The following is a 115,343-nucleotide window of genomic DNA, read 5'->3' on the forward strand; positions in this document are numbered from 1 at the left end:
ATTTTAACTGGGATGTATTCGACGCTTACGTGTTGCGACCAGTCACCATAACTTATGTGACAGTTATGCCCCAATTCGCGCGTACAGGGTTGGTAAATATCGCGGACAATCTCCAAGAACCTGCCAACTTTCTGAATAACGTTTTCCAGGGCAAAACTGATGACGGACTAGATAGCCTAGCTCGCTTCCTTATTAACTCGACAGTAGGCATTGTAGGTACCTTTGACGTAGCCACAAAGATGGGCATTGAGCGTAAACAAGAGCAATTTGGCGAAACACTCGCTGTGTGGGGGGTTGAGACCGAGTCCATACCTTATGTTGCCATTCTTGGGGCCAAGTGATCCGCGAAGCTTTACTGGAGATTATGTTGATGGGTTCGCTTTCCCAATGACGCTTATTGACGGCACGTTGAACTTAGCGCGTATTGGTATTTCCGTTCTTGAAACACGCGCGCAGTTGCTTGACCAAGAAGCCCAGCTAGAGCAAGCAGTCGACGACTATGCGTTTATCAAAAATGCCTATTTCGAGCGCCTTGAGTTTAGGGTTACGGATGGGAAGAGTGCGGAAAAAGCGATTGATGAAGAGCAATTAGATGACTTTGCTGATTTTGAAGCCATGTTAGATGGGGCCGACTTTGAATATGAAGAAATTGAAGAAGAGAAGTCTCAGTCAAAAGAGAAAAAAGACAAAGACGATATAGATAACCTGTAACTAAACGGGGTACGTTGTCTTAAACTACATTGCGGCTACACAACTTAGAGTTGGTTTACTTGAAGTGTGTAGTCTGCAGTATACGCACCCGATAACGATAGTTCTGTTTGAACTATTAATGAACCGAATATTGTTATCGTAAAATCTGCGCCATTTCCTTTTGTATTCACGTTTACTCGGCTGATTATCATACAGAAGCACAGCTCCGCCTTTGCCACCTGTTAACTCAGCAACCGGGACGTAGCTTAGCGAAACATTACTGCTACCAGTCAACACTACCTCGACGGTACCGTTGCGAGGGAGATTAGTTACCAGAATCTCTCCTAACACGATATCGCTATCCGTGGCGTCACAAGCACCAGAGATAACACCAAATTGTGACATGGTGCACATAACACCTGTTTGTGCGGATACAGAACCAAAATGAACGGGGGCTATCTCGCTTATTGTTATAGCGTAAGCTTTTGTTAGTGAAAAAAGCGTTAGCAATGCGTAGAGGAGGTGTTTCAAGGGCTAGAGTCACTATTATTTTTTCACAATAGTAGCCAAGAAAAATAGAAGGTGGAATTAGTCAAAAGTAGAGCACAGTAATTTGACTGTGCTCTAAGTGAAATGGTTACTTAATCCTTTGGGTAGCCCATCGGATTTTTCGACTGCCAATTCCATGTGTCAGCGCACATTTCGTCAAGCCCTTTTTCTGCATGCCAATTTAATTCAGTGGCAGCTTTAGTTGGATCGGCGTAACACGCTGCTACGTCACCACTTCTGCGCGGTGCTATTTTGTAAGATACCGTCTTTCCTGAGCCTGCTTCAAACGCCTTAATCATCTCTAGTACTGAATAACCTTGACCTGTACCCAGATTATACTTGTCGAGGCCCATATTGAGCGTCAGACGGTCCAATGCCTTTAAATGACCGTTGGCAAGGTCGACAACGTGAATGTAGTCTCGAACACCTGTACCATCATCAGTGTCATAGTCGTCACCGAAAACACTTAGCTGTTGAAGCTTTCCTGTTGCTACTTGAGAGATATAGGGCATCAGGTTATTTGGGATCCCATTAGGATCTTCACCGATTTGGCCTGAATGATGGGCACCAACAGGATTGAAATAGCGTAATAAAACAATATTCCAATTGGTGTCAGATACGTAAAGGTCGCTAAGCATATGTTCGACCATTAGTTTTGACATACCATAAGGGTTGGTGGGCTGGTAGGTGGCCATATCTTCTCGTAAAGGCAGCGATGCTGGATCGCCATACACAGTCGCAGATGAACTAAATACAATATTCTTCACGTTGTGCTTTTGCATGGCCTTGCACAGCGTTAGCGTGCCATAAACATTGTTTTCATAGTAAGACAACGGCTTTTCAACCGATTCACCGACCGCCTTAAGACCTGCAAAGTGAATGACAGCAAAAATGCTATGTTCACTGAAAATATCATCTAGCACTGCTGTGTCGCGAATATCACCTTGAACAAACGTTACTGTTTTACCTGTAAGTGACTCGACACGACGAAGAGATTCGGCGCTGGCGTTTGATAAATTATCCAGTACAACGACACTGTAATCTTGCTCTAATAGCTGTAATACCGTGTGACTGCCGATATAGCCAGCACCACCAGTGACTAGGATGGTTTTCATGCATTCTCCCTGCTAGATGAAGGCGCCACATATTTAGCGCAAATTGAATATTGAATGGGTTTAACAATTAACGGATAAAACAAAAATACCACAAAAGCCCATAGCAACGAGGTCCAATTTGATGCTGTCTGCAAAATAAGTGCAAAAACAGGAACGATAACAAGTAGCTTGAGCACGTTCAGCAGTGTTTTCTCGGGTACTGAAAGACGCTTAGACGCTTTGTCTAACAGCTTTACCCTCTCAGTGAGAGTCAGGCCTTTCAGTGCTGGTATATCGCGCGTGGAAAAGTAAAACTTCATATTGTGCTCTTGGTATAAAAAAACCGCCGAAACCTTGGGTTACGGCGGTTATTGTATGGCAATCTGTTAGTGATTAAAACACAATGGATTATGCCTTTTGCTCCATTCCTGCTTTTTCCCAAAAACGAGACTTCACGCTGAACAAACCAATGACGATTGCGATGGCAATACTGAAAAGCGCGATTTGCAAATAAAGGTTCGGCATTTCTTGAACGTTTTCAGGGTCAAAGTTACCAGATAGAAGACCTAAGCAATAATGTTACCAATAGAATAGGTCAATACGAACACACCCATCATCTGGCCTGCAAAACGTTTTGGCGAAAGCTTACTTACCGCACTCAACGCTACAGGGCTTAAACAAAGCTCACCAACGGTGTGAAGGAAGTAAGTCGTTACTAGCCACATAGGAGCTACTTTTAAGCCCTGTGCCGCATATTGAGAGGCAAGGAACATAACTAAGAAACCAGACGCCATAATAACAATACCAATAGCACATTTAATGGTATACGAAGGGTCAATCATGCGTTTGGCTAGGTTTATCCATAGCGCGGCAAAGAAAGGTGAAAGAATAATAATAAATAGCGAGTTAGAAAGTTGGAACCACACGGTAGGAATTGCGTCCATACCGAACCACGAAGTAAGTAAAGAGCCGCTTTCTAATACTCGGTCAGTATAATTTTGTGCAAAAAGGTTAAGTGATGAGCCTGCTTGCTCAAAACCAGACCAGAAGCACGCTGACGCTACACACACCAAGAATAGTGCCCACATGCGCTTTTTCTCATTCTCGCTTAGCTCACCTTTAAGATAGATAAATCCAAAGTAAACAAAGAAGATAACAGTAAAGACAATAGCAACTTGCTGAGCTAGTGCGACAGGCTCAATGACAATCGTCCCCATATGTGCAAGTACGATAACAATGACAGCAGCTGCCACAACGCCAAAAACACCCATCCATGCGCGTTGCTTAGCTGCACCTTCATAAGGGTTAGCGGGTGCAACAGACTCTTGAGAGAGTGAACGGTTGCTGAAATAATATTGGATAAGGCCGATGGCCATCCCAACTGCAGCAGCGCCAAATGCGTAGTGCCATCCCCAGTTTTCTTGTAAATAACCAGTTACTAAGTAGGCGATGAGCGAGCCAATATTGATACCCATATAATAAAGTGCATAGCCACTGTCACGACGACCATCGTCATCACCGTATTGTTGACCTACCATGGCTGAAATATTTGGCTTTAATAACCCTGTACCTGTAGCGACGAGGATAAGCCCTACGAAGAATAAATTCTGAAGGTCGACGGCAAGTACAATGTGGCCTGCGAAAATGATCAAGCCGCCATACCAAACCGCTTTCTTACCGCCAATTAAGCGGTCTGCAAGCCATCCACCTGGAAGGCCAAGGAAGTATACGGCACCGGTATACAAACCATAAATAGCGCCTGCGGTTGCTACCGTAAAACCCAACCCCTGAGTTTGTAGGCTCGCTGTCATAAACAGTACAAGTAGGGCACGCATACCGTAGTAGCTCATTCGTTCCCACATTTCAGTGAAGAACAGCGTTCTCAGGCCCCCTGGATGGCCGAAAAAGCTAGTATCGTTAGATGATTTCATAATTTTATTTAAATTCCATATTGCTTATGGTTGTTATTTTAGAGCACTTATTTGTACAGGCTCTTTGATAGAGGTCCTAAAGCGGATAGCTTCTTATACTAGAGCTTGCAATAAGACACAAGATTTCGACGCTAAACTCTCACTAAGGGCTGTCAATCGACCAAGAATTAATCACTTGGTCGATGTGTAAGGGTGATGATTAAAGCTCGCGAATGGTGGCGATAATAATTCTTACGATACCGTATACGAGGAGCAATGCTACCGCAAATAATACAAGGTTATAGACGACAGTGGGATAAGCGTTGTCATCGGGCAATGTAGGAGACTCTACTGTGACCATATGTTGTAGCTTTTGATAGGTTTCTACCCGCGCATTTTCTAGCGTGATCAAAGACGAAGAGTAAGCTTGAATAGCTAGTTGTAATTGTACTTGAAGGTTACTGTACTGTGCCATCAATTCAGTGACAGACAGCGCCTCACTTTCTCCTTCAGCAGAGCTTAATCGCTCCTTTTGTTTCTCAACTTCTTTTTCAAGTGCACTGATTTCACGTTTAACATTAATTACTTCAGGTGCAGCGTCCGACATCATGGTTGACATGGTACTCAACTGTGCTTTTTTCTGCGCCAATGTTGCCTCTAGCGAAAAGGCAATCTGCTGAAAAGCAGCGCCTTCAGCGGTGGGGTCAAGAACGTTATATTTTGACTGAAAGCCTAAAATATCGGTTTTTGCCTTTTGAAGCTTCTGTTCAACAATTTCATGTTCGCCCTTTGCAAATGAAAGCTTTGATTTTGCAAGGTTATTGTTGATGTTGTTGATGAATTGCTCAGCCTTATCAACAATGGCCTGATTAATCTTTTGGGCGAATTCGGCATTAAAGGCTCGCGTTTTTAGCGTAATCACCGATGATGCAGAGTCCACAGTCACGTCGATATGCTCTAAGTAAAAGGTGTTGAAGTCTTCTTGCTTATGTGAACTTGAAAGTCCACTAAAGATATCTGCCTCATCGGACATGTAGTGCGCTCTTAGCCCAATTGCATTATCAAGGTATGAGACCATATCAGCAGACTTGATGTACGCCATCACAAGTTGGCTTTCGTTGCCACCCGCAGAACCTGCCACGCCTGTCGCCATAAGAAGCGAAGAAGGATCAAAGCTACTGCCACCGTCACTCGATTTGATAATAAGCTGACTTTGACTTTCATATTGAGGCGCTGAAATTAATGTTAGGTATAACGCGTACAGCACCCAAGGAAAGATGAGTATCAATATTTTGTTATGCTTCAGGATTGCATTTAGTTGGGTTAGCGACTTTTTCACTGTGATAAACCTATTTCTTTGTTTTCTTTTGGTTTGCATCGTGCATATAGACATCGATGCCCTCTTCAAGGTCGCTGTAGTAGGTAAGCTCACCGTCATTGATAACTACAGCCGAGGTACAAAACTCTCTAATCTGGTCGAGCTCGTGACTAACCATTATTACGCCAGCTTGTTCACTTTTTTCTTTTAAGGATACACGGGCTTTCTTCCTGAAAAGCGGATCACCGACTGACGTTGCCTCGTCTATAAGGTAAATGTCGAAATCGATATTCATACAGCAAGCAAATACCAGCTTGGCGCGCATACCAGATGAATATGTCCTGACAGGAAGGTCAAAACGTTCCCCGAGTTCAGCAAACTCTTGCACCTTATTTTCGTACTCGCTAAGCGAGCGGACGTTGTTTATTCTTCCAACGAAACGGGTGTTCTCTCGATAGGTCATTTGCGGGTGCACTCCTGTTTGCAGTGCCACAGGCCAAGACATTGATTTATTGGTAATGACGCGGCCATTATCAGGGTATTCACTTTTTGCCAGCATGCGAAACAATGTCGATTTACCTGCGCCATTTTTTCCTAATATGGCGACATTGTTCTCTGTTGGAAACTCAAAATTTAAGTTCTTAAAAATGTATTGAGGCCCAATTTGACTTGGATAGCTCTTGGTAAGGTTTTCTATACGTATCATCGCGACAGTACCTTTTTCCACGTAATGTGGTAAATCGCCAGACTAAAAAATAAGAAAACAAGTGTAATCTCATTCAGATATCGAAGTGATACGCCTTTGTTACCATATGATTCAAAACACGAGTATCTAGCGAGTTCGATGAAGTGTACGAGTGGATTCCAACTCAGATATGGCCACATTTCTTGCGGGAGGTCCTGTAAGCTGAAAAACACGCATGAAATGAACATGAGAGGGCGTGTAAAAATTGATTTCAGTTTGTCTACTTCCGGCACGAAAGCAGCGGCTATAGCAAACAAAAGCCCGATTGATACGGAAAAAACGCCTAATAAGAAGCATAAGTATAATAAAAGCAAAGGAGAATGAACGCTAAAAGTCATTCCCATCAAGTAAAGGACAAGAATAAGAATACAAGAAACTATCACTTTAATAGCATACTCTAGGATTCCAGATGTAAGGACGGCGCTCATCGGCTGAACTTGTCGAAATGCGTAAAGTGGCTTGTTACGCTTTATTGACATTGATACGCCTTGGAAAACTTGAGTAAACGTCTGTAAACCCATCAATCCAATCATCATGAAAATAAAAATGGGAATAGTATGGACATCACCTCCAGTAAACCTGCCTCTGGCAAAGGACAGTGCAAGAATGAAGGCTACTGGCTCTAGAAAAGCCCAAGCTAGGCCAAATTTGTCATTAAACTTGCTTTGAAGCTCTCGCAGGAAAAGCGCAAAAATCACGCTTCTCCATGCATAGAGCTGCTCCTTAAATGTCACCATGATAACTATCTATCGATCGCATTAGCCGCAACAGCAATTTGAAAGATGATTTGTGTCACGTCTTTAACAGCTTGCATGATTTTCAGATCAATTGCTGGTAACACGATAATTTGATCACCAGGCTCAATTTTTATTTGTTCGCTGGATAAGAATGAGCTGTCAATGCTTGCGAACGAAACGTTACCGTTTTTATGCATGATCAGGATTCGCTCATCTTCAGCACGCTCTGTAAACCCGCCAGCCCAGGCTACATAGTCTTCAGTAGTGGCATCTGGATTAAAGACAACAGACTGCGGTAGCAATACCTCACCACCCACGTGAATAAGGTCTGTGATCTCTGGTATAACAATAGTGTCATTAGGCTCTAGCAGTATATTGGCAACTTCACCATTTTCAGATACAACCACGCGGCCTTGAGGTTCGACTTGCCGCGCTCTTGCTATAAAGTCTGCAACAAGTTGGGCTTCCTGAGCACGAATGGCGCCTTCTCCGGTAGAGCTTATTGGTGCGGTGTACATGCTACGCTCTAGCCGTTGTAGCCCTTCTTCGATAATCTCTTTTTGCTTCAAAGCAACACTTTCACGAAGAACATAAATGTTTTGTGTGTCAGATAGTGCAGTGTCTATCTCGATGTGATCGAGTACGTCTATGAGGCGCGTTCCTTTATCAACCATTACTTGAGATGCACCTGCAAAGGCGCCTGCAACGTTGATTCGGTAAATTTGAGGTTCATGATCCGATACGTACTCTACCGTATCTCCTGCCTTCAAAGGTAATTGGGCAAACTCTTCAATGCTCAAATAGCGTGCAAACTGTTTGTTTTCTCTTACGCCAGCAACGGAGGCATGAGAGGCGAACTCACCAGGACGCGCAAAGTAATTGACTACACCGCCATTTAACTCTTCGTTTAAAAACTCAAAGGTAAAACTGTTTCGTGCTCCTGTTTCCACAACAATAGTGTTGCCAATTGGGTGCACTAAAATGGTATCACCGTCTTGAAATGAAACTTCTGGTAGTTTCCCACTTCTAAAAAACGCGTATAGGTCTGCACTTGCAACTACATCGCCATTTCTTACGATATCTATCTGTCGAAAGCTACCGCGCTGAAAATCAACGCCGCCAGCGCGCTTCAAAAAATAAAGCACACTATCTGACGCTAAACCAGCATACTGACCGGGACGCAGTACTGGGCCTGATACAAAAATGGACACTGGAGTTGACGTAAGAAGGTCCACATAAACATTCACGTCATTTGTGTATACCTGACGAATCTTAGCCGTAACGGTTTGATTGACACTCCCGGCCGGGGTGTTTGCAATACGAATCGGGCCGATATTGGGGATAAAGATATTCCCTTGGTTGTCGACAGTTACTACGTTAGAAAAATTGACCGCACCCCAAATCCAAATTGAGATTTTGTCCCCAGGTGCAATGAGGTAGTTGTCATTTAATCCTGAACTTCTTTCAGATTCGAACCCGCCAATAAATAGATTCGCCGCGAAAGGCGGATTATCCATAGGATCCTGAGCAGGAAACACCGTATCAATTGTCGGCTCACCGGGTAAGCTTTGTCCGTTCCGAGGCTGAGTAGAAAATTGTCCCATCTGACTGGTCATGTTAGACGCACCAGGCAGTGTCCTTTGACTTGATACATCTAACGGTGAAACCGATGCGTTGGTAGAGTTTATGCTGTCACTTTGTTGTGCTCGCTGTCTGAGCTCTTGCAATTGCTCAAATGATTGGCCTTGAGCGTTAAGTGATAGTGCAAGCAAAGCGGTAGTGAACGACAATAATAGTGGTTTGAATAACGTCTTCATTTTATCACACTGCCTCTTATTGACCGTTCATTGATGATGCTGCTACTAGTGGCGAAATAACCCGCCATTGTCCGTCTCTTTGACACGCTGTCAGTTTATTATCAATGTTTGACGACCGCGTTTCACTGCCTTGTAACATAAAGCGAATACATTTATTTCCTGTCGCTGAAACGTATACTTTAGTGGCTTTATATTGCATGCCGTTGTAGTTGATTAAAACATCATCTTTATCATTTGAAAGTCGGTTTGCATTTGGAATATTAATTGCGCTCTCAGACTCCGGCACCAGCGAATAAGCCAGTGAAGAATGCACTAACGGTATATCGGCGTGTGTGTGCGTAGGACCAGAGACACAGTAGATTTACACTGATAGTTAAGAATACAGGAAGAATATAGCGCTTTATTTGTTTTAACATTAGCTTTCATATCCATATAGCATTTTGGCGCTAGGATAACACAAGTTTCACAAAAAGCATGTTTGCAAGTGCATGTTCAAGCCGCTCATAGAATAAATGATCTAAACGATTTCAAAGCGCCCTCAAAAAAGGACAAAAAGAAGAGTCAGTGCCACCATTTATGTGTTCTTATACATTATGTTTGAATGTTTTTTATACATATTGTCGTTTTTGGCACTTATTTTGGATAGATTTTGGTTAGATTAAATGGTTGGGGGTGGTGAGATAAAGAAATGTTATATATCATAACGTGATTTTATCTGAAGCCTCTGCGACTGATCGTTTCAGCGATCATTTGAAAGGATACTACTCATAAATGGAATTGATAAAATTTTGAGTTTGAATAATTTAGACATTTCGAATTGTTTACTTGTCACCAAATGGAGTGATTTGAGGTTGTACGTTTTATGCTGACATATTTGCAGTTTGTTCCGTTATTTACTGCATTTTTCGTAGCGCTGATTTTGCTCGTTGTCATGACGCCGCTCGCGCATCAATTCGGTTTAGTGGACGAACCTTCTGCGAGAAAGCGCCATTCTGGAATTGTTCCATTGACAGGCGGTGTAGCGATCTTTATGGCTGTGCTTGTCGCGAGTGTGGCTACTGATGTGTGGATGAAGAACGATCCTCTCTTCTTTACTGCCTCTGCATTTGTGGTGCTGCTTGGTATGCTCGATGACAAGTTTGATTTAAGTGCCAAAGGGCGCTTGATGTGTCAGTTCGGCGTTGCCGCGATAATGGCGTGGAGTGCCCAAAATTACATCACTTCACTGGGTAATATCTTTGGTACAGGTGAAGTTGTGCTTGATATCGGCGGGTATTTCTTCACTATCATATGTGTAGTAGGCGTAATCAATGCGTTCAACATGATTGATGGCATAGACGGCCTTGCAGGTGGCATGAGTCTGGTCATACTGCTCACTCTCTCAGGCTTTTTAATTTCAACAGGCAATGGCGCTTCAATAATGGAGCCTCTGATCATTGTTGCCGCAATTGTTCCATTTTTGGCATTTAATTTGAGCTGGAAAGGTTTTAAGGGGAATAAAATCTTTATGGGCGATGCGGGCAGCATGTTTGTGGGTTTGACCATAGTTTGGTTGCTGGTTCACCATACGCAGAACGACGTCGCAGCATTTAGGCCCATTACTGCAGTATGGTTAGTTGGTCTTCCTCTTATGGATATGGCGGCAATCATGTATCGCAGAGCGCGAAAAGGACAGTCTATGCTTAAGCCTGATCGCCAACATTTACATAATATCTTTATGCGAGCGGGGCTAAGCAGCCGCAAGTCTCTTGTCGCAATTTTGCTACTTGGTGCATGTTACTGCTTAATCGGGATTCTCGGTGAGGTCTATCTTGTTCCTGAACCCGTTATGTTTTGGGGCTTCATCGCTCTTCTCGTCATCTACAGTCTTATCATCCAGCACATTTGGAGCGTACTTCGCTTCGTAAAACGGTTTACGGCATAGCAAAAGCAAAATGTAGAATGCTTTGTATTTTCTTTGTAACATGCGGTAATGTGAAGCGCAGATAGCTGCGCTTTCTTGTTTTTATTTTACCTACCTGTGGTGTTTTCTTTTGAATAATCAGTTTCCCATTCTCCATAATCATTTTAAACAAAAGAGAATTGAAACGATTGTAGCGATGTCGGTTTACGAGTTTGATGACGCAAATTGGCTACACGAGGCCATCAAAAGTATCCAATGCCAAACGTATCGCGACTTTTTATTCGTTATTGTAATCGACGGGCCTATTCCTAGAGAGCTTGAAAACGTGTTGCTCGAGGCTGCTGAGCAAGACGAGCAAATTGTGTTGTTGCAAAACGAGGAAAACTGCGGACTTGCCTCTGCAATGAACCTCGCTATAGATTTTGGACTGAATTACAACCCGAGTTTCTTTGTGAGAATGGACGCTGACGATGTGTCGGAGAGCCATAGACTCGCGAGACAAATTCAATATCTTAAGCGGCATAGCAATATATCGATACTGGGTTCAGCCCTGACGGAGGTAAATGAGCAGGGAGTAAAAGTGGGCGCGCGCGTCATGCCGTCATCTCATCGTCAAATAATTAAGATTTTGCCCAGACGCTGTTCACTTAATCATCCTACAGTAGTGGTACGTTATTCGGTTTTTCATGATGGGCATCGGTACAATGGAAAACTGAGAAACACGCAAGACTATTTTTTATGGATAACGTTAGCGTCAAAAGGTTACATATTTAGAAACCTCAAAGATCGTTTACTAAAGTTTCGACGGGTGAATAACTTCTATAAGCGAAGAGGCCTCAGCAAGTCGCTTAATGAATTCAAGGCTCGCATATTCGCTATTACATGCTTAAAACAGTACTCATTTTACAACATAGCTTATGCTTGCAGTGTTTTAACACTGAGACTTATGCCGGGCAAAATTGTAAAATTAGCCTATAAGGTTGATAGGCATTTACTCGAGAGGTTCGGGAAGCATTGAAAACGGGTATTGTAGTTATACTTTTTCACCCAGATCTGGGGCACATAAATACACTGATCAGACGGTTCAACACTGAAAACTGGCAGTTGATTCTCGTTGATAACTCGCCCAACTCGTCCCGTGACTTAATGGAAGGTGATGTCGATTATGTGCACTTCCCTGAAAATATTGGTATAGCTCAAGCTCAAAATATTGGTTTGCAAGCGCTGTTTAAGCGCAATATTAATTATGCCTTTTTGTTGGATCAAGATAGTGAATTTACCCCAGATATAGCGAGCACGCTTCTTGAGCAATTCGAAGAGATAAAATCTGTTGAGCTAGTTGCAGCCATAGGGCCTTCTATTTATTGCCAATTTTCTCAATGCGTAGACCAAGGTGTATTGCAAAAAGGCAGGCCTCATTCTTCAAACTTAAAAGAAGTTAAACAAATCATTGCATCTGGAATGCTTTTGTCAAAAGGTGCGTTTCACAAAGTAGGTGAAAAAGAAGGTTCACTCTTTATTGACGGCGTTGATCATGAATGGTGTTGGCGCGCTAGAAGCAGAGGTATGAAAGTTTTTCAATCGACCATTGCCTGCATGCCTCATAAGCAAGGTGATTCACGCGTTACTATTCTAGGCGTCACTTTTAAACAGGGCTCGCTTAGGTGCGACTCTACTATCAGTTTCGCAATGTTCTTACATTGGCAAAAAGAGGGTATGTACCAACGTATTGGAAATGCCGTCATGTTCTAGCAATACCCCTGCGATATATTGTTAATCGCTATTGCTTTGAGCAAGGTGAAATGCGTGGCTACTACATGCGTAAAGGGCTGGTTGATGCCGTTAGAAAGAAATTTGGACCAATGACAAGGCAGAACAAATAGAAGTTGGAAATACGTAGAACTGAATGTAACAAGCAGCATTACATTCACCATAATAGTGCACTTACTAGCGCCAAGCCCAATTTCTGTGCTTATAATAGTGAGGACAAGCGCATTTGCCCTTTTTTAATACACAAGTGCGCCATTATGGTAATTGGAACACCCATTGCATTACTTTAACAATAAACAGAAAATTAAGAGTATGCGCTTTGGCAGACTGTGCCATAAATGATGTAGCGAGCGCGTAACTAGGATTGTAAAAAAGGATATTCATTTATGAGTCAAGTTAAAAAAGCAGTCATTCCTGTAGCTGGCCTTGGTACTAGAATGCTTCCAGCAACGAAGGCCATTCCTAAGGAAATGTTGCCTGTTGTAGACAAACCGCTTATCCAATACGTGGTAAGTGAGTGTGTTGCGGCTGGGGTGAAGGAAATTATTCTGGTTACTCACGCAAGTAAAAACAGCATTGAAAACCACTTTGATACTTCATTCGAGCTAGAAGCAACGTTAGAAAAGCGTGTTAAGCGTCAATTGTTAGAAGAAGTGCAATCAATCTGCCCGAAAGGCGTAACCATTATGCAAGTGCGTCAAGGCGTAGCAAATGGTCTTGGCCATGCTATTTTGTGTGCTCGTCCAGTAATCGGCGACGCTCCTTTTGCTGTAGTGCTTCCAGACGTTATTATTGATGATGCTGCAAGTGATCCGAAAAAGGATAATTTGGCGGATATGGTGGCTAAGTTTAATACGAGCCGCGTAAGTCAGGTTATGGTTGAGCAGGTACCACAAGAAGATATTTCAAAGTTCGGTATTGCCGACCTTGACGGTGCATCTATTGCACCTGGTGAGTCTGCTAAAATTCATAAAATGGTTGAAAAGCCACCACTTGAAGAAGCGCCGTCAGATCTTGCGGTTGTAGGTCGTTACGTGCTTTCTGAAAAAATCTGGGATCTGCTAGAGTTCACTCCTCCAGGTGCGGGTGGCGAAGTACAACTTACCGATGCTATTGACGCGTTAATGAAACTAGAGCAAGTTGATGCGTATTACATGAAAGGCAAAAGCCATGACTGTGGTAGCAAACTTGGTTACATGAAAGCAAATGTCGAATACGCTTTGCGCCACCCAGCGCTTGCCGAAGACTTTAAAGAGTATCTTAAGTCTATCGCTAACTAGAGCATTAATAGCGGTACATATAAAAGCAAAAAAATGCGCCTAAATAGGCGCATTTTTATGGAAAGTGCTCTATTTTACTTCAATGTGTTGTTGGATTTTTGCCAACATTTTTTCTCCAATACCCTTTACCTGAGTGATCTGCTCGATTTCAAGAAAGGGGCCCACTTCTTCTCGATACCGGATTATGGCTTTAGCTTTCGCGCTTCCAACGCCAGGTAAGGTAGTAAGCTGCGCTATTGAGGCACTATTGAGGTCTATCTTTTCCATGGACATCTCGTGATACGAAGAAGCATTTTGGTTTTCTTCTAGTTCCTCAAACGCAATTGCAGTCGATTGTGCGGCAATTGCCAGAAAAAGTGCGAGACCGGTTAGTCGTTTTTTCATAGTCGTTCCTTGTCTTTAATAATTGATGTCGGTGCTTACGTTTTTTGGAAGGTAACGAAACCCCGAGCGTTGCGTACACAATTGGTACAAACAAGGATAGTACGAGGGTTAGAAGAAAAGGGTAGTCCAGTTTTAGTACAGTTTTTGTATGCCTGCTACGCAAATTAAAAGTATGCCCGCGGGAGGATTAGTTATGCGCTTCTTACTAGGCTAAGAAAGACGATGTATTGTCAGGGCAAAAAAATAGCGAGCTGTTGCTCGCTATTTTAAAAATATAGACGTCGTTTTAAGACGACGTAGAAATCTTAAAGTCGCTCTAGAAGCGCTTCAGTGAATTCAGTTGTGCCTGCTTCGCCACCAAGGTCGCGAGTCGTACGGTCACCTGTTTCAATAACATCTTTAAGTGCAGCGCGAATTTTCTCAGCCTTGTCACCCATATTTAGGTACTCAAGCATTTGTGCTGCAGCGAGGACGACTGACGTAGGGTTTGCTAGGTTTTTACCTGCAATGTCAGGTGCACTGCCGTGAACCGCTTCAAAAATTGCACAATCTTCGCCGATGTTTGCGCCTGGAGCCATACCAAGACCACCCACAAGACCTGCACATAAGTCAGATAGGATGTCACCGAAAAGGTTTGTGGTCACGATTACATCAAACTGGTGAGGGTTCATAACAAGCTGCATGCAGCAGTTATCAACAATCATTTCAGCTGATTCGATATCAGGGTAGCGCTCACCAACTTCACGAGCCACTTTAAGGAAAAGACCCGATGTTGACTTAAGGATGTTTGCTTTGTGAACCGCAGTCACTTTTTTGCGACCTTCGCGACGAGCAAGCTCGTATGCAAAAGTAACGATTTTTTCAGCACCGTCGCGAGTGATCTTACTCATCGCTTCCGCTTCGTTACCATCTTCAGAAACCACTTGTCCAAGGCCAGAGTACATACCTTGTGTATTTTCACGAACAGTGATGATGTCAATATCTTCGTAACGCGCTTTAGTGCCTTTGAATGACATTACTGGGCGAAGGTTTGCATACAGCTTGAATTGCTTACGCAGGCTTACGTTAATAGAGGTAAAGCCTTCACCAACTGGCGTAGTTAGAGGACCTTTCAGTGCAACTTTGTTTTTTGCAATGAGGTCTAGTGTTTCTTGTGGTAGAAGCTCGCCGTGCTCTTCCAATGCTACTAAACCTGCATCGGCATAATCATAGGCAAAGTCACAGCCAACCTTATCTAGAATCTTTGTGGTTGCGTCGATAATGTCCGGGCCAATGCCGTCACCGCGAATGACTGTAATGCGTTGCTGAGTCATGTTGAGGGATCCTCTGAAAATTCTGTTGTCAAAATCGTTAGGTTCAAATTGTAGTCTGGCGAGCGAAACGCGCCAAAGTCTGCGTGCTAGCTTATTATAATTGATTTTGTAGGGAAGTTGCGTAAAGCAGCGCAAAAGTTGGCGTATTTTATACGATAGTAGACGCAAGTTATAGCCACTTATCGAGATTTATTCGCATAAACCGTAAACTAAAGCAGTCATATACAGTGTAATTATATGACGAAGTAACTGGCTTTTGCTTATTGCGACAAGGGGCAGGCTAGAAGCGCGCTTTGCGATTCAATGATAGTGTCGATATCTCTTTGATTAAGCGACAAGGTATTGAGTAACGTCTTGTAGGATAAATCTTGGACAAATGCGTATATGTTTCCGCTAAACAAGCTCATTTTTGATAGTGCGAAAGCGAGTAGCATGACGGCGTGCTCTTTTCTAAGTGAAGAGGGAACTTCGCTATTGGGCTTGTTGCAATGGTGAATAACCGCACGCCACGTTGCGCTTTGGTGCCAATTTCCTGCAAGTTCACTAGATACGGTTAGCCATGAAGCATCACCTTTAACCTTAAGCGCCTGTTCAAAAGAAAAAGGCGCAGCGTGATTGACGGGTAGGGCTTTTGCTATTTTTAAGCCAGGCAGGGTAAAAAGCGGCGAACACAGAAACGTCATTGTCAGTGCCGCTGATTGGGGACTAAATTTTGTATCGCATCGACTTGCTAGTTCTCCCGCGATAGCACAGCTAATTGTTGTTAACTGTTTGCACATCGACATCAACGGATACTGTTTTTGAGTTAGCCGTTCTAACAATGCAAATTGAATCAACATATCGCCGACACGTTCAATACCGTAGGTCATTACAGCTTGCTTAATATTCTTTACCTGAAGCTGCAGGCGATTGTCCTGGCTAGCAGTTTGTAACAAGAATCGATTAAATGTTGGGACAGATTCAATTTTTTCACACAGCGAGGGTATTTCACAATCTCGCTTTTGAAGCTCATCAATAATCCCCAAAAGGGCAGCCGGGGGCGATTGAACGGCGTATGTTGCAGGAATAAAGGCGACCCCACCCTTGTGATGTCTTTGTTCGGCTGTTTGTGAATAAAGTGCCACAAGGTGTTCAAAGGGAATAAAGAGAGGCTTTGGAAAAAGAATGCGTTTAGCTGGTTGCCAACTTCCATCTATATCATCTTCATTTAGTGCGATAACAAATGCATGATCTCTTTGCACATCAATGACAACGCCTGGTTTTCCTGAAACAAACACCTTTGAGCCGGGTATCACATGAGTAAACAAGATAGCCATGTTTGATATAAGGTGTTTATGTATAGGAGCAACGTTTCGTACCACTAGCGAAAAAATATCTTCCGCTTGGGTAGATTTGGGGCGACTAGCAAATAATTTAGCTATTATACACAGGCGCTGGGCTTCGGTTAGCTGGGAGGTACCTACGAAGCGCATTAGCAAGGCGTTGGACGCCATCGCTTTATGCAATTTAAGGATGTCTTGCCATAAACCAAGTTTACGAGCGCGCAAAAAAGCAAACAGTGCAGGTGTGCGCGCGTTGTCTGTTTGGGTATTCACCCACTGAGAAGCTAGTGTGGCAGCAATGATATGCTGCAAATAATGGTCGTTGAAATGATTTAGTTTAGCGAAAAGTGTCACTAACATTATATGACGCGTATTCCCCGTTAGCGGACTTTCAATACGAGCAAGCGGCACAAAAAGGCTTAAGTCATTGTTTAGAAGCGTTAAGACGCGTTTTGCATTCTTAAGCCAATGATTGACGCACTGCTCAATCGGGGTCGAATCATCAGGTTGAAGAGCCAGTCGCGAGAAAGCGGAAATGATGTTTTTCACTTCCATCTAGCGTCAGCTATTCTGATAGCTAGAATATGCACCGTCTCCCCAAGCGATGAGCTTATCATTTTCGAACAATAGCGGCGTGCATTCATCTTGCGTGGTCAAACCATCAGCACGCACATGTTGGGTTCTAAAGAACATCACTTGTATTACCGTTACGCCCTGTTGTTTTGCTTCCGTTATATCAGGCGTGCCCAATAGCGCAAGCACTTCTTCACGCGTGCTTCCCAACTTGAGCTTGGTAATTTGAACTCGGTTGTATTCTTCGCGGTCTTTCCAGTCCATATTTTCAGGCTTATCGGGATAAAACGCGATAACCATAAAGACGAACACCGCGTACATTGCGATGCCTGCTAAAATTAAACGAATAACTTTGCTATTCATAACCGTTACTTCTCGTGTTCTTTACGCTATGTTTGCGGATTGCTATGCACGCAGTTGGCATGCATGACTAACCGTCGAGCATAGAAAAATTCAAACCGCAGCGGTTTGAATTTTTCTTATAATCTTTGATATTAAGCTCTGCTTTTTATTAAGTGTACCCTAAAACCTACACTAAACATAAGTACAAACGTAACCAAATGCGTCGTGATTATGCAACGTTATCTTTAACCACGTAGCATGGGGTATAAGCACTTCCCGGAAGCTTCATTCGATGTTGAGCAACGAATGACTCCAGCAATGTATCCACTTTTTTCATTAGCGTAGCGTCACCCGTTATCTCAAAAGGGCCTCGCTCTTTTATTTGCTTTATACCTTCTGCTTTTACATTACCCGCAACTATGCCCGAAAACACTTTACGTAAATTAGCGGCTAGGTCACTTTTACTTTGATTGTGGTGAAGCTCAAGTGAGGCCATGCTTTCATGTGTTGGTATGAATGGCTGCTGAAAATCAGAGTCAATTTTTAGCGACCAGTTGAAACTGTATGCATCGCCCATGGCTCCTCTGAATTTTCTTACTTTATCTAAACCTGCATTGAGCGTACGAGCCACCTCTTTAGGGTCATCGACAATGATTTGGTACTTTTGCTGTGCTTCAATGCCTAGAGTATCGCCCACAAAAGCATCGATGGCTTCAAAGTAGCCTTCGCTGCTAAGCTGGCCCCGTCAGAACCACTGGGAAAGGTTGCTGGGCATTGCGTTCATTCATCAAAATGCCTAGTAAGTATAACAGCTCTTCAGCGGTGCCCACGCCGCCTGGAAAAACGATAATACCGTGCCCAAGCCTCACAAATGCCTCTAATCGTTTTTCGATATCAGGCATTATGATAAGCTCATTAACTATCGCATTTGGAGGCTCAGCGGCGATAATACTGGGCTCTGAAATACCGATATATCGTCCCAGTTTATGGCGCTGTTTGGCGTGACCAATCGTCGCACCTTTCATTGGACCTTTCATCGCGCCAGGACCACAATAGGTGCAGATATTCATATTGCGAAGCCCTAATTGATAGCCAACTTCTTTAGTGTATTTATATTCTACTTGATTAATCGAATGCCCACCCCAGCAGACAATAGTGTTTACGCAATCATTACCCTCTAATGCTTGAGCATGACGAAGCATGTCAAACACCATGTCGGTGACGTCCGAGCTTTCTGCAGGACTGTCTTGATGAAGGAAAGCGTACTTATTGCCCATGTAAAGAAGGTCGCGAAGCACGGCAAAGAGGTGTTCATGCACGCCTTTAAGTAACTGGTCATCAACAAAAGCCACTTCTGGTGGATTAACCAGCTCAATTTTTACCCCTCGTTCTCTGCGAACCAGACGAATATCGTAATTTTCGTACGGGGAAAAAAGTGTTTCGTAGTTGTCTTCATCCACGCCGCTGTTGAGTACGGCCAAACTACAGTTTCTGAACATCCTAAAAAGTTCGCTGTTCGTGGTGTCCTGTAGTTTCGCAACTTCTACTTGAGAAAGTTGGCTCATTGAGCCAACGGGGTTGAGCTGCACTTTTTTCATACTTCTGCGTCCTATTGCGAAGTACTTAAATCCGTAATAACGCGGTTTCGTCCATCTCGTTTTGCTTGGTAGAGATACTCATCAGCGCGCTCGAAGACGGTTTCAGTACTATCATTGGAATTAAAACACGTTGCTCCAAAAGAGGCGGTTATCTTGACTTTTTCTTGCTTGAACTTGAAAGGCATTGAAGCCAGCTTATTGCGAATTTCGTTGAGCTTTTCCTCAACAACTTCAATAGTGGTATTGGGAAACAACATAACAAATTCTTCACCGCCCCAGCGGGCGATAAACTCTGGTTTGGTCATATGTTGTTTTAGGAAACGACTTACTACCTGAAGTGTTTTATCTCCGGCGGCGTGTCCAAATCTATCATTGACCGATTTGAAGTGGTCGATATCGACAACCGCAACTGCAAGTGGTTCTCCGGAGTCTTTAAATTGAACAAAGGCTTCTTCTAATTTTTCATTATAAGCTTGCCGATTAGGAAGACGGGTTAGCGAGTCAGTTTTACTTTGCATCACTTGCTCGGCAAGCTTTTTCTTATAGACGCTGGTTTGTTGTTGCAACGTATTGATTTTTGCCTGCATTGACGATAGTAGCGCTTTGAGTGCTTCCTGCCCTTGCTCATCATTGGTTTGCTGTTCACTTAACGTGTTTACCAGATTTTGCACACAAAACTGAGCTTGCTCCTTCAATGACTCCAATGAATCACTGACCGAAACAGCCTCTTCAATACTGTCTATATGAGATTTTAATAATTCGTTGCCTTCTTTGCGCTGTTCGAATTGATTTTGGCTTCCTTTAATACTTTCACTAACTTCGTCATTTAGTTGCCCAAGAGAATTGTGCAAGCTTTGAATAACTTTGCCCGTAAAACTAGCCTCTGACATTGCGTCTTGAACAATCATTCGCAAAATTACAACGCAGCTTTTTAAGAGTTGATCCTCGTCCATTCCTTGTTCGAGTCGCTGTTTGATCTCCATGAGTTGTTTATCGTTTGGTTTCTTTTGTGCGTATGATGCAATAAGCTGGTTAAGCTCAACCAAAATAGAACGATAGTGGGGGTTTTCTTCTTGAGGAGCCGATGTCTGCTGACTCGTTGAAGTTGTTTGTTCGACAGCAGTGGGCTGTAACCCGACCATTTTTTTGTTCAGTGCAATACGATGCAAAGCAATGGCTTTTGTAAAGAGTTTATAAATGCCAAATATGTCATTATGTGGCTGATTTATTTTGATCAGCTCTTTGGTTGTAAGTGTCTTTAACTCATCGTCTTCAAATACAATTTTCTGTAACTGTTTCATTGCATCTTCTAGGGATGCCAGTGTATCAGTACTGTATTTTCGTAGCGTAATTTCCTGGTGCTGAAGCGACTTATTGAGTTTCTCAATACTCACAGCGGCCAAACTGAAGTTAGGCGTACCTGAAAGATGCCCTCGCAACGTTCTTAGCTCATCGTCAAGCTTGTCAGAAAATCCCTCGTAAAACGCCGATAGTCTGACAATAAATTGGCAAAGAAGCGCGTTATTTTGTTTTAAAGCCTGTAATTTTTTTGCTTCCATTTTTTCGTCTTATCTTGTTCGCTTGGCCACAAACGAGTAACTGGTATCGCACCTTGATGCAATGTTAGTTACTGGCGCGCTTGACGGTAATTCCCATATGGTGCTTCAAAATTTGAGCGAAATGGATTGATATCCAAACCACCCCTGCGCGTATATCGCGCGCAAACCGTTAGTTTTTCAGGTTTGCAATGTTGCATGATGTCACAATAAATGCGTTCAACGCATTGCTCGTGAAATTCATTATGCTGCCTAAAGCTAATTAAGTACTTCAGTAACCCTTCATGATCGATCTGTTTACCTTCGTACTTAATCTGAATACTAGCCCAATCTGGTTGACTTGTGATTAAACAATTAGACTTAAGCAGGTGAGACATAAGCGTTTCACTAACAGAAGTGGTGGTTGCGTCTACCGCTAGCGTGCGAGTATCTGGTGAGTAGGAGGTAATTTCTACATCTAGGCCGTCAAGCAGAGTTCCTGAAAACTCCTTGAATTGAAGAGATTCGAACGCACTTGGTAATAGCAGATTTACTTCGACAGGTTCACCAGCGCACGATGATAAGTCGCGCGAAAGTACCTGTGCAACCTCATCAGGTGAAGCAAACTTTGTTTGGTTAAAACTGTTTAAATACAGCTTGAATGATTTTGATTCAATGAGGTTTGGTGACGTGATGGGCACATTACACTCAAGGATTGCTACGTGAGGTTTACCTTTTGAATTAAGCCACGACAGTTCATACCCTGTCCATGTATCAATTCCCGAAAAGGGCAAACTCGCAGCGTCTAAGGCGAGCGTGTCTCGGCTAAGGCTTCTTGGTACACCTTGCAACAATGCTGGATTATAGTTGTATTCGTATTCAACCTGTTTGCCCAAAGAGAGATCGTCAGGTGCCTGAATTGAAATTTTTTCGAATGTGTTATCCGCCGACATAAAAACCTTTTAAAACATCATTGTGACTCACTTGGGGCTAAAACCTACTCCAAAAGTCAATATGCACTAATACCGCTGTTAATATAGGAGTATAGTGTACCCCAAAAAAGTTAAGGTAACTTCATAATGACACTAACTATTTCAGAACAATTAGACAAATTTGTATCATCTTATGTCGCAAACGGTGAAGCCGACAAACTAGTGGTGCCCTTCGAGGCCGCGTGGCCATCTGTGTGTTACAGTGCAGATAAAATTGTCGACCAACTGCAAGAGGGGGAATTGATTCAGTGGAGACCTGTGCGTCAAAACACTAATTTATCTTTTTCAAATGTCGAAGAAGCATTGTCACTTTCGTTAGATTCACAATATTGTGAATACTTTACGCGTTATTTTAGCAACAACATGCAGGCAAAAGCAGCACAAGGGGCATGTGAGCTATTGCAGGTTTGGAATGAAGAAGATTTTGAAAGGCTTCAACAGAATCTTATTGGTCACTTGTTGATGAAACAGCGTTTAAAACAATCGCCATCGCTTTTTTTGGTTTAACCGATGAAGACGACTTTATCCTTACGGTAATCAACGACACAGGTGAAGTAGCATTGGAGCAGGTAGGTAAGCCTGCTCAAGAAATTTTAGCGCCGACGTTGGCACACTTTATCGCGCAATTATCACCGACACCATAGTGGCGGAATATCTTACGATTTAGTTTCCGATACTATTGTTTTGAGCGTTTTTTTAAGTTCAGAAACTTCTTTTTCAAGCGCTTCGACGCGTTGCACAAGTGTGTTTCGCGTCATTTCATCATCTTTGTCATTCGTGCTAGAAGTTGGCGTGATTTTCTTACTGGCATTAAACCGTTTAATTGCTTCTATCGCTTCCGTTACTGAGACCTTAAAAGGCGCTTTTGAACGCAGCATTCCCACTGAAGGTGTTCTGCCCTCGTCGTACATTTTTTGGCATATCACAACAAGCTGCTGCAAATTATCGTTCATAAATGAAAACCCTTCCTACATTGAATGCTGCAAGTGTAACGCAAAGACAGAGTCACCGTAATGCTTAAGTCAAATTAACTAAAAAGTTGCTAAATAAACCAAATAATAAAACTTTTGGATGCGGCGGTTTTTGTAAAGTATAATAAAATCAGTTAGTTATGTTTTGGCGCTAATCTTGAAGTAGTTTTGGCACTGAAAGCAAATGGAGAGCTCGACCAGCACGCATATTCAGTTGTTGTTCATTCGAGTCACCTAGAATTAAAAAAGTTATTTGTACTAAACAAGGAAAACACATGAAAACGCTTCTTATCTCAGCAGCTTTAGCTTCATCGGTACTTCTTTCTGGCTGTGTTGTATCTGTTGGTGGTGGTTCTGATAGCCATTACAGTGCAGACTGGGAAGATAGAGAGTTCAATAATCGCAAGCATATTTCCAACCTTGAAACGGGTACTGCTTATGAAAGCGTGCTGCGTAAAATGGGCGTTGCTGATTTTAACGAATTATTTGAAAAGCAAGACGGTACGTACCGTGTGCTTTATTACCGCACTCAAAAAACAATGGGTGATGGAATAACAACCAAAGATGAATGCACGCCTTTAGTGTTCAAAAACGGTAATTTAGTCGGCTGGGGTGATAGTGCGTACAGCCTAATGAATTAGTTGTTAATAAAAGGTTAACAGTTGAGGGGTTTTCAAGTAGGCTAAAGTTTGTACAGATGTGTGCGAAAGTAGATTAGTTAATACATTTGATATGCATATTACGTATTTTTTAATTTCACGCTTATCACACTGTTAGTGCGTAGAGACGATAAGAGCAAATCAATTTGCAGCTATTGTGAAGATGTTCACAGTCATTGTCTTTAATCACTTCATTCTAAAGCCAACGAGGAAACCCTTATGACGACAAACGCATCAAATAGTGCACTTAGCCCTATCAACGACTCCGTAAAAGCGGTCTTCCTCTGCGTCGATGATCTTAAAGTAGCAGCCTCTATTCTTTACAATGCTTATGTAGATGATCCTCTATTTACTGATATTTTTCAGGCCGAAAAGGAAGGCTATGAAAGTCGTCTGCGTTCGGCTATCCGAGAAGAGCTCAATGCGTTTTGGGTTGCTGAGCAGCCTATGATTGGGTTATTTGATGACGGACGTCTTATTGCATTGGCATGCCTAACTTCTCCTGATGCTGCATTTGGTGCAGGCCGCTACTGGCACTGGCGTCTACGAATGCTTTTAACAGCAGGGTTGTTTGGTACAAAACAGATGCTTCAAAAAGAAGAAAAAGTGCGTTCACTCGTTCCAGCAGATAACTTCCATATGCTAAGTTTTATAGCCGTTCACCCTGATTATCAGGAACATGGTTTAGGCCATATCTTATTAGGCGCAATAGACAGCGTAGTAGATGAAGATGCTAAGAGTGAGGGCGTAGCGGTGTTTGTCACTGTACCAAAGCATCGCTCATTTTTTAGTGATGATAACTACTCTGTTGTTGGGCAATTGAGCCTTTCCCACGTCAATGGCGAAGTTATGTTTAGGAAAAAATGAGTGTTCTACGTATTTGTCACACTTTTAGAAAATAGCAATCTAATCCGCAGGCGACGGCATTGATCTTTGCCGTCGCCTGCGGATTAGATTAAATGCTTGCTGTAAAATTGTACATTTTCGCCATGTTTAAACGACCATCCTGACTCTGCTGTTTACGTCTTTTCGTCATCGTCGCATTTATTTGTAAGACATTTCCTACAAAACATGTGAGTGATCTTACTTATTTTCTGAAGTTTGAAATTATACTAAAGTATAAAGTATTTGATTTTTAAGGTTTTTCTTCTTGTTAGTCTAAAGTCGTACAAAATAGTTTATTAAAACCATGTAATTCCATATGGCGGTAATAATTGGAAGGGATACTATGAACATGTCACAGGGAATCACGACGAGTCAGGAAGATTTGATAGGGAAGACTAGGACAACTTAAGGATGAGATTCTCACAGGACGGTGAGTAAAAGGAAAGGGATAGCAGATAGGGAACTGCATTACAGGACGTAGGAATTTTCAAGGACGCCAGGGATAGCTTCAGCAATAGGATGTTGCATAAGGAAATGGCATGAAGCCTAGTTCAGGAAGAATTTGCACGGACGAGCAAACCAAGGATGAAACAAAGGACACGCCAAAGGACGGTACGATCGCAGCAGGATGTGCGATTAAAAAAGGATGAATGGAAGGGAGCGTCAGCGGAGTCTGACATAGGACAGGTCTAGGACGGGCAACACTGTATTACGGATGTACAGTAGTAATGGAAAAATGGAAAGGGACCTACGCATGGATGTGTAGCTCGCACAGGATGGCGCGAGATTAGAAGGAAAGGGGCGTATAAGGATTTTGATCGGGAAGATTTAAGTCGCAAAGGATCGCAGAGAGGGAAACTCAAAATTCCATGAAAAAGGGGAGCCTATCGGTTCCCTTTTTTTGTCTGAATTCAATATCAAACACGATGTGGCGGTACATCAGTTCTAACAATACGTACGCCGATAAGCTCAACTTGTCCTGAATATCTGTCCTCTCCATTGCTGGAAAACTCAAAATTGAATACGCTATGCCAATCAGGCTTTCCATATTTGAATGAAAAACGAGTTTTTGCTCGTGATACGCTGAGCAATTGAAGTTGATGTGTATTGCAATACTGAGTTAGGTATTGGTATGTGCTCTCTGATATAGCGCGAATTCGCCAGAATTGATATCCCGTAAATCCAATCGTTAACCATATTACCAGTTCTAACAGTGTCATTTTACTTTCTCGCTTGAGCAAAAAGTCGGTCAAAGGCTTGTGCAAGCGTTTTTGAACGGTCTGGCGAGCGCATTAGTGTTAATACTTGACGTCGCAGTTTTGGTATTTGAACCAAGTCTGAGAAAAAGCCTGAAAATAAGGCTCCATTGTGACCTTCCAGCTCATCGACACGCGCTGATTGTTCAAGAAAAACACGAAGTAAGCTCTCATCCATTTGCTCAAAATGCCGTGCGGCAATCACGCTCAATATATCGATACGCTGCGACGCGCTCTCGGTGAGTAGCGACTTCAAGCATGCGTTTATTCTATCGTTAAAATGTGGAGCCGATAGCGCGCGAAGAGCGCTCAACGACACCTCTTCTTCCCGTTGGAGATTGTCTATACAAAACAATTCGAATGTCTCAGGTAATGCGACATTTTCGCACATTTCCATGTAAGTATTGGCAAACACATTGGCATAGAGCGTGTAATTGTCGAGGAACGCTTTTATTACGCTCGCACTTTTTTCATGGTTATTCAGTGTTTGAGCAAAATCCGCAACGCTTTGCATTGAAATTTGTTGCCAGTCGACAAGTTGAGGCGCCTTGAGATATGCCTCTACTTTTTGTGCTTCCTCATTAATCGGCACATCAAGCGTGTATTTTACCATCGCATTAAACTGCGCCAGTAACGACTGTCCTGGCACAAATGAATAAGGGTTATCGGGTAAAGTCTGCGCTTTTTCGGCATCGTCCGCTATCGACTGTCCCAACGCATCAACAATAATATCTAGAAAGTGGTTCCTCGCTGCGGCTACCACGAGACCTTGTTCATCGAGGGGAAGTTTAATAAACCAAATATAGTGCTGCGTGGATGCTTGTATATTCCAAAATACAATACCAAACCAGGCGTGTTGTTGACGAGGGTAGGGCGCGTAAGCACTACCATTTTCAATATCCAAAAAGGATTGAGCGTCAAGTTGCGTTAATCTACGACCCATGTCGAAAACTTTATATTCTGTGCCTGCGTGTAATAAAAACTCGCTGATAGAATTTATGCTGTTCGCACTCATCAAATATTCCGAAGTTACTGCAATAATACAAAGTTTATCACATGAACGCTTTTTTCTGACACGCCACGCTTACTTTGTTTCCTATGATATACTCCCAGCGAACAGTATGTTCACTCATGGGGCTTTGTGTTGCTTACTCTTAATTTTTTCTATGCGCGCGTACAGTGCTTGTTTGATACAAGCATAATAAATTAGTAAAGCGCATTTGCCCTTAACCTAATTATAAAATGAGGTTGCTGTTGAAAAACAACTACGACGCACTCAATGAAGCCCTTGATTTACTCCTTGGTGCCATACGCGACGATAATATCTGGCCACAAAATAAGCCAAACGCAGAAGCGTTAAAAAGTACAACACCTTTCGCTGTTGATTGTATGCCTTTTGAGAGTTGGCTAGTGTATATTTTTGTCCCTAAGATGCGTGCGATTGCTAGCGCTGAAATTCCCATTCCAGCGATGAGTATTGCGCCTGCGGCTGAAATGTATTTGCCTTCAACAGCCACAGCGGTGCTTGCTCAGATTCGTGAGTTGGACCGCTTAGTTTTGAGCCTTAATGAGACTACCCCGAGAGAAGTACATTGAACGATGTGACTCAGCCTGATGCGCTCAAACTGCGCGTGCTCTATCAAGATGAATATATTGTAGCAATAGACAAGCCTCCGGGTTTACTTGTACATCGAAGCCCTATAGATAAGCATGAAACGGTATTTGCTGTGCAGACGTTGCGAGATCAGATTGGTCGTCACGTATATCCAGCACATCGATTAGACAGGCCAACTTCTGGGGTTTTGGTATTTAGCTTTACGTCGGATATAGCTGCAAAACTCGGAAAGCAGATGATGGACAAGCAAGTGGTTAAAACATATCACGCGCTAGTCAGAGGTTTTGTTAATCATACCGGACTTGTTGATTACGCACTGAAGTATCGTTATGACAAGATCGCAGATAAACACAAGAGACCACAACAACCTCCTCAGCAAGCGACAACGGTGTACGAGTCTATCGAAAAGTTTGAAGTACCAGAGCCAGTGGGCAAGTATCAAAGTGCGCGATACTCATTAGTAAAGCTTTCTCCCAGTACAGGGCGCAAACATCAGCTAAGACGCCATATGGCACATATTAGGCATCCAATAATCGGAGATACAACGCACGGAGATGGTAAACAAAATAAATTTGCCAAATCACACTTTAATTTCGCGAATTTGGCCCTAAGTTGTACGCAAATGGGGTTTGTTCACCCGGTTACATTAAAGTGGATAAGCATAGGTTCTGCAATGCATTTAGCAATGCAACAATTTGTGGAAGCATTACAACCTTATTCCACGACGAGTTAAGACATGCCAACATAAAGAGTATGTCGTTGCGGTAGAGCGGTTATCCAACCTACTGCGAATGCAATAGTTTGAAATTGAATTTACAGAGGTATAAATGGCATCACTTACAATAATTGCTGGCACGGTTTACGGCAATGCACAGCATGTTGCAGAACAGGTTGAGGAAAGCCTCGCAGGTCAAGGTGTAGATTGCGTGTTAGAAAGCGACCCTTCGGTTAGTGATTTTACAGATGCAGATGCGCTACTTATTATCACGTCAACGACAGGACAGGGGGATGTGCCGCCTAACTTAGAATTCGTGTTTTCAGACTTAAAGGATGATGCACCGCAACTGACCGGAAAACCGTTTGCTGTCGCTGCTCTAGGTGATAGTAGTTATGGCGAGAGCTTTTGCGGAGCGGGAAAACAGTTTCAATCACTTTTATCGGAACTTCAAGCAAGTGCCGTGGCAGATATGCTAGAGGTAGATGCTATTGAGACGCTTGAGCCTGAAAAAGACGTTGTTGACTGGGTAAATAGTATTAAAGATAAGCTTATCGCCTAAGCCGCGTACTACAAGCGGGTGGAAAGCTATCGACTATTAGCCTTGCTTACCTTTTAGGTAAATTGGTTCTATAAAAAAGGCGCCTTAAGGCGCCTTTTTTATATGCAGTTTGTCGCTACAACCTTATTCAACACCACGCAATAGTGCGTTTATGCCTACCTTAGCACGAGTCTTAGCATCAACCTTTTTAACGATAATTGCTGCGTAAAGGCTGTATTTGCCGTCAGCACTAGGCAGATTCCCGGCTACGACAACTGAACCAGCAGGTACACGACCGTAGTGAATCTCACCCGTTTCACGATCGTAAATACGCGTACTTTGGCCTATATAAACCCCCATAGAAATCACAGAGCCTTCTTCGACAATGACCCCTTCAACAATTTCTGAGCGAGCACCAATAAAGCAATTGTCTTCAATGATAGTCGGGTTAGCTTGCAGAGGTTCAAGGACGCCGCCAATACCTACACCGCCAGATAAATGAACGTTTTTACCAATTTGAGCACACGAGCCAACTGTTGCCCACGTATCAACCATTGTGCCTTCATCTACGAATGCACCAATATTCACATAAGATGGCATGACCACGGCATTTTTACCGATAAAGGTACCTGTGCGCACAGCAGCAGGTGGAACGATGCGCGCTCCTTCTGCGGCAAATTGCTCTGCAGTATAGTTGGTATACTTTAGTGGCACCTTGTCGTAAAACTTGCTTTCAGCGCCTTCAATGACATCGTTGTTGTGTAGGCGAAAGAACAGCAATACAGCTTTCTTCAACCATTGGTGAACAACCCATTCGCCAGCAATTTTTTCTGCCACACGCGCTTTACCTGTATTAAGCAGGTCAATAGCGTCCGCAACGGCTTTTTTTACCTCTTCAGGCGCAGTTGTTGGGCTGATAGTGTCGCGGTTGTCGAAGGCGTCTTCAATAATGGCTTTCAATTCATTCATGGTATTGTGATATCTTCAAGTTGATCGAGTTTAAACAGAATTCGCTTTTTAAGGCTAACCTGCTGTTCTTGGGTTAAAGCTTTGCCAGCCTCGTTGCTGACAATAAAAATGTCTTCCGCACGCTCGCCGATAGTGGCAATTTTTGCAAGTTTTAACGTAGTGTTTGTATCGACGAAAGCGTGTCCAATTTTAGCTAAAATGCCGGGAGCGTCTAGCGCTTCCAACTCAACAAGTGTCGCTTCGTCGTTAATAGTAAAGAATCGAACCTTAGTTGGCACGTCTAATTGCTTCATTTGACGTGGTAGCTTGCGCTTATTCTCATGAGAACGCCCAGGCTTTGCCAATTGTGCAGAAATAGCATTTTCAATAGAGGCTATACGAGAGTCTGATGAAAGTCTTGTCCCGTCGTTCTCCAAAATAAGCATGCTATCAAATACGTAGCCATCTCTGGTAACAGTAACGTGTGCATCGTGAATTGAGCAATTGCGACTATCTAGCACCGATGCCACCTGAGCAAATAGCGCCTTTCTGTCTTTACCATAAATAAGCAGCTCAGTACCACCTTTTGCACTATTGTCATTGGCCTTAACTAATAAACCTTCATGCTCTGGCGTAAGCCAATCATCTTGAGCTTTCAGAATTTCGTCGGTATGCCATGCAATTTGAGTTGGCTTAAAGCGCACAAAATAATCATCATCTAAACGTGCCCAGAGTGCATCAATAGACACAGGTTCTATTGCTCGCTCTTGCAGAATTTGGCGTGCTTGGTGTTTGTGAGTGGTCACCCTCTCATTGAGCGTTATTTGGCACTGCAAACCGTTGTCGAGTGCTTTCTGCGTCATAAGGTATAACTCGCGCAACAGTGAAGCTTTCCAGTCATTCCACAGATTATCGTTAGTTGCGCGTATATCTGCAAGCGTCAGGGTGTAGAGCAGGTTCAGGTGATTATGGCTTCTTACAGCACCAGCAAATTCACTTATCACATCAGGATCGTAAATATCTCTTCTCTGTGCGACTACGCTCATCAGTAGATGGTTTTCGACTAGCCATGCAATCATGTCGGCGTCATCTTGGGGAACATCGTGTTGAGCACAAAATTTCGCGACGTCCTTAGCACCAAGTGTGGAGTGATCACCATTTCGACCTTTAGCGATGTCGTGAAAGATTGATGCAATGTAGAGTACTTCTGGTTTGTCTAAGTTGCGGCATATACGTCCGCAACGAGGAAAATCTTTGTTGTCTTTGGAGAAGAAGTAGTTCACGTGCTTAACAAGGCGATGTGTGTGTTCGTCCACGGTGTATGCATGAAACAAGTCAAACTGCATCATACCGACAATCGTGTCCCACTCAGGCAGGTAAGCTTGTAAAATACCGTACTGATGCATGATGTCCCAGCCAAAATTAAAAAATGCAGGCTGACGCATTAGCATCATAAATTTTTCACGACATGCTGGTCGATTTACGAAGTACTCTGTCTCAAACGTTCTATGTGCATTTCTGAGCTGACGAATACAAATGGTACTTAGGCCTTGAACTTCTGGGGTGTTTGTCACTAAGTTCAGAAAATCGAGAATGGCTTCAGGAGACGAAAATACTTGCTCGTGACGAGGCGATATCATGTTATCAAGTAATTCGAAATCTTCATTGATAATCGACGTTCGCTGTACGTTTTGGTTTAGCATGTCGTACTTAAAGCGTTGCAACAACATCTGGTTGAGTTCTGATACGCGTGCAACGGTGCGAAAAAGTCTCGCATCATTTTCTCAACCGATGATTTTCCCTCTTCACCGTAGCCCATCATTTGAGCCACATCTGGTTGATAGTCAAACAGCAGGCGGTTTTCACTTCTTCCAGCCACTAGATGAAGGGCACAACGCATTTTCCATAGGTGCATTCGACAGGCGATAAGTTCGCTATGTTCTTGTTCAGTAAAGTATCCATGCCCTACTAGGTTCCATCCGTCATACTCTTTGAAGTGTTTTTTAGCGACCCAACCAATAGACTGTATGTCTCTTAAACAGCCGGGGTTCTCTTTGATGTTAGGTTCAAGGTTGTATGCAGTTCCGTTAAATTTGGCGTGACGTTTGAGCTGTTCTTCATATTTTGCCGAGAAAAACGACTTGCTGCTCCAAGAGTTACGACCATTTACATCTTCCCACAGTTTTTCAAACGTGGTTTCACTACCGCAAAGCAGACGGCTTTCTACCAAATTTGTTGCAATCGTAATGTCGTCTTTGGCTAACTTAACGGTTTCTTTAATAGTGCGAACTGACTGACCAACGTCTAGCTTGATGTCCCACAATAGCGTGATGAATTGTCCAATTTTTTCCTGTACGTCGGACTTCAGCGTCTTTTTGCTAACAATGAGCAAATCGATATCGGAGTGCGGCTGAAGGTGCCCACGACCATACCCTCCAACAGCACAAAGCGCTAAATCGCTTACCGAGTCCAAACCGTAAAGTTGCCATAAATGGCATAGCAGAGCGTCGACAAACTGAGCGCGACCGAGTAACCAGTTGATTTACTGGCGTGTTATCGAAGGATGCCGTTATCCATGCATAGCTTCCTTCCACACAGGATTTTATCGCTGGGATATCGTCAACTGAACTTATGGTGTCGATGTTTTTAATCAGTGATTGCAGGCTCAAAATGCACCCTTACATTGGACTTCTTTTTAGACGCTACGAACAATAACATGAATCTATTTAATTTCGCAGTAGTCAAACGGTGCATAACTTAAGTTGAAATGTGAATATTTATGGGATTATGTTGCAAATATGTTTCTGTTTGATTTGCTGATCTCTTAATGGATTTCTCACCCCTTGTTTTTCGGGGGTAGCGGTTAGTGAATACAGAAAAACAGTCGCAAAATAGTGATAAGTTATGGAAAATGGACATAAAAAAAGCAGTCGGGTGTTTACCCAACTGCTTTACAAAAACTACAAACTTTTGCTTTTTGCGTTACTAGCTATGAGAAATTACGCGAGGCAAGGTTTCATCTTCGCGAAGGGTGAGCACTTCTACGCCGTCTTCAGTTACCAGTAACGTGTGCTCCCACTGGGCACTCAAGCTTCTATCTTTGGTTACTACTGTCCACTGATCAGGTAATACTTTTGAATATCGTTTGCCAGCATTTACCATTGGTTCAATAGTAAAGCACATACCAGGTTCAAGTACCTCTCCAGTACCCGGCTTGCCGTAGTGCACTATCTGAGGCTCTTCGTGAAAACTCGCGCCAATACCGTGACCACAATATTCGCGAACGATTGAATAGTTATGCGCTTCCGCATGGGTTTGACAAATGTGGCCAATGTCACCTAAGCGCATACCAGGTTTAACTTGTTCAATAGCCTTATAAAGGCATTCTTGAGTAATGCGAATTAATCGCTCAGCAAGAATAGATGGCTTACCGACAATAAACATTTTTGATGTATCGCCGTGGTATCCATCCTTAATTACAGTGACGTCAATATTAATAATATCGCCATCTTTAAGCTTTTTATCAGACGGAATACCGTGACATATGCAATGGTTAACTGACGTACAAATAGACTTAGGAAAAGGAGGGTGCCCGTAATTCAGCGGGGCAGGGATAGCCTTCTGTTCATTGACGATGTAATCGTGACAGAGGGTATTAAGTTCGTCTGTCGTTATTCCCTTCTTCACATGAGGGGTAATCATTTCTAACACTTCGGCAGCCAGTTTCCCGGCGACGCGCATTTTTTCGATTTCTTCAGGGGTTTTGATAATTGCTGACACAGCGCCTCTCAAATCGTTAAATCTAAAATCAATACATAATAGGTATTTACGAAGTATAACATCAAACAGCTCGCACTTAGTATGTTGCTGTAAGTAAAAGTTTTTTTGGTTTTTTGGTAAGTGCGCAAGCGAATGTGCCATGTCTAAAATTCGTTAATGGCATAGTTGTACTATATATGCGTTTTGAACTTGAAAACTTGAGACTGATGGTGACTTGTGATATAAAGCGCGCGCCCTGACGGAAAGCTCAATTTGCCTTGTGCAAAACGCACCGTTTTAGAGGGTAAATTTATTTTATTAAAACACACATATACCGTCACTTCGTATCGGGGTGTTCAGCACTGTTTAAATGCACTACTGAATCGATACAAGGGGTATATGGAGGCCTAACCCCAAGAGGAAAATAAAATGGCTAATGTTTCTATGCGTGACATGCTGAAAGCCGGTGTGCATTTCGGTCACCAAACTCGTTACTGGAACCCAAAGATGAAGCCTTTCATCTTCGGCGCACGTAACAAAGTTCACATCATCAACCTTGAAAAAACGGTTCCACTTTTCAACAACGCACTTAACTACCTTTCAGGTGTTGCGTCTAAGAAAGGTAAAATCCTTTTCGTTGGTACTAAGCGCGCAGCTGGTGAAGCGGTTAAAGAAGCTGCTCTAAAGTGTGACCAGTACTACGTAAACAAGCGTTGGTTAGGTGGTATGTTGACTAACTGGAAAACAGTACGTCAGTCAATCAAGCGTCTTAAAGATCTTGAGCAGCAAAGCCAAGACGGTACGTTTGAAAAGCTAACTAAGAAAGAAGCACTTATGCTTCAGCGCGAAATGGACAAGCTTGAAAACAGCCTTGGCGGTATCAAGGACATGGGCGGTCTTCCAGACGCAATCTTCGTTATCGACGCAGATCACGAGCACATCGCTATTACTGAAGCGCGTAACCTAGGTATTCCTGTTGTTGGTGTTGTTGATACTAACTCTAACCCAGACGGTGTTGATTACATCATCCCTGGTAACGACGATGCTATCCGTGCTATCCAACTTTACTTGGATGCAGCTGCAAACGCTATCAACTCAGGTCGCGAAAGCAACCTTGAAGTACAAGCTGAGCAAGACGACTTCGTAGAAGCAGCAGAGTAATTCTGATTGCTAACTGTCATATCACGATAATATGACAGCGCTACAATACGAAACGTATTGAGAGGGGCGGTATCGCCCCTTTTACCTAACGAATTTAAAATTTAATGCTGAGGAATTGAAAAATGGCAGTGACTGCAGCACTAGTTAAAGAACTGCGCGAGCGTACTGGCGCAGGTATGCTGGATTGTAAAAAAGCCCTGGTTGAAACGGATGGTGACATTGAACTAGCCATTGAAAACATGCGTAAATCAGGTCAAGCAAAGGCAGCTAAAAAAGCTGGCCGTATCGCAGCTGAAGGTGTAATCCTTACTAAAGTTGAAGCGGGTCGTGCGACTATGCTTGAGCTTAACTGCGAAACTGATTTCGTTGCGCGTGACGAAGGCTTCCTTAAGTTCGGTAACGAGCTTCTAGAAGTAGCGGCAGCAAACAACATCAACGACATTGAAGCACTAAACGACGCTGAAATGAACGGCGCTAAAGTTAGCGAAGTTCGTGATGCACTAGTTGCTAAAATCGGTGAAAATATCTCTCCACGTCGTGTTATCAACGTTGAAGGCGATACGCTAGGCGCATACATCCACGGTGGCCGCATTGGTGTTATCTCTATCCTTACTGGTGGCGATGAAGAATTAGCGAAAGACGTTGCTATGCACGTTGCAGCAGCAAGCCCACAGTTCGTTAAGCCTGAAAATGTTCCAGCAGAAGTTGTTGAGAAAGAGAAAGAAATCCAAATCGAAATCGCTGTTCAGTCTGGCAAGCCAGCTGACATCGCTGAGAAAATGGTTGCAGGCCGCATGAAGAAGTTCACTGGTGAAGTGAGCTTGACTGGTCAACCTTTCGTTAAAGATCCTTCAATCTCGGTTGCTGAGCTTCTTAAGAACAACAGCGCCGACGTAATCAACTTCGTACGTTTCGAAGTTGGTGAAGGCATCGAGAAGAAGACTGAAGACTTCGCTGCTGAAGTAGCTGCTCAAATGGAAGCTGCTAAGAAATAATTGAGCGTTTATCTTTTGCATAACGCAATAGTTAGATAAACTACAAAGCACCTCTTCGGAGGTGCTTTTTTATAGCTGTATATCATTATTGTTGCCATTGATTTATATCGATATGAAGCTAGGCTAGTGCAATGATGATAAACAGGCTTTTAAAACAGCTTGTCCTATGTTTTCTAGTGCTAAAATTTGAGAATATATAGGACAAACTGGGTTTACGAGGACATACCAAATTATGAGTATCACACCAAAATCAGCATACCGTCGCATTCTGTTAAAACTAAGCGGTGAAGCCCTTATGGGTGAAGAAGGCTTTGGCATAGACCCTAAAGTACTTGATAGAATGGCTCAAGAGATCAAAGAGCTGGTTGAGTTAGGCGTTCAAGTTGGTCTTGTTATAGGTGGTGGTAACTTATTCCGTGGTGAAGGTTTGGCGAAAGCTGGTATGAACCGTGTTGTTGGTGACCACATGGGTATGCTTGCAACTGTGATGAACGGTTTGGCCATGCGTGATGCGCTACACAGAGCGTTTGTTAACGCACGAATGATGTCTGCCATTCCACTTAACGGTGTATGTGATGCTTACAACTGGGCTGAAGCGATTAGCCTTTTAAAGTCGGGCCGTGTTGTTATCTTCTCTGCTTAAGCACGGGTAACCCATTTTTTACCACAGATTCTGCAGCATGTTTGCGCGGAATTGAAATTGAAGCTGACGCTGTTCTTAAAGCAACAAAAGTTGACGGCGTTTACAGTGATGACCCAGTTAAAAACCCAGAAGCTACACTGTATGATGAGTTGTCATACCAAGAAGTGTTGGAAAAAGAATTAAAAGTAATGGATTTGTCAGCGTTCACTTTGGCGCGTGATCACAGCCTACCTATCCGCGTGTTCAATATGAACAAGCCAGGCTGCCTAAAACGCGTAGTCATGGGCGAGAAAGAAGGCACTGTAATCCGCCACGCTGACAACGATTAATTAAGAACAATAGGATACAAATCGTGATTGATGAAATTGAATTAGATGCGCAAGAGCGCATGGAAAAAAGCCTAGTAGCACTTAAAGGGCAATTCAGTAAAATTCGCACAGGCCGTGCACACCCAAGCCTTCTTGACGGCATTATGGTGCCGTACTACGGTGTAGATACTCCGCTTAAGCAAGTTGCTAACGTGGTTGCTGAAGATAGCCGAACACTTGCACTGACGGTGTTTGATAAGAGCGCTATTCAAGCGGTTGAAAAGGCTATTATGCAATCTGACTTGGGCCTTAACCCAATGAGTGCGGGTGGTTCAATTCGCATTCCTCTTCCTCCGCTTACGGAAGAACGTCGTAAAGATCTGATCCGCGTTGTTCGCAACGAAGCAGAGGGCGGTCGTGTTGCTATTCGTAACATTCGACGTGATGCCAACGGTGATGTTAAAGATTTGCTGAAAGAAAAAGAAATCAGCGAAGATGAAAGCCGTGCAGCGGAAGAGAATATTCAGTCAATTACTAACGACTTCATTAAAAAAGTTGACAGCATGCTTGCTGACAAAGAAAAAGAACTAATGGAAGTATAAGTAAGTATTATGATTGGAAAGCGGTTAAGCGCAGCTAAATCGACCGAACAAGAGGTGCTTAGGTAGCAAATGCTTAGCCCAAAACATGTTGCTATCATCATGGATGGCAACGGTCGTTGGGCGCAGAAGAAAGGGAAAATTCGTACTTTCGGTCACAAGGCCGGGGTAGAATCAGTACGCGCCGTAGTGCGCTTTGCGCGGCAAAATGCCATTGAATCACTTACTCTATTTGCATTCTCTAGTGAAAACTGGAAGCGCCCGGAGGAAGAAGTTAGCGTATTAATGGACCTGTTCAACCTTGTATTGAACAGTGAAGCTAAACGGCTACACAAAAACGGGGTGCGTCTAAAAGTCATCGGTGATGTTAGCGCGTTTGATGCAAAGCTGGTTGAGAAAATTCGCAAAGCCGAAGAAATGACCCAGGATAACCAAGATTTGGTGCTTAATATCGCCGCGAATTACGGCGGTCGCTGGGACATAGTAAACGCCGCCAAACAACTTGCTGAACAGGTTAAAGCTTAGCGCAATCGATGTCGACAGCATCGACGAAGATAGCTTCAATTCTCATATATCTACTGCAAACCTTCCTGAACTCGATTTGCTCATCCGTACAGGTGGTGAACATCGCATCAGCAACTTCTTATTGTGGCAATGTGCGTACGCCGAATTGTATTTTACCGATGTGCTATGGCCTGACTTCAACGAAGATGTTTTTCAACTTGCTGTAGATGATTTCAACGTTCGCCAACGTCGTTTCGGGCTCACCGGTGAACAAGTTGTCACAGCCGATGGCTAAGACCATGCAGGCAATTACCAGGTTCGCTCTGGTAACAATAGCCAAGGGCAAACTATGCTAAAACAACGAATAATAACTGCATTAATTCTTGCGCCACTGGCGCTTTATGCCATTCTTTTTCTCCCTATTTTTTGGTTTGAAATTGCTATTGTTTAGGTGTCGTAGGTATTGGCGCTTACGAATGGGCCAATATGTCAGGGGTGTGCGAGCGACCTAAAAAGTTGCTTTATCTGATAGGGGCTTTTGGCATTTGTATATTGCTGTCGTTAATTGTAGATGCCGATAATATTTGGCACCAAGGGCAGCTACATGGACTTTACAAGGGCATTCTCACAGTATCTGTGTTTTGGTGGATAGCGTCACTGTTCATGGTCCTCGCATATCCAAAGCACACCGGCTTTTGGCGTGAAAGTAAAGGCGTCAGGACGATATTCGGTGCACTCACTCTTATTCCAACCTGGGTGGCGGTGATTGCGCTCAAGACAAGCTTATACGATGTCGACCATCACTATGGCACCTCGCTAATATTCTATGTGCTCGGTATTGTGTGGGCAGCAGACATCGGAGCGTTTTTTGTAGGGGTGAAGTTTGGTCGCCATAAGCTTCGCCCAAATGTGTCTCCCGGCAAGAGTTTAGAAGGTCTACTCGGTGGCGTAGCGGCCTCCTTCGCTATTATTGCTTTCGCCGCGCTGCATTACCAAGTTGAGCCATCACGCATTTGGCTTCACTTTGTTGTTGGCTGTATAACGGTAGCGGTTTCTGCCCTTGGCGACTTGAACGAAAGTATGCTCAAGCGCTGTGCGGGCATAAAAGATAGCGGAAAAATTCTTCCAGGCCATGGCGGCGTGCTTGATAGAATTGATAGCTTAACGGCAGCGTTTCCCGTATTCGCGTTTTGCTATGTTACATGGATGGCGTAATGCAAACGGTTACAGTATTAGGGGCTACCTAGCTCTATCGGTTGCAATACACTCGATGTTATAAACCGCCACCCCGATAAATATCGGGTTTTCGCGATAACCAGTAATTCACAACTTTCATTGCTTATGGAGCAAGCGGTCAAGTGTGCGCCGCGTTATGTGGTTGTTGCAGATGAATCGTTGTATGCACAGGCCTGTGAGATGGCGAAGGCATATCGCGTCGACGCTGAAGTGCTATGTGGTTCTGAGGCGCTGGAGAATGTTTCTAGTGCGCCCGAGGTTGATGCGGTAATGGCGGCTATAGTTGGTGCCGCAGGACTACTCCCCACGCTCGCAGCTGTGAAAGCAGGCAAACGGGTAATGCTTGCCAACAAAGAAGCGCTGGTAATGTCTGGTGCGCTTTTTATTGAAGCCGCTAACCAAAGTGGTGCCACCATCTTACCTATTGACTCTGAGCATAATGCAATCTTTCAGTGTCTCCCTCACGATTATCAATATGGCAATTTCCGCAATTCTGGTATTCGAAAAATACTGCTTACGGGCTCTGGTGGGCCGTTCAGAGCTCGTGATTTAAATACTTTCTCGTCAATTACTATTGATGAAGCCAGCACACACCCTAATTGGTCAATGGGGAGAAAGATAACAATCGATTCTGCCACCATGATGAATAAAGGCTTGGAATTTATAGAAGCATGCTGGCTATTTGGTGCAGGCGCTGATGACATCGATGTTGTCATCCATCCCCAAAGCATTATTCATTCTATGGTGCAATACATTGACGGTTCAGTGATTGCGCAAATGGGAAACCCTGATATGCGCACGCCTATAGCGTATGGCCTTGCCTACCCCGAGCGTATTGATGCTTAAGCGTATCCCCTCTAGATTTTGCAGGTTTAGGTGATTTTAGTTTTCAAACCCCGTGCTTTGAACGCTATCCGAACTTGAAGTTAGCAATAGACGCTTGCAGAGAAGGGCAATGCGCAACGACGCGACTGAACGCCGCAAACGAAGTTGCGGTAGAGCATTTCCTTGAAGGACGTATTGAGTTTTGTGATATTGCTCGTGTCAATGAGGCGACTTTGAACGCATTACCTGGCGTGCAAGTTTCATCTATTCAACAGATTCTCGAGCAAGATACACTCGCCAGAGGGAAAGCAAACGACATTATTAGAGGTAAGTTCCAGTGCTAGCATTTTTTTGGAGTCTTGGTGCTTTCGTTGTCGCCTTGGGTATTTTAGTTGCGGTGCATGAGTGGGGACACTTTTACGTTGCCCGCAAGTGTGGTGTTCAAGTAGAGCGCTTTTCGATTGGCTTTGGAAAGCCAATTTGGCGCAAGATGGGAAAATCAGGCACTGAGTATGTTATCGCTGCGATTCCACTTGGTGGTTATGTTCGTATGCTTGATGAACGTATTGATGATGTTCCTGAGCAGCTCGCAGATAGCGCCTTTAACAACAAACCAGTATTGCAGCGCATGGCCGTCATTGCCGCAGGTCCTGGCGTGAATTTTATTTTTGCATTTTTTGCACTGTGGCTAATGTATCTAGTGGGGTTAGAAACAGTTAAGCCAGTAGTAAAAGAGGTTGAACCAAATAGTATTGCGGCGGTTGCTGGTGTCGTTAGCGGCGATGAAATTATCAAAATAGGCCAGCGTAATACGCCAGACTGGGAAGCCGTCAATTTTGAGTTGGTTTCAAATATAGGGTCTGAAAATGCCCAAGTGACGGTTAGAAATTCAGCAGGTGTTGAAAAAGAACTGACATTTACACTGAGTTCTTGGAACTTTGACCCAGATAGCGAGTCTCCTTTAAGCAGCTTAGGGTTAACACCTTTTCGACCTGATCCAACGCTTGAGGTCGGATTCGTCGGAGAGGGAAGTGCAGCGCAGCAAGCAGGCATATTGCCTGGCGACAAGTTAATTGCGCTGGACGGCGCTACGCTGTCTTCGTGGAATGGCCTAGTCGATGTCATTGTCGACAACCCTGGCGAGCGAATTGCGCTCGATATAGAAAGGGATGGACAACAACAGACGGTACATGCCACGATAGCGCGCCGCGATACACCACAAGGGCAAAGTGGTTATTTAGGCGTGAGCCCAACGTTTGAGCCTTGGCCAGAAGGGTATGTGTTTACACATCAATATGGCATTATAGAGGCTATTGGGAAGGCGCTAGATAAAACCTGGCGCCTAATGACACTGAGTGTCGAGATGATAGGCAAGCTAGTAACAGGCGACGTGTCTGTAAAAAACTTAAGCGGGCCTATTTCAATTGCTCAAGGTGCGGGAACAAGTGCGGGGTATGGACTTGCGTACTTCTTGAGTTTTCTTGCCCTAATAAGCGTAAATTTAGGCATTATTAATTTATTACCCTTGCCCATGCTTGACGGTGGTCACCTCATGTTTTTTACCATTGAGTGGCTCACTGGCAAACCTGTGCCTGAAGCGGTGCAGGAATGGGGTTACAGAATAGGTGGCGTGCTTCTGTTTACGTTAATGGGTATCGCTATATTTAACGATATTGCTCGCATAGCCTGATAGAAGTCAGGAAGTACAAAACAGCTAATATAAAAACGCGGCCAGGAAAAGAAAAATAGATGAAGTTAAAACAGTTAGTAGCAGCCGGAGCCATCCTTTCCAGTGCTAGCTTTGCCAACGCTGCGGCGCAAGACAGTGAATTCGTTGTTGAAGACATCCGTGTAGAAGGATTACAACGTGTTGCATTAGGTGCAGCACTAACATACTTGCCCGTTCAAGTTGGCGACGAGCTAAATACATTCCGAGTGACACAGTTGATTCGTTCACTCTATTCTTCGACGCACTTTGAGAACGTAGAAATTCTCAGAGATGGCAGCACTCTTGTCGTGCGTGTTTCTGAACGTCCGACCATAAGTAACATCATTTTTGAAGGCAATGACGACATCAAAGATGAGCAGCTTCAAGACAGCTTAGACGGGAATGGGGTCCGAATTGGTGAGCCGCTAGATAAAACCGTTTTGACGTCTATTGAAAATGGTCTGAAAGATTTCTTTTACAGCATTGGTAAATACAACGCTGATGTGACGGCAATCATTACACCACTACCTCGTAATCGCGTAGACCTAAAACTACTGTTTGAAGAAGGCGATGCCGCGGAAATTGCGCAAATTAATATTGTTGGTAATGAGTTGTTCACCGATGAAGAGCTTATGGAAGCTTTTGAGCTTCAATACAATACGCCGTGGTGGGACTTCCTGTCTGAAACGCGTTATCAGCAACAAACTCTCCAAGGCGACATGGAAACACTGCGTAACCACTATCTTGACCGTGGTTATTTGCGCTTTAATGTCGATTCAACTCAGGTCTCAATGACACCAGAAAAGTCTGGTATCTATATTGCTATGAACGTTAGTGAGGGCGAACAGTACACTATATCTGAAGTTGAGATAGTTGGTGATGTATTAGGTCATGAAGAGTACATTGAGGCGGTTTTACCGTTGACACCAGGTGAGTTGTATAACCAAGCTGAAGTGACATATACCGAAGAGTTCATTAGTAAGTATCTGGGGCGCTTCGGATACGCTTACCCGACGGTTACCACGGTCCCAGATATTAACGATGAAGACAAAACGGTTAAATTAACCCTATCGGTTGACCCAGGTAAACGTATATACGTTAACCGCATCAAGTTTAATGGTAATGTTGTTACTGCAGACAGCGTACTGCGCCAAAACCTGACTCAGATGGAAGGTACTTGGTTGTCAAACAACTTGCTTGAATCGTCAAAAGCACAGCTGTCGCGATTGACTTACATGGAAGAGGTTGAGTTTGAGACAGTCCGTATTCCGGGTTCTGAAGATAAAGTTGATGTTAATTTCAATGTTAAAGAACAACCTTCTGGATCGTTTAATGCGGGTATCGGTTACGGCGATAGAACACGTTTAAGTCTTCAAGCGGGTATCCAACAAGATAACTTCCTTGGGACGGGTAAACGCATCGGTCTAAACTTGAATACAACGGCCTTCCAACAGTCAATTCAGGCGACCTATAACGACCCATTCTTTACTATCGATGGTATCAGCTTGGGTGGCTCAATCGGTTATAGTGAGTTTGATGGTTCTGACTTCAACGTTATTCAGTACAACTCAAAACGTTATTCAGTTGGTGCTAACATTGGTTACCCTATCAACGAATTTAACCGTATAAACTTTGGTATTACTTACGCAGACGTTGAGCTATTTAACCGTGGTTTCTTCGAACAGACCGAGCGTTTCTACGGCCAGTTTACTAACGGTGATGATCCTGATGCTGCAATTAAATATGACAGTTTCTTGGCGAGCGTGAGCTGGAGTCGCTCGACATTGAACCGAGGCCTTTTCCCTACGGCAGGCTCGTCGCAACGTGCTTCGTTTAGCATTACTACGCCAAATTCAGATGTAAACTATTTTAAAACCGTATTTGATGGTAAGTGGTACTTCCCGTTATCGCGTGATCAGCGCTGGTCATTCTTGGCCCGTATGCGTTTAGGTTACGGTAATGGATATGGTGAAATTAACGGTAATGAACAAATTCTGCCGTTTACAGAAAACTTCACGGCAGGTGGTGCAGACTCGTTACGCGGGTTTGAAAACAACACTGTAGGCCCTCGAGGTGTGTCGTTATCGAATCCTGGTACCATTGTTGGCCCAGACGGTGAAATATTCCCCGGCAGCCCAGAAAATGCAGTTATATCTTGGTCTCAACGAAGCTTAGGTGGTAACGCCATGGCGTTAGGTGGTATTGAGCTAATTGTACCTACGCCATTCGTTGAAGCTGATATGGACAATTCTGTACGTACCAGTGTATTTGTGGATGTAGGTAACGTATGGGATACTGAGTTTGATTTTGACAGGTATAGTCAGCTTGAGGTCAGTCCGACGCAACGTTTTGGGCAAGAGCTATTGGACTATTCTGATTGGAGTCTGTATCGTAGCTCCGCAGGTATATCAGTTCAGTGGATTTCACCAATGGGGCCAATGGTATTCAGCTTCTCGAAGATAATCCAAGAGCGTGAGGGTGATGATGCAAGATTCTTCACTTTCAATATCGGTCAAACTTTCTAAATATTAAGATAGGTACGATATCAAGGTACCTGATAAAAAGATGAAAAAAGGAGTTCCCTTTGAAACAGTTGGTTAAACATTTCGTTGCTGGTGCAATGTTGGGTAGCGCTTTAGTTAGCACGTCTGTAATGGCAGAGCAAAAAGTGGCAGTTGTTGATGTTCAAGGTGTTTTTCAAGCAATGCCTCAAGCTGCAGAGATTCAAAATGCAATTCAAGCAGAGTTCAAGGATCAGCTTGAAGAAGTAAATCAGCTTCAGCGTGACGGTCAATTTTATGCTGAGCGTCTTCAGCGTGATGCGGCAACGATGAGCGATGCTGAGAAAAAAGAATTAGAACAAAAAATCCTAGCTGTGCGTGAGTCACTTGCTGAAAAGGGGCAACCTCTACAGCAAAATATCCAACGTCGTAGTAACGAAGAGCGTAACAAGCTACTTGGCCTTATCAAGCAAGCGATTGATGCAGTTGCAGCAAAAGAAGGTTATGACGTTGTGCTAAATTCAGGTGCAGTAGCATTTGCAAAAGAAGAACACGATCTTTCTGAGCAAGTACTTGAGCAAGTCAGCAAAGTAAACTAATCAAGGCACTCTGCCAAGGTTGGCAGTGCTAATGTAAGAATAAGGTGTGTTTGGGTTTAAACACTTAACGCTTCTATTTCATACTAATATTGTCAGACCAATGCCCAAAAGGTGTTGGTCTGATTTGTTTTTTACGCTTAACAGCGTATGGTTGCCGCCGTTTTAGTTTTTTTACGGCGAGCTTGACCAGATATACCCGCGGCTTTGCACTCAGGGTAAAAACAACCATAGGTCATGCTTGTATACAGGAGAAAGTTTTTGACCAATTCACTCAATACCATCGAAATTCAGGAAATTCTGGAGTTACTTCCTCATAGATATCCGTTCCTATTGGTTGACCGTGTTACAGACTATGTGCTGGGTGAGTCGATCAAGGCATATAAGAATGTTACCATTAATGAACCGTGTTTTACGGGTCACTTTCCTGACCAGCCAATTTTCCCTGGCGTGCTTATTCTAGAAGCGATGGCACAAGCGGCTGGGGTTCTTGGCTTTAAAACCATGGGAAATAATGACAAGCTATACTTGTACGCAGGGATAGACAACGCGCGCTTTAAGCGCCCCGTTGTGCCAGGTGACCGTCTAGAATTTGATGTTGCCTTGGTGAAAGAGCGCAGAGGGATTTGGAAGTTTAAAGGTACTGCTAGCGTCGATGGCGACATAGCGTGCAGTGCAGAATTTATGTGTGCGATGAGAGAGATAGGTTAACGTGATCCATCCTACTGCGGTAATTTCAGATAGTGCAAGCATTGGTGAAAATGTCACCATAGGCCCATTTTGTGTGGTCGATGATAACGTCACAATTGGCGACGGCTGCATTCTGAAATCACATGTGGTGGTACGCGGCCCAACGCGTATCGGTAAAAACAACAAGTTTTATCAGTTTTCTTCTATTGGTGAAGACTGCCAAGATAAAAAGTATGCGGGTGAGCCTACGGAGCTTGTTATCGGTGATGATAATGAGTTTCGAGAAGGAGTTACTGTTCATCGCGGTACTATTCAAGATAACGGCATTACCATCATTGGCTCTCGCGGCCTGTTTATGGCCAATGCGCATATTGCCCATGATTGCGTGCTAGGTGACGATATTATTATTGCTAATAATGTGGCTGTTGCAGGGCACGTTCACATGGATGATTTTGTTATTGTTGGTGGTGCAGTAGGTATTCACCAGTTCTGCAAAATAGGTGCGCATGCATTTTTAGGCGCGGGCGGTATTGTGCTGCGTGATGTCCCTCCTTTTGTAATGGTAAGCGGCCAAAAGAATATTCCTCAGGGAATAAATTCTGAAGGCCTAAAGCGACGTGGCTTTGACAAAGACGAAGTCATGGCCATCAAACGGGCTTATAAGACTATTTATCGTGAAGGAAACACGGTTGAAGAAGCCGTTAGCAAGCTTGCAGAACCTGCAGCTTCATTTCCTGGCGTAGCCAGAATGGTTGAGTTTCTTAATAATGCGAAGCGAGGTATCGTTCGCTAGTTATGACAAAGCCATTACGAATCGGCATGGTTGCCGGAGAGCCCTCTGGTGACGTACTTGCCGCTGGAATGGTGGCGGAATTAAAGCGCCAATACCCAGATGCTATTGTCGAGGGTATTGGCGGTCCTAATATGATGCGAAATGGTTTTCACAGTCTTTTTGATATGGAAACCTTATCAGTTATGGGCCTGGTTGAAGTACTTTCTCATCTTCCCAGCATCCTAAAAGTCAAAAAACAACTGCTAGCCCATTTTGAGCAAAACCCACCCGATATATTCGTTGGCATTGACGCGCCTGATTTCAATTTACGCGTAGAAAAAGCACTTAAGGCTCGTGGTATAAAAACCATACATTACGTTAGCCCAACAGTGTGGGCATGGCGAGAAAAACGCATTCATAAAATAGCAAAAGCGTGTAACCGCGTGCTTGGGTTGTTTCCGTTTGAGCAACAAGTGTATGACAAGTACCAAGTACCTTACACGTTTGTGGGGCACACTATGGCCGATGCTATTGCCATAGAGCCTGATCAAAAAGCAGCAAGGCTGTCTCTTGAGCTTGACAGCAATAAGCTAGGTGCTTGCCGTATTACCTGGGTCAAGACGCGGTGAGGTTGAGACGCTACTGCCGGTATTTCTTGAAACTATCGAGAGAATCCATTCAATGCGCAGCGACATTACGTTTTTGATCCCTGCGGCTAATGAACATCGCTTTGCTCAAATTAATGACATCCTTTCTAATAGCGATAATGCACAAGCGCGCCTACCGATTAAGGTTGCACAAGGCACTGCAAGAGAAGCGATGATCGCCAGCGATGTGATCTTACTTGCCTCAGGTACGGCGACACTAGAAGCTATGTTGTGTAAGCGGCCCATGGTGGCGGCGTACAAATTGGCACCGCTGACTTACCGCATTATGCAGCGGATTTATAGAGCCCCGTTTTTCACCTTACCCAATTTACTTGCAAATGAAGCAATCATTCCTGAATTACTTCAAGACGAAGTTAATGCAGAGAATATGAGCAAACAGTTGCTCAATTTCTTCGAAAGTGACAATTCTGTTCTTATTTCCCGTTTCACCGACCTCCACCATACGCTAAAATGCAATGCTGATAAAACAGCAGCAAAAGCTGTCGTGGAGGAATTGTTTGCATAAGTTAATCGCCGGAGTAGACGAAGTAGGACGGGGACCACTGGTAGGTGATGTGGTCACCGCAGCGGTTATTTTAGACCCTAATAATCCTATCGAAGGGCTCACTGATTCTAAAAAGTTGAGCGAGAAAAAGCGTGTAGCACTTTCCCAAGAAATACGTGAAAAAGCGCTTTATTGGAGTATCGGACGCGCCAGCCCTGAGGAAATCGACAAACTCAATATTTTACACGCCACCATGCTGGCTATGACCCGCGCGGTTGATGGGCTTGCCGTGAAGCCTGATTTTGTACGTGTAGATGGTAACCGTGTTCCAGCATGGCATTACGAGGCTGAAGCTGTTGTGAAGGGCGATAGTCTTCATGCCGAGATATCAGCAGCGTCAATTATTGCCAAAGTAGAGCGCGACAATGATATGCTGACGTTACACGAAGCTTATCCGCAATATAATTTTGCCGGGCATAAAGGCTATCCTACAAAAGCACATTTTGAGGCCATTGCTGAATTTGGCGTTTTAGATTGCTATCGCAAAAGTTTCAAACCAGTAAAAGCGTTACTTGAAGAGAAATAACATCATGTCATCGCCATTTATTCATTTACGCGTCCACAGTGACTTTTCGATGATGGATGGGCTTAACAAAGTAAAGCCTATCTTAGGGAAGGTCGCTGCATTGGATATGCCTGCCGTTGCTATTACTGACCAAATGAATATGTGTGGCTTGGTAAAGTTTTATTCTGAGGCACACAACTTAGGCATTAAACCCATTATCGGCACCGATTTTTGGGTGACAAATGAAGTATTTGGTGATGAACCATTCAGGCTGACGTTGCTCGCAATGAACAACGAAGGCTACAAGAACATAACTATCCTTATTTCTAAGGCTTACCTTCGCGGGCATTTATCTCACCGGGCTGTTATTGACCAAGCCTGGCTTGCTGAGCACAGCGAGGGCGTTATTGTGTTATCAGGTGCGCAGCACGGGGATATTGGCGTTGGGCTTGTAAAAAATAACGCCAAAATATTAGATAGCGCACTATCATTCTATCAAACCCATTTTCCCGACCGCTTCTATTTAGAGCTTATACGAACAGGTCGACAGGGTGAAGAAGACTATTTACACCTCGCGGTAGAGCTTGCTGAAAAGCAAGGATTGCCTGTGGTAGCTACTAATGAAGTGTGTTTTATCGAGCAAGAAGGCTTCGAAGCTCACGAAATCCGCGTGTGTATTCACGATGGATACACGCTTGACGACAATCGCCGTCCAAAGCGCTATAGCGACCAGCAATATCTACGTACTGCCGATGAAATGATTGAGCTGTTTAGCGACATTCCAGAAGCAATTGAAAATACGGTGGAAATTGCAAAACGTTGTAATGTTACCGTGCGACTAAACGAGTACTTTCTTCCGCAATTTCCAACCTAGCGGGATGACCACAGAAGACTTCTTGGTTAAGGTATCGGAAGAAGGCCTGGAAGAGCGCCTTGAATTCTTATTCCCCGATGAAAATGAGCGCAAAGAGAAACGACCTGAATACGATGACCGCTTACGAATCGAGCTAGAAGTAATCAACCAAATGGGATTCCCGGGTTACTTCCTTATCGTTATGGAGTTTATCCAGTGGAGTAAGGACAACGGTATTCCTGTTGGCCCTGGTCGAGGCTCCGGTGCCTGGTTCACTCGTTGCTTACGCGCTTAAAATTACTGACCTTGACCCACTTGAATTCGACTTACTTTTCGAACGTTTCTTGAACCCCGAACGTGTATCTATGCCCGATTTCGACGTCGACTTCTGTATGGATAGGCGCGACGAGGTAATCGATCACGTTGCTGAGCTTTATGGCCGTCAGGCGGTATCACAAATCATCACTTTCGGTACCATGGCGGCAAAAGCGGTGGTTCGCGATGTAGGCCGCGTATTAGGCCACCCCTACGGCTTTGTAGACCGTATCTCTAAGCTTATTCCACCTGACCCAGGCATGACACTTGAAAAAGCGTTCAAGGCCGAGCCTCAATTGCCTGAAGTCTACGATAGCGATGAGGAAGTCAAAGACCTCATCGATATGGCACGCATTCTAGAAGGGGTAACGCGAAACGCAGGTAAGCACGCTGGTGGTGTTGTTATTGCGCCGACCACTATTACTGATTTCTCGCCTTTGTATTGTGATGACGAAGGTAAAAACCCGGTTACCCAGTTCGATAAGAATGACGTTGAAACTGCTTAGCCTCGTAAAATTTGACTTCTTAGGCCTTCGTACACTGACTATCATTCAGTGGGCGATTGATATGATTAAGGAAGGCAAAAACGTTGAAGTAGATATCAGCGCGATTCCACTTGAAGATCCTAAGAGTTTTAGAACGCTTCAAAACGCCGAGACTACCGCGGTATTCCAGTTGGAATCTCGAGGTATGAAAGAGCTGATTAAGCGCCTTAAACCTGACTGCTTTGAAGATATTATCGCACTGGTTGCGCTATTTCGCCCCGGCCCGTTGCAATCGGGCATGGTAGATAACTTTATTGACCGTAAGCACGGGCGTGAAGAGATTTCCTACCCCGATGCTGAATATCAGCACGAGTGCTTGCAAGAAATTCTAGAGCCTACTTATGGCATTATCTTGTATCAGGAACAGGTAATGCAGATCGCTCAGGAGATGGCAGGCTACTCACTGGGTGGCGCTGACTTGCTGCGTCGTGCAATGGGTAAGAAAAAGCCAGAAGAAATGGCTAAGCAACGCGGTACGTTCGCCGACGGTGCCAAAGGCAATAATATCGACCCAGACCTGGCGATGAAAATCTTCGACCTGGTAGAAAAGTTTGCGGGTTACGGTTTTAACAAGTCACACTCGGCAGCTTATGCACTGGTTTCCTATCAAACACTGTGGTTAAAAGTACACTATCCCGCGGAGTTCATGGCGGCGGTAATGTCTGCCGATATGGATAACACAGACAAGATTGTAACCCTTGTTGATGAATGTGAACGCATGGGGATAGAAATCCTTCCGCCCGACTTAAACGTGGGTAAATACAAATTTACCGTTGATGGCGAAGGACGCATTGTCTATGGAATAGGCGCGATAAAAGGGGTAGGTGAAGGCCCGATAGAGGCTATTATTGAAGCTCGCGAAACCCAAGGCGCGTTTAAAGACCTCTTTGATTTTTGTGCCAAAATCGATATTAAGCGTGTTAATAAACGCGTTCTTGAAAAATTGGTTTTGGCTAGGTGCGATGGACAACTTAGGTCCACATCGTGCAACGCTAATGGCTAGTTTACCTGAGGCACTAGCTGCAGCGGGTCAGCACGCAAAAGCAGAGTCATTTGGCCAGTCTGATATGTTTGGCTTGCTCACCACGGAGCCAGAAGACGTTAAGCAAGCGTTTGCCGACGTGCCAGAGTGGCCGGAAAAAGTCTGGCTTGAAGGCGAAAAGGACACGCTTGGCCTCTACTTAACGGGTCACCCAATTAATCAGTATGCCGATGAGTTGCGCCACTATACTGACGGACGTCTTGTTGACCTAAAACCGACAGCCAAAGACCAGATGGCCAACGCGGTTGGCCTGGTATTAGGTGTGCGCGTTATGACAAACAAACGCGGTCGCCGTTGGGCGATTGTTACGCTTGACGATAAAAGCGCCAGAATTGACGTGCGATTTTTCCCTGATATGTACGAACAGTTTGAAAGTGTCCTAGAAAATGACAGAATTTTGCTCATAAAAGGACAGGTCAGCTTTGATGATTTCTCTGGGGGCAATACAATCACCGCCCGTGATGTAATGGACATTGTTCAGGCACGAGAAAAGAACGCGAGAGCGCTGGCACTTAATGTAGATACCCAGTTGCTTGAATCGAAGAAATTAAGTCAGATGCAATCTATCTTGCAGGCATTTAACGGTGGAAGTTGTCCCGTTCAATTGGCCGTGACACATCCCGATGCAGAGGTTACTCTAGCATGCGGTGCTAAATGGTATGTCACACCAGAGGACCAACTTTTACATGACCTCAAACAGTGTTTGGGAGAAAAAGCCGTTTCAATACTCTACCATTAAGGGCAAGAGTTCGATAGATTGGACATCTCGCGTTTGCATAGACGAGCGTAGTACGAATAGGACATGAAATGAGTATACAGTTTTTGGACTTTGAGCAGCCAATAGCCGAACTAGAAGCAAAAATTGAAGAGCTTAGGTTGGTAAATCAAGGTGGCGAATTTGATGTAGGTATTGAAGAAGAGATTAATAAACTTCGCGGAAAGAGTGCGGAGCTAACAAAAAAAATCTTCTCTGACTTAGGCGCGTGGCAAGTGTCTCAACTTGCGCGTCACCCTATGCGTCCCTACACCCTAGATTATATTCCTCGTATTTTCACTGAATTTGATGAGCTTGCTGGCGATCGTGCTTTTGCCGACGATAAAGCCATTGTTGGCGGCCCTGCAATGCTAGATGACCAGCCTGTTATGGTTATCGGTCATCAAAAAGGGCGAGATACCCACGAGAAAATAAAGCGTAATTTCGGTATGCCGAAACCAGAGGGATACCGCAAAGCGCTTCGCCTTATGAAGATGGCTGAGCGCTTCAATCTTCCTATTATTACCTTTATTGATACGCCAGGAGCATATCCAGGTGTAGGCGCGGAAGAGCGTGGCCAAAGTGAAGCCATAGCGAAGAATTTGTTCGAAATGGCTGAATTGACCGTTCCCATTGTGTGTACTGTTATCGGCGAAGGTGGTTCGGGCGGTGCATTGGCAATCGGTGTTGGCGATCGCGTGAACATGCTGCAGTACTCAACTTACTCGGTTATTTCACCCGAAGGCTGTGCGTCAATTTTGTGGAAAAGCGCCGAAAAAGCGCCTCTGGCGGCAGAAGCAATGGGCGTAAGTGCACCTCAAATTAAAGAGCTTGGGTTAATTAATAGCATTGTTGATGAACCTCTAGGTGGCGCTCATCGCGATCACAATGGCATGGCTGCTAACCTTAAGGCTGTTATCAAACAGCAGCTAAATCAGTTAAAAGAGCTAGATAAAACAAAATTGATGGAAGAGCGTTACGCACGCTTGATGTCGTTTGGTTATTGCTAAGCCCTTAAACACAATTATTTATACAAGGCATCTTTGGTAAGTGACAGGTCAATTACACCCGTTGATCGAACATATCGGTCAACGCATTACATGCTCACTTCATGATGCCGACCTTTCTTTAACGACACCGCTTGTTGTTGCTTACAGCGGCGGTGTTGACTCATCTGTGCTTCTTCAAGCAATTGTCGACCTTCGGGAAGTGCACGATTTTCCAATTCACGCAGTGCATGTGCATCACGGATTAAGCGACAACGCTGATAACTGGGCTCGTCATTGTGAGCTACAGTGTCGCTTAAACGATGTTACTTTTCATCTTCATCACGTGAATGTCGACTTGGGCGCGAGAAAAAGCCTCGAAGCTGAAGCACGAAAAGCCAGATATCAGGTTTTGCTTGGCGTGTGTCGGGAAGTTGGGGGCGCGTTGCTTCTTGGGCAGCATGCAGAGGACCAACTTGAAACTGTATTGCTTCAGCTAAAGCGCGGTGCTGGTCCTCAAGGGCTGTCAGGGATGGGAGAAGCCCAACATCGGGAAGGTGTGCTTGTGTTGCGTCCCATGTTGGCCGCAGAGAAAAGTGAAATTATACAGTTTGCTCGCCAATACCCCATTCAATGGGTAGAAGATGAGTCGAATTCACTGAATAGCTTTGACAGAAACTTTTTACGCAACGAAATAATTCCCCAATTGACTGCCAGATGGCCTAAGTTAACCAAAACTGTAAGGCGAAGCGCTCAGCTATGTGCCGAGCAAACTGAGCAAGTTAATGAGACCGCACGCTCGTATCTGCGGGAGATTGAACGAAACAGTGAGCAGTTAAATGGCCAAAAGCTCAACGCCCTAAGCGCTTCTTGGCGCGCCGCTGTCATCAGAGCATGGTTTGTTGCCCACAGGCAACTTGTGCCTTCTAAAGCGCAGCTAGATGAAATACTAGCGATGTTAAATGCTAAACCTGATGCCACACCTGAGGTCGTATTTCAGTGGGGAAAAGTAGCGCGTTTTCAAGGCGACCTGTATTGGGTTAAACCTCCCTTTGCCGATGCAGAGCCCTGTATGCAGCTTAGTGCCAATAGTGTTCATGAACTGCCTTGGCTCGACGGGAGCGTGCATATAGCGCTTAGCAGTGAAAAGGCGCATAGCAATATTGTCTTAAGAACTAACATGCGTTCTTTAAAGGTAAAACCAAGTACATCAGCGGTCTCAAAACCACTAAAAGACTGGTTTAAAATTTGGCAGGTACCGCGTTGGGAGCGAGACGGTGTGCTTAGTTATCTTTGTGGATGACAGTCCAGTGGCGGTTATTGTGAAAGACAGCTGCGTTTATCTGCAACCACAAGAAACCTCTATTAATATCAGCTTCACGTCACATAGAAATTAATCAAAAAGACAATACGGTGGGCTAAAATGCCAAGCGGCAGGCATTTGCCGCCTTTCAACTACGCAGCGTAGTAGCTGTTCTTACCTGAATTTTTCACTCTGTAAAGCGCGCAATCTGCTCTATCGAACAATGCGTCCGCGGTATCGCCTTCACGATAAACGGCGCCACCTAGGCTGCAGGAAACACCTAATTTGTTTAGATAATTCGAGCTGCTGATACTCATTTGAATTCGCTGTGCAGCACATTCAAGCTGCTGCTGGGTTTGGCAATCTAGCACGCAGCAAAACTCATCGCCACCAAAGCGAAACGCTTCGTCTTCATCTCGAAGTACCTGCGTAAGAAATGACGCTACTTGTACTAGTACCTTGTCGCCCTCGCTGTGCCCATGGTTATCGTTGACGTGTTTGAAATTGTCGAGATCAATAATGAGCAAAGCAAACGGATCATTATGACGCTGAGCCCAGGCTAGTTGACGGATCATAGATTGTTCAAAGCCTGCTCTGTTGCCAACGCCCGTCAAACTGTCTTTTGTAGCCGTCTGTTGAAGGCGCAAAAGAGACTGCGCGTGCCTTGCTTGTTTTCCAAATAAATCATGCAGTTGGAATAGTGTCTCACGTTGCGACAACGACAAGGGTGAGCTAATGTAATAATACACGTGGGCCTGCTCGCCACTCAACGCGTGGGCACCTTGTAGCGGTAAGTCGATTAGCGTAGAAGATACTTTGGCATTGCCGTATACCCACCTTGAGTCAAAATCAGATAGGCTAAAACCCACTATCGGCAGCAACATGTTTAGTTGCTGAAAGTATAAAGCGCCAAGCTCTTGTAGCTCTATTGTAGAGAGCAATTGTGATACAAATGTGGATAGTTCACTAATTGTGAGCGATCTGCCCGTACTCTCTGCTGGGTAAAAATTGTCGTGTTGTGTGCTATCGTAGACGGACGATGAAAAATCCATTGTGATACCTCTATGCAAATGTGCTTCGGTATGCAAAAAATAGCGTCAATGCCCTGACGATTCTGTAATAGAAAAAGCAACATTAGTCGGATGCTTGGGCTTTACAGCGGCAAAACTTGCCGGATTTGCATTTATTTACATGAGATTTGCAAGGCGAATGCCAACTCTTTTTTGACAGTAAGCTTTATGCTCAGGTAATTATTTGTCTACATTTATACGACATAACGTACAAGAAAAGTAAGTGTAAGAAAAACAAATAAAATAAGATTTAGTCGCGTGTCTAATGCCATGGAGGTATCGTGGGAACAAGCTTTTTAAATATCGTCATTCTGATGTTTATTTCTGTATGTGCCGTTGCGCTTTTCAAGCGAGTTCATTTGCCCCCCATACTCGCTTATCTTTTCGCCGGTATTTTGGCAGGTCCACAGGTGCTTACCGTTTTCGCTAACCCACAAGAAATGCACCTTTTGGCTGAAGTCGGTATTGTCTTTTTACTTTTTTCATTGGGACTAGAGTTTTCGTTACCCAAATTGCTCGCCATGCGTTCTCTGGTATTTGGTGTTGGTTTAGGGCAAATGTTGCTCACGACAACGGTGTTTACATGTGTACCTTATTTTTTCGGCATAAACTTAAGTGCATCAATAATCATTGGGGGAACCCTGGCGCTAAGCTCAACAGCAATCGTTATTAAACAAGCAACTGAAATGGGGATATTGAATAATCGCCGAACCCAATTGGCTGTCAGTATCTTACTTTTTCAAGACCTTGCAGTGGTGCCATTTCTTATTGCCATTCCACTTCTCGCTCAAACCACACAAGTCAGTATTGCATTAGCGCTTGGCGAAGCCCTGCTTAAAGGGGTGTTTGTTATCGCCTTGTTGATGTCGGTAGGAAAGTGGTTGTTGCCTTGGGTGTTTAGGGAAGTCGCGAGAACCCGCACTGATGAGCTGTTTGTGCTCACTACAATTTTAATTGCGTTATTAGCAGGTGGACTGACTTACTACTTTGGGCTTTCAATGGCATTAGGTGCCTTTCTTGCAGGTATGATGTTAGGGGAAAGTCAGTATAAGTATCAGCTAGAGGCAGATATTCGCCCATTTAGAGACATACTAATGGGCCTATTTTTCGTCACTGTGGGCATGCAGCTTGAACTTACCGTGCTGTGGGACAGTTTGTTTGAGATAGTTTTTGGTGTATTTGCGCTGATGATAGTAAAAGTAGGGCTTGTGCGGGTAGCCTCGCTGCTCGTAAAAACTGATGCCATTGATGGCTGGTCAGCTGGCGTGAAGCTATGTCAAATAGGTGAGTTCAGCTTTGTCATTGCAGCATTGGCAACTACGCACGGTGTGCTTACATCTGAACAATCTTCGCTAATCGTTTGCATGGGGGTCATTAGTATGGCCCTTACGCCATGGCTTATGAATAACAGTGTTGTCATTGCCAAGCGCATTGTTAAAAGTGAGCTTGTTGACGATGAAAATACACTGTCTGCGCTAAGTAATTCGTTGAGCAATCATGTCATTATTTGTGGCTTTGGCAGGGTAGGGCAATCAGTTGCCCGTATGTTGAAGATGGAAGGCATACATTTTGTCGCAATTGATATGGATCCCGTGCGCGTTCATGAAAGCCGAAATGCTTAGGTGAGCCAGTTATTTTCGGCGATGCAAGTCAAAAAGACATCTTAATTAGTGCAAACGTCCAACAAGCGAAGCTGGTGCTAGTGACATTTGACCAGGTAGACAAAGCCAAGCAAGTAATAACGCAAACCCGCACGCTCGCTGAGAGCGTGGACGTCATGGTACGAACAAAACGCGATTATCAATTAGATAGTCTATACAGCGCAGGGGCAAACCAGGTGGTTCCAGAATTGCAGGAAGGCAGCCTAATGCTGGTGTCTCAAGTGTTGCATTATGCTGGCGTCCCTATGTCTCGAATATTGAAGCGCGTGCGCGCTGAGCGGAAAGGGCGCTATGATCACATGCACGGGTTCTATCCAGGAGAAACCACGGAGATCACTTATGGCACCGAGGATAAACTAGAGTTTATCCATGCAGTTGTGTTATCGGAACACGCATCCTGTCTTGGTAAACAAATCAAAGAAATAGATTTTGAAAGAATGCGAGTTACTGTTAAAGGGTTGCGAAGAGGGGGAAACGAGGTTAAAGATCCCGACAAAGACGCTGTATTACAAGCGCACGACGTGCTGGTTATTGCGGGTAAACCGCGGCGTGTTGAACGCGCGGAGAGAAAGCTTCTCGAGGGAAGCTAACAATAACTGTTCTTCATTTATTAGAGAGTCCGACTTAATGCTTCTGCGGATATTGATGAAGAACAGGTTATTGTATGGTCACTTTCAATAAGGATACGCCAATTATGCGACGCGGTCTTTTTCTAAATCTGCAAACTGCTTTTTAAGGTCATAGCGTTCGTCAGTAACAATCTTTTCTAACACAGATACCCGTTCTTTGAGCTCGGCAATCTCTGCTTTGTATGCATCGGTTTCCTTACTGCTTAGCTTCTTTTTACTCTTATCTTTTGCACTATCAATAATACTTACAAGCGCCCAAGCACAAATAGCAACTATAGCAACAGCGGTCATATTCACGGTGATATCCCTCTAAAAATTTATTAAAAGAGTGTAGTCGAAAACGAACCAATTTACTTGATTCGCCTATTTTTCTACTTACTGCTTTGTCCCTTTTGTTACTATAACCGTTCTGGTATTGCTCGCAATAAGATCCTAATTGACCAAATGCCTCAGTGTAACAAGAGTCGAAAAGTCAGTATGGTTATCTTGTATGATTGCAAATACGTTGCCAAGTGACAAAAGTCACTACTTTTTAAGGGCTTATCCTTAACTTGCAAACAAGCAAAAAGGGTGAGTTAACATATTTCACTACCTAAAGTAGTTAATTTGACGAATGAATAACGAAAATAGTCAACGCATTAATAAAGACATAGTCATCAATCCGGCCGACGATAAGGGGGAAACCCCAATAGTGACGGACGAAGACATCGCCTACATGCGACACGCATTGCTGCTTGCTGATAAGGCAGAGTCGATAGGGGAGGTGCCAGTAGGGGCGTGCGTTGTCGTGGGAGGCAAAATAGTGGGAGAGGGGTGGAACTCACCTATTACTGGACACGACCCATCCGCGCATGCCGAGTTAAAGGCTGTACAACAAGCTGCACAATGTATTGAAAACTATCGACTTGTTGATGCAACACTTTATGTCACGCTAGAGCCATGCTCAATGTGTGCGGGTATGCTGGTTCATGCTCGCGTGAAGCGTGTTGTTTTTGGCGCATGGGATGCCAAAACAGGCGCGGCGGGTTCGGTAATGAATTTACTTCAGCATCCTGCGCTAAATCATCAGATTGACATTGTGCCTGGTGTACTTGCCGATGAATGTGCAAACAAACTATCGCGTTTTTTTCAAAAGCGCAGGAAAGAAATTAAGGCGGCCAAAAAAGCCAAAAAGCTTCAGGCTAGCGATTAGCCGGAGTTCGGGTAAGTTGTGTAAAAAGGTCGCTGGTGACAAAAAGTTTACGACGTTGCAGTACTTTTTGATGGCAACGCTTTAGCATCATTCTACGTCTGTTGTTATTTTTCAATTTTGTTCCTTTTCTCATAAATCGGTTTTTTTTCATTTACTCTCCTTGCAATTGCTCGCTTAAGCATTCGACAACAGCGAATGTGCACAGTTCAGCAAGCCAATGCAATGTTTAAGTTTTTACGCGATCGCATTGGCAATTCTTGATACTTCGAACATGTACTACAAAGATCATGATGTGCGACATTACATCAGATAAATGACATCAAAATGACAATAATCAATAGCGCTACTACAAATAAATGTACTTATAGCGATTGCGAAGTGAAGTTCTTGTTGGAGATACTATTGTGTAGAGACTATGCGCTAGTTTGATGCTTGTTCGTCAAGCCAGACAAGGCTGTCGTAGTATCGGCGAATGTTCTCCACATATTGTAAGGCTTCGTCCCCCCTAGCATAGCCATACTTGGTCGTACGGTAGTACTTTTTCTGCCGCAGTTGAGGAAGCCTTCTCTTTACGTCAACCCAAAGGTCGGGATTACCTCCTTGTCGTTCAGTTAACACGCGAGCGTCTTCCAAATGACCCATGCCGATATTATATGCGGCCAATGCCATCCAAGTCCTGTCCGGCTCTCCAATACGCGCAGGAATTCGACTTAATAAACTCGCAAAGTAGCGCGAGCCACCTCGAATACTCTGTTCTGGGTCAGTTCTGTCATCGACATTCCAATCGCTTGCCGTGTCCATAGTGAGCATCATCAAGCCCCTCACGCCTGTGTAAGAAACGGCATCTACTTCCCAATGGCTTTCTTGGTAGCTCATTGCGGCTATGAGCCGCCAGTCTAATTCCCCTGAATATTGTTTGAAAAGTGATTTGTATTGGGGAAGTATTGTTTCTACGGCGAGCTTGAAGGCACGGGAATCAACATAATCAAACTGCCGAATGTGGCCAAAATATTTATCTTCTAATACTTTAAACCACCCCGATTGATGTACTGTGCCGAAATACTCAATGAGTGCAGCTTTCACCGAATCATCTTGGTTGAGCGGCAGTGCCCACGCCATAGGTAAACTTTTTTCGACATTAAAAGCGACAGCGAGGTTAGGGTAACGTCTGCGCTGCAGAGCAAGGCGATTACTATCTGCTACAGTGTAGGTAATGCTACCGCTTGCAACCTGCTGCAGCAATTCTTCGAAGTCTGAATCATCTGTTGTAATGAGTTTGGCATTGCCAAATGCCTGATCTGCATCGGTAAGTGCCATTTCAAGAAGTTGAGCTTGGCTACTTCCGGACACCACTACGATCTCTCCTGTCAAAGATGACATATCTTTAGGCCTAGGCGTTCCCGCTTGGTAAACGAGCACTTGATCAACTTGCTGATAAGCTGGCCCATAATCAAAACGATGGCCGAGTGCGTCGGTCATTGCGCCGCCTGTAGCGACAATGTCTAAGTTACCGTCGGCCAGCTGCTTTAACATAACGTCGTAATTGTAAAAGGGATAGAGGTCGAGCGTTACGCCTAAATAATCAGCAAAACCCGCAAGAAGTTCATATTCAAACCCTTGTGGCCCTTCTGGCCCGTTGTAAAAGGTAGCGCCGCCGTAAACGGTGCCCACACGCAATGATTCACGTTCAAGCAATGTTGATAATGCGGTCTGCACAGTAGGGACACCACAGCCAATGACGACTATTGATAATATGATTACAACTAAATTTTTTAATCGTTTTTTATAGTCGATAAACTGCATAGACCCTGTCTTATTGTAATTAAACCGTCTAAGTTTAAAAAAAACTTCATGTTAGTGCGTTATGAGGTTATCAAGTGATCATATTTACTCTATAATCCGCGCCGAAATACTCATCAATCCAAGAGGCAACGTGTCGCATTGGTGGTCGTTGTTTCTAACAAACCAGGTAAATCAATATGTTGGTCCTTCGAGGCGCTCCTGCACTGTCAGAGTTTAACCAAACTAAACTGATTGCAAAGCTGGGTCAATCCGGCGTTAAGGTCAAAAACCTTTATAGCGAATATATTCACCTAGTCGATTCCCAGGGTGATTTGTCTAAGCAGCACATAGAAATATTGGAAAAGCTGCTCACTTACGGCCCTGCGAGGCAAGCACAAACCCCCTCTGGAACCCTCTTCCTCATAACACCTCGCCCCGGAACAATCTCTCCCTGGTCTTCTAAAGCCACCGACATCGCTCATAACTGTAGTCTACAAAGTATAAATCGTATTGAACGTGGTTGTGCGTTTTATATTGAGACTGAGAGTGAAATTACTGAAAACGATTTTGCCTTAATTGCAAGCTTCCTACACGATCGCATGACTGAGTCTGTATTTTCAAACACAGACGATGCTGCAGTGCTATTTGCACACACTGAAGCGAACACCTTCACCAGTGTAGATGTACTAGGTGAGGGCAAAGATGCATTGATAAATGCCAATGTGTCGTTAGGGCTGGCACTGGCAGATGATGAGATTGATTACTTATTTGACAGTTTTACAAAGCTAGGTAGAAACCCTACCGATGTTGAACTTTATATGTTTGCGCAGGCGAATTCAGAACACTGCCGACATAAAATTTTCAACGCAAGCTGGACCATTGACGGCGAAGACCAAGAAAAATCGCTGTTCAAAATGATCAAAAACACCTACGAGTTGTTACCTGATCACGTTTACTCGGCGTATAAAGATAACGCCGCGGTAATGGAAGGGTGGCAAGCAGGACGTTTCTTCCCGAACCCTCAGTCACATCAATACGAATACCATCATGAAAATATCGACATTTTGATGAAGGTAGAAACCCATAACCATCCAACCGCCATCTCGCCTTTCCCTGGTGCAGCAACAGGCTCAGGTGGTGAAATTCGTGATGAAGGTGCAACAGGTCGAGGTTCAAAACCTAAAGCTGGCTTGGTTGGTTTTGCCGTATCTAACTTACGTATTCCTGGCCTAGAGCAGCCATGGGAAGCCGAGTATGGCAAGCCTCAGCGTATTGTAAGTGCCCTTGATATCATGCTTGAAGGGCCTCTTGGTGGCGCGGCGTTTAACAATGAGTTTGGCCGTCCTGCGTTACTCGGGTACTTCCGTACATTCGAGCAAGAAGTCAATAGCTTTAATGGCGTTGAAGTACGTGGCTACCACAAACCTATTATGCTAGCGGGTGGTTTAGGAAATATCCGTCGCGACCACATTGAGAAAGGCGAAATAACAGTTGGCGCTAAGCTAATTGTGCTGGGCGGTCCCGCGATGAATATCGGCCTTGGTGGAGGCGCTGCATCGTCAATGGCGTCTGGCCAATCGAACGAAGACTTAGACTTTGCTTCTGTACAGCGTGACAATCCGGAAATGGAGCGTCGCTGTCAGGAAGTCATTGATGCGTGTTGGCAGTTAGGCGACAACAACCCAATTCAGTTTATACACGATGTTGGCGCTTATGGTCTTTCAAACGCATTGCCTGAGTTAGTTAATGACGGCGGTCGAGGCGGTAACTTCGAACTTAGAAATGTGCTGTCTGATGAGCCTGGCATGACACCGCTAGAACTGTGGTGTAATGAATCACAAGAGCGTTACGTATTGTCAGTGGCGCCTGAAAATATGCCAGTATTTGAAGCGATTTGTGCAAGAGAGCGAGCACCTTTTGCTGTCGTTGGTGAAGCAACTACCGAGCAACACCTAAACCTTAACGATAGCCAGTTTGATAACAAACCCATTGATATGCCTCTTGATGTACTTTTGGGTAAACCACCTAAAATGCATCGCGATGTAGAATCGGCAAAAGTCAGTTCTCCTGCATTAGACGATGCAGGTATTACATTAGCTGATGCTGCGAATCGCATTTTATCTTTGCCAACGGTTGCTGAGAAAACGTTCCTAATTACCATTGGCGATCGCTCTGTGACGGGTCTTGTAAGTCGCGACCAAATGGTCGGTCCATGGCAGGTCCCTGTAGCTGATGTGGCCGTAACTGCCACAGCATTTGATACGTACCACGGTGAAGCGATGTCTATGGGCGAACGTACGCCAGTGGCATTGCTATCGCACGGCGCATCTGCGCGCCTTGCCGTAGGTGAAGCACTGACAAATATTGCTGCAGCAAACATTGGCGATATCAAGCGCATTAAACTTTCGGCAAACTGGATGGCGGCAGCCGGACACCCGGGCGAAGATGCTGGTCTTTACGAAGCAGTAAAAACCGTGGGCGAAGAGCTTTGTCCAGAACTTGGCCTAACGATACCTGTTGGCAAAGACTCAATGTCGATGAAAACGGCGTGGAATGATAACGGTGAAGATAAAGCGGTAACATCTCCTCTTTCGCTGGTTATTTCGGCGTTTGGTGCTGTTAAAGATATTCGTAGGACAGTGACGCCTCAGTTACGCACAGACAAAGGCGCAAGCCGTTTGCTATTGCTCGATCTTGGCGAAGGTAAAAATCGCTTGGGCGCGAGCTGTTTAGCCCAAGTGTATACTCAGCTTGGTGATAGCCCAGCGGATGTTGTCAGTGCCCAGCGCCTTAAAGGCTTCTTTGATGCGATGCAGGCACTTATTGAAAAAGGGCTCATTCAAGCTTACCACGACCGCTCTGATGGCGGCTTGTTTACTACAGTTGCCGAAATGGCGTTTGCCGGAAAGACAGGCGTAAGCATTACGCTTGATGAGCTTAGTGGCAATGACATTGCTGTTCTGTTCAACGAAGAGCTTGGTGGTGTTGTTCAGGTACTAGAGAGTGACATGGAAGCTGTTAATGCAGTGTTGGCGCAGTTTGACTTGTCAAACATCACTCACGATATAGGTACGCTAAATAGCACCGATATTATCGAGTTCAACCGCGATGGCGCTGCTATTTTAACGGATAGCCGAGTTGCAATGCGTACCACGTGGGCACAAACCACATTTGAAATGCAAAAGCTTCGTGATAACCCTGAATGTGCTGAGCAAGAGCACGCTGCGAAGCAAGATGCGCAAGATCCTGGTCTACACGCAGCACTAAGCTATGATGTTAACGAAGATATCGCAGCGCCTTACATCGCCACGGGTGTCAAACCCAAAGTAGCGATACTGCGTGAGCAGGGGGTGAACTCTCACCTAGAAATGGCGGCCGCGTTTACTCGTGCAGGTTTTGACGCCATCGATGTGCATATGAGCGATGTGCTTTCTGGTCGTGTGACGCTAGAACAATTTGCAGGCCTTGCGGCATGTGGTGGATTCTCATACGGCGACGTTTTGGGCGCAGGTGAAGGTTGGGCAAAATCTATTTTGTTTAACAGCATGGCGAGAGATCAGTTTGAAGGCTTCTTTACCCGAAACGATACCTTCAGCTTAGGTGTGTGTAATGGGTGTCAGATGCTATCCAACCTGAAATCACTGATTCCGGGTACAGAGCATTGGCCACACTTTGTCACTAACCAATCTGCGCGTTTTGAAGCACGTGTTGCCATGGTAGAAGTCATGGAGTCAAAGTCTGTGCTTCTTGACGGCATGGCGGGGTCTCGGATGCCCATTGCGGTATCTCACGGTGAGGGGCAGGCTGAATTTGCGAATGATGGCGCGCTTTCAAATGTAGGTGCACAAGTGGCAATGCGATATGTTGATAACTACGGCAAGCCTACTATGCAATATCCTGCAAACCCTAACGGGTCGCCAGAAGGTATTACCGGTCTTACATCACAAGATGGTCGCAGCACAATTATGATGCCGCACCCAGAGCGTGTATTTAGAGCGGTTGCTAACTCTTGGCGTCCTGATGAATGGCAAGAAGATGGTGCGTGGATGCGTATCTTTAGAAATGCTCGTAAATTTGTGGGTTGATGATCGCAGATAAAAACCTCTAGTGGATAAACGGCTTTTTTGAAAAATACATCATTATTTGGTGTTGAATTTTAAACAAATTAGCCGTTTATTTTTTAAATTCGCTACCTTTTTGTGTCAAACCTTTGGCAAAGCGTCAAAAATTTGATTTTTGCCCTTGTCATCATGTTTTCACTGATCTATTGTAGTGAAAGCAAGGAATGCGTTTCGGTTACAGGAGTTGAATTGGGGTTTTACCAGTGAGTAGCATGACGTTGCAACGTTTTACGCTGGCTTTAATAATAAGAGACGACCAATGAATCGTTCTTCAAAAGGGTTTGGCTTAACCGGAGTAGCTGTTGCGGTGGTATTGATGTTCGTAACTGCAGTATTTAGTAGTTCTGCGAAATCAGCCGAAGCTCCATCGACGCTTAGTGTGCAGTCTTCAGTTAAGTAGTCTGAAAGAAAATTCTAAAGCCCGTATCAGGCAACCTGATACGGGCTTTAATCATTTATGGGACTGTATTGCGACTTCGCGTTTCTACAGGGTCATTTCTTCCTATTGTTCTCCCGATTGATCATTTTCTGATCTGGGTGTTTTTTCAGTAGTACATATGTCGCACCAAATCCGCCATGCATTGGTTGCGCAGTGTGAAAGGCGATAACCTCTTCCATCTCACGTAGCCAATGATTCACGTAGCTCTTCTTAAGCCCCGGAAATGGTTTGCTTTCTTTACCTTGGCCGTGCTGTATAAGTAATGCACGAACACCTCGTTCATGACTCTGCTTTATGGTTTGATAGATACGATCGCAACTCTCTTTAAGCGTCATCCCTTTCAAAGATAACTTGTGTTCAAGCGGGTACTTACCCAGTCTTAGTTTTTTAAATACACCATCTTGAATGCCGGGTTGTTGAAAGGTGATAAAGTCGTCAGGTGGAATGGGTTTTACGCCGTCAATGCTCAAAGGGTTTAGTAGCTTATCTTTCACACTTTTCTGAGACGAGGCGCGTTTTCGCTTTTGTTCCAGTGCACTTTCTGGATCGTGGAGCTGGGCTACGTCATCGCTTTTGATACGCTTTACATCTTTCATTTCATCAAAAAAAGAATGCATATCGTCATTGTTATCATGCATTTTAGCTCTCTCCCGTTCACAGCGCGTTTTATATAGACGCTTTTGGAATGTGGGGGCAAAGTCAATTTTTGCAATATCTTCAATAGCTTTAGCTACTCATGAAGCTTTTTGGTTAACTTTATACTTTTGTCTAATTATACTTTGGTATAAATGTGGCCTCAAAGTTTACGCATTTTCATTCTGTATAACGCCAAGAATGCGCTATAATCTTATGGTCATTACAAGAGTTCTATGTTTATGCTACGTCGCTTAATACTACTTTCTAGCTTAATTATCGCTGTACCGGTTACTGCCGCGTCTACGATCTTTCAAGCTTCAGTATCTGCGCATGACGAAGCGAATATCAGTGAAGCGAACGCGCTGCACTTTGGTACTGTCCTAAACTCTGCCGGGGCTACATGTAATCTAGATAGCACTGGAACGGTTACTGGAGCATGCGCTAGCTCTGATGCTAACGTTACCGTGGGAATAATAAATATCTCTGGGTTAGTTGCAAACCAACCTTATCAAGTAGAGGTTGTTGGCAGCGACAATGGTGTGCTGAGGTTTAGCCCGGCAATGACCATTGACAGTATTGAGGTTTTGGATGACGACAGCGATCAAACCATTTCTACTACGACTACACAGGCTGGAGACAGCACGAGCATCACGGTTTACGGCAATTTAGAAGTACTAAGTGAACTGACGAGCGGTGCGCTTTATCAAGCTAACTATACCGTCAACGTGAATTTTCAGTAACGCGTTTCTTCACACTTCACTGCCAATTAATAACCTGATCAAGGCTTAGAATCTGTTTAATGGCCAACATGCTTTGGTCACAGGTGCTCTCTAGTTATGCTCACTACAGTCAGTGAAGCACTGAAGTACTATTCACTTTGAAAGGCACAGTGCGGTATTGGTTGTCTAAGTAGCTATCTACGCATTGGCCCTCATCATTCAACGGAGCGAGTAAACGGTGAAAGCTCGGTGACAATTTTGAATCTGGGACAAGCAATAGCTCGGGGTGCAATGCTAGAATCTGTGGATTCATTGAGCTTAGCGATTGATAAGCCGCTAATTGGCACAGCACGTACTTTTGTTTCTTTATGGCCTGTGTAGATGTCTCAATTCTTTCTTCAAGCGAATAGTATACGGACTCTTTTGTCCATGGCTCGCCCGTGTAACGCGACACAGGACTTACAAAGGACTCTTTAAAGGCAGGGTGTTGTTTGATTGCATTTAAGAAGGCATTGGCATCACTAAGAGCGCTAAAACCACCTACGGTGACGTAGGTCATAGCTAGCGTATGATTTCTATAGTGCTGTATAGAAGACGGCGAAACAGGCAGGTGTTTCAACACTTCATAGATTGAGCGGGCATGACGGAATATACCCACTTGCACTTCATAAAGGGTGTCAGCATTTACAACAGAGTTTGAAGCCACCAAGGCGTCTGTTGTTTCCGTTCTACTTGGGGTTAATAATTTTATATCATCCAAGAAGATAACATCACCATTCTCTGGCGCATTGAACGCAATCTCGGTGTTCTCAAGGGTAAGACTGTTACGCTTCAAATAGGTGTCGTCGAGAACAACGCGATAGTCTCCTGGGGCGAGTTTTGTGACATAGAAATAGCCATCACTTTCTGTTTTTGCCTCTGCCACCACTTCTCCGCTGTCATTTACAATGTTTAGCTTCAAGTTTGCTGCGCCGCGGCTACTATCATCACTAATGAGATAAACTGTACCCTCTACATCATTAATGGCGTGAATAGGGAGTTCAACGCGGTTTACACCGCCGCTGTGAGTATACACATCAACTAAACTATCTCGTGCCACCATAAATGGGTCAGGCAGTGAAGCTGGGCTCACAGAGAGTGATTGTAGGTCTCTGCTTGTGATAAGGCGCGCCATACCTTCATTGTTCGTCGCCTCCTTTTTCCAAGCAGAGTTCCCTGAGAACTGAATTCCAGCAAGCTTCTCTTCTTCATCATCGTATTGATTGTTTCGGTTGGAGTCGAAAAAGGCGAAGGCATCTATACGGCCAGCGGCAGCACTGGCTGTTCTATCGAAGTTAAATCTCTGGGAGTAGGGGTTAAAGTTAATATTACTGGTCAGTGTAAGGTTTATTGTCCAATCACCGCCTTCAGCAATACTGGCTCCTGCGCCTATATTGAAAGAGTCAAAGCCCCAGTTGTGCTGATGCTGTAGCTCAATGTTGTTTGATCCATTGGCTCTATATTGCAAGCGTGTTTCGCGATGTTCTCCCAAGCGATAGGGCCAGCGTAACGCAACATAGAACGAGTCAGTATCAAAATTGTTTGAAGGTTCAAACGTCCAGGAACTAGCGACTTGCCAACCAGAAAGTGTTTTTGAGTAATACAAACGTCCCTGTAGTGAGTTATCGCTATTACTTACCGCGTTGATACCCGCTGAAAATGTTCCACCTAAGATATTGTCATTAATGTTAGCACCGACTGATGTCTGTGCTTCCCGTTCGTCGAATGTGCGGTGAGACAGGTTCACATTCCAACCAAAGCGATCAAGATATTCGGATTGACCATTGATACGTACTGAAGTATCTGATTTTAAACTATTGAGCTCAGTGTACCGTTGACTGACGAAGTCATTGAGATAGCGCGACGTGACATTAAAAGCAAATGCTTCACTAATACGTCCACTCCACCCCAGAAATGCAGCGTGTCCACCATCACTTTGATTGGTTAGCGAGAGATGTAACGCAGAGCCAGAAAGCTGTGTATCAAGTGACGCAGATACATAATTAGTGGGGGAATCATCAAACCATAAACGTTGAACAGACGTTGATATCGTCGTGGCGTCGGTTAACCCGTATCCAATTTTGGCGATGGCTGATTTGTTTATCGCGCCATTGCCCACTTTGCCATCAAGTAATCGATGATTATTATCGTTTATCCCGAAAAAGTAGTCGACTTGTCCACGCTGAACTTGATCATCGCCAATGCTAATGGATTGAGTACGTGTTTCCTGCTGGCCTTCGGGCCCATATAATTTTATTTCAAATAAGTTGCTACCAAAAAAGGTATCAACGTCTTCAAAAAGCACTCTGTTGGTGTCGTCACTGAACTTTTCATCAATGAATTGACCATTTCTAAAAAGTTGAACTCGCCAACCTGGAAGAACAAATTCTTCAATTGTGGTTTTGGTAAAATTCCGATTACCGCGACGCTCTTCATTGTGAAACAAGAAACCCAGAGACTGGTTTGGCGTAGTGACTAGGTTGTCTCCTTGAAGTTGAATGTCGCCGAATTCATAGGTTAGGCCTCTGTCTGTATATTGATTAGTGAGACTGTTGAGCGTTCGTCTTAGCCTTAGGAAATGCAAGGAGTTATCGTTTGTTCGGCTTACCCTAAAATTCGTCTCGTGTTGAAAGAGATCGAAACCAGAATTGAGGTTGAGGTTGGTGCGCTCGGGTTGTTCTCTTGTATCACTAACGGTAAGCCGATAGCTGACAAGGGGAGAGGTATACCACTGGTATTCATCATCTATAACCCGGTCTGCAAATACTTCTTCTTTTGCATAAAAAGTAGGTACTGCCGCAGAAGCATCTTCTGATTCAATGTGATCTATGTCTTCGCTAAATAGGTTCAGGTGAAGCAAAGAGGTATTGAGGTCATAGTCTATGGGTAATAAAAGCGGCAATAACGCAATATCAAAATAGAGGTCGAAATCATCAACGGCCCAGGCGATATCGGTTGCTGCGCTTGATTGAGGGCTTTTTGCAAAGTTAATTGAGAAATTGCAATAAGATGAGTCGCCCAATGGTGTGATAGATGTTTCACCTACATCTACGTTCCAATCTAGCGCCATCGCGTCGACAAAAAGTGACGCTGGTACCAGTACGTGATCGTCAACTAAGTAGAGATCAAGGCCATCCCAAAGCGGCCTTCCATTGAGGCGAAGCACACTGATAAGGAAGTTATCCTGATCGAGTTCGACTTGTTTAAAAGATGAGGGCGTAATACATTCCTCTGCGCGTAAAGCAAAACAAAATATTGCTAAAACGGTAGCATACGCCCTTATTCGCATTGATTTTAACTACATTAATTGATGGTGAGATTTACGCTATCTTCCAGCGAACCACCAAATTTGCTGTTTTCCACATACTTAATGGTCACTGGCCCTTTAACCGGATTTTGAAGCGGAATAAGCACTTTGCGGCGCTGGAGTGGGCGATAAGTTGCCACGTTATTCAACACGCCTATCTCAGTACCATCTTCTGCCTCAACGATGAAGTTGCCGTACAAAGAGCGATTGCCTGTACGCGTTTGCCAAACTTCGACGTGAGGTAGGCCGTTATGCATTACAACGCTGGGCTCTTCTAACGACGATTCAACAAATACTTCACCGTGTCGAACGATAATTGGGATGTTGTACGCCAACTTACTCGCTAGGTTCACGTTACCCCCTTCTGTAGGGGCGAGTTCAGATATAACCCGCATGACAGCGCGGTATTCACCATCTTCTAATCCTTGCGGTTTGCGCAAAGCAAATCTAATGGCTTGACGCTCGCCTGGCGCGATAGTGCCTCGCTTAGGTGAAAAACGAAGGAATTTTGTCGCGTCATATTGGTCTTCGCCCACAGAATAGATACTGCCGTCTTCTGTCATGTTGTTTAGCGCAAGTTCAGCGGTGTATTTAACGTCTTCTGCGCCAGTATTACGAATCTGAAGGGAGTTGGAGCGTGTTTTGTTATCGAAATAAATACGGAACTTTGAAAGTGCGACATTAGCATTAGCGCTTTGCACTGAAAGGAAACTAAAAAAAATTAAACAGATTGCACAACGAAAGGTCATTTTAGACATGTAAACACTCAACTACTAGATAGAGATTATATGGGCGTCAGCGACTTAACACTAACGCCCACTATGTTCACATTATTGGAACGATACGTCTACCACGTAGTCAGAGGTATATGAATCGCCAGGAGTAAGTGCTGTTGTAACAGTCATTACACCGTAAACGTCCAAAAGCAGGTTGTCACCCGAAGAGTTTGTTGTAATAGCGATAGCTGTCGCTTCCGGGTTTGCATCAGATGCTGCTGCTGCGCCGTTAATATCAAATGTAGGTTCAAATGTGACGTTAGTACCTGGAACGCCAGTTACTGTCACGTTTAAAGGAACGTTAGCGGTCAGCCCACTTACCGTGATAAGACCAATTGCGATGTTTGCATTTGCTGCGTCACAAGCGCCGCTAACTACGCCAGCGTCAGACATTGTACAAGCTGCACCCACAGACGGTTGCATTGCACCGAAATGTAGTGCTGTGGTTTGTGCAATGGCTGCATCAGAGATTGCATTAACCGTTGCAGTGAAAGTTGCATCTGCAGCGATAGTTGAAGCAGATAGCGTTGAAAGTAGCGCAAGAGAGATTAAACGTTTTTTCATGTGTATATCCCAAATATTCCCTAAAGTGTCTTCAGACATAGCCACGCTAAAGACATGTTAATATTATGATTTTATATTGATGATGTACGCTCTTTAGACTGCCAGCATACTTCGGGATCTATTCAACCACACGACTTGACAAAAGATAAAGTATCAACGGAGATAACTAACTGGATTTTGTCAAGCTTCGGGAGGGTGACTCTACGAGAGTTGTATTTAAGTTTTTGAAAAATAAAAATAAAGTTATCAAATAAAATCGAGAAAGATAATTAAAAAAAGGCTATATACTTTCGTATAAATTTTAAAAGAGGCTAAAAATCTTATTTTTTTTAATACTTTAGGCGAGTATTTTGACGAAATAGTCAGGATTTTCTGTGAAATACACAAATTGCAAGATAAATGATCTTAACAAATATTGTAATAGGTATGTGAAACAATCACAAAATGGCGTCCCCACCGCGACTCGAACGCAGATCTAAAGCTTAGGAGGCTCTTGTTTTATCCAGTTAAACTATGGGGACACAGCCTTGATTATACGTAAAATTTTATAACTGTTAACCCATTACACGTAAAAGCGTTATTTCTTCACAACAAAATCATTCTCCTGAATATTAGCCATGATCGCATTGTTTTCAGCCACTACCGACGAAGAGTTACCAAAGGCATTTGTAACTACGAAGGTACCCGGATAGACAACATACTGGAGGTATTTTCGACCGTAATTATCGATTACTTCTTTTGCTTGATATAAGTACAGCTCGTCATTTTCTGAAATTCCATTGTCTCTTCCTAGTGACACTGAAAACCCATCACTAGTAACGTGAAGCACTCGGCCTGTTAAAGGCTGACATGCTGTCGCTTCTCTAATATCCTGCAGCGCGTTTTGCGCCAACTCTTGCACAGCTAGGCCGTAGCGAGAATGCCAAAACTGACTGGAGAACTCATCAACACTTTCAAATTTGTCAAATGTCCAATCAGCAGATGTTGTGTAAGCCTTGGTAAATAGAAGGCCACCGTTAATGCCGTCGTACACCCGCAACGTTAAGCCAAAATAACGCTTGTGATCAGCGCTACGCCATGGTGTAAAAAGTGACGGATCAGATGACTCGACGCTTAGATCATCAATGATCCCCATGATCACAAACTGGGTGTTGGTTTGTTGGGAGAGGTTACGAACATTTTGTGCTGTAAATTGCGTTTTGAACTTGGCGGTGTGAGGCGCAATATGCGTCAACCTTAGTGTATCTGTTGATGTGCGCATTAATTCTGCAAATTGTTGGGTAAATGCCTCATCAAATTTTGCGATATTGCCGTGGGTCAGCTGTTGCCTGTTTCTCACTAGGAAGCGGGTAGTTGAAAAATGTTTCTCATCATAATGTGCATTGCATACTTTCGTTTTTGGAAAGATATCGGCCCTGACACTCACAGTAACCATGTTCCCAGAATATACTTCATCAATCAGTTCTAGCTGAGCAACTTCACCGGTCGTGCTGATAGTTGTATGTTCGCTTTCAAGTAAACCATTAGCTAGCGTATGCACACTTTGGATTGAAGCACCCGCAAACAGCATTGCCTGTTTCAACGCTTCCTGCGTCGCTTTGCGTTTAGCATCTGCCTTGTTACCATTTTCTACAATAGCGTAGCCTTTCGCTTCATACCAAGCGGCATTCGCTTGCCCCATAAAGAATGCAATAAGGCAAACGACGACCACAACGATATTAAATAGGGCTGTTACTTTCACTCTATTTAACTGTCGCACTGCGCACCTCTATTAATTTACTCAACCCTACTGGCCAAAGTGTCAAAAAGTCGTTGTTACAAACAATAAGAAATGATTCACATTGCCATCCCTTTGCACAGTTATTCATGATTGAATAGGCCGTACACGGGCTTTCTAGGATGGTGACTTATTTCATTGTTTACCGTTTTGTTATTCGATTATGCGAGAAAGATGCCAATTACATCGACTTCATGGTCTTTTCTAAGGAGGAGATAAAAGCGAGGCCAACATTGGGTGCTGTGATTGCCAGAGTAACTATAAAGTTCAAAATAGGCGCGCAACTTGCTTATTGCTTTGTATGTGTGTTCGTACACAGCGGTTGATCAACCGACCGTCAAAATTGTAACTGTGAAGTCATTGAGTAGGAACAATCGTAATGTTTATTAACGTAGTAAAAAAGTCAAAGATCATCGCGCAATCAATCTTGATTGGTTTTACTTTGTCACTAGGTAGCTGCGGTATTGTTGACAAACATGTCGAGTGGGAAACGGTTGAACCAGATTCATATCCTGTGCTTAAAGCCGTAGGATATGCGCCTATCGCGTCGCAACACGGTGATAGTGAAAGTACAAAACTTATAATGGCAATGAAGGCATCAAAGCTAGACGCATATCGCGAGCTGGCGGAACAAGTATATGGTCAACGCATCGAAGGAAACCAAGCGCTGTCGAGTCTTGTTGTAGAGAGCGAAATGCTAAAGGCATCGGTAGAAGGGGTAATTCGAGGTGCTGAAGTCGTGAAGGCTTATCCTGTGGGGGACGATACCTACGTCACCGAACTCTCATTAGATATGAAACAAGTATACGCTCTGTATCTTACGACAACCAAACCACGACGTGTCAAAGACGTGAAGTATTATTAAAAAAGACTATAAAGTAACAACCATCTAATAAGTACTATTAAGCGCTTACCCCAGAACCTAATGTTCCGCCCTTAGGCTTGCCTTTCTTATCGTAAGTCAGTGACTCTTTCGCTCGTACTTCCATCATCAAATTCCGTAGGTGTGTGAGGCGTAGCTGTCCTTGCTCAACGGCTTTTTGATTTATTTGTGTACGGTACTTACAGTCTTCTAGAAGCGATTTCGCTTGCTGCATTAACGCTTCTTCTTCTTCAGATAGCATAGTCTCGCTAGCGATCATTCGCTCAATGTTACCGTCAAGCGTTTGAATTGCTTCAAGCAGAGTGGTTTTCTCTTCAAGCAAACGCATAAGGGTTTCAGCTTCGCGAGAACTGATTAACTGCAACTCTTTTTCAAGCATGGCAACTAATGCTCCAAGCTGCTCTACCTGCTTGGTTAATGCTTGTGTCAAATTGCTGTTTTGTTCAGTCACTGGTGTACCTAGCTATCTATTATTTACTTAGCGCTGAATATTTCAGACTCAAGTTTTGCTATTTTGTTCGCAAGCACTTCTGGATTCACGCGATATTCACCGCTTTGAATCGCCTTTTTAAGGCGATCAACTTTCTCTTGATTAACTGGCGCTTCAGAACCTTTCTTTTGAACCTGATTTAACTGTTGCGCTGATTGTGTCAAAGACACAGAGTCTTGACGTGGCGCAGGGGCCTTTGCCGCTGTTTGCGCCGATGCTTGTTGTTGGGCTTGCTGCGTTTGATTTTGCTGCGCAACCTTACCATTATCAACGGGAGTTTTTGGTAACCCATTGTTTATATTGTTAATTGCCATAAGTAATCCTCACTACCTTTTTGCCTCTGTTATGTTTATCGGCCTTGAACGTGTTTTCTTTAGGCTTTTTCATAACAAAATGGGTAGATTTCCACCGCCTCAATCATAAGTGTATCACGACTTCGTCAGAACTGGCGACTCTTGCGACGATAGCCTTTTGGCTACTGGCATTGACGACTTTTATATTGTCTCCTACCACACCGTCCTGTTGGGCTATACCTGCTGTTTTTACCTTCATTCCTGCCACTTCTGCGGTTATCGTAATTCGGTCACCTTTGCACACGAAGCATAGCATATTACTTTGCAGCGCTTGACCGTCAGTTATACGGCGCTTCACCCGCGCCCCAATTAAAGCGTCAACGTCGGTAAAAGCGGTAAATCTTAACTTTCTTACGTCAACTTTAGCGATAGAAAGGTTGGATGATGTAAGAACTGTTCCTGGGCTAACTGCACCGCGAGTGACGACAATATCCGTTGTTCTCGTGACATGACCGCTGGTGAAAAGATACCAATCATTGTCACCACAACTGACTCTTACAGAAATATGAGACTGCGCAAGCGCATCTGCAGACGAATTGAATTGAAATCCTGTTGGGCACTGGGGGATATTGATTCTCTCGTCAATTTTCACGACGGCAACATCGACGTTGCTATCCTGATCGTGGCTCGAAAGCTGAGAGAGTAGGTATTTTTTAGTGCCTTCTTCTATTTTTTCATGCATGCTCTGTGACGCACTTGTAGCAAGAGACACTGTACTTAATACAACAAATGCCATAAAGGATGAGACTGAGTTGCTAATACTGTAATTTGTTTTATTCATCATGACTTTTCGTGTTCAGTTGTTGAGTTATTGACTATGCTTAAGTAACTCAATGCAGGTAACAGGGTACAGCTACGCGATCTTTGGTCGATAATAAATGGAAAGCGTCATTTTTCTGTCGTTTGACCTGCAAAAATTTAGTGATATTGTCTATCTTAATCATAGTAGGCAATGATCATGCCCAGTATTACTTAGAGGTGACCTATGTCGGGGATATTAGATTCAGTTAACCAGCGTACCCAGCTTGTTGGACAGAATCGTTTAGAGCTGCTGTTATTTAGATTGAATGGCCGTCAGCGTTTTGGAATAAACGTATTTAAAGTGCGAGAAGTACTGCAGTGCCCACCTCTAACGGCAATGCCTAAACTCAACCCTCTTGTACGCGGTGTCGCGCACATTCGCGGGCAAACTATCTCTGTAATCGATCTGAGCATGGCAACAGGTGGTAGGCGCATTGAGGATCTGACCAATGCATTTATCGTGATCGCAGAATACAATCGCTCAGTTCAGGGTTTCTTGGTGGGTGCCGTTGAGCGCATCATCAACACCAACTGGGATGCTATCATGCCTCCACCTCAGGGAACTGGGCGCGCGAGTTATTTGACAGCGGTGACAGAGGTTGAAAACGAACTTATTGAAATCCTCGACGTTGAAAAAATCCTTAATGAAATCTCTCCGCTAAATGCAGAGGTAAGTTCTGATGTGGCAGAAGGCCTATCAACTCAAGGCCAAGAGAACAAGATTATTTTCATTGCTGATGACTCGGCGGTTGCTCGAAATCAGGTTAAAAAAGCGCTAACGACATTAGGGCTAGAGATTGAACTTGCTAAAAATGGTTTAGAAGCGCTTAATCGATTGAAAGCGATTGCCGAAGAATATGGTGACGTCACCAATCGCGTTGGCGTTCTTGTTTCAGATATAGAAATGCCAGAAATGGACGGTTATACACTCACCGCTGAAATCAAAAACACACCAGAGCTGCAAAAATTGCATGTTGTTCTGCACACATCGTTAAGTGGTGTATTTAATCAAGCAATGGTTCAAAAAGTAGGTGCTGACGACTTTATCGCCAAATTCCACCCTGATGAATTAGCAACGGCTGTTCAAAAGTGGCTAATGACTGAGTGCGAATAACGGAGCAAAAAAGCATTGGCTAATAAAGATGTTTCGCAAGAGAGTTACCTTAAATTTAGAGACTTTCTCGAAAAGCAATGCGGCATCGTACTTGGCGACAATAAACAGTACCTAGTGCGTAGCCGTCTTGCTTCGTTGCTTTATAAGCACAAATACGAATCCGCGGATGAACTTATAGATGTGGTAGTACGGGGCTTTGATCGCACGCTGTTACAAGGTGTGATCGACGCAATGACAACCAACGAAACCTTATGGTTTAGAGACAATTATCCGTTTGATTTACTTATCAAAGATTTACTACCAAAACTTGCCTCCAAAAATCAAAAAGTGAGAATTTGGAGCGCGGCGTGTTCGTCTGGACAAGAACCTTATTCAATAGCTATGTCAGTGTTGGAGTATCAGCGCCAACGTCCAGGGGCACTAAGAGCTGGGGTCGAAATTGTCGCCACAGATCTTTCATCAGAAATGCTAAAAAAGTGTGAGCAGGGCGTTTATGACGAGCTTTCGCTGGCAAGAGGATTATCGCCACAACGACGAGACACTTTTTTTCAGCACCATGACACGGGCTTAATGCAAATAAAACCGGAAGTACGTCGGATGGTGTCGTTTAAAAGCTTAAACCTGCTGTCTAGCTATGCGTCATTAGGTCGTTTTGATATTGTCTTTTGCCGCAATGTACTCATTTATTTTTCACCTCAAATTAAACAGCGCATACTGCAACAAATTGCCGGACAATTGCAGGCGGAGGGCGTGCTTTTCCTTGGCGCTTCTGAATCCATTAGTGCTGCTAGCGACATTTATAGCATGGTTAAATGCCACCCTGGGCTGTACTACCAAAAAAAGTAACTCAATCTACAGGTCTGTTTAACAAAGCTTTTTTAAATATTCAGACCTAATCTTCTTTCTTTTTAAAGTGTCAAAAACACAATTTGGCACTTGCCTTGCAAACAAACTCTACAAAACGCGATAAGAGCCCCTGTATTTTTGACACTTGGGCAGCGCATCAACAATACACCTTGTTACATCTTTAAAGCACTTGCCCGTTCATTGAGATAGTGCAGCGAAGTGGCAAAAGCGCAATTTGAGCAGGTTAGAGGTCGATTTATGGCAATTAATTTAGACAAACTGGTTGGATTCCACGAATCAGCACTGAAGATACGCACAGAGCGTATGGAAGTGATAGCGGGTAACCTCGCTAACGCCAACACACCAGGCTATAAAGCGCGAGATATCGATTTCAACAAAGCTATGCAAAGTGCAATGCGTGAAAGCAGCGGCGGATCATTTTCACATGCGTCAAATGGTTTAGTAAGGACCAACGACCGCCACATAGGCGGCAATTCGACGTCGGTAGCGGCAAATTTTGACATGCAGTATCGCATACCAACTCAGCCCGATACGGGAGATGGCAACTCGGTAGAAGTTCAAGCCGAACGAAACCGCTTTTTAGACAATGGTCTGCGCTACCAAGCAAGCCTTGAATTTCTCAATGGGAAAATTAAAGGCATGAAAAAAGCGCTGAGCTCTGGAGGTCAATAGTCATGAGTTTATTTAATGTAATGTCAATATCGAGCACGGGTATGGAGGCGGAAAACGTTCGTTTGAATACCACGGCAAGTAACATTGCTAACGCTAACTCGGTGAGTAGTAGTTACGACGAAACCTACCGAGCGCGTCACCCAGTGTTTGCCACAGCACTTCAAGACGCCATGCGTGACCAGTCAAAGGGAACGGGTGTGCAAGTAAAAGGTATTGTCGAGAGTGATGCGCCGCTGCAGGTAGAGTATGCGCCCAATAACCCCATGGCAGATGAAGATGGTTACATCTACAAACCTAACGTCAATATCGTAGAAGAGATGGCAAACATGATGTCGGCATCAAAAGCGTATGAAACAAACGTACAAGTTGCTGATACAACAAAAAGAATATTCCGTCGTGTATTGCAACTTGGTCAAGGGCAATAATCTGCCGCTTGGTTAATGTGAGGATAAATTCGTGAACACCATAAACAACACAGGTTTAACCAACGAGCTGTATTGGCAAGAAGAAACCGTCAAGGTTGCTGATGGTACTGAGCAGCAGCTTTCGCAAGAAGATTTCTTTGCAATGCTGACAGAGCAGCTTGCTAATCAGGACCCTACTGCACCGGTAGACAACGACCAGATGGTAGCGCAGATGACATCGTTTACCATGGCCGATGGCATTTCTCAGCTTAATGAAAAGTTTGAATCTTTTGCTGCGTCGATGACGTCAAATCAAGCACTGCAGGCGTCTAGCCTAATCGGTCAAAATGTATTGGTTCAAGGCAACGTCGGCTACATGGCGAATTCAGGTGATGGTATCTCAGGTGTTGTTGTGAACGAAAAGACGGTTCAAAACATGAAAATCACCATTGAAAACCAATATGGAGAGGTGATTAAAACGATTGATGCCTAGGTACGCAGACTGCAGGCAATATCGAGTTTGAATGGGATGGCAAAGATAAGCATGGAAATGACGTCACCCCAGGAGAGTATGTAATTAATGCAACGGGCGAACTAAACGGTGAAGGTGTACAGTTAAACACCGCTGTTAATCGTCATGTTGGAAGTGTGAGCTTGGCAGGTAGTGGCCAAGGCGTAATTTTAAATTTGGATGGTGATGTCAGTATCAATCTTGATGACGTCATTCAAATCGGCAGTTAGCAGGAGAATCAACGATGTCTTTTAATATTGCACTGAGTGGCGTTTCAGCCGCACAACGAGATTTGGACGTAACCGCCAACAACATTGCAAACGTAAATACGGTTGGCTTTAAAGAATCGCGAGCGGAATTTGGTGATGTATACGCTGCATCACTTCTTGCAGGCGGTAAAACAAAAGTAGGTGACGGTGTTCTTACTCAAGAAGTCGCACAACAGTTTTCTCAAGGTAGTCTTCAATTTACTAATACTGCACTTGATTTAGCGATAACGGGGAACGGTTTTTTTGCTACCGTGCCTGAAATCACCTCTCGTGACTTTTCATTCACACGTGCGGGTCAATTTAAGCTAGATAGTGATAATTTCGTTGTAAACAGTAACGGAGATAATCTTCTTGGCTTCCCTGTGAACTCTGATGGAACAAGCGCCTCGGTAGCGTTGAGTACAACTGAACCCGTGCGTATTCCTGATTCTTCAGGTTCACCTCAGGAGACTTCTGAAGTGGATCTCCGTATGAATCTTCCTGCTGGTGACACAGGGCTAGACCCACAAGATTTCGACCCGGAAGACCCTGCAACATACAACGCTGCAACGTCTGTAACTGTGTATGATTCGTTAGGTGACAGTCATGTTATGACCTATTACTTTGTTAAAGACAATGCGGTAGATAACGAATGGTACGTAGCTGTTGCTATCGACGATACCTTGGTTGATATGACAGACTCTACTGGCGCGGATACTGACCCTGCAACGGCAGTAAATACCTTGGGTGGGAATACGGGTAACTCTGTTACGGCTTCGAAGCTAATTTTCTCATCGGGCGGTGATTTCACTGGAATGGAAACACCAGACGGACTGGCAACCGCTGATTTCAAAATGCAGACCGAAGCGCTTGGTGCAGGTATCCTTGCTAATGGCTCTGATCCTACTCAGCAAATCAGCATAGATTTCAATTTGAGTACAGGTAGCGCAACGCCTACGGAACCAACGCAATTTGCTTCTGCGTTTGAAGTTACCTCACTTGAACAGGATGGATTGCCAGTAGGTCGTTTGACAGGTATCGACATCGGTCCTGATGGGCTTGTACGAGCGACGTTCTCTAACGGTACTTCTGAGCCAATTGTACGTGTAGCCCTAGTGCGTTTTTCAAATGAGCAAGGTCTAACGCAAGAAAGTAGCACGCAGTGGAAAGAAAGCATTCTTTCTGGCGAAGCGCTAGCGGGTGAGGCTACGACGGGTACATTCGGTGAGATTAACTCATCTGCGCTTGAGCAGGCCAATGTAAACCTAACTACTGAGCTTATCGACATGATCATTGCTCAGCGTAACTTCCAGGCCAACTCTCGAGCACTCGAGGTTAACAACTCTCTGAACCAGACTATTCTGAACATCCGATAAAACGGGTTCTACCTAAACAATAGCACGGCAATATATAGGCTGAATAAAAGCCAAAAAAGCAGCACTTTAAAAGAGGCCACCAATTGGAGGCCTCTTTATTTTATCATATATATCAAACTTCTACTGACATAAGATGGCCTGCTGTCTACAAACTCTACAGATTGGCACTGCCTTTGCAAAACCAAAGTAAGGTTTAATCAGAGTCAAAAGTCAGTCATGGACAAACTTCTCTACATCGCAGCGAGCGGCGCATCTCAAGACCTGTTAGGTACGGGAGTTCGCGCAAACAATTTAGCCAATGCGCAAACGACAGGGTTTAGAGCTCAGTTGGAGCAGGCAAGGTCAATGCCCGCATACGGCGAGGGCTTGCCTACTCGCGTGTTTTCAATGACTGAAAGCCCGTCGAATAACTATGAATCTGGTCCCATGATTAAAACTGAACGTGACCTAGACGTTGCCATTCAAGGCGATGGCTGGTTTGCCGTTCAGGATCAAAACGGTCAAGAAGCTTATTCGAGAAACGGTAACTTCAAGCTGGCGGATGACGGAATTTTGACGGATGTTCAAGGCCGTCCGGTATTAGGCGACAACGGTCCAATCTTTCTTCCAGTACCACTAGACAATTTGAACATTGCCTCAGACGGCACATTGTCGATGAGGCAAGTGGGGGCGCCTGCAAATGTTATTGAAGAAGTGGGGCGATTGAAACTTGTTAGCCCTAACTATGCCGATATGGAACGCGGCCGAGACGGCTTGTTCAGAATGGAAGATGGCTCTATTGCAGATCCCAACGCCAACGTAAAAGTGATGTCTGGGATGTTGGAAGGTTCGAACGTGAATGCAGTGGAAGAAATGGTCGATATGATCAGCCTGCAACGACATTACGAGCTTCAAGTGAAAGTTATGAAGCAAGCAGAAGAGCTAGATACTCGCGGCAACATGCTGCTGCGCATTATATAAACGAATTTTTATGTATGTTGCCATATTGGCAACGTAGGAGGTTAATATGCATCCAGCACTGTGGATAAGTAAAACCGGACTAGATGCCGCGCAAACCGATGTGGCGGTGGTGTCAAACAACTTGGCAAACGCATCAACGGTAGGTTTCAAAAAGGACCGTGCGGTGTTTGAAGACTTGTTGTATCAAAACATCAATCAGCCTGGTGGACGTTCTTCGGCAGACACCGAGTTACCTTCTGGTTTAATGCTTGGTTCAGGCTCAAAAGTCGTGTCGACACAAAAGGCACATACGCAAGGCAACTTGTTGACTACAGAGAACGCACTTGATTTGTCTATTCAGGGGCGGGGTTACTTCGAAATACTGCAGCCCGATGGGACGTTGGCTTACAGCCGAAATGGCCAGTTCAGCTTGAACGACCAAGGGCAAATTGTAACCTCTGGCGCAGGCTACTTACTGCAGCCACAGGTCACTATTCCGCCTGATGCGCAGCAAATTACCATATCGCAAGACGGCCAAATTAGCGTAAGCATTCGTGGACAAGCCGAACCTCAACTTCTTGGCCAGCTTAACGTAACGGATTTTGTAAACCCGACAGGCCTTCAGCCTACGGGCCAAAACCTGTATGTAGAGACGGCATCAAGCGGTGCGCCTATTCAGGGTATACCTGGCTTGCAGGGTCTTGGCATGATATCTCAAGGTACACTTGAAACATCAAATGTGAATGTAACAGAAGAGCTGGTAAACCTTATTGAAAGTCAGCGTCTGTATGAGATGAACTCGAAAGTTATTTCCTCTGTTGACCAAATGCTTGGTCAAGTTATTCAGCAGTTGTAGGAGTAGAGTGAAATGCGTGGGCCAATACTTTTTCTTGTTTGTGGATTGCTTGGAGCTTGCCAAAGTACGACGGATCAGCGTGTACAGGCAAATGATCCGTTTTATGCGCCTGTAGTCCCGAACTATCCAGAAGAGACCATTGTAGAAGATGGCTCTCTATTTAGGGCTCATCTCGCAAACAGCTTGTACTCGGATGTTACCGCTCGACAAGTCGGCGATATTATCACGGTAGTTTTGAGTGAAAATACGGCGGCAACAAAATCGGCAAATACATCTACGTCACGCGAAACGACTGCCGACTTACAGCCTATTACTGGTTTGGCGGGTAACGCCATTAACATTGGCAATCAGTCAATTCAATTTGGGCTTGATTCTTCAAATGACTTTTCTGGAGACGCTGCGGCTAACCAGACGAACAGTTTGCAAGGTGCTATCTCGGTAACAGTAGTAGACGTTTTACCTAACAAAAATTTAGTCGTGCGAGGCGAAAAGTGGATGACACTAAACCATGGTGATGAATACATTCGCTTAACAGGCATTGTTAGACCATTAGACATTAATCCTGATAACCAAATTGAATCAACGCGTATTGCGAATGCTCGCATTCAATACAGTGGCACAGGCACCTTCGCAAAGGCACAAGAGAAAGGCTGGTTGTCAAAGTTCTTCTCTTCTTCTTGGTGGCCGCTTTAACGTGGAGAGTGTAGTTATGCGTTATTTTTCTTTTGCTGTTTTAGTGCTCTTTTTGAGTGTTGGCATTGTTGCCAACGCCAGCGCTCAGCGCATAAAAGATGTGGCTTCTATTCAAGGTGTGCGTTCAAACCAGCTTATTGGCTACGGTTTGGTTGTTGGCCTTCCTGGAACTGGCGAGCAAAATCCTTTTACTGAACAAAGTTTTAGAACCATGTTGGCAAATTTCGGTATTCGCATGGACCCCAACATCCGTCCGAACACGCGAAATGTTGCTGCGGTGGCCGTTCATGCCAACTTGCCTGCCTTTAGTAAGCCCGGACAGACCATCGATGTCACTGTGTCTTCGGTGGGTGAGGCAAAGAGCCTACAAGGCGGTTCTCTCTTGCAAACATTTCTTCGCGGTGTCGACGGTAAAGTATATGCAGTTGCACAAGGTAGCTTGGTAGTAAGTGGGTTTGGTGCTGAGGGCGGTGATGGCTCTCGCATTGTTGTAAATACGCCTACGGTAGGTCGCATTCCCAATGGGGCTATGGTTGAGCAGAGCGTTCCAAGCGGCTTTGCCAACGGAGACACCCTGACGTTGAATCTACACTACCCTGACTTTTCTACTGCTAAAGCATTGGCAGATACTATCAATGAACGTTTGGGGGCTCAGCCAGAAAGTGGGTACGTTATTGCCAAGCCTATTGATGCTGCTTCGGTCAGAGTCACGGCACCTCGAGACGCAGGTCAACGCGTTGGTTTTTTAGCCACTCTTGAAAACTTCGAATTTACCCCTGCAGACGCACCTGCTCGTGTAGTGATTAATAGCCGTACAGGGACCATTGTTATCGGCAGTGATGTAAGGCTGCTACCCGCTGCTATTACACACGGTGGACTAACTGTCACCATTTCAGAAAATCAGCAGGTCTCTCAACCCAATGCGTTTGGCGATGGGCAAACAGCCATTACCACGCAATCTATTGTTGATGTAGACCTTGCCGACAGCCGTATGTTCAAGTTTGAGCCTGGTGTCACCCTTGATCAGCTAGTTCGGGCTGTGAATGAAGTGGGGGCTGCTCCAGGCGATCTTATGGCAATTCTTGAAGCACTTCGTCAGGCTGGCGCCTTACGCGGTGAGCTGATTATTATTTAGGACGTCATCGATGGAAGCCCTAAGCACTAAAAATCAACTCGACATGGCGCGCAACGTGCACGACTTGGGTAGTATTAACAAAATGCGAGAAGCGATTGCTTCTGGTGATGAAACTGTACTGCAAGAAGCCGCGGAGCAATTTGAAGCCATTTTTGTGCAGATGATGTTGAAGTCGATGCGTAAAGCGCAAGATGCGTTAGCGGATGAAAATAGCCCATTTAACTCTCAACAAGTTAAATTTTATCGAGACATGCACGATCAACAATTGGCGACAGATCTAACCTCAAACGGCGGGCTTGGACTGGCTGATGTCATCGTAAAACAGTTAGGGCAGACAGAAGACAGTTATATTCCATCTAGTGTCATTCGAAGCGATGGCAACCTGTCGTCGCTAAACCGCGAGCGATCTCAAACTGTTGAACAAGCGCAAGACTTTGCGCTTAACTCTCGTTCAATTCGTTCACAATCTGCGCGTAAAGATGCAATGTTTGATAGCCCTGAGCAGTTCGTTGAAAGCTTAATGCCAATGGCTGAAAAGGTGGCGGCGAAATATGGTATGGACCCCAAAGCAATTATTTCTCAAGCTGCGGTAGAAACGGGATGGGGCAAATTTGTCATTCATTCTGCAGATGGCAAAAGCTCTCACAACTTGTTTGGCATTAAAGCTAACAAGGACTGGGAAGGAAAACAGGCTGTTGTCGACACACTTGAATTTAATAATGGTGTTGCACAAAAGCAAAAGGCAGCATTCCGCTCCTATGATTCAGTGCGCGAGGCCATGGAAGACTATGGGCAATTCATTACGTCACAACCTCGCTATAGCCGAGCATTAGAGCAAGCGTCTGACGCGCGCCAATACACCCAAGCATTACAAGATGCTGGCTACGCCACCGATCCTGAATATGCAGACAAGATTATGTCGGTATACAACAGCGATCGACTTAACGCATTAATGCCATAGAAATGGAGAGATCACTATGAATTCAGTTGATTTATTTTCTATCGCTACAAGCGGTGTTAATGCCAGCAGCAAGCTCCTGCAAACAACCAGTAATAATATTGCCAACGTTAATACTCCTGGGTATGTGCGCCAACGTACAGAAATAGAAAACAGTGGCGTATTTGGCGTTGAAATTGGTAACACGGAGCGAATTATTAATGTTTTTGCTCAAAACCAATTACGAAGAGATATTACTTCAGTAGGTGAGTTGGAATCGCTTTCACAAAAAACGACGGCCATTGATAACTTACTCGCCAGTGAAGCTAACTCAATATCACAGGGTTTAACCGAATACTTCTCTGCACTGCAAACGGCAGCCGATGATCCGACTAACCTTGCGTCGCGCGAGCAGGTGTTGGGTAAATCTGAGTCGCTCTATAATCGAATGAAGACGCTCTCTGACTATATGATTGAGAAAGAGGAAGAACTCAATTTAGAGTTTACGTCATTGATCAACCGCGCCAACACGCTTATTGGTAACATTGGTGATCTCAACCGAAATATTGTGATTGCTAACGGTAACAATACTAGCGACGAACCCAGCGCACTGCTTAATGAGCGAGACCAAGCCATTGATGAATTAGCGTCAATTATGGGGATAACGGTTAAAGAAAGTGAAATACAAAATGGCGCTGTCACTATTAATTTAACGTCTGGCGAATCGCTCGTTCTAGAAAATGGCGCATTTAATTTGTTCGAGTTAAACAGTAACGCAGACTTGAACTTTAAAGAACTCAAGCTAGAAACTGATTTTGGTTCGGCGACTAAGGGTGATGCTTCTATTCGCATTGTTGAGAGTGACTTAGGGGGCGCGATGGGCGGTCTATTTCGCTATCGTGACGAAATACTTGGTCCAGCGATGCGTGACGTGGGCCAGTTATCCATTGCCTTTGCTGATGCAATGAATACACAAAATAAGCTCGGCATGGATTTGGACGGTCAACTAGGTAGCAACATTTTCAATATTCCTACTTTCACCGGATTGGCATACGAAGGAACAACGGGCGATTACATTGTAACTGCGCAAGTGACTGAAGGGCAGAGTGCAGAACTTACTGATGCGGACTATCGTATAGAAGTCACGAATGTCGCTGCGGGTGTACCGACAGAAATCGAAATAACCTTACTTAATGCTGATGGAACCACGAAAAAAGATGGTTCTGGTAATGACCTCATTTTCTCAAATTACGCAGTGACAACAGGGTTTAACGAACTACCTGGCGGTATCGAGGTCGATTTCTCTGGCACTGGAACGTACGCAATTGGTAATGAATTTTTAATTCAGCCGACCAAAACGGTAGCATCTAACATTACATTGGCGACCAACAGGCCAGAAGATTTGGCATTTGCAAACCCTGTTCGCGCTGGCGCAGACAGCACAAACTTAGGCACAGCCAATACCATCGATATGACGGTTACCAACACGACGGTCGGAGCAGGAACTGACCGTTCAGCTTTTGATGGTGCTGGTGGCATTGATACCGCTGCGCCTGCACAAATTGTATTCACTGCAGCAGATTCATATAACGTTTTGGATGGCACTGGGGCTACGATTGCAACGGTAACGGGGGCTACCGATCTTAACAACCTAATCGACCAGGCTAAAAATAGCGGTACGTGGCTAAGCAGCGTTTGCAGGATTAACCGATTATCCCGGCTATGATTTTAGCCTAGATGGCGCGCCGCGTGCTGGGGATAGCTTTACGATTAGCTATAATACAGATGGCTTTAACGATAACAGCAACGCCCTTAATCTCGCTTCACTTCAAAATGCAGAAACGGTGCAAGTGAGTAGCGAGTCGACCAATACACCGCGTACGTTTCAAGATGCCTACGCGTCCATGGTTGGACGTGTTGGTGAAGATGCTGCGATGGCGAATGTTTCTCTGGCATCAGCTGAGGCAATGAAAGTACAATCCCAAAATTGGTTTGAATCTGTATCAGGTGTTAGCCTTGATGAAGAGGCGGCAAATTTGATCAAATATCAACAAAGTTACTCCGCCGCTGCGCGTATTTTGACGACAGCACAGGACCTATTTAATACCATTTTGCAGTCTGCAAGGTAGGTGAGCAATGCGTATATCTACAAATCAAATTTATGATCAGAACATGCGTTCTATTATGAATAATCAAGGTGACCTTGCAAAAACACAGCAGCAACTTGCCACAGGCAAGCGCATAATAACGCCTAGTGACGATCCCGTTGGCGCGGCTAAGGTTTTGCGATTAACGGAAGAAATTGATGAGCTCACTCAATTTCAGCGAAACAACGATTTAGTTACGGGGTCGCTTGAACAACAGGAAGCTGTGTTAACCAATATAACTGACTCGATAAATCGAGCGAGAACCCTTATTGTCCAAGCGGGTAACGGTATATTGTCAGACCCAGATAAGCGAGCCATTGGTTCTGAACTTGAACAGATTAAGCTTGAAGTATTCGACTTGATGAATGCACAAGACGCCGATGGAAACTATTTATACGCTGGTTTTCAATCTGGTAACCAAGCATTTGACTTCAATCCCGCTGCTACCGGAAACGCAATAACTTTTGCTGGTGACCCTGGCGTTAGCTTTGTTCAGCTCTCGAATAGTTCAAAAATTCAGTCGACAAGTAATGGCTATGAAGTGTTCGAAAACGTGTTGTCACGATTTAAATTCTCGGTCACGGGTAACACAGTGACAGACCTTGAAAGTGCAAGTGTAAAGCAACAAGGCACGTTTGATACATTCTTTGACAAGAATTACGATCCAGTAACTGCGGCAAACAATGATTACCAAATAACGTTTCTTGCCACCGGGCAAGCGCAACTGGTAAATCAAGGCACTGGTGCCATAGTAGACACCGTAGGTTACGTTTCAGGTGAACCATTCACCATCAAAGGTATGGAATTTGAGGCCGTTGCGACGACGGGCGACACGATTGATTTTTCTCTAAACACCCCTGAAAAGAAAAGTATGGCGCAAGCGTTACACGAAATTCAGGTCATACTCACAGATTCCACCATTGACAATTCGGCACTGCAGGAATCAATTGCGGACGCACTCGTTGGTCTTGATAATGGACTTGAAAAAATTTCTTTAGAAAGGGCTTCGATAGGTAGCCGTTTAAATATTGCAGAAAGTACTTATGAGAGCAACCTTGATATAGAAATTGCAGCAAGGGCGGCGCGTTCTTCAATTCAAGACACAGATTATGCAGAGGCATCGACGGAGTTTGCTAAGCAGGAAACAGCCTTAAATGCGGCATTGGCCACCTTTCCACAGGTGACCAACTTATCTTTGTTTAACTTTATCTAAGCGAGTTGTTTATCACTGAAGTTGCTTTTGAAGTTTGTTTAGGCCGCTGATTTTTGCTAGATAAACTCTTGCTTCGTTGTCGATATGGCACGAATAGTAAGAGCAGAATAACACATCACCATCTCGCACAAGCCCTGGGTAGCTTGTGTCACCACGGCTAGGCAATACTGCGAGTTCAGTAAGCGACTTTGTCACGGCATTAAAATGCCAAATTCGTGTAGAAAATGCCCGCTTTTCCCAATCTATATGTCTGCCTGCCACCAGAAAGTGACCTTTTTTTAGCATGATTGCCGCTGGGCCACCAATATAGATCCCTAAATCATGCCATTGCCATTTTACGTAGGGAGGGGAAGCCATGCCAAATTGAGCACTAAAAGTGTCGGCATCTCTTCTTAAAAACACTGAGGCTTCACCATCGCCGTCAATTAAAAAGGCACTCTCGTTTGGATAACCTTTCCCTTGTTTGCCTAAACCAAATACATTTTTACGATAGGCGTGCATTGAGCGGGTGGGATCGCCTTTGTAAAGTGATATAAATTCAGAAGGGCGATTATAGGCAAAACCATATGCATCGCCTTTAAACCATGCCAAATTCCACAGCCACCATCGACTGTCGCCAAAGTCGTTCCGACTTGACCACGAATGGCCCGTGGTACTGAAGAAGCTGACCATTTTTGTAAACATTTGCCCATTGCTTAATATTGTCTTTGCATAGCAGGTGAGAATAAGCCGACGTCTATCAAAAGAGAGCTTGGGATCGCGAAGATCATAATCAGGCAAAGACAAGGTAGTGTTTCGAATGACCTTTGCCGAGTCTTTTTCAATTATAAGTATTTTTATTTTACCCTCAGGACTGATGTGACAATTGGCCTCACGATAACAACACACGAGCGTATTATTTGATTGATCAAACGGATTGCGGTGCAAATCAGTGAAGGCTGCATGATTAGCAGGCTTTGAAATGCGTTTAGGTTGCTCTATTTCAATACAGCCAAACATCCAGAATCTCCTTAAAAATTAGCGCTCTTACAATATTACTAGCATGAAACCCACGGCAATACCTTACCGCTTTTCGGCAATTTTCATATTTTTTTCTAAAGGGAAGTTAATTTCTGTCGATATAAATTCTGAGAGAGCCAGTTCATCAATTACCCCTCAGGTATTGGTGACTACTAAAACAAAACGTCGGTTATTCCGACTGCCAGCAACAGCTGGACTGAGAGTGTAGGAGAGACTTTATGTCTATGTTCGTCAATACCAATGTATCCTCATTGAATGCCCAGCGTCAGCTTTTTGATGTTAGCAAATCTTTGAGTACGTCATTCGAACGTCTATCTTCAGGCTTCCGTATCAACAGTGCTTCTGATGATGCAGCGGGTCTACAGATTACCGACCGTATGACTTCACAAGTTCAAGGCCTTAACCAGGCTGTGCGTAACGCAAATGACGCGATCTCACTATCGCAAACTGCTGAAGGCGCACTTCAAGAAACTACCACAGCGTTACAACGTATTCGTACGTTGGCAATTCAGTCGCAAAACGGTATCAACAGCTCTGCTGACCGTGTAGCGCTTCAAAAAGAAGTGTCTGCGCTACGTACTGAAATCTCACGTATTTCTACTACTACACAGTTTGCTGGTGTAAACGTTCTTAGTGGCGACTACTCTGCAAAATTCCTTGTAGGTGCGAACGCAGGCCAGACGATATCAGTTAACCTATCTTCTGCGACCCTAACTCGTGCGGGCGTTGATGGCTTCAGCGCGACAGGGTTGGGTGTGACAGGTTCTGACGTGTTAACCGAGAGCAATGCGTCGAGCATGTTAGCCTCTGTAGATAGCGCGATTTCTGCAATCGGTGGGCTACGTGCTGATTTAGGTGCACTTCAAAACCGTTTCCAGTCGACTATTCGTAACCTGAGCAATATCTCAGAAAACGTTTCAGCAGCCCGTTCACAGATCAAAGATACTGATTTTGCGACTGAAACTGCTAACTTGACGCGTAACCAGATTATCCAGCAGGCAAGTACAACCGTATTGTCTCAGGCAAACCAGCGTCCTCAGGCGGCACTGCAGTTACTTGGTTAATCTTAATCGCGAGAATGGGGCCAGGAGGTAGTGTTCTGAGCCACTAATGGAAGGCTGATACTGTAAAGGTGTCAGCTTTTTTTTTACTTTTTTCTAAATTTAGTGTGTTACTAAGCTGTTTTGAGTAGTTATCTCTCTTGTGTATCTTTCTGATAAATAGAGTTTTTTCATACTTCTTGCCTGCGTCTTAAAAATCTTCAAAAAAGTGCTAAAGGAATTCCCTAAATTTGACGATAACTATTACAAAGGGGAGATAAAGATGTTTTTTATCTTCAGGTGCTGAAAATAATAATTACATAGTGCCTTTTGTGCTGCTAATGCATCTCTTATTTTTTGTTTTGGATGTATTGTTAAGTTAGGAAAATCAGTGCTTTATGGTCCTAAAAATAATTTTTGAAAAGTATTAAAGGAAAATTGTTTTAAGGTCGATAAATAAGAAGGTTTGCTGAAGTTGATTGGAGCTGCTGACCTAAGCGAGAATGAAGCCAGGAGGTAGTGAGAGGTTTGAGGTTCTGGAACAACAAACCCACCAGCCAGCAAAGAGAAGTAACTTCTCTTTTTAGCAAGTTTCATCGGTAGTGTGCCGATAAAACGTCAGATTAACTCTGACACTGATTATTAAAGCACAGGCTATGCCAAATATTTAAAAACTATTGCGCAGATAAAAAAAATAATAGCGCACACTTGAAACTGTTAGGAGAGACCCATGAGTCTATTTGTAAATACCAACGTGTCATCATTGAATGCACAACGCCAACTATTCACAACAGGCAACAATCTAAGCACAGCATTCGAACGCCTATCATCAGGTTTTAGAATCAACAGTGCTGCGGATGATGCTGCAGGTCTTCAAATTACCGACCGTATGACATCTCAGGTTCAGGGGTTGAACCAAGCTGTTCGTAACGCAAACGATGGCATCTCTTTGGCACAAACCGCTGAAGGTGCTATGCAAGAAACCACAACGGCGTTGCAACGTATTCGTACCCTAGCCATTCAGTCTCAAAACGGTATTAACAGCTCTGCTGATCGTGTGGCACTGCAAAAAGAAGTATCAGCGCTACGTACAGAGATTTCTCGTATTTCAACCACTACGCAGTTTGCGGGTGTAAATGTGTTAGCGGGCGACTTCTCTGCGAAGTTTTTAGTTGGCGCCAATGCAGGACAAACTATCTCAGTTAATTTGTCATCGACCGCACTAACACGAGCAGGTGTTGATGGTTTCAGTGCTACAGGTCTAGGTGTAACAACAGATAATGTATTGACTGAAGCATCTGCGTCACGTCTGTTGGCTGCTGTTGACTCTGCTGTATCAGCTATCGGTGGCTTGCGAGCTGACCTGGGTGCGCTTCAAAACCGTTTCCAGTCAACTATCAGAAACTTAAGCAACATTTCTGAAAACGTTTCGGCGGCAAGATCGCGAATCAAAGATGCAGACTTTGCCACAGAGACGGCAGAACTAAGCCGCAACCAGATTCTACAGCAGGCAAGCACGACGATTCTTGCTCAGGCGAATCAGCGTCCACAGGCAGCGTTGTCACTACTAGGTTAATATCTTAGGCGTAAATTTGGGAAGGAGTTGAGAGGCCATCCCCAGAAAGGTTGGCGGCCAATAGGCCGCCCCTTTAAAGAAAGCGCCGACTAACAGGACTGAGAGTGTAGAAGTGTTGGTTGAGAGGCCAGTTTATCCTACTTAAACCCTGCCAGCCGACAGAAACTGAATTTGCTCAATCTCCTAACGTGAGCAAATTGGCCGAGATAAATTGTCTCGGCCTTTTTTTATTGTTACCGAAACGTCCCGCCAATTTCAAACATAAGTGAGCAACGCTTACATTCATCCAATGTATAGCATGTTTGATGCCAAGTTTTTCATTTTATTAAAAAGTCACTGCAATTTATCTCTAAGTTGTTTTCTTAAGCAACGAAACCCTGACCTTTAATCGCTTTCATTTTAGTACCTCTTTTTAAAAATCTCATGGCCAACGTGTGTTCGTGTTAAACATTTTAAGCCCATTGAGTTTTCATCAAGCTATTTGTAATACCGTTCTCGTAGACACTTATATTCATTTCTATCTTTAGTTTTTCATAATTTTTTGAAAAATAATTTAAGATATTTTTTGTTTTTAATCAGTGGTTTAAGTGTTTTGTTTTTGTTTTTTCAAAAAAGAATCAAAAAAAAGCTAAAGAACCTAAAGGGCTGGCCGATACCTATTGTTGAGGGGTAATTTACTTTACTTTTATGAGAGGAGTTAGCCGGGAGTAGTGACCCAGCTAATTTGAACTGGAAGGGTTTGATGATACCACAACGGCCATCGAATCCCTAGGAGGTAATCTAATGTCTTTATTTGTAAATACTAATGTGTCGTCGATTAATGCACAGCGTCAGCTTTTTGACGTTAACGATCGTCTAAACACATCTTTTGAAAGACTTTCATCGGGATTCCGTATTAACAGTGCTGCAGATGATGCCGCTGGTCTTCAAATCTCAGATCGTCTTACATCACAGGTTCAAGGTCTTAACCAAGCTGTTCGTAATGCCAACGATGCGATTTCTCTTTCGCAAACAGCTGAAGGTGCGCTAAGCGAAGTTACCACAAGCTTGCAGCGTATCCGTACTCTAGCAGTGCAATCACAAAACGGCATCAACAGCTCTGCTGACCGTTTGGCACTGCAAAAAGAAGTTTCTGCACTGCGCACTGAGATTTCGCGTATAGCGACAGATACTCAGTTCGGTAACGTTAACCTACTTGACGGCAATTTCTCTGCGAAGTTCCTGGTAGGCGCTAACGAAGGTCAGACTATCTCAGTTAACCTATCTTCTGGTAGCTTAGGTTCAATCAGCGGCTTTAGCGCCACAGGCTTGGGTATCACTAGCAACGATGTATCGACAGCTTCAGGAGCTTCATCTTTGCTTTCTGACATCGACGGTGCTATTTCCGGTATCGGGGCGGTTCGTGCGGATTTAGGTGCGCTTCAAAACCGTTTCCAATCAACCATTCGTAACCTAAGTAACATTAGTGAGAACTTGTCATCAGCACGTTCGCAAATCAGAGATACTGACTTTGCTACGGAAACTGCTGAATTGACTAGAAATCAGATAATCCAGCAGGCATCTGTTTCAGTTCTCAGTCAGGCAAATCAGCGCCCTCAAACTGCGTTGTCTCTGCTTGGATAAGCTATACTATAATTAGTTACCTTAATTGAGATGTAACGGGTGTTTGCTTTTTTAGCAATTACCCGTTTTGTCGTTTCAGTAAGGAGGTATTAGGTGGAAATTCAGAATACCCAAAGTGGCCAAGCTTTTGCATCTGTGACACAAAGTTCACAAGCAGAAGTTGCGCGTGTAGATAAAGCAGTATCGCCAGAATCTGATTCTGGAAACGAACAGTCTTTCTCTCAGGAACAGGGCACAGCTAACCCGAGCGCAGAACGTCTTGGGTCAAATACGGTTTCAGTGAATCAAAATTTGTCTCAAGCTTCTCGGCAACAGGCCGATACAGAAGTTAGTGAGAGTAGCGGCGCACAGCTCGAGGAAGCTGTCGCAAAAGTTGAATCATTCTTAAAAGTTCAGAATCGCGATTTGGCGTTCACTATCGACGAAGATACAAAACGTTCGGTAGTGACGGTAAAAGATTCGTCTTCTGGAGACGTGATACGGCAAATTCCTTCCGAGGAAGTACTAAAACTTGCCGAGCGTATTCAAGAGTTGCAACAAGATGTTGGCAACAGTGTAGGAGTGTTTATCAACAACCAGGTTTAATGAGGTAATGTATGACAATTCAGTCTCTAGGTGTAGGATCAGGCTTAGCCCTTGACGATCTTGTGCAGCAGCTTTTGAGCGCAGAGAGGCAGCCTAAAGAGGCGCGTCTTAATGCAAAAGAAGAGCGTAATGAGGCTGAAATTTCAGGCCTTGGTCAAATTAAATCGAAACTCTCTGATTTCAAGGATGCCGTTGATGAACTGAGAAGTGATAACGGCATAAATGGTCGAGAGCCTACTATTACAAACCCATCAGAAGACAATGATGTATTGTCTGCGGAAGCATCAAACTCTGCGCTTCGCGGTACGTATGAAATTACCGTTGAGCAATTGGCAGCGGGCAGCCGAATCACCACAGACGACGGTGCGTTCACCTCTAGTAGTGACTCTGTCCTTACTTCAGGAACAGGATCCCTTACCTTTGATGTAGGAGGAAGTGAGAGCTTTACCATTAACATCTCTGCGGGAACAACCTTAACTCAGCTTCGCGAAGCGATAAACAGCGCTGAAGATAATTTTGGCGTAACAGCAAATATTATCGACACCTAAGACAACGGCTGGCCCTCGCCTAGTGTTTTCATCAAGCGAGACAGGGGAAGGAAATGACCTTGTTATCACCAACGATACAGGTGCAGCTGAGTTAGATAGGCTGTCTACCACAGGCGGAACTGCGAATATCAGTGCAGCAAACATCGAGAGTGCTAGAAATGCAATTGCTTATGTTGATGGCATTGAAGTGCAAAGTAGCTCAAATGAGTTTGAAAACACAATTCAAAACGTGTCGTTTGAAGTTAACGAAGTATCTCCGAAAGACTCTGTAGGCGACTTTTTAGCAACAAAGCTGAATATTGGTTTTGATAAAGACGGTTTAGATAAAAAAATTCGAGACTTTGTCGATAATTACAATTCCCTCATCGATGAGATTAGAACGCTCACGCGTTATGGTGAATCTGAGCTTGAAGAAGATGGCGCGTTAGCGGGAGATTCCTTATTGCGAGGCATTCAGACGGGCTTGGCGTCAATCATTGGTGACAATGTGAGCTCATCTGCATTAGGTGGCTTGTTCCAAATAGGTATTGAGTTTGACGATGAGGGAAAACTGGAAATCGGCACCACAGACTTCGGGCTTGGCTCAGGTGAAGACCGACTAGCCGATGCACTAGAGGATAACTTTGATGAAATCGCTAAATTATTTACCGATGACGAAGAAGGAATAGCCTCTAGACTGTATGATTTCTCTAGTGAATACACGTCGTTTAGCGGCCTTATCAGCCTTCGCGAACGAGCTGCTAAAGATACTCGCGATGAGATTTTTGATGAACGTGAAACGCTAGAACTACGCATGTTAAGTTACGAAGGTATTCTTCGTGATAAGTATTTGAATCTTGACCAAACCGTAGCCCAGTTAAATCAAACTGGCTCTGCGTTGTTAGCGTCGTTGTAAGTAGAGAAGAGTTGGAGATATTATGTCACTCAAAGGTATAAATGCGTATCGCAAAGGTAACCTCAAGCAAGATGTTGCCAATGCCGACCCTCATAAGCTGACTTTAATGTTACTTCAAGGTGGACTAGACCGAATCGCTTATGCGAAAGGGGCTATGGAACGCAAAGACTTTGTTGAAAAGGCTAATTACATTTCAAAAGCCAGCGCAATAATTATGCACCTAAGAGATACGTTAGATCTTGAGGCGGGCGGTGAAGTCGCAGACAACATGTTCGCCTTATACAACTACATGGTTGAGCGCTTAAGTGATGCCCATATTAACAACGACTTGAATATTTTAGATGAAGTGTCTAGCCTGTTAGCACCAATTCGAGATGCTTGGGTTCAAATTCCTGAAGAAGCAAAACAGGAAGCTTACGAAGCTCAGCGTCAAAAACGACAAGCTGTGTGAATTTAAAAGAATTAAATCATTCTCTGACTCCAGAAGCGCTGCGAGATTTAAATGCAAATATCGTAGCGCAGCTAGATAAAGAAGATCCTACCGATTACGCCGAACTAAAGGCACTGCTATTGCAGCGTGATAAAGTTATCAATGCGCATTTACATTCGCTTCACGATGATGAAAAACGTCAGTTTGCGCAAAAAGAAATAGTCGTAAATCGCGCGCTAGAACAAGTGGCTCAAAGCTTGCTTCAGTCGTCCAAAGAAGAAATCATTCAGTTTGTGAGAGGCAAGGCAGCGGTCAAAAAATACAAATAGAAGTCAGTATGATGGCCGCTTGAGCCTTCAGTTTATTTGTATGATGCTTGCTTTCTCCTATAAACAATAGGCACACTATTTTTGTGGTGTCAGTATTTCGTCGCTGTTTCTTACCGATATGTAAAAATCAACAAAAATTACCATGAAGTAAGGCGTTGGAGCCATATTTAATATGCTAAAAGATATTAGAATTCACTTAGATTCAAATGAAGAGAAACAGAGTGAACTTGAGAAAAAGCTTGCTGGAAGCGCGATGCGAAATTTTCGGCGAAACCTTTCAGCATTTAAAGCCTACATACCAAACTTAGCAGACACGATTGCGCAAGGGAAAACTCATGATATTTCAATTTTTACGAATCGAAACGGCGAATTGAATATTGTTAACTACAGTAATGGACATGCGCTTTACGATCTCGAACCTGAAAATGAGGTTCAAGCGCAATATATAGAAAAGTCTTATCACTGTACGTATTGCGATTTGAAAGGTGAAGTCACTTTGGCATCGCAAGAAAATGATTTTTCTTCAATGTACAATAAATATATGTCGCAGCCACCTTTAGTCGATGATATTGACGTACTCATTGTTATGGGGATTGGCTTAGGCTTCCATATTCGTACGTTAGTTGAAAAACACAATGTAAAACATCTTGTAATATACGAACCAGAGGAACAGTACTTTCTGGCATCTTTATACGCACTAGATTGGAAGAGTGTATTAGAAACCGCGAAAAGCAAAGGAACAGCACTTTATTTTCAGTTAAAAAATGACGCTACATCGCTATCTACTGACATAGAAGAACTGAACACGCATTACCCTATATCTGGATTTTATCTATATCGACACTACAACTGCAATACTTTTAACACGTTAGAAAACGCAGTACTAACATCAAGCTGGGCACAGCTCAAAAAGTATGGTATCAGCCGACAGTTGCGACAGTCACAGGAGAATATCCTGCCTCATTGGAATAAAGCTATTCCGATGAGGAGTTTGAAAGTTGCACAAAAAGAAGGTCTCTTTACGCGTAATATAGAAGCATTTAAACGTTATGTGCCTAGTATCGCCAAAGAATTTGAGTTCTATCAGCCAATTTATTGGTTTCCTGTGCAAAGTGATGAAGGCACGACTAATGTGGTTAGTCGCGTGTCATTATCGAATTGGTATAGTAATTCGCTATTTGAAGATGCTCGAACCAATTTTGAAAATTTTAAAGATTATCCGAACAAAGACGGTCTTATACTTGGTTATAACGGCGTAAAGCTTAAACACTACCATCACTTTCAATTTGTTAAAAAAGCAGAAAAACTACTGAAAGAGGCGGGTGACAAGACAAGTAAACTGCCTGCGCAAATTAAGTCGCTTATCTTATTTGGTATCGGACCTCAATTAGAAACCTTGTTTGAAAGCAATGAAGTTGAAAAACTCTTCGTTTGTGAGCCTAATCGAGACCTCTTCAACGCCTCACTTTTCATAATCGATTGGGCGTCAATCTTGCGGCGCGTTGATGAAGCTGGTGGGCGTTTATACATTAATGTCGGTGATGATGGCTCTAATTTGTTTAGAGATTTGCTAAACCAGTTCTACTCCGTAGGTCCATATATACTTGCAAATACCTATTTTTATCAAACGTACTACAACACAACAATGGTGAATACCATCAGCCAGTTGCGTGAACAGCTGCAAGTTGTTATTGCGATGGGCGAGAACTTTGATCATGCTCGCTATGGTATTGCACATACCAAAGAAACAATTAGTCGTAATTACCCACTGTTGAAGAGCAATCCGGCAAACAAATTGTCGCTTGCTGACAAAGATGTTCCCGTTTTCATTGTGGGTAATGGTCCATCACTTGATAGTACTATCGCAACTATCAAGTCAATGAGAGATAAAGCAATAATTGTTTCATGCGGGACAGCATTGATGCCTTTGTATAAAAATGGAATCGCTCCCGATTTTCATGCAGAGATTGAGCAAAATCGCTCTACATTCGATTGGAGTTGTCGAATTGATGATTTCAACTATTTAAAGGACGTCGACCTTTTATCATGTAATGGCATTCACCCAGACACGTGTGAGCTATTTCGAAATGCCTTTATTGCGTTTAAGGAAGGAGAGTCCTCTACTGTATCGTCATTAAATTTGCTGGGAGAGAAGAACTATGAAGAGTTACAGTTCGCGTACCCTACGGTGTCGAACTTTGCAATTAACTTATTTACGCTCTTGGGTTTTCAGCAACTCTACTTATTTGGGATAGATCTTGGTTTTGCCCATCAAGATAAACACCACTCTATGCAGTCTGGCTATTATGATGATGAAGGTAAAGAAAAATATAGCTATAAGAAAAGGCACAATACAAATATCGTTGTGCCGGGAAACTTTAGACAAACAGTATTTACCAAATATGAGTTCAAAGTTTCAAAAGCGATAATTGAGCGCACGTTAAGTAAAGTGCAAATCGACTGTTTCAATACTAGCGACGGTGCCTTAATATCTGGAACTAAGCCTCTAGCAGTTGAAGATATATTGTTGGTATCTACAGCTTCAGACAAAGAAGAAGCGCTCAAAAAAGTAAAAACAAAGGCGTTCGAACCATTGAGTGAAGGCTACGATTTTCTTGCCAAATATGACAGTTTCTATTTGCAGCCAACGTTGGCGTCACAGTTGAATGATTTTGTGGACATTACAAAAACTGTGTTTGAGTCTACAGATGACGCTGAACGTTACACTGAAAAACTGAAAGAAAAATTATTAACATCATATCAACAAGGTAAATCACTTCTTTTCTATTATCTTTATGGCACTGTAAATTTTGCCAATTCCGCTTTTAGCAAGCTACTATACTCCGCCGAAGCGGAAAGCGATAAAGTTGATCGCCTTAACAGGTTGAGAGAGACATGGCTACTCACAATAAAGACTATCCGTAGCGCTATTTTGCAAGAGCACCAAACCTTTGATCACGTCTCTAGTTTCGTTCCCGAGCGCGAAGCGGTGTTTATGAGAGAGCAAAGCCAACCTTTTGTCGCATCGTCCATGTTAAGTGACACTCAAAATCTTTTCATAGAAAAATATTTAAACGCAGTTGCAGGTGAGAAAAAACACTGGCTCGTCGACTCGGGCAAAAGTGATGTGACCTTGTTGTGCAATGCCCAGGAACAAATGACAAGTATCATTGATGTGCCTAAATCAAGCATCATTACTCAAGTCGATGAGAATACGGATGCTCACGTTATAGAACGATATTTGACCAATCCGTTCACTATTGTTTTTCACCACCCAGAGTTCAATTTTAAGTGCGACGTCGACGCATATCTCAATAGTGAGAAGCCTTTATATCACGCAATAAATAAGGCGTCGTGGGTTGTAAAGGCTTGGATACAGCGAAACATTGCTCAGTTGATTATTCCTAAGCTCTATTTCGTCGGAGAAAGCAAAGAAATTTCTGAAGGCTTACGTTCATATGCGGAAATTGTTTTAGATAAGTTTTCAGATGATATGCATTACATCGACTTTCCAAACTATATTATGGTACCCAAAGATAGCGCTCAATATTCTGACTATATCGTCGATAAATTAGGTAATCGAGGAGTAGTATGCCTTGGTAAGCCGAATGCAGAATCACTGTTTTTTGAAGGTGTTAGCATTGAAGAAGGGCGTCTACAAATCGAAAACAATAAACGATGGTGGGGACTTGATAGTGAGTAATCGTTGTGTCTAAAGGGGGAAATTTGTCGCAGTATACGCCTTTAATTTCTGTAATAGTGCCTAGCTACAGACACGAAGATTTTCTTAGTCAAAGGCTCAATACAATTTCTCAGCAAACATATGAGAACATAGAAATTATCTTGCTTGATGATGCGAGCCCAGATAATAGTGGTAACGTTCTAAATCGATTTGCCTCAACGTGTGAAAAGGTTGTGGCACTTGATATAAATGAAAAAAACTCAGGCTTGCCTATTCACCAGTGGGTCAAAGGTCTATCTCTGGCCAGGGGCGAGTATATATGGATAGCAGAGAGTGATGATGAGTCTGAGCCAGAATTTCTTTCAGAACTCTTGTGTTTACTGACAAGAAATCCATCAGCGGGTATGGCGTATTGTGACAGTCAAGTAATTGATGAAAAAGGTCATCATATTGCCAAATATGACTATACGTCGACACAATATGCGGACGATGGATTGTGGGAATCAGATTTTTGCATGCATGGTCGAGATTTTGTTGTCAGTTATATGGTTTTTCGCAATCTCATCCCAAACGTAAGTGCGGTGTTGTTTAGAGCCTCAGTGCTAAAAGGTTTTCTGTGCGAGAGCCAACTCAAGTACAGCGCCGATTGGGCGCTGTATAACAAGATATTACTGTCACATGATATCGCTTTTTCATGTGCAGCAATGAACAAGTTTCGAAAGCATATTCAAACAACTCGATGGCACAACAAGAAAAGTTACGCAATCGAATTAAAAGAAAAGTTTGCGCTTCTTAAATCTCTAAAGCATGACTTAGAGTTAGATTCCCGTGCGCAAAACAACATAGCTTCTTCTTTGGGTTTCATATTTGAGAATAGACACAAACATAAAAAAGTTGAGGCTTTGTGCAAAAGCGTATCGCAGTTAGATAAAGCACAAATAGAGACACTATATCTATTTGGCGCTAACGACATTGCTGAGCGAGTTATTGATACCTCAATAGCCATGGGCATAACTCCTGTCGTAATAGATTCATTTAAGGCAGGGCAAATTTGCAAAGGATTAAATGTCAGTGCGTTAAAAAGGTATGACCTAAGCCCTTCCAGTGTTGTTGTCATTTGCTCTTTGAGTCATCAAGATGCGATGCAAACACTACTTGAACAGCACGAGTTTAAAGGCCAAGTATTGCGAGTATAGAGAATGACAACGACTAATCGAATTCTTGTAGCAGGTTGGAAGCAGGAGCTTGATGAAATTCACGCAATAGCTAGTAGCTTAAAAAATGTATGTGCCATTGTATTTGACTCGAATGGACAGGTTTTTGTGCCGACAGAAAATGACGACAATATCGAGTTTTTAAGCATTGAACAAAGCCAATATACTCATAGACAGCTTGTATTGAAGGCTCCGTCAGAACTAGCGCTCTGGCTTTTTAAAAGGCCACTGTTTGATAGCATTTATTGTTCGCGTCACGCCGGGCTTGGTTTTTTTATACATTCATTGCGTAAGACTGTTGAGCATTGTCATCATTGGGATATCCAATGGTTCGGGCATAAGTCAGTACAAAAGGAGTATGTGGATAAAAAACGCTTTATTGATCAAGAGGGTTTGCTATTAAGCTATATTGAAGAGCACCAAGAAAAAGAACTCTTTCAGTACTGTATGGCTAGAGAGCATATAGCTATAAGTGATTTGGCTATCATTATTCCATTCCATAATCGGATTGATTATTTGCCTTTCACATTGTCATCTCTCAATCAGCAGGGAGATGATCTCGATGTTGTGATTGTAAACGATGCTAGCAGCGAAACAGAAAGAGAAAAGTTAGAAGCGCTTGTAAGTGAGACACGCTTTTCCAATATAAACATAAAGATTGTAGATAGTGATATACCTCTCGGCGCCTCAAATGCGCGAAATAAAGGTGTGGCTAGTACTAATCGTGAGTTTGTTTTTTTTCTCGATGATGACGATATTCTTGCACCTAACGCATTGCAACTTTGCTGTAATGCAATGGTTAGAGAGCGCGCAGATGTGGTTACAGTCGCCTTTAGCTTTTTTGACGGAGATGGTGTACCTGACTACGAGAACGGCAAAGGCATGCTAATACAGTTTCATGACGCTATGGATTGGTCATCAGCATTGCTATACAACTGCGTTGGCGGCATAAGTGCACTTTATCGTAAGTCGGTTTTTGAAGAGGTAAATGGGTTTCAATGCTCCGAGTTTGCGGGAGAAGAAGACTGGCAGCTTATATTAAAACTATCAATGTCAGGCAAAAAAGTTACTAATATCCCAATACCTTTGTTGTGGTATCGCAACACGCCTTTCAGTTTGAGTAAAAAGATGCTGCGATATGAAAGTCGGCAACAGCTTTGTGAACTCTATAAACAAGTGCTTCCAAAATCAATGGCTAACCTTCCAGAGTTTGTTACTTCTACACAGCACATGCAGAAGTCAACGTTTGATGACATAGCGATGCTAGGATGGAAACTCTATCCTCACAGAAATAAGCCCTTGTATGTTTATGGTGCTGGGGAATTAGGAAGAGCGGTATTGCATTATCTTTGCAAGTTAAAACCAAGCGTGAGGATAGAAAAAGTAATTGATAGAAACGCCGCATTTATTAACAAAGCAATGGAGTTTGAAGTAGTTAAATTAGAAGATTGTCAATTTGAACCTGAAGCTGTAGTCATTATTGCGTCATTGCGTTTTGTCGATGAGATTGTCTCCGCGCTTCCATCTACTATTGCCAATGTACTTAGACTCGATAAATAGACGTGTTAATGAAAAGTAATCCTTTTATAAGTTTTGTTCTCCCTACAAGAGACAGACCTGATTTAATTTACAAGTGTTTGTCATTCTTGAAAGCCCAAGAATGTGAAGATTTTGAAGTTATTATTGCGGATAATAGTGTTGTAGAGTCGTGTGAAGAAAAAGTTGCTTGCTTTTTAAAAGATACCAGATTTCAGTACAAGAAGGCTCCCAGTTCACTGTCAATGCCTGACAATTGGGATTTTGCAATAGAAAACGCCGTTGGTGAGTATATTACTGTAATCAACGAAAAGTTTATGTTCCATCCTAAGGCAGTGGGTTACATTAAATCCTTATCTAGTAAATACGAATTACCCGACATTCTTTCATGGCAATTCGAACATTTTATTTTATCGAACTCTAATCCTCATCTTGGTGATTATCATCCATTATTAAAAACCGTTGAGCCAGAGCTTTATTCGGCGGTTGAAGAGTTAGAACGCAGATTTTCCTTTAAGGAACCACTTTTTAGTCGTCATACTCAGGAAAAAAATGGTTATGGTAAGATCTACTCTGGTGCCGTTAAGAGAGGGGTGGTTCAAAAGGTAAAGCAAGTATATGGGCGAGTTTTCCTTCCTATGAGTCCTGACTTCACCTCGATGGTTTGTTTTCTTAATCTCAGCGAAGTATGTCTCGATCTTGGGCGCTGTTTGATGTTGGTTGTGGCTTAGGTGAGAAGGTTTCAAACGGAGAAACCACCAAAAATTCTTTGCCAGAATTATATCGCTACATTGAAGAAACTTCGGATAATCCTCAAAAATATATAAATGGAATATTATTTCCAGAATTATGTCTGGGTCACACTGTGTTTATCGCATCTGATTATTCAATGATTCAATCCCTCAATAAGTCGGGGAATTTAAGTTCCGTTTCTCTGAATAAACCTGCTGTACTAGGTTGGATTAAGCTAGAAATGGAAAGCATTAGAGACTGGGGGGGATACTCTTCGGACAGTTTTGAAAAAGCATATGAAAATATATATTGTGGGCTGAGTGATGAAGACCGTTTAGTTGTAAATTCAATTCAAGATGCTATTGAGCACAGCAAGTTACCTAGCCAAAGAGAGATATATCACTCTGGACTGCATAAAGTAGAGTTTTTTGAACCCGATATCGCACCTGAGAAACTGGCAAAGTATCATTGGGACAATTTTTTAGCATTACCAAGGAAACCGGTTTCAACAGTTCCTATGACGATTGAATCAGCAATGGAGTTTTATATACGTTACACTGACCGTTCTGTTGATCTCTTGGGCTATAACTGGAGCTAGCTAATAATAAGGTATTGTCGAGCTTTTTTAGCTAAATTTAGGCTTCTGGGCTTTTCCATTTGAAAGTATGCGTGTTTCAATCTTAGAGGAGCTCAACGGTAACTTTTTTATTGCTCTCTACTCGCCATGCAATAAAAGCTAGGCCCGTTGGTTGCATTAATACAACTATAATAACTTTCAGCGCCAGTTTGTTGGCGTTAAGTGTGTACTAAAAACTGAGGCATAGTTATGAAAGCGGTCATATTAGCTGGTGGACTAGGAACCAGAATAAGCGAAGAGTCACATCTGCGCCCCAAGCCAATGATTGAAATAGGTGGCAAGCCTATACTATGGCACATAATGAAAATTTATTCTTACTATGGGATTAACGATTTCATTATTTGTTTAGGTTACAAAGGTTATGTAATAAAAGAATATTTTGCTAATTATTTTCTTCATTCTTCTGATGTTACATTCGATATGCGTTCCAACCAAATGGAAGTACATGAAAAACATGCAGAGCCTTGGAGAGTTACGCTAGTTGATACTGGGGAAACGAGTATGACTGGAGGCAGGCTAAGACGAGTAAAAGATTACTTAGATAATCAAACTTTTTGCTTTACATATGGAGATGGTGTTTCAGATATCAATTTACTCGCGGCATTAGAAGCTCATCGAGAAGCAGGGAAAGTCGCTACTATTACAGCTATTCAACCGCCAGGACGCTACGGAGCGCTTGATATACAAGGTAATCAAGTGAATCGTTTCCAAGAAAAACCGACGGGTGATGGTGCGTGGATAAACGGTGGTTTTTTCATTCTTGAACCGGATATTTTTGATTATCTACATAGTGATGACGACAGCTTCGAAGGTTTACCACTGATGGAATTGGCTAATTCCGGCCAACTAAACGCTTTTAGACATGAAGGGTTTTGGCAAGCAATGGATACGTTAAGAGATAAAAATCAACTAGAGACTCTTTGGAAACGAGATAACCCTCCTTGGAAGTTATGGTGAGTAAGGTGTTTCAAGATTGCTTTCGGGGGAAAAGAGTTCTTATTACAGGTAACACAGGTTTTAAGGGCAGTTGGCTTGCATTATGGCTTCAGCAATTGGGGGCTGAAGTTATAGGTTATGCTCTTGAGCCAGATACAACACCTTCTCATTGGGAGCTGTTAAATCTCAACTGCCGACATTATGTGGACGATGTAAGAAACGCTGCTTCAATTGAGCGAGTAGTTAAAGAAATTAAACCTGATCTCATATTTCACTTAGCTGCTCAACCGTTAGTTAGGCTGTCATATGAGCAACCTGTAGATACGTGGTCAACCAATGTTGTCGGAACAGTTAATTTATTAAATGCATCTCGAAACATTGAAAACTTGGCTGGAATTGTTGTCGTAACAACAGACAAGGTTTATGAAAACCCTGAGCATGGTATACCGTTTCAAGAAGACGAAGAACTTGGTGGAAGTGATCCATATAGCGCCTCTAAAGCAGCATGTGAGCTCGTAGTTCAAAGCTTTAGAAAGAGTTTCTTTGACGGACAGAGAACATTGGTAGCCACTGCCAGGGCTGGTAACGTCATAGGTGGCGGTGATTGGGCAAAAGATCGGCTTATCCCAGATGTTGTCATTGCCAGTTCCAACGGTGATCCTGTCAAAATTCGTTATCCAAATGCTGTAAGGCCCTGGCAACACGTTTTAGATTCATTGTCAGGATACTTGTGTTTGGCGCAGCACATGATTGCTGGTGAAGCAAGTGTCGAAGGGGCATGGAATTTTGGACCAGATATCGCTCAACAGAATAGTGTGAGCGACGTATTAATCAAAATGAGTGCGTTTTGGCCAGAATTAGTTTGGGATATTGAAAAAGAAATGCAACCTCATGAGGCTGTATTACTACAACTTAATTGTGAGAAAGCTCGCCAACATTTGAACTGGTCGCCTATTTGGTTATTTGACAAAACGGCTGAGAAAACGGCCAGTTGGTATCAATGCTTCTATAGCAACAATGAAGTGATAACTTCAGAACAAATTGAACAGTATCAGAATGATGCGAGAAAGAGAGGAGCATACTGGGCGTGTTGATTGAGTGCCATGAAACAGGTATTGATGGCCTGTTCGAGTGTGTGAATTCGCGATTGCATGACACCCGAGGAAGTTTTAGCCGATGGTATTGTTCAAAGCAGATGAATTCTCTGATTGACAATTTACCTATTAGACAAATAAATCATTCTATAAATATACACTCGGGAACTGTGCGTGGACTCCATTATCAATTAGGACCTCAACTGGAATATAAAATAATTCGGTGTATTAAAGGTGAGGTGCTTGATGCTGTGGTAGATTTGCGTAGAAATTCCAGAACCTTTCTACAAGTAGTTCAAGTGATGTTATCTGCAACAAAAAATAACGCACTAGTTGTCCCTCCCGGATGTGCACATGGCTTTCAATGTATAGAAGACAATTCTCAGTTGATGTATCTGCATACATCAGAATACTTTCCCGAATTTGAAGGAGGGGTCAATGTTAACGACCCTGCACTAAACATTACGTGGCCATTGCCGATAAAAGATCAATCAGAGCGTGATAGCGCGTTTCCTTTTCTAACTGACAATTTTTCAGGAATTTTATTGTGAAGTGTCGTCATTGCCAGCATCCATTGACAACATCGTTTATTGATTTAGGCAGTATGCCCCCTCCAACGCGTATATAACCAACAAGCAAGACTTTGAAAAGGAAGTCGTTTATCCGCTTAAGGTATTAGTTTGTGACCAGTGTTGGCTAGTTCAAACGGAGGACTATACTCGAGCCGATGAGTTGTTTACCAAAGACTATGCGTATTTTTCATCTACATCATTATCATGGGTTGAACATGCACGTATATTTGTAGAAAATTTAGTCAAGCGTCAAAAGCTGGGGGAGCAGAGTTTTGTGGTTGAGTTGGCGGCAAACGACGGCTACCTTCTCCAATACATTTCAAACCGCAATATTCCTTGTTTAGGCGTTGAACCCACGACAGCTGTTGCCACAGTAGCAAGAGAAAAAGGAATAAATATTGAAGAATGTTTTTTTGGCTTTAGCCAAGCGAAAAAGCTTCTTGACAAATACCCTAAAGCTGATGTGATTATTGCTAATAACGTGTTGGCTCATGTACCAGATATAAATGATTTCGTTGCCGGAATAGAAACTATGTTGGCTGACGCTGGTATAGTAAGTATAGAATTCCCTCATTTACTCAACCTTATAAAATGCAAACAATTTGACACAATCTATCACGAGCACTTCTCCTACTTATCCTTGGTTGCAGTTAAGAGTATTCTGGGAGATGTTGGCCTCGAAATTATTGATGTTGAAAAACTATCTACTCATGGTGGAAGCTTACGCGTTTGGGCTAAGAAGTTGGATGGCGTAAATTTTGGTTCAGTTAGTGAGAATGTAAAGACTGTTATTGAAGAAGAAGAAGCGTTTGGTTTGCTCTCAAAAGCTGTATATCAACAGTTTCCGCGAGACGTTGAAGTAATATCAGGTGAATTAATAAAATTTCTGACAAATGCTAAGGAACAAGGTAAGAGAATTGTTGCCTATGGAGCGGCTGCCAAAGGAAACACATTATTAAATTATGCGGGTATTGGTACAGAAATAGTAGATGCGGTTTTTGATGCTGCACAGTCAAAGCAAGGAAAGTGGCTTCCTGGAAGTCATATACCCATATTGTCACCAGATAAACTTAATGAATTTGCCCCGGATGTTGTACTTATCCTGCCTTGGAACATTGCCGACGAGATAGTTTCAGTACTGGATGATAAACTTCCGGAAAAATGTGAATTTATCGTCGCTGTACCTCAAATAAAGACTATCCAGCGACGTAGAAGAGTTGATGAAACGGTTTATAGTTAATAATAAGTATAATCTTATTCTCTAACGGGAAGTTGCAAGGTGGAAAAGAAAGGATAGCTATAATGATTGATGATAGACAAGCATTTGCAGCATCTCAGCTAGAAAATGCGGAATCTCTTGCTAATGACCAGCAAGTCCAGAAAAAAAATATTGAATTGTACAACCTAGTTGATAAACACGATTATTCTTATCTTTGGAACTGGATGGGGGTACCTATAATCCAGAATCCAACTGATATCTTAGTCATGCAAGAGATTATTTGGAAAAGTAAGCCTGATGTAATTATAGAAACAGGCGTTGCAAGAGGTGGCTCTGTTGTTATGTATGCATCTATTCTCGAGATGCTTGGCCATGGCTTGGTTGTTGGCATAGATGTAGATATTCGAAAGCATAACCGAGATACCATAGAGACTCACCTAATGGGCAAACGAATAAAGCTTATTGAGGGGTCATCGACGGATAAATCTACCCTTGATGAAGTTCTATCTTATGTAGAGGGCGATAAGAAAGTTATGGTTATTTTGGACTCGAATCATACTCATGAGCATGTGCTTAAAGAACTCGAGATTTATGCGCCGTTAGTTAAGAGAGGGCAATATTTAGTTGTTGCTGATACTTGTGTCGAATATATTGAGCCGTCTTTACATAGGGGGAGCGCCCGTGGAGCAGAGGCAACAACCCCAAAACTGCAATGGATGTTTATTTAGAAGCTACCGACCGATTCGAACATGACTCTTTTATCAATAATAAATTGTTATTAAGTAGTTCTCCTAACGGCTATTTAAAATGTGTAAAAGATTAGGCCAATGTCAACATTGGGCGTTTTGATATGGGGCGGGGTAACAGGCCAAGCAGGAGTGGTTGCAGGCGTTATTCATGCGCTAGGTTACCAAATTGAGGCATTAGTTGATACGGATATTAATGCCACCGCACAATTTGAAGAAGGGATCTTTGTAGCTGGTGAAGACGCAATTGAAACTTACCTTAGTTCTGCAAATCTGCCTAGGTTTTTCGTTGTCGCAATTGGCTCCAGTGGGCAAGCTAGGTGTCAAGTTGCTGATAAGTTGATGGCATTAGGAATGGAGCCTTTAACGCTAATACATCCAAGTGCATGGGTTGCTTCAAGTGCAACCATTGAGCCAGGCTGCCAAATATTAGGCGCTTCGGCTATTTCAGAAAATGCAAGGTTAGGGCGTCAAACCATAGTCAATACCAATGCGACGATTGATCATGATACTGTCATCGGACAAGGTGTTCATATAATGCTGACGGCTACGCTTACGGGTTTAATTGAGGTTGGCGACTATGCCACCATTGGGGCAAATGCTACCGTATTACCACGATTAAAAGTTGGTCGACATGGTTTTGTTGGTGCTGGTGCCGTTGTAACAAAGCATGTTCCTGATAACACAACGGTTATTGGTGTTCCTGCAAGAGTAAAAATGAGAACAGGAGATAGTTTCTGAAACGTATCCCATTAGCTGGTCCATGGATAACTGAAAGAGAGGTGTCATATGCAGCGGACGCTGCCCAAAATGCTTGGTATGACGGTCACAATCTTTATAACGGGCCATTTGAAAAGAAGTTCGCTGACTACATAGGGGTAAAGTACGCCATCGCGGTGCCTCATTGTACAAGTGCGATTCACCTCTCTCTGTTAGCTATGGGCGTTGGTGCTGGAGATGAAGTTATTGCCCCTGATGCAACATGGATTGCTTCAGTTGCTCCTGTGTCATATGTGGGAGCAACTTTGAAACTGGCTGATATTAATGAGAAAACCTGGTGTCTTGATCCTGATTCGTTCGAATCATTAATTACCGATAGAACGAAGGTTGTGATCCCAGTAGGTCTGTATGGTTCAATGCCAGAGTTCCAGAGAATTAAAGCAATAGCGTCTCATTACAAGATAAAAATTCTTGAGGATGCTGCAGAAGCGTTTGGTTCAAAATACATGGGGCAATATGCAGGTACTTTTGGTGATACTGCTGTATTTAGTTTCCACGCATCAAAAACTATATCTACTGGGGAAGGTGGTATGGTAGTGACAAATGATGATGCGCTTTATGAACGTATGATGTTTTTGCGGGACCACGGCAGGGTACCTGGGAATGTGAATTATCAAAATTCAGAGGTAGCATACAAGTATAAGATGAGTCCTGTTCAAGCTGCTCTAGGATTAGCTCAAATTGAACGTGCAGAGGAACTTATAGCGAAGAAAGTTGAAATATTTTCTTGGTATCGAGACTGTTTATCAGAATACTCTTACCTCAGGTTGAACCCCGAATTAGAGAATATAGAGAGCTCCTTCTGGTTAACTACAATTGTGTATGCCCCTGAGCTTGATATTGACAAATATCAACTTATTAAAAATATGGCCGCTCGTAATGTTGATTGCAGACCTTTTTTTAATCCTCTGTCTTCTCTAGAAGCGTTTAAGTCTTTTACTGATATAAACCGAGCTTGTCAGTCTAACATAGTGAGCTACAAGTTGGGGCAACATGGAATAAACCTTCCTTCAGCCCCAATCATTACGCGAGAGCAAGTTATGGAGGTATGTGCCGTGCTAATAGAGGAAATTGATAAATTACGTAAAGATAAAAACCATAGCTGACACGTATGCAATTGATGTCTTAGCAAAATAGTCCGACAAGGGAGTACAATGAAAGCATTTGAGTTTTTGAATCACGCAAGTATAAAAATTAACTACAAAGGTTACTCAATAGTTACTGACCCTTGGTATATCTCTAACGCCTTTGGCGGGTGGTATCAATGCCCTTCTCCAAGTAACGACGATATATGGCAGTTAATAAATACTAAAGAGGAACTGGGTATTGTCGTCTCTCATGGCCATGATGACCATTGTGATGACTGGTTTATTAAACATCATTTAAAAGAAAGGCGTTTTTTTTGCTCGAAATTTGACTCGCCCGGTTTAGAGCGTCGCTTAAATAACTCTCTGGGAGTTAATACAACAGCGATAGGTGAAGGAGTGGAGTTTGGGCCTTTTTACATCAAACAATTTGTTAATCCCGATTTTACTGAATATGATGCGGTGATTACAATTCAAACGGCAGACTTCGTAGTAATACATGCAAATGACAATTGGCATAAATGGCCTTCAAAGATGTGTGACGCTGTTTATGAAGTCATTAAACAGTATAAAGAAGAAAATATCTTTTTCTTAATACAATATGGTATCGCTGATTGTTTCCCTATCAATTACCCCAGTCTTTCTGCTTCTGAAGGAAAGCTAATTATTAAAGAGCGTTTTGAGTCGTATTTTTCAGCAACCCAAGCTAATTTGATAGGCCTTAAATTAAAGCACATTTACTACTACGCGAATCAATCTAGATTCAATTACCCCCAAAATTATCTTGATGGTGATTCTTTGTATGAGCTCGCTCAAGAATACCTACGAGAAAAGCAGAGCAAAGCTATACAACTTATGCCTAGTATGTCAGTTGGATTAGGGCATAAAGTTGTTCACGATAATACAAATTCGCAGAGCCTATTTGAGTTTTGTCTTTCTTCACTCGAAAGGTTTATCAACAAAACTTATCTAGAAGAAGTCGGTGAGGAGCGGTTTATTGCTTTGAAGTTACTGACAAACTCCGCAAATGTAGACCCTAATGTCATTTGTTATGTCGCAGACATTGAAACATGGAATCGTATTTTTACCGCTGAGTTGAATTTAGAAGCTATTATTATTGGTGGGAAAGGGCTTATATATCGGCCCAATTTTAACATAAGTCATCATCATAGTTTCATTTCTAAGAAGTCATACTTGATTCAAAATTTAATTAAACGTGATGGACTCTGCTTTTTTCAATCTCATTAAATTAGACAAAGCGAGCGGCACCATTAGAGTTAATTTTCTCACTAGTGTCGCTTCTCTGTAAAATTTCGATTTTCCTAAAGTATGGCGTATGAGAGTGCAGGAGTGTAGGGAACACGCTGTATACGGATGTTATTTAATCCTACTTCTTCTAATACTGCCATGGTTTCGCCAGGCCATTGCTTTTGATTTAATTCGTCAAAAGCTATTACCGCACCTTTGGGCATTCGAGGTAGAAAGTGCTTGAGTGCAGCTTTGGTTGGTTCATACAGATCAAAATCAAGATATAGTAATGCAACAACAAGGTGTTTATTTTCGTCCATATATTGGGGAATCGTTTCACACGCATCTCCCTCGATTAGTTCTACTTTGCTGATGTGGCCAATATTTCTATTTAAGTCAAATAGCTCGATATTCCGTTCAATCTCTTCTTTGTGTTTGAATTTATATGAGCCTTTTTCCTTATGTTCATCAATTCCAGAGGAGCTTTTATCAATTTCACTTACATTAGGAAAACCGTCGAATGTGTCAAATCCAATTACTTTTCTACAGTGATTAATGGGTTCATAAACAGCACTTAGTTGGGCCCAAGTAAAAAGACCGCCCCCCATAAACACACCACATTCCACTATATTTCCATGAATGGGTAAAACATGTTGAAAAATTTCATTTTTTGCTAAAAAAAGGCTTAAACTTTGACGTGAAGTAAATCGCGTAAAGTTATTCAGTTTTTCAATATTACTTCCACTAGCAGAGTTATAAAAAGCCTCCATTTGTTCTTTGAAACTTACATCGTTCGTTGTTTGTGAGGCTACGTTATTTAAGGTGAATTCTTCTTTCATTATTGCCTCGAGTTAGTTATTAACCACATATTCAGGATAGATATCTTCAAACCAGTTACCTTCGATCATTCCACCAGGCCAACCTTTCATAACAGCTTCTTTCTGATCAAAATTGGCGTAACGAAGCTGGGTGGTCCAGCGAATTTTTTGGGTCGGAAGTGGAATGCTCTTGTGCAATAGAAGTGTACTAAACACCAACACATCACCAGCATTTACATCTATCGTAAAGGCCTCTTCGTCCTCTAGTGAATCAAGCTCCACTAGTCGTATTGTATGAGCTCCATTTGCATTGGCATTTTTCTTGTCTGCAACTTTTACAGGTAGAATTCCACAATGATGACTTCTTGGAATCAACTTGATTCCACCCTCTCCATTAATAACGTCAAATAGAGGAGCCCAACTTACGATTCCATCTGTGGAGCCTTGGGTGTATGGGAAGTCTTGATGCCAGTCGAAAAGGTATTTTTCTTCACCTTTAATATCAATACGCAAGGGCACATAGGGGATCACATTGACATTATTAGTACTCATCAAAAACTGAGCCAAACGAATGTTTTCCTCTTTTTGAAGCAGTTTGTGCGTAGCTGCTAAATGACGCGTTGCGCGATATATTTCGCCTGCTTTTGCTCTATCTTTTTCACAGATTTTTAAAAATACTTCGTTATTAATGCGATCATCAACATCAATGTCAAAGGGAAGATTTAGCTCTTCACTCTTGAGTTTAATTAATTGATTAACGTTCTTGTGGATGGGTAAAAGATCTTCCTCAAAATTGTAAAAATCTTTGAGTAATACCCATCCTTCTTGTAGGTAATGCTCCAAACAAGATTCAGAAAAGTGTGAATCTTTAGAATACACACCTTGTAGATTCTGATAATGTGACAGTGGCATAAGTTTATTCCTTAATAAAATAGCCACCCGGTGTAGAGGTCCACGGAAATTTTTTCATGACAGGCATTTTTTCACCAAAGTAGTCTTCAAAAGCGCTGCTCTCTCCGCCCCACTCAGTCATTGCATACTCGTCTAACACGACGAGGCCTCCAGGTACTACTCTCGGGTATAAATGCTTGAGTGCACACAAGTTTGGCTCATAAATATCTACATCTAAGTGAAGTAAAGAAATACGAAGCCCTGGGTGGTCATTGACGTACTTGGGTACGGTTTCTAATATATTTCCTTCTACAATCTGTACGCGTTTTGCTTGAGGAACGAACATATCTTCATGGTACAAATCAACTAATTCGTAGAATGCATCTTTGAAATCACCCGCACTCCATCCACCTTTAACTTTTGATCTATTGGGGTACATAGGACCATCTTTTTCTGTGAAGTCAGTCAAGCCTTGAAAGCTATCAAAACCTATGACATGGCGAATACGATCTCCAGGGTGAAAAATTTCAAGAAATTTTGCAAAAGCGAATAGACTATTACCTTGATAAACACCGCATTCTACGATACATCCGGGTAAATCTTTTATCATCTTGTAAAGCTCGTAATGCGCCAGAAATCGCGTTATATTTATTCTTCTAGCATAAATTGCAAAGGACTCTAATACATCTGCGGTGGGTATACCGTGTTTATCAATCGTGTTACATATTTCATCAAGTACATTCATACCCCTTGAGTTAGCGCCACCGTACTTCTCGGTTTTTTTCTTTTCCATGAATCAATCCTACAGTTTTCTATTAAATATCGCGTCTAAACTTAAAACTAGTTTAAACACATTCACAGTGTTTAAACTTTGATTATTGTTTAGTTGCATCGTTACTAGAGTAATAGTGTTATCGGACAAAGTAAAAAATTCCTTACCTCTATTACAAACTTGTAGCGGTCAAGTCATTTTGGCCACACCGTTGCAGCTATTCCAGTAACGTTTCCCCGATTCATTCGGCGTTAACCTACCGTTGTATGAATGCGGTCTCAGTCGGCTGCAATAGCCAAGAATATAATCACCAACCTTTCTTTAGCTTCTGTAAAACTTCGATAGCCTGTGGTTGGAATCCATTCTGATTTAATGCTTCTAAAGAAGCGTTCCACTAGGCTATTGTTCCAGCAATTACCTCTGCGACTCATGCTTTGCGTTAAACGATAGCGCCAGATTAACTGACGGAATTTACGACTGGTATAGTGAGTACCTTGGTCGCTATGGAACATTACGTTCTTCGGCTGGCCGCGATACTCAAACGCGATTGTCAGTGCCTGAAAGGTCAGGCTGCTATCAGGTGATTAGATCATCACCCAGCCTATTGGTTTACGCGCGAACAAGTCTTTAACGACTGTCAGGTATGCCCATCTATTGTCTGTCCAGATAAAGCTAACATCACCACACCAACCTGATTAGGCTCGGTGACAGCGAACTGCCTGCTCAGCAGGTTTGGGATAGCAACATGTTCTTGTGCTGCTTTCAGGTATGCATGTTTGGGAAGCTGACAGCTGACCAGATTCATTGCCTTCATTAAGCGCCCTGTGCGATAACGCGTCAGGGTAATATCGTACGATTCATCGTTTGTGATGATATCGGCGATGGTTCTTGCCCCTGCTGAACTGCCGCTCAGACGATACGCTTCACGAACAAGGCTGCAAAGCCTGATGGTTTGCGGCGATGGACGCTTGTCAAGCGGTTGCCACTATTTAAACGTGCTGCGATGGACATTCAATATCGCGCACAAATGGTTAATCGAATAACGGCGTTTATTGCTCTGACTCAGTCTCTCGATTAACGCGAGTGTTTAATGGAGTCCGACATCAACAGAACTGAAGCCTTTTTTAAAATTTCCTTTTCTAATTCAAGATGCTCAACTTGCTTCTTCAATTCACGAATTTCGCGCTGCTCGTCGATTATCGGTATCGCCTGAGGTGCTTTACCCTGACACTCTTCGCGCAATTGGCGAACCCATTTACCAATCGTGGAATAACCGACACCCATCGCATCGGCTCTCTCTTTATGGACTAACCCTGGTCAACCACCAACTGTGCTCTTTCGAATCTGAACTCAGGACTGAAATCCGAGCCTTTTTTCTTAGCCATTTTGTTACCTAATGTTGTTATGCTGCTATCATAGTAGCTCTAATTAGGTGGCCAAATTCACCATGCCACTACAGAATCATCAATTCAATACACTGAAGTGATAGAAATTGAGTCGAATGAAATAAGATTTTATGTGCTTTATTAACAAACAACGAATGACTAGAGAGGACTACACCATGGGAGCTGTTTGTGCGCCTGCAACCCAGTAAAGAGCGCTACCAAATTGGTGTAATGTTTACTTTTTCCGCAACAAGTAATCAACTCCGCCGTTTGATAGAGTCGTTAGATGTTTTTGAGCAAGTCGATTGTTTAGCAGTGGTTAGCG

Annotated in this window: 90 protein-coding genes, 1 tRNA gene and 17 pseudogenes (2 of these 108 cut by a window edge); 70 read left to right on the forward strand and 38 right to left on the reverse strand. The window is 43.4% G+C overall.

The features are described from left to right. Positions 1 to 711: pseudogene (locus V6N89_RS04745) on the forward strand (MlaA family lipoprotein) (it extends 169 nt beyond the left edge of the window). Positions 712 to 1,331: 620 nt separating this feature from the next. On the opposite strand, the gene galE reads toward V6N89_RS04745, so the two are convergent. The 8 genes and pseudogenes from galE to V6N89_RS04785 all read right to left on the reverse strand — a co-directional run bounded on the left by galE (position 1,332) and on the right by V6N89_RS04785 (position 9,173). Then, positions 1,332 to 2,354, reverse strand: coding sequence for a UDP-glucose 4-epimerase GalE (gene galE, locus V6N89_RS04750; RefSeq protein WP_338516559.1), 1,023 nt, complete (start codon positions 2,352 to 2,354; stop codon positions 1,332 to 1,334). Further along, positions 2,351 to 2,653, reverse strand: coding sequence for a DUF6170 family protein (locus V6N89_RS04755; RefSeq protein WP_338516560.1), 303 nt, complete (start codon positions 2,651 to 2,653; stop codon positions 2,351 to 2,353). Before V6N89_RS04755 ends, galE begins: the two co-directional genes overlap by 4 nt. A gap of 88 nt (positions 2,654 to 2,741) precedes the next feature. Then, positions 2,742 to 4,264: pseudogene (locus V6N89_RS04760) on the reverse strand (peptide MFS transporter). A gap of 199 nt (positions 4,265 to 4,463) precedes the next feature. Then, complete coding sequence (locus tag V6N89_RS04765) at positions 4,464 to 5,582, reverse strand: capsule biosynthesis protein (protein WP_338516561.1); 1,119 nt, start codon at positions 5,580 to 5,582, stop codon at positions 4,464 to 4,466. 10 nt (positions 5,583 to 5,592) lie between these two features. Beyond that, complete coding sequence (locus tag V6N89_RS04770) at positions 5,593 to 6,267, reverse strand: ABC transporter ATP-binding protein (RefSeq protein WP_346993485.1); 675 nt, start codon at positions 6,265 to 6,267, stop codon at positions 5,593 to 5,595. Further along, complete coding sequence (locus V6N89_RS04775) at positions 6,264 to 7,043, reverse strand: ABC transporter permease (RefSeq protein WP_338516562.1); 780 nt, start codon at positions 7,041 to 7,043, stop codon at positions 6,264 to 6,266. The genes V6N89_RS04770 and V6N89_RS04775 overlap by 4 nt, the downstream gene beginning before the upstream one ends. A 5-nt stretch (positions 7,044 to 7,048) precedes the next feature. Then, positions 7,049 to 8,860: a polysaccharide biosynthesis/export family protein gene (locus V6N89_RS04780; protein ID WP_346993486.1), complete on the reverse strand. Its 1,812-nt coding sequence runs from the start codon at positions 8,858 to 8,860 to the stop codon at positions 7,049 to 7,051. 16 nt (positions 8,861 to 8,876) lie between these two features. Then, positions 8,877 to 9,173, reverse strand: coding sequence for a hypothetical protein (locus tag V6N89_RS04785; protein WP_338516565.1), 297 nt, complete (start codon positions 9,171 to 9,173; stop codon positions 8,877 to 8,879). A gap of 549 nt (positions 9,174 to 9,722) precedes the next feature. On the opposite strand from V6N89_RS04785, the gene wecA reads away from it, so the two are divergent. The 4 genes from wecA to galU all read left to right on the forward strand — a co-directional run bounded on the left by wecA (position 9,723) and on the right by galU (position 13,813). Beyond that, positions 9,723 to 10,784 carry a UDP-N-acetylglucosamine--undecaprenyl-phosphate N-acetylglucosaminephosphotransferase gene (gene wecA, locus V6N89_RS04790; RefSeq protein WP_338516566.1) on the forward strand — a complete coding sequence of 354 codons (1,062 nt, stop codon included), beginning with the start codon at positions 9,723 to 9,725 and terminating at the stop codon, positions 10,782 to 10,784. Positions 10,785 to 10,893: 109 nt separating this feature from the next. After that, positions 10,894 to 11,781 (forward strand): glycosyltransferase, encoded by an 888-nt coding sequence (locus tag V6N89_RS04795; RefSeq protein ID WP_338516567.1) that lies wholly within the window; start codon positions 10,894 to 10,896, stop codon positions 11,779 to 11,781. Further along, a complete protein-coding gene (locus tag V6N89_RS04800) occupies positions 11,778 to 12,515 on the forward strand; it encodes a glycosyltransferase family 2 protein (RefSeq protein ID WP_346993487.1) in 738 nt (245 codons plus the stop codon). The genes V6N89_RS04795 and V6N89_RS04800 overlap by 4 nt, the downstream gene beginning before the upstream one ends. A gap of 404 nt (positions 12,516 to 12,919) precedes the next feature. After that, positions 12,920 to 13,813, forward strand: coding sequence for a UTP--glucose-1-phosphate uridylyltransferase GalU (gene galU, locus V6N89_RS04805; RefSeq protein WP_338516569.1), 894 nt, complete (start codon positions 12,920 to 12,922; stop codon positions 13,811 to 13,813). Between the two features lie 69 nt (positions 13,814 to 13,882). Here galU and V6N89_RS04810 read toward each other — a convergent pair whose 3' ends face one another. The 7 genes and pseudogenes from V6N89_RS04810 to queF form a co-directional block, all read right to left on the reverse strand. After that, on the reverse strand, positions 13,883 to 14,197 hold the full coding sequence (locus tag V6N89_RS04810; protein WP_338516570.1) for a ComEA family DNA-binding protein: 315 nt from the start codon (positions 14,195 to 14,197) through the stop codon (positions 13,883 to 13,885). A 305-nt stretch (positions 14,198 to 14,502) separates the two neighbouring features. Beyond that, positions 14,503 to 15,510, reverse strand: coding sequence for an isocitrate dehydrogenase (locus V6N89_RS04815; RefSeq protein ID WP_338516571.1), 1,008 nt, complete (start codon positions 15,508 to 15,510; stop codon positions 14,503 to 14,505). Positions 15,511 to 15,770: 260 nt separating this feature from the next. Beyond that, the gene (locus V6N89_RS04820; RefSeq protein WP_338516572.1) at positions 15,771 to 17,387 is read right to left on the reverse strand and encodes a histidine kinase; all 1,617 of its coding nucleotides are present in this window, start codon (positions 17,385 to 17,387) and stop codon (positions 15,771 to 15,773) included. A 6-nt stretch (positions 17,388 to 17,393) separates the two neighbouring features. Continuing rightward, positions 17,394 to 17,768, reverse strand: a complete 375-nt coding sequence (locus V6N89_RS04825; protein WP_338516573.1) for a DUF3192 domain-containing protein — start codon at positions 17,766 to 17,768, stop codon at positions 17,394 to 17,396. 208 nt (positions 17,769 to 17,976) lie between these two features. Beyond that, positions 17,977 to 19,345: pseudogene (gene ppnN, locus V6N89_RS04830) on the reverse strand (nucleotide 5'-monophosphate nucleosidase PpnN). 11 nt (positions 19,346 to 19,356) lie between these two features. Next, positions 19,357 to 20,904 carry a GGDEF domain-containing protein gene (locus V6N89_RS04835; protein ID WP_338516574.1) on the reverse strand — a complete coding sequence of 516 codons (1,548 nt, stop codon included), beginning with the start codon at positions 20,902 to 20,904 and terminating at the stop codon, positions 19,357 to 19,359. Between the two features lie 68 nt (positions 20,905 to 20,972). Continuing rightward, positions 20,973 to 21,833, reverse strand: coding sequence for an NADPH-dependent 7-cyano-7-deazaguanine reductase QueF (gene queF / locus V6N89_RS04840; protein ID WP_338516575.1), 861 nt, complete (start codon positions 21,831 to 21,833; stop codon positions 20,973 to 20,975). Positions 21,834 to 21,959: 126 nt separating this feature from the next. On the opposite strand from queF, the pseudogene syd reads away from it, so the two are divergent. Beyond that, positions 21,960 to 22,516 (forward strand): annotated as a pseudogene (gene syd / locus V6N89_RS04845) (SecY-interacting protein). 12 nt (positions 22,517 to 22,528) lie between these two features. Here syd and V6N89_RS04850 read toward each other — a convergent pair. Next, positions 22,529 to 22,825 carry a hypothetical protein gene (locus tag V6N89_RS04850; RefSeq protein WP_338516577.1) on the reverse strand — a complete coding sequence of 99 codons (297 nt, stop codon included), beginning with the start codon at positions 22,823 to 22,825 and terminating at the stop codon, positions 22,529 to 22,531. A gap of 293 nt (positions 22,826 to 23,118) precedes the next feature. On the opposite strand from V6N89_RS04850, the gene V6N89_RS04855 reads away from it, so the two are divergent. Together V6N89_RS04855 and V6N89_RS04860 are read left to right on the forward strand one after the other, a co-directional pair. Next, entirely contained in the window at positions 23,119 to 23,484 is a 366-nt protein-coding gene (locus tag V6N89_RS04855) for a DUF3192 domain-containing protein (protein WP_338516578.1), read from the forward strand. A 237-nt stretch (positions 23,485 to 23,721) separates the two neighbouring features. After that, positions 23,722 to 24,369, forward strand: coding sequence for a GNAT family N-acetyltransferase (locus V6N89_RS04860; protein WP_338516579.1), 648 nt, complete (start codon positions 23,722 to 23,724; stop codon positions 24,367 to 24,369). A 935-nt stretch (positions 24,370 to 25,304) separates the two neighbouring features. Here the strand turns inward: V6N89_RS04860 and V6N89_RS04865 are convergent. Further along, a complete protein-coding gene (locus tag V6N89_RS04865) occupies positions 25,305 to 25,607 on the reverse strand; it encodes a DUF3301 domain-containing protein (RefSeq protein WP_338516580.1) in 303 nt (100 codons plus the stop codon). A 1-nt stretch (position 25,608) separates the two neighbouring features. Then, positions 25,609 to 26,586, reverse strand: a complete 978-nt coding sequence (locus V6N89_RS04870; protein WP_346993489.1) for a DUF3549 family protein — start codon at positions 26,584 to 26,586, stop codon at positions 25,609 to 25,611. 311 nt (positions 26,587 to 26,897) lie between these two features. On the opposite strand from V6N89_RS04870, the gene V6N89_RS04875 reads away from it, so the two are divergent. The 3 genes from V6N89_RS04875 (at position 26,898) to V6N89_RS04885 (ending at position 28,535) form a co-directional block, all read left to right on the forward strand. Next, positions 26,898 to 27,239, forward strand: a complete 342-nt coding sequence (locus V6N89_RS04875; RefSeq protein WP_338516582.1) for a YqcC family protein — start codon at positions 26,898 to 26,900, stop codon at positions 27,237 to 27,239. Then, the gene (locus tag V6N89_RS04880; protein ID WP_338516583.1) at positions 27,236 to 27,991 is read left to right on the forward strand and encodes a pseudouridine synthase; all 756 of its coding nucleotides are present in this window, start codon (positions 27,236 to 27,238) and stop codon (positions 27,989 to 27,991) included. The genes V6N89_RS04875 and V6N89_RS04880 overlap by 4 nt, the downstream gene beginning before the upstream one ends. Before the next feature lie 94 nt (positions 27,992 to 28,085). Beyond that, positions 28,086 to 28,535 carry a flavodoxin domain-containing protein gene (locus V6N89_RS04885; RefSeq protein WP_338516584.1) on the forward strand — a complete coding sequence of 150 codons (450 nt, stop codon included), beginning with the start codon at positions 28,086 to 28,088 and terminating at the stop codon, positions 28,533 to 28,535. Positions 28,536 to 28,658: 123 nt separating this feature from the next. On the opposite strand, the gene dapD is transcribed toward V6N89_RS04885, so the two are convergent. From dapD to map, 3 genes and pseudogenes are all read right to left on the reverse strand, one after another. Beyond that, positions 28,659 to 29,483, reverse strand: a complete 825-nt coding sequence (dapD, locus tag V6N89_RS04890) for a 2,3,4,5-tetrahydropyridine-2,6-dicarboxylate N-succinyltransferase (RefSeq protein ID WP_338516585.1) — start codon at positions 29,481 to 29,483, stop codon at positions 28,659 to 28,661. Continuing rightward, positions 29,480 to 32,131 (reverse strand): annotated as a pseudogene (glnD, locus tag V6N89_RS04895) ([protein-PII] uridylyltransferase). Before glnD ends, dapD begins: the two are co-directional and overlap by 4 nt. Positions 32,132 to 32,447: 316 nt before the next feature. Beyond that, positions 32,448 to 33,242 carry a type I methionyl aminopeptidase gene (gene map, locus V6N89_RS04900; protein WP_338516586.1) on the reverse strand — a complete coding sequence of 265 codons (795 nt, stop codon included), beginning with the start codon at positions 33,240 to 33,242 and terminating at the stop codon, positions 32,448 to 32,450. Between the two features lie 408 nt (positions 33,243 to 33,650). Between map and rpsB the strand changes: the two genes are divergently transcribed. From rpsB to tilS, 17 genes and pseudogenes are all read left to right on the forward strand, one after another. After that, a complete protein-coding gene (rpsB, locus tag V6N89_RS04905) occupies positions 33,651 to 34,382 on the forward strand; it encodes a 30S ribosomal protein S2 (RefSeq protein WP_159623661.1) in 732 nt (243 codons plus the stop codon). 122 nt (positions 34,383 to 34,504) lie between these two features. Beyond that, entirely contained in the window at positions 34,505 to 35,377 is an 873-nt protein-coding gene (tsf, locus tag V6N89_RS04910) for a translation elongation factor Ts (protein ID WP_338516588.1), read from the forward strand. 232 nt (positions 35,378 to 35,609) lie between these two features. After that, positions 35,610 to 36,349, forward strand: a pseudogene (gene pyrH, locus V6N89_RS04915) (UMP kinase). 23 nt (positions 36,350 to 36,372) lie between these two features. Continuing rightward, the gene (frr, locus tag V6N89_RS04920) at positions 36,373 to 36,930 is read left to right on the forward strand and encodes a ribosome recycling factor (protein WP_338516589.1); all 558 of its coding nucleotides are present in this window, start codon (positions 36,373 to 36,375) and stop codon (positions 36,928 to 36,930) included. 69 nt (positions 36,931 to 36,999) lie between these two features. After that, positions 37,000 to 37,726, forward strand: a pseudogene (uppS, locus tag V6N89_RS04925) (polyprenyl diphosphate synthase). A gap of 54 nt (positions 37,727 to 37,780) precedes the next feature. Continuing rightward, positions 37,781 to 38,646, forward strand: a pseudogene (locus V6N89_RS04930) (phosphatidate cytidylyltransferase). Then, a pseudogene (gene ispC, locus V6N89_RS04935) lies at positions 38,646 to 39,836 on the forward strand (1-deoxy-D-xylulose-5-phosphate reductoisomerase). The pseudogenes V6N89_RS04930 and ispC overlap by 1 nt, the downstream one beginning before the upstream one ends. Continuing rightward, the gene (rseP, locus tag V6N89_RS04940) at positions 39,830 to 41,182 is read left to right on the forward strand and encodes a sigma E protease regulator RseP (protein WP_338516590.1); all 1,353 of its coding nucleotides are present in this window, start codon (positions 39,830 to 39,832) and stop codon (positions 41,180 to 41,182) included. Before ispC ends, rseP begins: the two are co-directional and overlap by 7 nt. Positions 41,183 to 41,241: 59 nt before the next feature. Beyond that, positions 41,242 to 43,725, forward strand: a complete 2,484-nt coding sequence (gene bamA, locus V6N89_RS04945) for an outer membrane protein assembly factor BamA (protein WP_338516591.1) — start codon at positions 41,242 to 41,244, stop codon at positions 43,723 to 43,725. A gap of 59 nt (positions 43,726 to 43,784) precedes the next feature. After that, complete coding sequence (locus tag V6N89_RS04950) at positions 43,785 to 44,300, forward strand: OmpH family outer membrane protein (protein WP_338516592.1); 516 nt, start codon at positions 43,785 to 43,787, stop codon at positions 44,298 to 44,300. 258 nt (positions 44,301 to 44,558) lie between these two features. After that, the gene (gene fabZ, locus V6N89_RS04955; RefSeq protein WP_338516593.1) at positions 44,559 to 45,008 is read left to right on the forward strand and encodes a 3-hydroxyacyl-ACP dehydratase FabZ; all 450 of its coding nucleotides are present in this window, start codon (positions 44,559 to 44,561) and stop codon (positions 45,006 to 45,008) included. Position 45,009: 1 nt separating this feature from the next. Continuing rightward, on the forward strand, positions 45,010 to 45,780 hold the full coding sequence (lpxA, locus tag V6N89_RS04960) for an acyl-ACP--UDP-N-acetylglucosamine O-acyltransferase (protein ID WP_338516594.1): 771 nt from the start codon (positions 45,010 to 45,012) through the stop codon (positions 45,778 to 45,780). A gap of 2 nt (positions 45,781 to 45,782) precedes the next feature. Continuing rightward, positions 45,783 to 46,932 (forward strand): annotated as a pseudogene (lpxB, locus tag V6N89_RS04965) (lipid-A-disaccharide synthase). Beyond that, positions 46,925 to 47,497, forward strand: a complete 573-nt coding sequence (rnhB, locus tag V6N89_RS04970; protein WP_338516595.1) for a ribonuclease HII — start codon at positions 46,925 to 46,927, stop codon at positions 47,495 to 47,497. The pseudogene lpxB and the gene rnhB overlap by 8 nt, the downstream one beginning before the upstream one ends. Positions 47,498 to 47,501: 4 nt before the next feature. After that, a pseudogene (dnaE, locus tag V6N89_RS04975) lies at positions 47,502 to 50,970 on the forward strand (DNA polymerase III subunit alpha). A gap of 68 nt (positions 50,971 to 51,038) precedes the next feature. After that, positions 51,039 to 51,995, forward strand: coding sequence for an acetyl-CoA carboxylase carboxyl transferase subunit alpha (accA, locus tag V6N89_RS04980; RefSeq protein ID WP_338516596.1), 957 nt, complete (start codon positions 51,039 to 51,041; stop codon positions 51,993 to 51,995). Positions 51,996 to 52,035: 40 nt separating this feature from the next. Then, entirely contained in the window at positions 52,036 to 53,274 is a 1,239-nt protein-coding gene (gene tilS / locus V6N89_RS04985; RefSeq protein ID WP_346993490.1) for a tRNA lysidine(34) synthetase TilS, read from the forward strand. A gap of 152 nt (positions 53,275 to 53,426) precedes the next feature. On the opposite strand, the gene V6N89_RS04990 is transcribed toward tilS, so the two are convergent. Beyond that, positions 53,427 to 54,326: a GGDEF domain-containing protein gene (locus V6N89_RS04990; protein WP_346993491.1), complete on the reverse strand. Its 900-nt coding sequence runs from the start codon at positions 54,324 to 54,326 to the stop codon at positions 53,427 to 53,429. A 299-nt stretch (positions 54,327 to 54,625) separates the two neighbouring features. Between V6N89_RS04990 and V6N89_RS04995 the strand changes: the two are divergent. Then, positions 54,626 to 56,595 (forward strand): annotated as a pseudogene (locus V6N89_RS04995) (cation:proton antiporter). Positions 56,596 to 56,697: 102 nt separating this feature from the next. Here V6N89_RS04995 and V6N89_RS05000 read toward each other — a convergent pair. Next, positions 56,698 to 56,925 (reverse strand): hypothetical protein, encoded by a 228-nt coding sequence (locus V6N89_RS05000; protein WP_338520223.1) that lies wholly within the window; start codon positions 56,923 to 56,925, stop codon positions 56,698 to 56,700. A gap of 322 nt (positions 56,926 to 57,247) precedes the next feature. Here V6N89_RS05000 and tadA point away from each other — a divergent pair, with 322 nt between their 5' ends. Then, positions 57,248 to 57,826: a tRNA adenosine(34) deaminase TadA gene (gene tadA / locus V6N89_RS05005; RefSeq protein ID WP_338516599.1), complete on the forward strand. Its 579-nt coding sequence runs from the start codon at positions 57,248 to 57,250 to the stop codon at positions 57,824 to 57,826. Between the two features lie 420 nt (positions 57,827 to 58,246). On the opposite strand, the gene mltF is transcribed toward tadA, so the two are convergent. Then, on the reverse strand, positions 58,247 to 59,629 hold the full coding sequence (mltF, locus tag V6N89_RS05010; protein WP_431189768.1) for a membrane-bound lytic murein transglycosylase MltF: 1,383 nt from the start codon (positions 59,627 to 59,629) through the stop codon (positions 58,247 to 58,249). Positions 59,630 to 59,805: 176 nt separating this feature from the next. On the opposite strand from mltF, the gene purL reads away from it, so the two are divergent. Together purL and V6N89_RS05020 are read left to right on the forward strand one after the other, a co-directional pair. Beyond that, positions 59,806 to 63,693: a phosphoribosylformylglycinamidine synthase gene (gene purL / locus V6N89_RS05015; RefSeq protein WP_346993493.1), complete on the forward strand. Its 3,888-nt coding sequence runs from the start codon at positions 59,806 to 59,808 to the stop codon at positions 63,691 to 63,693. 295 nt (positions 63,694 to 63,988) lie between these two features. Further along, positions 63,989 to 64,129, forward strand: coding sequence for a hypothetical protein (locus V6N89_RS05020; RefSeq protein ID WP_338516602.1), 141 nt, complete (start codon positions 63,989 to 63,991; stop codon positions 64,127 to 64,129). A 92-nt stretch (positions 64,130 to 64,221) separates the two neighbouring features. On the opposite strand, the gene smrA is transcribed toward V6N89_RS05020, so the two are convergent. After that, the gene (gene smrA, locus V6N89_RS05025) at positions 64,222 to 64,806 is read right to left on the reverse strand and encodes a DNA endonuclease SmrA (RefSeq protein WP_338516603.1); all 585 of its coding nucleotides are present in this window, start codon (positions 64,804 to 64,806) and stop codon (positions 64,222 to 64,224) included. A 237-nt stretch (positions 64,807 to 65,043) separates the two neighbouring features. Here smrA and V6N89_RS05030 point away from each other — a divergent pair, with 237 nt between their 5' ends. Next, positions 65,044 to 65,544: a hypothetical protein gene (locus V6N89_RS05030; RefSeq protein WP_346993494.1), complete on the forward strand. Its 501-nt coding sequence runs from the start codon at positions 65,044 to 65,046 to the stop codon at positions 65,542 to 65,544. Between the two features lie 109 nt (positions 65,545 to 65,653). On the opposite strand, the gene V6N89_RS05035 is transcribed toward V6N89_RS05030, so the two are convergent. The 5 genes from V6N89_RS05035 to V6N89_RS05055 form a co-directional block, all read right to left on the reverse strand. Then, positions 65,654 to 68,851, reverse strand: coding sequence for a hypothetical protein (locus tag V6N89_RS05035; RefSeq protein WP_346993495.1), 3,198 nt, complete (start codon positions 68,849 to 68,851; stop codon positions 65,654 to 65,656). A 14-nt stretch (positions 68,852 to 68,865) separates the two neighbouring features. Then, positions 68,866 to 69,570: a hypothetical protein gene (locus V6N89_RS05040; protein ID WP_338516607.1), complete on the reverse strand. Its 705-nt coding sequence runs from the start codon at positions 69,568 to 69,570 to the stop codon at positions 68,866 to 68,868. A gap of 129 nt (positions 69,571 to 69,699) precedes the next feature. Then, entirely contained in the window at positions 69,700 to 70,209 is a 510-nt protein-coding gene (locus V6N89_RS05045; protein ID WP_338516608.1) for a hypothetical protein, read from the reverse strand. Between the two features lie 445 nt (positions 70,210 to 70,654). Further along, positions 70,655 to 70,730 (reverse strand) — tRNA-Arg (locus tag V6N89_RS05050). Positions 70,731 to 70,786: 56 nt separating this feature from the next. Further along, positions 70,787 to 71,968: a flagellar assembly protein T N-terminal domain-containing protein gene (locus V6N89_RS05055; protein WP_346993496.1), complete on the reverse strand. Its 1,182-nt coding sequence runs from the start codon at positions 71,966 to 71,968 to the stop codon at positions 70,787 to 70,789. Positions 71,969 to 72,365: 397 nt separating this feature from the next. On the opposite strand from V6N89_RS05055, the gene V6N89_RS05060 reads away from it, so the two are divergent. After that, complete coding sequence (locus V6N89_RS05060; RefSeq protein ID WP_338516611.1) at positions 72,366 to 72,851, forward strand: LPP20 family lipoprotein; 486 nt, start codon at positions 72,366 to 72,368, stop codon at positions 72,849 to 72,851. A 37-nt stretch (positions 72,852 to 72,888) separates the two neighbouring features. On the opposite strand, the gene flgN is transcribed toward V6N89_RS05060, so the two are convergent. From flgN to flgA, 3 genes are all read right to left on the reverse strand, one after another. After that, positions 72,889 to 73,320 (reverse strand): flagellar export chaperone FlgN, encoded by a 432-nt coding sequence (flgN, locus tag V6N89_RS05065; RefSeq protein WP_338516612.1) that lies wholly within the window; start codon positions 73,318 to 73,320, stop codon positions 72,889 to 72,891. 23 nt (positions 73,321 to 73,343) lie between these two features. Further along, positions 73,344 to 73,673, reverse strand: a complete 330-nt coding sequence (gene flgM / locus V6N89_RS05070) for a flagellar biosynthesis anti-sigma factor FlgM (protein WP_338516613.1) — start codon at positions 73,671 to 73,673, stop codon at positions 73,344 to 73,346. Positions 73,674 to 73,776: 103 nt separating this feature from the next. Further along, positions 73,777 to 74,496, reverse strand: coding sequence for a flagellar basal body P-ring formation chaperone FlgA (flgA, locus tag V6N89_RS05075; protein WP_338516614.1), 720 nt, complete (start codon positions 74,494 to 74,496; stop codon positions 73,777 to 73,779). Positions 74,497 to 74,697: 201 nt separating this feature from the next. On the opposite strand from flgA, the gene V6N89_RS05080 reads away from it, so the two are divergent. From V6N89_RS05080 to flgL, 13 genes and pseudogenes are all read left to right on the forward strand, one after another. Next, positions 74,698 to 75,627, forward strand: a complete 930-nt coding sequence (locus V6N89_RS05080) for a chemotaxis protein CheV (RefSeq protein WP_338516615.1) — start codon at positions 74,698 to 74,700, stop codon at positions 75,625 to 75,627. 15 nt (positions 75,628 to 75,642) lie between these two features. Then, positions 75,643 to 76,473 (forward strand): CheR family methyltransferase, encoded by an 831-nt coding sequence (locus V6N89_RS05085; protein WP_338516616.1) that lies wholly within the window; start codon positions 75,643 to 75,645, stop codon positions 76,471 to 76,473. Positions 76,474 to 76,731: 258 nt separating this feature from the next. After that, complete coding sequence (gene flgB / locus V6N89_RS05090; protein WP_338520224.1) at positions 76,732 to 77,166, forward strand: flagellar basal body rod protein FlgB; 435 nt, start codon at positions 76,732 to 76,734, stop codon at positions 77,164 to 77,166. Between the two features lie 2 nt (positions 77,167 to 77,168). Further along, entirely contained in the window at positions 77,169 to 77,591 is a 423-nt protein-coding gene (gene flgC, locus V6N89_RS05095) for a flagellar basal body rod protein FlgC (protein ID WP_338516617.1), read from the forward strand. Between the two features lie 31 nt (positions 77,592 to 77,622). Continuing rightward, positions 77,623 to 78,311, forward strand: a pseudogene (locus tag V6N89_RS05100) (flagellar hook assembly protein FlgD). A 14-nt stretch (positions 78,312 to 78,325) separates the two neighbouring features. After that, positions 78,326 to 79,705: a flagellar hook protein FlgE gene (flgE, locus tag V6N89_RS05105; protein ID WP_338516618.1), complete on the forward strand. Its 1,380-nt coding sequence runs from the start codon at positions 78,326 to 78,328 to the stop codon at positions 79,703 to 79,705. A gap of 216 nt (positions 79,706 to 79,921) precedes the next feature. Then, a complete protein-coding gene (gene flgF / locus V6N89_RS05110) occupies positions 79,922 to 80,665 on the forward strand; it encodes a flagellar basal-body rod protein FlgF (RefSeq protein ID WP_338516619.1) in 744 nt (247 codons plus the stop codon). A 46-nt stretch (positions 80,666 to 80,711) separates the two neighbouring features. After that, complete coding sequence (gene flgG, locus V6N89_RS05115; protein ID WP_159623572.1) at positions 80,712 to 81,500, forward strand: flagellar basal-body rod protein FlgG; 789 nt, start codon at positions 80,712 to 80,714, stop codon at positions 81,498 to 81,500. A 12-nt stretch (positions 81,501 to 81,512) separates the two neighbouring features. Beyond that, on the forward strand, positions 81,513 to 82,193 hold the full coding sequence (flgH, locus tag V6N89_RS05120) for a flagellar basal body L-ring protein FlgH (protein ID WP_338516620.1): 681 nt from the start codon (positions 81,513 to 81,515) through the stop codon (positions 82,191 to 82,193). Positions 82,194 to 82,209: 16 nt separating this feature from the next. Next, on the forward strand, positions 82,210 to 83,328 hold the full coding sequence (locus V6N89_RS05125; protein WP_338516621.1) for a flagellar basal body P-ring protein FlgI: 1,119 nt from the start codon (positions 82,210 to 82,212) through the stop codon (positions 83,326 to 83,328). Between the two features lie 10 nt (positions 83,329 to 83,338). After that, a complete protein-coding gene (flgJ, locus tag V6N89_RS05130; RefSeq protein WP_338516622.1) occupies positions 83,339 to 84,289 on the forward strand; it encodes a flagellar assembly peptidoglycan hydrolase FlgJ in 951 nt (316 codons plus the stop codon). A gap of 16 nt (positions 84,290 to 84,305) precedes the next feature. Then, positions 84,306 to 86,394 (forward strand): annotated as a pseudogene (gene flgK / locus V6N89_RS05135) (flagellar hook-associated protein FlgK). A 7-nt stretch (positions 86,395 to 86,401) separates the two neighbouring features. Then, positions 86,402 to 87,625 (forward strand): flagellar hook-associated protein FlgL, encoded by a 1,224-nt coding sequence (gene flgL, locus V6N89_RS05140; protein ID WP_338516623.1) that lies wholly within the window; start codon positions 86,402 to 86,404, stop codon positions 87,623 to 87,625. Between the two features lie 12 nt (positions 87,626 to 87,637). Here the strand turns inward: flgL and V6N89_RS05145 are convergent, their stop codons facing one another. After that, the gene (locus tag V6N89_RS05145; protein ID WP_338516624.1) at positions 87,638 to 88,624 is read right to left on the reverse strand and encodes a hypothetical protein; all 987 of its coding nucleotides are present in this window, start codon (positions 88,622 to 88,624) and stop codon (positions 87,638 to 87,640) included. A gap of 239 nt (positions 88,625 to 88,863) precedes the next feature. Between V6N89_RS05145 and V6N89_RS05150 the strand changes: the two genes are divergently transcribed. From V6N89_RS05150 to V6N89_RS05245, 22 genes and pseudogenes are all read left to right on the forward strand, one after another. Beyond that, positions 88,864 to 89,709 (forward strand): flagellin, encoded by an 846-nt coding sequence (locus V6N89_RS05150; protein WP_338516625.1) that lies wholly within the window; start codon positions 88,864 to 88,866, stop codon positions 89,707 to 89,709. Between the two features lie 706 nt (positions 89,710 to 90,415). Next, positions 90,416 to 91,261, forward strand: a complete 846-nt coding sequence (locus V6N89_RS05155) for a flagellin (protein ID WP_338516626.1) — start codon at positions 90,416 to 90,418, stop codon at positions 91,259 to 91,261. 783 nt (positions 91,262 to 92,044) lie between these two features. Next, a complete protein-coding gene (locus V6N89_RS05160; protein ID WP_338516627.1) occupies positions 92,045 to 92,884 on the forward strand; it encodes a flagellin in 840 nt (279 codons plus the stop codon). A 93-nt stretch (positions 92,885 to 92,977) separates the two neighbouring features. Continuing rightward, positions 92,978 to 93,469 (forward strand): flagellar protein FlaG, encoded by a 492-nt coding sequence (locus V6N89_RS05165; RefSeq protein ID WP_338516628.1) that lies wholly within the window; start codon positions 92,978 to 92,980, stop codon positions 93,467 to 93,469. Between the two features lie 11 nt (positions 93,470 to 93,480). Beyond that, positions 93,481 to 94,912, forward strand: a pseudogene (fliD, locus tag V6N89_RS05170) (flagellar filament capping protein FliD). Positions 94,913 to 94,934: 22 nt separating this feature from the next. Next, on the forward strand, positions 94,935 to 95,363 hold the full coding sequence (gene fliS / locus V6N89_RS05175; RefSeq protein WP_338516630.1) for a flagellar export chaperone FliS: 429 nt from the start codon (positions 94,935 to 94,937) through the stop codon (positions 95,361 to 95,363). After that, positions 95,360 to 95,671 (forward strand): hypothetical protein, encoded by a 312-nt coding sequence (locus V6N89_RS05180; protein WP_338516631.1) that lies wholly within the window; start codon positions 95,360 to 95,362, stop codon positions 95,669 to 95,671. The genes fliS and V6N89_RS05180 overlap by 4 nt, the downstream gene beginning before the upstream one ends. Positions 95,672 to 95,843: 172 nt before the next feature. Beyond that, positions 95,844 to 99,374 (forward strand): motility associated factor glycosyltransferase family protein, encoded by a 3,531-nt coding sequence (locus V6N89_RS05185; protein ID WP_338516632.1) that lies wholly within the window; start codon positions 95,844 to 95,846, stop codon positions 99,372 to 99,374. 23 nt (positions 99,375 to 99,397) lie between these two features. Beyond that, entirely contained in the window at positions 99,398 to 100,549 is a 1,152-nt protein-coding gene (locus tag V6N89_RS05190; RefSeq protein WP_338516633.1) for a glycosyltransferase family 2 protein, read from the forward strand. A gap of 3 nt (positions 100,550 to 100,552) precedes the next feature. Then, positions 100,553 to 102,127, forward strand: coding sequence for a glycosyltransferase family 2 protein (locus tag V6N89_RS05195; protein ID WP_346993497.1), 1,575 nt, complete (start codon positions 100,553 to 100,555; stop codon positions 102,125 to 102,127). A gap of 8 nt (positions 102,128 to 102,135) precedes the next feature. After that, positions 102,136 to 102,834, forward strand: a complete 699-nt coding sequence (locus tag V6N89_RS05200) for a glycosyltransferase (protein WP_346993498.1) — start codon at positions 102,136 to 102,138, stop codon at positions 102,832 to 102,834. Then, positions 102,792 to 103,433 (forward strand): hypothetical protein, encoded by a 642-nt coding sequence (locus V6N89_RS05205; RefSeq protein WP_346993499.1) that lies wholly within the window; start codon positions 102,792 to 102,794, stop codon positions 103,431 to 103,433. Before V6N89_RS05200 ends, V6N89_RS05205 begins: the two co-directional genes overlap by 43 nt. Positions 103,434 to 103,661: 228 nt before the next feature. Next, complete coding sequence (gene rfbF, locus V6N89_RS05210) at positions 103,662 to 104,429, forward strand: glucose-1-phosphate cytidylyltransferase (protein WP_338516638.1); 768 nt, start codon at positions 103,662 to 103,664, stop codon at positions 104,427 to 104,429. Positions 104,430 to 104,434: 5 nt separating this feature from the next. Beyond that, positions 104,435 to 105,502, forward strand: coding sequence for a CDP-glucose 4,6-dehydratase (rfbG, locus tag V6N89_RS05215; protein WP_338516639.1), 1,068 nt, complete (start codon positions 104,435 to 104,437; stop codon positions 105,500 to 105,502). A 41-nt stretch (positions 105,503 to 105,543) separates the two neighbouring features. After that, positions 105,544 to 106,053 (forward strand): dTDP-4-dehydrorhamnose 3,5-epimerase family protein, encoded by a 510-nt coding sequence (locus tag V6N89_RS05220; protein WP_346993783.1) that lies wholly within the window; start codon positions 105,544 to 105,546, stop codon positions 106,051 to 106,053. 73 nt (positions 106,054 to 106,126) lie between these two features. Beyond that, positions 106,127 to 106,180, forward strand: a pseudogene (locus tag V6N89_RS21685) (hypothetical protein); the annotation flags it as partial. A gap of 54 nt (positions 106,181 to 106,234) precedes the next feature. After that, a complete protein-coding gene (locus V6N89_RS05225) occupies positions 106,235 to 107,314 on the forward strand; it encodes a class I SAM-dependent methyltransferase (RefSeq protein WP_346993500.1) in 1,080 nt (359 codons plus the stop codon). 62 nt (positions 107,315 to 107,376) lie between these two features. Beyond that, the gene (locus V6N89_RS05230) at positions 107,377 to 108,021 is read left to right on the forward strand and encodes a CmcI family methyltransferase (protein ID WP_338516642.1); all 645 of its coding nucleotides are present in this window, start codon (positions 107,377 to 107,379) and stop codon (positions 108,019 to 108,021) included. Continuing rightward, a complete protein-coding gene (locus V6N89_RS21690; RefSeq protein ID WP_431189769.1) occupies positions 108,006 to 108,116 on the forward strand; it encodes a hypothetical protein in 111 nt (36 codons plus the stop codon). Before V6N89_RS05230 ends, V6N89_RS21690 begins: the two co-directional genes overlap by 16 nt. A gap of 4 nt (positions 108,117 to 108,120) precedes the next feature. Then, complete coding sequence (locus tag V6N89_RS05235) at positions 108,121 to 108,780, forward strand: NeuD/PglB/VioB family sugar acetyltransferase (RefSeq protein WP_338516643.1); 660 nt, start codon at positions 108,121 to 108,123, stop codon at positions 108,778 to 108,780. A gap of 41 nt (positions 108,781 to 108,821) precedes the next feature. After that, positions 108,822 to 109,925 (forward strand): DegT/DnrJ/EryC1/StrS family aminotransferase, encoded by a 1,104-nt coding sequence (locus V6N89_RS05240; protein ID WP_346993501.1) that lies wholly within the window; start codon positions 108,822 to 108,824, stop codon positions 109,923 to 109,925. A gap of 48 nt (positions 109,926 to 109,973) precedes the next feature. Next, complete coding sequence (locus tag V6N89_RS05245) at positions 109,974 to 111,152, forward strand: MBL fold metallo-hydrolase (RefSeq protein WP_338516644.1); 1,179 nt, start codon at positions 109,974 to 109,976, stop codon at positions 111,150 to 111,152. Positions 111,153 to 111,226: 74 nt separating this feature from the next. Here V6N89_RS05245 and V6N89_RS05250 read toward each other — a convergent pair whose 3' ends face one another. The 4 genes and pseudogenes from V6N89_RS05250 to V6N89_RS05265 form a co-directional block, all read right to left on the reverse strand. After that, positions 111,227 to 111,991: a TylF/MycF/NovP-related O-methyltransferase gene (locus V6N89_RS05250; RefSeq protein WP_338516645.1), complete on the reverse strand. Its 765-nt coding sequence runs from the start codon at positions 111,989 to 111,991 to the stop codon at positions 111,227 to 111,229. Positions 111,992 to 112,003: 12 nt separating this feature from the next. Continuing rightward, a complete protein-coding gene (locus V6N89_RS05255) occupies positions 112,004 to 112,882 on the reverse strand; it encodes a phytanoyl-CoA dioxygenase family protein (RefSeq protein ID WP_338516646.1) in 879 nt (292 codons plus the stop codon). A 4-nt stretch (positions 112,883 to 112,886) separates the two neighbouring features. Further along, positions 112,887 to 113,654 carry a TylF/MycF/NovP-related O-methyltransferase gene (locus V6N89_RS05260; protein WP_338516647.1) on the reverse strand — a complete coding sequence of 256 codons (768 nt, stop codon included), beginning with the start codon at positions 113,652 to 113,654 and terminating at the stop codon, positions 112,887 to 112,889. Between the two features lie 168 nt (positions 113,655 to 113,822). Beyond that, a pseudogene (locus V6N89_RS05265) lies at positions 113,823 to 115,018 on the reverse strand (IS3 family transposase). A 189-nt stretch (positions 115,019 to 115,207) separates the two neighbouring features. Between V6N89_RS05265 and V6N89_RS05270 the strand changes: the two are divergent. After that, positions 115,208 to 115,343 carry the start of a hypothetical protein gene (locus V6N89_RS05270; RefSeq protein ID WP_338516648.1) on the forward strand. 1,781 nt of this gene lie beyond the right edge of the window, so the window shows 136 of its 1,917 coding nt (coding positions 1-136); the start codon lies at positions 115,208 to 115,210; its stop codon lies beyond the right edge, outside the window.

It is taken from the genome of Alteromonas gracilis (assembly GCF_036870955.2).
Lineage (GTDB): Bacteria > Pseudomonadota > Gammaproteobacteria > Enterobacterales > Alteromonadaceae > Alteromonas > Alteromonas gracilis_A.

Bases quoted from the DNA above. Each gene is read 5' to 3' on its own strand.
- accA (WP_338516596.1), top strand. From the start codon at position 51,039: ATGAGTATACAGTTTTTGGACTTTGAGCAGCCAATAGCCGAACTAGAA.
- V6N89_RS05235 (WP_338516643.1), top strand. From the start codon at position 108,121: ATGTCAACATTGGGCGTTTTGATATGGGGCGGGGTAACAGGCCAAGCA.
- wecA (WP_338516566.1), top strand. From the start codon at position 9,723: ATGCTGACATATTTGCAGTTTGTTCCGTTATTTACTGCATTTTTCGTA.
- tsf (WP_338516588.1), top strand. From the start codon at position 34,505: ATGGCAGTGACTGCAGCACTAGTTAAAGAACTGCGCGAGCGTACTGGC.
- V6N89_RS04780 (WP_346993486.1), bottom strand. From the start codon at position 8,860: ATGAAGACGTTATTCAAACCACTATTATTGTCGTTCACTACCGCTTTG.
- V6N89_RS05045 (WP_338516608.1), bottom strand. From the start codon at position 70,209: ATGAAAAAACGTTTAATCTCTCTTGCGCTACTTTCAACGCTATCTGCT.
- V6N89_RS04815 (WP_338516571.1), bottom strand. From the start codon at position 15,510: ATGACTCAGCAACGCATTACAGTCATTCGCGGTGACGGCATTGGCCCG.
- V6N89_RS04990 (WP_346993491.1), bottom strand. From the start codon at position 54,326: ATGGATTTTTCATCGTCCGTCTACGATAGCACACAACACGACAATTTT.
- galU (WP_338516569.1), top strand. From the start codon at position 12,920: ATGAGTCAAGTTAAAAAAGCAGTCATTCCTGTAGCTGGCCTTGGTACT.
- V6N89_RS05035 (WP_346993495.1), bottom strand. From the start codon at position 68,851: ATGCGAATAAGGGCGTATGCTACCGTTTTAGCAATATTTTGTTTTGCT.
- rfbF (WP_338516638.1), top strand. From the start codon at position 103,662: ATGAAAGCGGTCATATTAGCTGGTGGACTAGGAACCAGAATAAGCGAA.
- dapD (WP_338516585.1), bottom strand. From the start codon at position 29,483: ATGAATGAATTGAAAGCCATTATTGAAGACGCCTTCGACAACCGCGAC.
- V6N89_RS04825 (WP_338516573.1), bottom strand. From the start codon at position 17,768: ATGAATAGCAAAGTTATTCGTTTAATTTTAGCAGGCATCGCAATGTAC.
- V6N89_RS05205 (WP_346993499.1), top strand. From the start codon at position 102,792: ATGTCTCGATCTTGGGCGCTGTTTGATGTTGGTTGTGGCTTAGGTGAG.
- V6N89_RS05150 (WP_338516625.1), top strand. From the start codon at position 88,864: ATGTCTATGTTCGTCAATACCAATGTATCCTCATTGAATGCCCAGCGT.
- V6N89_RS04770 (WP_346993485.1), bottom strand. From the start codon at position 6,267: ATGATACGTATAGAAAACCTTACCAAGAGCTATCCAAGTCAAATTGGG.
- flgG (WP_159623572.1), top strand. From the start codon at position 80,712: ATGCATCCAGCACTGTGGATAAGTAAAACCGGACTAGATGCCGCGCAA.
- flgA (WP_338516614.1), bottom strand. From the start codon at position 74,496: ATGATGAATAAAACAAATTACAGTATTAGCAACTCAGTCTCATCCTTT.
- V6N89_RS05145 (WP_338516624.1), bottom strand. From the start codon at position 88,624: ATGTTTGGCTGTATTGAAATAGAGCAACCTAAACGCATTTCAAAGCCT.
- V6N89_RS04870 (WP_346993489.1), bottom strand. From the start codon at position 26,586: ATGGGTCGTAGATTAACGCAACTTGACGCTCAATCCTTTTTGGATATT.
- V6N89_RS05080 (WP_338516615.1), top strand. From the start codon at position 74,698: ATGTCGGGGATATTAGATTCAGTTAACCAGCGTACCCAGCTTGTTGGA.
- bamA (WP_338516591.1), top strand. From the start codon at position 41,242: ATGAAGTTAAAACAGTTAGTAGCAGCCGGAGCCATCCTTTCCAGTGCT.
- V6N89_RS04810 (WP_338516570.1), bottom strand. From the start codon at position 14,197: ATGAAAAAACGACTAACCGGTCTCGCACTTTTTCTGGCAATTGCCGCA.
- V6N89_RS05260 (WP_338516647.1), bottom strand. From the start codon at position 113,654: ATGGAAAAGAAAAAAACCGAGAAGTACGGTGGCGCTAACTCAAGGGGT.
- V6N89_RS04820 (WP_338516572.1), bottom strand. From the start codon at position 17,387: ATGGAAGTGAAAAACATCATTTCCGCTTTCTCGCGACTGGCTCTTCAA.
- purL (WP_346993493.1), top strand. From the start codon at position 59,806: ATGTTGGTCCTTCGAGGCGCTCCTGCACTGTCAGAGTTTAACCAAACT.
- V6N89_RS04855 (WP_338516578.1), top strand. From the start codon at position 23,119: ATGAAAACGCTTCTTATCTCAGCAGCTTTAGCTTCATCGGTACTTCTT.
- V6N89_RS05245 (WP_338516644.1), top strand. From the start codon at position 109,974: ATGAAAGCATTTGAGTTTTTGAATCACGCAAGTATAAAAATTAACTAC.
- galE (WP_338516559.1), bottom strand. From the start codon at position 2,354: ATGAAAACCATCCTAGTCACTGGTGGTGCTGGCTATATCGGCAGTCAC.
- flgM (WP_338516613.1), bottom strand. From the start codon at position 73,673: ATGGCAATTAACAATATAAACAATGGGTTACCAAAAACTCCCGTTGAT.
- V6N89_RS04865 (WP_338516580.1), bottom strand. From the start codon at position 25,607: ATGACACTGTTAGAACTGGTAATATGGTTAACGATTGGATTTACGGGA.
- V6N89_RS05060 (WP_338516611.1), top strand. From the start codon at position 72,366: ATGTTTATTAACGTAGTAAAAAAGTCAAAGATCATCGCGCAATCAATC.
- V6N89_RS05000 (WP_338520223.1), bottom strand. From the start codon at position 56,925: ATGACCGCTGTTGCTATAGTTGCTATTTGTGCTTGGGCGCTTGTAAGT.
- V6N89_RS04860 (WP_338516579.1), top strand. From the start codon at position 23,722: ATGACGACAAACGCATCAAATAGTGCACTTAGCCCTATCAACGACTCC.
- V6N89_RS05200 (WP_346993498.1), top strand. From the start codon at position 102,136: ATGAAAAGTAATCCTTTTATAAGTTTTGTTCTCCCTACAAGAGACAGA.
- V6N89_RS04835 (WP_338516574.1), bottom strand. From the start codon at position 20,904: ATGGAAGCAAAAAAATTACAGGCTTTAAAACAAAATAACGCGCTTCTT.
- V6N89_RS04850 (WP_338516577.1), bottom strand. From the start codon at position 22,825: ATGAACGATAATTTGCAGCAGCTTGTTGTGATATGCCAAAAAATGTAC.
- flgH (WP_338516620.1), top strand. From the start codon at position 81,513: ATGCGTGGGCCAATACTTTTTCTTGTTTGTGGATTGCTTGGAGCTTGC.
- flgE (WP_338516618.1), top strand. From the start codon at position 78,326: ATGTCTTTTAATATTGCACTGAGTGGCGTTTCAGCCGCACAACGAGAT.
- V6N89_RS04775 (WP_338516562.1), bottom strand. From the start codon at position 7,043: ATGGTGACATTTAAGGAGCAGCTCTATGCATGGAGAAGCGTGATTTTT.
- queF (WP_338516575.1), bottom strand. From the start codon at position 21,833: ATGTCGGCGGATAACACATTCGAAAAAATTTCAATTCAGGCACCTGAC.
- V6N89_RS05185 (WP_338516632.1), top strand. From the start codon at position 95,844: ATGCTAAAAGATATTAGAATTCACTTAGATTCAAATGAAGAGAAACAG.
- flgJ (WP_338516622.1), top strand. From the start codon at position 83,339: ATGGAAGCCCTAAGCACTAAAAATCAACTCGACATGGCGCGCAACGTG.
- flgL (WP_338516623.1), top strand. From the start codon at position 86,402: ATGCGTATATCTACAAATCAAATTTATGATCAGAACATGCGTTCTATT.
- flgC (WP_338516617.1), top strand. From the start codon at position 77,169: ATGAGTTTATTTAATGTAATGTCAATATCGAGCACGGGTATGGAGGCG.
- V6N89_RS05030 (WP_346993494.1), top strand. From the start codon at position 65,044: ATGCTACGTCGCTTAATACTACTTTCTAGCTTAATTATCGCTGTACCG.
- V6N89_RS05255 (WP_338516646.1), bottom strand. From the start codon at position 112,882: ATGCCACTGTCACATTATCAGAATCTACAAGGTGTGTATTCTAAAGAT.
- smrA (WP_338516603.1), bottom strand. From the start codon at position 64,806: ATGCATGATAACAATGACGATATGCATTCTTTTTTTGATGAAATGAAA.
- V6N89_RS05250 (WP_338516645.1), bottom strand. From the start codon at position 111,991: ATGAAAGAAGAATTCACCTTAAATAACGTAGCCTCACAAACAACGAAC.
- flgF (WP_338516619.1), top strand. From the start codon at position 79,922: ATGGACAAACTTCTCTACATCGCAGCGAGCGGCGCATCTCAAGACCTG.
- V6N89_RS05230 (WP_338516642.1), top strand. From the start codon at position 107,377: ATGATTGATGATAGACAAGCATTTGCAGCATCTCAGCTAGAAAATGCG.
- rpsB (WP_159623661.1), top strand. From the start codon at position 33,651: ATGGCTAATGTTTCTATGCGTGACATGCTGAAAGCCGGTGTGCATTTC.
- V6N89_RS05195 (WP_346993497.1), top strand. From the start codon at position 100,553: ATGACAACGACTAATCGAATTCTTGTAGCAGGTTGGAAGCAGGAGCTT.
- mltF (WP_431189768.1), bottom strand. From the start codon at position 59,629: ATGCAGTTTATCGACTATAAAAAACGATTAAAAAATTTAGTTGTAATC.
- V6N89_RS05160 (WP_338516627.1), top strand. From the start codon at position 92,045: ATGTCTTTATTTGTAAATACTAATGTGTCGTCGATTAATGCACAGCGT.
- flgB (WP_338520224.1), top strand. From the start codon at position 76,732: ATGGCAATTAATTTAGACAAACTGGTTGGATTCCACGAATCAGCACTG.
- V6N89_RS04755 (WP_338516560.1), bottom strand. From the start codon at position 2,653: ATGAAGTTTTACTTTTCCACGCGCGATATACCAGCACTGAAAGGCCTG.
- fliS (WP_338516630.1), top strand. From the start codon at position 94,935: ATGTCACTCAAAGGTATAAATGCGTATCGCAAAGGTAACCTCAAGCAA.
- V6N89_RS05125 (WP_338516621.1), top strand. From the start codon at position 82,210: ATGCGTTATTTTTCTTTTGCTGTTTTAGTGCTCTTTTTGAGTGTTGGC.
- V6N89_RS05020 (WP_338516602.1), top strand. From the start codon at position 63,989: ATGAATCGTTCTTCAAAAGGGTTTGGCTTAACCGGAGTAGCTGTTGCG.
- V6N89_RS21690 (WP_431189769.1), top strand. From the start codon at position 108,006: ATGGATGTTTATTTAGAAGCTACCGACCGATTCGAACATGACTCTTTT.
- tadA (WP_338516599.1), top strand. From the start codon at position 57,248: ATGAATAACGAAAATAGTCAACGCATTAATAAAGACATAGTCATCAAT.
- V6N89_RS04885 (WP_338516584.1), top strand. From the start codon at position 28,086: ATGGCATCACTTACAATAATTGCTGGCACGGTTTACGGCAATGCACAG.
- V6N89_RS05155 (WP_338516626.1), top strand. From the start codon at position 90,416: ATGAGTCTATTTGTAAATACCAACGTGTCATCATTGAATGCACAACGC.